This is a genomic window from Pseudomonas sp. FSL W5-0299 (assembly GCF_005930655.1).
Taxonomy (GTDB): domain Bacteria; phylum Pseudomonadota; class Gammaproteobacteria; order Pseudomonadales; family Pseudomonadaceae; genus Aquipseudomonas; species Aquipseudomonas mandelii.
This window is the reverse complement of sequence record NZ_RXHX01000013.1, coordinates 1-111,954: the sequence shown is the minus strand read 5'-3', so window position 1 is coordinate 111,954 and position 111,954 is coordinate 1. Positions and strand designations below refer to the sequence as shown.

The following is a 111,954-nucleotide window of genomic DNA, read 5'->3' as shown; positions in this document are numbered from 1 at the left end:
GATACAAAGGTCTGGGCGAAATGAACCCGGATCAGCTGTGGGAAACCACCATGGACCCAAGCCAGCGCCGGATGCTCAAAGTGACCATCGAAGACGCCATTGGCGCAGACCAGATCTTCAACACCCTGATGGGTGATGCGGTCGAACCTCGTCGTGACTTCATCGAAAGCAACGCCTTGGCGGTGTCTAACCTGGATTTCTAATCCGGCAGCTGACTGCTAATTGAAAAAGGCCAACGCTCAGCGTTGGCCTTTTTTTATACCTTCAAAGATGATCGCAGAGCCAAACACATCGCAAATCGCAGGCATAAAAAAACCGGCTATATCAGCCGGTTTTTTTGCGCCCGAAAAAAACTTATGCACCATTTCCGGAGTTTTATGAGTTTAAGAAATATATATATAAATCATAAAGATACGATCACAAAACGTTAATTTTCGGTAAAACGGTACACAGGTTATCCACAGAATCTCAGACAGCCACTTGATCGTTGGCCGAGGGGGCAGCTGGGGCGGCTGGCAGCGAACCCATTTCCCGCTGCATCTGTTCGTTCCAGCTCTGCACACGGTCATTCAGATCGGCAATGGCGCGCGGCCCACTGCCCACGGCGTACATCGGCTCGCCAATGATCACGGTGATGACGCCCTGCTTCTTCGCCCAACCGGTTTTCGGCCAGAACTTGCCGGCATTGTGCGCAATCGGCAGGACTGGAAGTGCGGCATTGACCGCCAATGCGGTGCCACCGCGTGAGAACTTGCCGATGGTGCCATAAGGAACGCGAGTCCCTTCGGGGAAGATCAGCACCCAGACGCCATCCTTCAGCAATTCATGTCCCTTCTTCGCCACATGCTTGAGCGCAGCTTTCGGATTGTCGCGGTCGATAGCGATCGGTCGCAACATGGCCATGGCCCAGCCGAAGAATGGCACGAACAGTAATGAGCGCTTGAGCACTTGGCTCAATGGCTCGAAGTAGGCAGAGAGAAAGAAGGTCTCCCAGGTGCTCTGGTGGTTCGACTGAATCACGCAGGGCTGGTCAGGCACGTTCTCGGCGCCCCTTACTTCGTAGCTGATGCCCAGAAAGACTTTGCTCAGCCACAAGGCGCAACGGCACCAGTACACATTGATGAAGCGATACCGCGCCTTGAACGGCAGAAACGGCGCGATTAAAAAGCTCAGGCTGCACCAAAGCAAGGAGCTGGTGCCCAGCAGCAGGTAAAAGAGGAAGGTTCTGATGGCCTGCAGTATCGACATGGCGACATTTACCGTTGCGGGCACTGCCCGCCTATTCAAGCGCACTCCCGATCAATCCTTGGTCAGGAACAATCGAAGCACTCTAATTGTGGATAAGTTCTGCGGCAATCGCCGCAAGATCGTCAAAAATCAAGGTGCCCACCGGCAGGGTCTTGCCCAGAGTCTTTTCGCCTTTCCCGGTCTTTACCAAAACTGGCTGAGAGTCGACGGCTTTGGCGGCTTCCAGGTCACCAAGGGTATCGCCGACGAACCATAGATGAGTCAGCGATACGTTGTAATGAGCGGCGATGGTTTTCAACATCCCGGGTTTTGGCTTGCGGCAATCGCAGCCGTCGTCCGGCCCGTGCGGGCAGTAGACAATCAGCCCGACCTCGCCGCCCTGCTCCGCCACCAACGAACGCAAGCGCTCGTGCATAGCGTCCAGGGTAGCGATGTCATAATAGCCGCGAGCGATGCCCGACTGGTTGGTAGCCACCGCCACCGTCCAGCCGGCCTTGCTCAACTGCGCGATGGCTTCGATCGAACCGGGGAGCGGAATCCACTCCTCCACCGACTTGATGTAAGCGTCGGAGTCGTAATTGATCACCCCGTCCCGATCGAGAATCAGCAGTTTCAACAGCAGTCCCTCAGCCCAGCATCGAAATGTCGGCAACGCCGAGGAACAGTCCACGCAGACGCGCCAGCAATGCGTAACGGTTGGCGCGGACCTTGGCGTCTTCAGCGTTGACCATCACGGCCTCGAAGAACGCATCCACCGGCTCGCGCAAGGCAGCCAGACGGGCCAGCGATTCGCTGTACTGACGGGCAGCGGCCATTGGCTGTACAGCCTGGTCAGCCTGCTGGATCGCCGAGTACAGGGAGAACTCGTTGGCATTGTCGAAGTACTTGGCTTCCACGACCGAAGGAATGGAGCCTTCGACCTTGCTCAGCAAGTTCGAAACGCGTTTGTTCACTGCGGCCAGGGCTGCGGCTTCCGGCAATTTGCGGAACGCTTCCACGGCTTGTACGCGCTGATCGAAGTCCAGGGCAGAACCCGGTTTCAGGGCACGGACCGACAGGTAAGTCCCGACATCCACGCCTTCGTCTTCGTAACGGGCACGCAGACGGTCGAAGATGAATTCCAGCACAGAATCGTTGAGGCCGGCAGCCTTGACCTTGGTACCGAACGCGTTCACAGCAAATGCCACGGCGTCGTTCAGGTCGAGGTCGAGCTTCTTGTCGATCAGGATGCGCAACACGCCGAGTGCTGCACGACGCAGGGCGTACGGATCTTTGCTGCCGGTTGGCAGCATGCCGATGCCGAAGATACCGACCAGGGTATCGAGCTTGTCGGCGATGGCCACGGCCGCACCGGTCAGGGTGGTCGGCAGTTCAGCACCGGCACCGCGCGGCATGTACTGCTCATTCAGGGCCAGTGCGACTTCTTCCGGCTCGCCATCGTTGAGGGCGTAGTAGTAACCGGCGACGCCTTGCATCTCCGGGAACTCACCGACCATCTCGGTCGACAGGTCGCACTTGGACAGCAGGCCGGCACGGGAAGCCCAGGCTGCGTTGCCGCCAATGCGTTGCGCGATGAACGCGGCCAGTTTGGAAACGCGCTCGGCCTTGTCGTAGACGCTGCCGAGTTTTTCCTGGAACACCACGTTCTGCAGGCGCAAGTTGAAGTCTTCGAGTTTCTGCTTCTTGTCTTGCTTGAAGAAGAACTCGGCGTCGGTCAGGCGTGGACGAACCACTTTCTCGTTACCGGCGATGATCTGTTGCGGGTCTTTGCTTTCGATGTTGGCCACGGTGATGAAACGTGGCAGCAACTTGCCGTCGGCATCCAGCAGGCAGAAGTACTTCTGGTTGTCCTGCATGGTGGTGATCAGGGCTTCTTGTGGCACGTCGAGGAAACGTTCCTCGAACGAGCACACCAGCGGCACCGGCCATTCGACCAGCGCGGTCACTTCGTCGAGCAAGGCTGGGGGAACGATGGCAGTACCTTCCTGCATCGTCGCCAGCTCTTCGGTGCGTTTGCTGATCAGCTCGCGACGCTCGTTGGCATCGGCCAGTACGTAGGCGGCACGCAGGTCGCTCAGGTAATTGGCCGGCGAAGTGATACGCACGCTTTCCGGGTGATGGAAGCGGTGACCACGGGAGTCACGACCGGACTTCTGGGCGAGGATCGTGCAATCGATGACCTGGTCACCGAGCAGCATTACCAGCCATTGGGTCGGACGAACGAATTCTTCCTTGCGAGCACCCCAGCGCATGCGCTTGGGGATCGGCAGGTCGTTCAGCGAATCTTCAACGATGGTCGGCAGCAGGCTCGCAGTCGGCTTGCCGGCGATGCTTTGGCTGTAACGCAGTTTCGGGCCGCTTTGATCGATTTCGCTCAGGTCGACGCCGCATTTCTTGGCGAAGCCCAGTGCTGCTTGAGTCGGGTTGCCTTCGGCATCGAACGCGGCCTGACGTGGCGGGCCGTCGAGGTTGATGCTGCGATCCGGCTGCTGAGTCGCCAGCGAGGTGATCAGCACAGCCAGACGACGTGGTGCGGCGTAGACGGTTTTGGTCTCGTAGTTCAGGCCCGCGGCTTGCAAGCCCTTGTCGATACCGGCCAGGAACGCGTCGGCCAGGGTGTTCAGGGCTTTGGGTGGCAGTTCTTCGGTGCCCAGTTCAACCAGAAAATCTTGAGCACTCATTGTGCAGCCTCCAGCTTGGCCAGTACTTCGTCACGCAGGTCCGGGGTCGCCATCGGGAAGCCCAGCTTGGCGCGAGCCAGCAGGTAGGCTTGCGCAACGGAACGCGCCAGGGTGCGCACACGCAGAATGTATTGCTGACGCGCGGTCACCGAGATCGCCCGGCGCGCATCCAGCAGGTTGAAGGTATGGGAGGCCTTCAACACCATTTCGTAGCTCGGCAATGGCAGCGGCTGGTCGAGTTCGATCAGGCGCTTGGCTTCGCTTTCGTAGAAGTCGAACAGTTCGAACAGCTTCTCGACGTTGGCGTGTTCGAAGTTGTAGGTCGACTGCTCCACTTCGTTCTGGTGGAACACGTCGCCGTAAGTCACTTTACCGAACGGACCGTCAGCCCAGACCAGGTCGTAGACCGAGTCCACGCCTTGCAGGTACATGGCCAGACGTTCCAGACCGTAAGTGATCTCGCCGGTCACCGGGTAGCACTCGATGCCGCCCGCTTGCTGGAAGTAAGTGAACTGCGTCACTTCCATGCCGTTGAGCCAGACTTCCCAGCCCAGACCCCAGGCGCCCAGTGTCGGCGATTCCCAGTTGTCTTCGACGAAGCGAATGTCGTGGACCAACGGGTCCAGGCCGACGTGCTTGAGGGAGCCCAGGTACAGTTCCTGGAAGTTGTCCGGGTTCGGCTTCAGGACTACCTGGAACTGGTAGTAGTGCTGCAGACGATTCGGGTTTTCGCCGTAGCGGCCGTCAGTCGGGCGACGACTGGGCTGCACATAAGCGGCGTTCCAGGTTTCCGGGCCAATGGCGCGCAGGAATGTAGCGGTGTGGAAAGTGCCGGCGCCTACTTCCATATCGTAGGGCTGAAGTACCACACAACCTTGCTCGGCCCAGTATTGCTGGAGGGCGAGGATCAAGTCTTGGAAGGTACGCACGGCTGGCGTAGGCTGGCTCACGAAATTCACCTGTTTCTTGGGCTGCGATTTAAAGAGCGGGAGTATACCCGATTCGGTCCTGCGCACGCCCCCTGGAGCCTTATGCCACGCTGCTTTTGGTGTTCCGAAGATCCGCTGTACATGGCTTATCACGATCAGGAGTGGGGCACGCCGCTACGCGATGCGCAGGGTTTGTTCGAGTTGCTTTTGCTCGAAGGGTTCCAGGCCGGCCTTTCCTGGATCACCGTGCTGCGAAAACGTGAGCGATATCGCGAGGTATTGTTCGGCTTCGACGTACAACGGGTGGCGCAGATGAGCGACGCGGAAATCGATGAATTGATGCTCGATCCGGGCATTATTCGCAATCGCCTCAAACTCAACGCCGCCCGACGCAACGCCCAGGCCTGGCTGGCGCTGGAGGACCCGGTAACGTTTCTCTGGTCCTTCGTCGGCGGCACGCCTGTGATCAATCATTTCAAGGATCGCACCGAAGTGCCGGCGGTCACGCCGACGGCGGTGGAGATGAGCAAAGGCTTGAAAAAGGCCGGCTTCACGTTCGTCGGTCCGACCATTTGCTACGCGATGATGCAGGCCTCGGGCATGGTCATGGACCACACGCAAGACTGCGACCGCTACGCTCAGCTCGCCAACGGCGGTTAGAATGGCCGCCTCGCGCACCGCACAAGATCAGGAGTGACCTGTGGATAAGTTTAAAGGCGCCTTGCTGGTAGGCGCTCTGCGGCTGTTTGCCCTGCTCCCGTGGCGGGCAGTGCAAGCCGTGGGCTCGGCCATTGGCTGGGTCATGTGGAAAACACCCAACCGTTCCCGCGATGTGGTGCGGATCAACCTCGCCAAGTGCTTCCCCGAAATGGACCCGGCTGAACGCGAGCGTCTGGTCGGCCAGAGCCTGAAAGACATCGGCAAGTCACTGACCGAAAGCGCTTGCGCCTGGATCTGGCCGGCTCAGCGTTCGATCGATCTGGTGCGTGAAGTCGAAGGGCTCGATGTGTTGAAGGACGCCCTCGCCTCCGGCAAGGGCGTGGTCGGCATCACCAGCCACCTGGGTAATTGGGAAGTGTTGAACCACTTCTATTGCAACCAGTGCAAACCGATCATTTTCTACCGACCGCCGAAACTGAAAGCGGTGGATGATCTGCTGCGCAAACAGCGGGTGCAATTGGGTAACCGCGTGGCCGCTTCCACAAAGGAAGGCATCCTCAGCGTCATCAAGGAAGTGCGCAAAGGTGGTGCAGTGGGTATTCCCGCTGACCCGGAACCAGCAGAATCCGCTGGGATATTCGTACCTTTTTTCGCCACCCAGGCGCTGACCAGCAAGTTCGTACCGAACATGCTCGCCGGCGGTAAAGCGGTCGGCGTGTTCTTGCATGCCCTGCGCCTGCCGGACGGTTCAGGTTACAAAGTGATCCTGGAAGCCGCGCCCGAAGCCATGTACAGCACCGATACCGAAACGTCGTGCGCAGCCATGAGCCAGGTGGTCGAGCGGTATGTGCGGGCCTATCCGAGCCAGTACATGTGGAGCATGAAGCGCTTCAAGAAGCGGCCACCCGGTGAAGAGCGTTGGTATTGAGTTGATTGGCATGATCTGTGGATAACTTGTAGGAGCAAGGCTTGCCCGCGAAAGCGATATAGCATCCAGCATCAATGTTGAATGTAATGACCTCTTCGCGGGCAAGCCTCGCTCCCACAGGGGGCAGGTTATCCACAACGGTTCATACAAGGGCGCAAAAGATGTCCGAACACCGCAAATCGTTTCGCATCAAGATCACTCATGAAACCTTCGGCGAATGCCTGGGCCAAACCCGCAACCTTTCGACGACGGGCGTCTACGTCAAGCATCCGGGCTTGTCGTCGTTGCCTAAAGGCGCGGTGGTTTATGGGCAGGTACAAGACTTGCCCACAGGTGCGCCGCGAGTGCGCATGGAAGTGGTGCTGGTCGACGCCGATGGCATCGGCCTGCGTTACCTCTGATCAGTGCGCCTGACGCTCAAGCTTCTTCAGAAACACCGTCATCTCCTTCTCTGCCTGCTTGTCGCCATGCGCACGGGCGGCTTCCTGGCCCTGCTCCCACGCCTGACGCGCAGCTGGAAAGTCGGCCAGTGCCAGATGGGCCTTGCCTAACAACTTCCAGGCCGCCGAATACTTTGGATCGAACTCGACGCAACGCTGAAAATGCTCGGCGGCCTTGGCGTTTTCCCCAAGATCCAGATAACCCTTGCCCAGGCCGAAGCGCAGCAATGAGTTATCCACACCCTTGGCGAGCATTTTTTCCAGGGATTCGAGCATGGGGGGTTCCTTGTTGAGGTGTGTCAGGCGTTGATCTGTTTTAGTGAGGCCGCCTTCGCGAGCAGGCTCGCTCCCACAATTGATCTTCAGTGAACACGAATTTGGTGTGCGGCGAAAATCCCACTGTGGGAGCGAGCCTGCTCGCGAAGAGGCCCGCGCAGACGCCAAAAAAGCTTGATCAGAAGAAGCTGAGCCCCACATGGAACAGCTTCTCCACATCCCGAATATGCTTCTTATCCACAAGGAACAAAATCACATGGTCGCCCGCCGCGATCACCGTGTTGTCATGCGCAATGATCACTTCCTCATCACGAATGATCGCGCCAATCGTCGTCCCCGGCGGCAAACCGATGTTCTGGATCGCCTTGCCAATCACCTTGCTCGATTTTTCATCACCATGGGCAATCGCCTCGATGGCCTCCGCCGCGCCGCGGCGCAATGAGTGCACGCTGACGATATCGCCGCGCCGCACGTGGGCCAGCAGCGTGCCGATGGTTGCCAGTTGCGGGCTGATGGCGATGTCGATATCGCCGCCCTGGATCAAATCCACGTAAGCCGGATTGTTGATGATCGTCATCACCTTCTTCGCACCCAGGCGCTTGGCCAGCAGCGAGGACATGATGTTGGCTTCGTCATCGTTGGTCAGGGCCAGGAAGATGTCTGCGTCGGCAATGTTCTCTTCCATCAGCAAGTCGCGGTCGGAAGCACTGCCCTGCAACACCACGGTGCTGTCGAGGGTGTCCGAGAGATGGCGGCAGCGGGCCGGGTTCATCTCGATGATCTTCACTTGGTAGCGGCTTTCGATCGCCTCGGCCAGGCGTTCACCGATCTGCCCGCCACCGGCAATGACGATGCGCTTGTAGGTTTCATCCAGACGGCGCATTTCACTCATCACCGCGCGGATATTTGCCTTGGCGGCAATGAAAAACACTTCGTCATCCGCCTCGATCACCGTATCGCCCTGGGGCAGGATCGGCCGATCGCGGCGGAAAATCGCTGCAACCCGGGTTTCAACATTGGGCATGTGTTCCCGCAACTGGCGCAGTTGCTGGCCCACCAACGGTCCGCCGTAGTAGGCCTTCACCGCCACCAGTTGCGCTTTGCCTTCGGCGAAGTCGATCACCTGCAACGCGCCCGGATGCTGGATCAGGCGCTTGATGTAATTGGTGACAACCTGTTCCGGGCTGATCAGCACGTCCACCGGAATCGCTTCGTTATCGAACAGCTCGGAGCGCGTCAGGTACGCGGCTTCGCGGACCCGGGCGATCTTGGTCGGGGTATGGAACAGGGTGTGGGCGACCTGACAGGCCACCATGTTGGTTTCGTCGCTGTTGGTTACTGCCACCAGCATGTCGGCATCGTCCGCGCCGGCCTGACGCAGCACCGTCGGCAACGAGCCGCGGCCCTGCACGGTACGGATGTCCAGCCGATCGCCGAGGTCGCGCAGGCGTTCGCCGTCGGTGTCGACCACGGTAATGTCGTTGGCCTCGCTGGCCAGATGTTCTGCCAGCGAACCGCCGACCTGGCCTGCGCCGAGGATGATGATTTTCATCCAGTCACTCCCTTATAAACCGGTTAACCGCGCGCGGCGGCGATCTTGATCAGCTTGGCGTAGTAGAACCCGTCGTGGCCGCCTTCCTGGGCCAGCAACTGGCGACCGTGAGGTTGCTTGATACCGGCCGCCGTGGCGAGGTCCAGTTCACGCGCACCCGGCGTGCGAGCGAGGAAGGCTTCGATGACTTCAGTGTTCTCGGTCGGCAGCGTGGAGCAGGTGGCGTAAAGCAGAATCCCGCCGACTTCCAGAGTTATCCACATGGCGTCCAAAAGCTCGCCCTGAAGCACCGCGAGTGCAGCGATGTCATCCGGTTGGCGAGTCAGCTTGATGTCGGGGTGACGTCGGATCACGCCAGTCGCCGAGCATGGCGCATCCAGCAAAATGCGCTGGAAGGGTTTGCCGTCCCACCAGGTCGCCGTGTCGCGGCCGTCGGCGGCGATCAGCTCGGCGCTCAGGCCCAGGCGTGCGAGGTTCTCGCGCACGCGCACCAGACGCTTGGCTTCCAGATCCACGGCCACGACGCCCGCCAGTTTTGGCTCGGCTTCGAGGATGTGGCAGGTCTTGCCGCCCGGTGCGCAGCAGGCATCCAGTACCCGTTGGCCCGGCGCGAGGTCGAGCAGGTCGGCGGCCAATTGCGCCGCTTCGTCCTGCACGCTGATCCAGCCTTCGGCGAAGCCTGGCAGGCTGCGCACGTCGGCGGCAGCTTCGAGAATGATGCCGTCCTGACTGTAGACGCACGGCGTAGCGGCGATGCCGGCCTCAGTCAGCAGCCCAAGGTAAGCGTCGCGGGCGTGATGGCGGCGGTTGACCCGCAGAATCATCGGTGGATGCGCATTGTTCGCCGCGCAAATGGCTTCCCATTGCTCAGGCCAGAATGCCTTGAGGGATTTTTGCAGCCAGCGCGGGTGGGCGGTGCGCACCACCGGGTCGTGTTCCAGCTCGGCCAGCAACGCTTCGCTTTCACGCTGGGCGCGGCGCAACACGGCGTTGAGCAAGGCTTTGGCCCAAGGTTTTTTCAGCTTGTCGGCGCAACCGACGGTTTCGCCGATGGCGGCGTGGGCCGGGACGCGGGTGTAGAGCAGTTGATAGAGGCCGACCAGCAGCAGCGCCTCGACATCGGCATCCGCTGCCTTGAACGGCTTCTGCAGCAGCTTGGCCGCCAACGCCGACAAACGTGGTTGCCAGCGCGCCGTGCCGAAGGCCAGATCCTGGGTGAAGCCGCGATCACGGTCTTCAACCTTGTCCATTTGTGTCGGCAGCGAACTGTTGAGTGAGGCTTTTCCGTTAAGAACAGCGGCAAGTGCCTTGGCGGCGGCCAGACGTGGATTCATTGAGCGTCCGCCGCTTGACCGAGCACGGTGCCGACGGCGAATTTCTCACGACGGCTGTTGAACAAGTCGCTGAAGTTCAGCGCCTTGCCCCCGGGCAATTGCAGACGGGTCAGGCATAGGGCTTGCTCACCGCAGGCGACGAGCAAGCCGTCCTTGCTGGCGCTGAGGATTTGCCCCGGTGCGCCCTGCCCTTCAGCGAGGCTCGCGGCCAGCACTTTCAACGCTTCGCCGTTCAGCGTGCTGTGGGTGATCGGCCAAGGGTTGAACGCGCGGACCAGGCGTTCCAGCTCAACCGCCGGACGGCTCCAGTCGATGCGTGCTTCGTCTTTGTTCAATTTGTGAGCATACGTTGCAAGACTGTCATCCTGCACTTCGCCTTCCAGCGTTCCGGCGGCGAGGCCGGCAATCGCCTGGATCACGGCCGGTGGGCCCATTTCGGCGAGACGGTCGTGGAGGCTGCCGCCGGTGTCTTCGGCGGTGATCGGCGTGGTGACTTTCAGCAGCATCGGCCCGGTGTCGAGGCCCAGTTCCATGCGCATCACGGTCACGCCGCTTTCACTGTCGCCTGCTTCGACCGCACGCTGGATCGGCGCCGCCCCGCGCCAGCGTGGCAGCAGCGAAGCGTGGCTGTTGATGCAACCCAGGCGCGGAATATCCAGCACGGCTTGCGGCAGGATCAAGCCATAGGCGACCACCACCAGCAAGTCCGGCTTGAGTGCGGCCAGTTCAGCCTGGGCGTCTTCGTTGCGCAGCGTTGGCGGTTGCAACACCGGGATGTTGTTTTCCAGTGCGAGTTGCTTGACCGGGCTTGGCATCAGCTTTTGCCCACGGCCCGCCGGACGGTCCGGCTGGGTGTAAACCGCGACGACTTCGTAAGGGCTGGCGAGCAGGGCCTTGAGGTGTTCGGCGGCGAATTCCGGGGTGCCGGCAAAGACGATGCGCAGTGGCTCAGTCATGGGAGCAATCTCTGAAAAGAAAAAGGCTTGCCGCAGCAAGCCTTTGAAAGAAGGGCATCAAGCGTTCTGGCGATGGAGCTTTTCCAGTTTCTTCTTGATTCGGTCGCGTTTGAGGTTCGACAGGTAGTCGACGAACAATTTGCCGTTGAGGTGGTCGCATTCGTGCTGGATGCACACGGCGAGCAGACCTTCGGCAATCAGTTCGTAAGGCTTGCCGTCGCGGTCCAGGGCCTTGACCTTGACCTTCTGCGGGCGATCGACGTTTTCGTAGAAGCCCGGCACCGAGAGGCAGCCTTCCTGGTATTGCTCCATCTCGTCGGTCAGCGGTTCGAACTCGGGGTTGATGAACACCCGTGGTTCGCTGCGGTCTTCGGAGAGGTCCATCACGACGATACGTTTGTGCACGTTGACCTGGGTCGCGGCGAGGCCGATGCCTGGCGCTTCATACATTGTTTCAAACATGTCATCGACCAACTGACGCACTTCGTCGTCCACTACGGCCACAGGTTTGGCGATAGTGCGCAGGCGCGAGTCGGGAAATTCGAGGATGTCTAAAATGGCCATAAGCTTAATTGCTGCACGTGTGAGGTAAAGTCGGGTCGATGGCCTGGCAGGTCCGAAGATGCAGGCTACCGTTGTGAAGCGTAGCTCCTTTTCTTTTATCAAAGAGTCAGGAGCGAGCCACGAGGGCTCTGGCGTTTCACGCGAACGCACATAATAAAGGGATTCACCGCATGAGGAAATCACTACTCGCCTTGCTCCTTCTGGCCTCGGCCGGTTTGGCGCACGGGCAAGTGCAACTCAAGGAAGGTTTTCCACAGCAATACACCGTGGTGACGGGTGACACTCTCTGGGACATTTCCGGAAAATTCCTCCGGGAGCCGTGGAAGTGGCCGGAACTGTGGCAAGCCAATCCTCAGATCGAAAACCCTAATCTCATCTATCCCGGCGACTCGCTGTCGCTGGTCTATGTCAACGGCCAGCCCCGCCTGACCCTCAATCGCGGGGCTTCGCGCGGCACCATCAAGCTCTCGCCTCGGGTGCGCAGCTCGCCGGTGGCCGATGCGATCCCGAGCATTCCGCTGCAATCGATCAACAGCTTTTTGCTGAGCAACCGCATCGTCGACAAGGTCGAGGACTTCGACAAGGCGCCTTATATCGTCGCCGGCGATGCCGAACGCGTGCTCAGTGGCACCGGTGACCGCATTTTCGCCCGTGGCCATTTCGACCCGAACCAGCCGGTCTACGGCATCTTCCGCCAGGGCAAGGTCTACACCGATCCCGATAGCAAAGAGTTTTTGGGGATCAATGCTGATGACATCGGCGGTGGCGAGATTGTGGCCACCGAGGGCGACGTCGCCACCCTGGCACTGCAACGCACGACTCAGGAAGTGCGTCTCGGCGACCGTTTGTTCAGCGGCGAAGAACGGTCCATCAACTCGACCTTCATGCCCAGTGCGCCAAAAACCGAGATCAATGGCTTGATCATCGATGTGCCGCGCGGGGTTACCCAGATTGGCGCGCTGGATGTGGTTACCCTGAACAAAGGTCAGCGTGATGGCCTGGCCGAAGGCAACGTGCTGGTGGTGATGAAAACCGGTGAAACCGTACGCGACCGGATCACTGGCCAGCCACTGAAAATCCCCGATGAGCGTGCCGGTTTGCTGATGGTGTTCCGCACTTACGACAAGCTCAGTTACGGGCTGGTACTCAACGCATCGCGCTCGCTGGCGGTGATGGATAAGGTGCGAAATCCGTAAGCAGGCTCCACAAGTTACCAACAGAGTTATCCACAGCTTATTCCCGTTTGAACGGGGCTCATAACGATCAAGGATGATCCATGTCGCTGTCTGCCGTCACACCGGTTTCCCCTGCGGAACTGGAAGCTCGTTTACGTCTGCACCGATTGCCAGAACTCGGCCCGGCGCGTTTCAAGAAATTGCTCGAAGCCTTCGGCTCGGCGTCCAAAGCCATCAGCGCGCCCGCCAGCGCCTGGCGTTCGCTGGGCTTGCCGCTGGCGTGCGCCGAGGCACGGCGCGTCAATGAAGTACGCGATGGCGCGGCCCACGCATTGGCCTGGCTAGAGCGCTCGGGCCAGCATTTGTTGATGTGGGACCAGCCTGAGTACCCGGCGCTGCTGGCGGAAATCAGCGATGCGCCGCCGCTGTTATTTGTGGCAGGCGATCCCGACATTCTGGAAAAACCGCAATTGGCGATGGTCGGCAGTCGGCGCGCCTCGCGACCGGGCATGGACACTGCGGCGGCGTTTTCGCGCAGCCTGGCCGGCGCCGGTTTCGTCATCACCAGCGGTCTGGCGCTAGGCATCGATGCCGCCGCGCATCAAGCCGCGCTGGACGTGGGCGGGCGAACGGTCGGGGTCCTTGGCACGGGACTTGAAAAGTTTTATCCACAGCGCAATCGGCGGCTGGCGGACGCCATGATCGCCTCGGGCAGCGCAGTGCTTTCCGAGTTCCCGCTGGACGCCGGCCCCAGTGCCGGAAACTTCCCCCGGCGCAACCGGATCATCAGCGGTTTATCCCTCGGGGTGCTGGTGGTCGAAGCGAGTGTCGCCAGCGGTTCATTGATAACGGCGAGGCTGGCAGCGGAGCAAGGACGCGAGGTGTATGCGATTCCAGGGTCGATCCACCACCCTGGCGCCAAGGGTTGTCATCAGCTGATCCGTGACGGTGCGGTATTGGTGGAAACCACCGAGCATATCCTCGAAGCCTTGCGCGGCTGGCAACGGTTGCCGTTATCCACAGAGACGCTGCAAGCACCTACTCATCCACTGCTCCTGTTGCTTCACGCCGCGCCCCACACCAGCGAAGCGTTGTCGGTCAGCAGTGGCTGGGCCTTGTCCAAAGTGCTGGCAGCGCTGACGGAGCTGGAAATGGACGGCCGGGCGGTGTGCGAAAGCGGGCGCTGGTTTGCGCGGGTGAGCTAGGTTTTATAAGGAAGATCGGTAAACTGCGCAGAGCCTTATTCCGGAGAGTTTTTCATGGTCAACAGTTGGCGCGTGCAACAAGCCGCACAAGCCGTTCGCGCAGGGGCAGTAATTGCCTATCCAACCGAAGCGGTCTGGGGCCTGGGTTGCGATCCGTGGGATGAAGAAGCGGTCTATCGTCTGTTGATGATCAAAGGCCGGTCTGTGGAAAAGGGCCTGATTCTGGTAGCCGACAATATTCGTCAGTTCGACTTCCTGTTCGAAGACTTCCCGGAACTGTGGATGGACCGCATGGCCAGCACTTGGCCGGGGCCGAATACCTGGCTGGTGCCGCATCAGAATCTGTTGCCGCAGTGGATTACCGGCGTGCATGAAACCGTAGCGCTGCGCGTCAGCGACCACCCGCTGGTGCGGGATCTGTGCGCGGTGGTCGGGCCGCTGGTGTCGACCTCGGCTAACCCTCAGGGCCGGCCAGCGGCGCGGACGCGAATACGCGTCGAGCAGTATTTCCGTGGGCAAGTGGACTACGTGTTGGGCGGGAATCTGGGTGGGCGCAAGAATCCGAGCGTGATTCGCGATGTCGCGACCGGGAACGTCATTCGCCCGGATTAATCCCGCAGTAATACCTGTGGCGAGGGAGCTTGCTCCCGCTGGACTGCGCAGCAGTCCCGTTCTTTTAAAGATATGAGGGGCCGCTTCGCGGCCCAGCGGGAGCAAGCTCCCTCGCCACAGTTTGATGTTAAGGCAGCAGAACAGTCGAGCCAGTCGTACGCCGCGCCGACAACTCGGTCTGCGCCTTCGCCGCCTCAGCCAACGGATACTTCTGGCTGACGTCCACCTTAAGTTTGCCGCTGATGATCATCTCGAACAGCTCATCGGCCATGCGCTGCAGGTTTTCTGCGTTATTGGCGTAGGTCGCCAGCGTCGGCCGGGTCACGTACAACGAGCCCTTCGCCGCCAAAATCCCCAGGCTCACCCCGTCCACTGCGCCGGACGCATTGCCGAAGCTCACCACCAGGCCCCGTGGTGACACGCTATCGAGCGACGTTAGCCAGGTGTCCTTGCCGACGCCGTCGTACACCACCGGGACTTTTTTTCCGTCAGTCAATTCCAGCACCCGTTGTGCGACGTTTTCGTGGCTGTAATCGATAGTCGCCCATGCGCCGTTGGCTTTGGCCAGTGCGGCTTTCTCCGGCGAGCTGACCGTGCCGATCAACTTCACTCCCAAGGCCCTCGCCCATTGGCAGGCCAGGGATCCGACACCGCCCGCGGCGGCATGGAACAGGATGGTTTCGCCACCCTTGAGTTCATACGTCTGACGCAGCAGGTATTGCACGGTCAGGCCCTTGAGCATCACACCGGCGGCCTGTTCAAAACTGATGGCGTCCGGCAAGTGCACCAGGTTGGCCTCCGGCAAAACGTGAACCTCGCTGTAGGCGCCCAACGGGCCGCTGCCGTAAGCCACACGATCGCCGACCTTGAACCGGGTCACTTCGCTGCCCACCGCCTCGACCACGCCCGCACCTTCCGAGCCCAGGCCCGATGGCAGGGCGGGCAGCGGATAGAGACCACTGCGGTAGTAAGTGTCGATGAAGTTCAGGCCGATCGCCTTGTTGACCACGCGAACCTGCTGCGGGCCGGGCTCGGCGGGTTGATAGTCGACATACTCGAGCACTTCGGGGCCGCCATGGGCGCGGAACTGGATACGCTTTGCCATCAGAACTCTCCTTAGGTCATTTGCGAAGCTCCCTATCGGACTCCTAAGCTTGACCTTCGTCAACTGCGGCAGGCCCATCTGCGATGTTATGCTACGCGCCCATTTGCGCCGGCCCCTGCTCCGATGGAGCGCCGCGTAGTTTTGCCCGATTCAAGGTGATGACATGACGACCCGCACCGAGGCCGTAAAAGCCTACCTGCTCGACCTGCAAGACCGGATTTGCGCAGCCCTTGAAGCCGAAGACGGCGGCACGGCATTCGTCGAAGACGCCTGGACCCGGCCTGCCGGCGGTGGCGGTCGCACGCGTGTGATCGAAAACGGCGCGGTCATCGAAAAGGGTGGAGTCAACTTTTCCCACGTCTTTGGCAGCGGGCTCCCACCCTCCGCCAGCGCCCATCGCCCGGAACTGGCCGGCCGTGGTTTCGAAGCCCTGGGCGTGTCGCTGGTGATTCACCCGCACAACCCGCAGGTGCCGACTTCCCATGCCAACGTGCGCTTTTTCATTGCTGAAAAAGAAGGTGAAGAACCGGTCTGGTGGTTCGGCGGCGGTTTCGACCTGACCCCTTATTACGGTAACGAAGAAGACTGCGTGCACTGGCACCGCGTCGCCGAGCAGGCCTGTGCGCCGTTCGGCTCGGACGTCTATCCGCGCTACAAGGCCTGGTGCGACAGCTATTTCCACATCAAGCATCGCCACGAGCCACGGGGCATCGGCGGTCTGTTTTTTGATGACTTGAACGAGTGGGACTTCGACACCAGCTTCGCCTTCATGCGCGCCATCGGTGACGCCTACATCGAGGCCTACCTGCCGATCGTGCAGCGCCGCAAGAACGATGCGTTCACCGCCAAACAGCGTGAATTCCAGGAATTTCGCCGTGGCCGCTACGTCGAGTTCAACCTGGTCTACGACCGTGGCACGCTGTTCGGCCTGCAATCGGGTGGGCGCACCGAGTCGATCCTCATGTCCCTGCCCCCGCAAGTCCGCTGGGGCTACGACTGGAAAGCCGAGCCGGGCAGCGAAGAAGCTCGCCTGACCGACTATTTCCTGCAAGACCGCGATTGGTTGGCCAAGGCCTGAACGAGGAGTTCTGATGGACCGTTACGTCGTATTCGGTAACCCGATTGGTCACAGCAAGTCGCCGCTGATCCACCGCTTGTTTGCCGAGCAGACCGCTCAGCAACTGGACTACAGCACCTCGCTGGCGCCACTCGACGACTTTTCCGACTTCGCCAAGACGTTTTTCCTCGAAGGTCGCGGGGCGAATGTGACGGTGCCGTTCAAGGAAGAGGCTTATCGCCTGGCCAACAGTCTGACGGCACGGGCGCAGCGGGCAGGCGCGGTGAACACCCTGAGCAAACTTGCCGATGGCACGTTGTTGGGTGACAACACCGACGGCGCCGGACTGGTGCGGGACCTGACGGTCAACGCCGGTTTCAGTCTCAAGGGCAAACGCATCCTGCTGCTCGGCGCTGGCGGCGCGGTGCGCGGTGCGCTGGAGCCGTTGCTGGCCGAGCAACCCGCTTCGGTAATTATCGCCAACCGCACCGTCGAGAAAGCCGAGTTGCTGGCGGAATTGTTCGCGGACCTGGGGCCGGTGTCGGCCAGCGGTTTTGACTGGCTGCAAGAGTCGGTGGACCTGATCATTAACGCGACGTCGGCGAGTCTGTCAGGCGATGTACCGCCGATTGCCAGCAGCCTGATCGAACCGGGCAAGACGGTGTGCTACGACATGATGTACGGCAAGGAGCCGACCTCGTTCTGCCGCTGGGCCACTGAACACGGTGCGGCGGTGTCGATGGATGGATTGGGGATGCTCGCTGAGCAAGCGGCAGAAGCGTTTTTCCTGTGGCGCGGTGTGCGGCCGGATACAGCGCCGGTGCTGGCCGAACTCCGCCGCCAACTGGCGCTGTAGTTCTTTGTGGCGAGGGAGCTTGCTCCCGCTCGGGTGCGAAGCGCTCGCAGATTTTCAGGGCTGCTTCGCAACCCAGCGGGAGCAAGCGCCCTCGCCAAAAGTTATGCGTTCGTCATCAGAGTGGTGTTTTAGTCCTCAAACCGGATCGGGCATTTCTCCGCCCCTTCAAGCTTCCTCAACTCCTCCACCACCTGCGGCCGCGCGCTGCGCAGCGTCAGGCTGCGATTCTGCTTGAGCAGCCGCCGCGCTTCCTGATGCAGCATTTCCACCCCTGAATAGTCGATGAAGTTGATCTGCTGCGCCTCGATCACCACACGTGCGCCGTGCATCCGTTGCAAACGCACTTGCAGGTAATGGCTGGCGCCGAAAAAGATCGACCCGCCGACCTGCAGAATATCTTCATCGCCTTCGCGCCAATGCTGGACTCGCGGTTGTGAAGTCCGCTTGAGGTAAAAGAACAGCGAAGCCAGCACCCCGGCATAGATAGCTGTCTGCAACTCCAGCAGCAGCGTGGCCACGCAGGTCAGCGCCATGACCAGGAACTCGGCGCGACTGACCCGCAACAGCGCGCGGATGCCGCGATGATCGACCAATCCCCAGGCGATCAACAGGATGCTGCCCGCCATGGCCGGGATCGGAATGTGCGAAATCAACGCCGCGCCGAAGATGGCGAACAGCGCCACCCACAGTGCTGAAAATACCCCGGCCAGCGGTGAGCAGGCACCCGCCTCGTAACTCAGGCCCGAGCGGGTGAAGGAACCGGCTGACAGCGAGCCGGAAAAAAACGCACCGACCATGTTCGAAAAACCCTGGGCGCGTACTTCCTGATTGGCGTCGAGCAATTGCTGGGAGCGTGCCGACAAGGAACGGGCAATCGACAGGCTCGTCACCAGCCCGAGCATCCCCACCGCCACGGCGCTGGGCAGCAGGCGCAGGATCAGATCCAGGTCCAGCGGCAGCGGACTGAAGGGCGGCAGTCGCCCGACAAACGCACTGACCAACTTCACATGGCCAAACATCGACGGCCAGAACCACACCAGCAGTCCGCTCAGCGCCAAGGTGATCAAAAGCGTCGGCCAGCGTGGCAGCAGTAATTTCAGGATCACGCCCACCCCGACGGTGGCCAGCCCCAGCACCAGCGAAGGTTTATCCACGTCGCCGAGGTGTTTGAACACCATCAAAAAGCTGTCCAGCGCCGTGGACTGATTGGGCAGGTCGAGCCCCAGCAGGTTCGGCAACTGGCCGATGGCAATCACCACCGCCGCGCCGAGGGTGAAGCCCAGCACTACCGAGTGAGAAACGAAATTCACCAGGGCGCCAAAGCGCAACAATCCGAGCAGCCACTGGAAAATGCCGGCGAGCAGTGTCAGAAGCAGGATCAGGGTGACGTAGTCTTCTGACGCGGGAACGGCCAGAGGACTGACGCTGGCATACAGGACGATGGATATCGCCGCTGTAGGACCACAGATCAAATGCCACGACGAACCCCAGAGGCAAGCGATCAGTACCGGAATGATCGCGGCGTACAGGCCGTATTCCGGCGGGAGACCGGCGATCAGGGCGTAGGCAATGGATTGCGGCAACGCAAGAATGGCGCCGCTGAGGCCAACGATCAGGTCACGCCCGACGCTGGCGCGGGTTTGCCGGGGCAACCAGGAAAGGAAGGGAAAGAGTGAATGGCGGCTGGGGAAGGCCATGGGTCCTCTCGGGTGGAGTTTTGCGCAAGGGTATCAGTACCGGGTGAACATTGTGGCGAGGGAGCTTGTTCCCGCTCGGGAGCGAAGCGCCCGCAGATTTTTAGGGCTGCTTCGCTGCCCAGCGGGAGCAAGCTCCCTCGCCACAGGTAACCCTTACAACTTCGCTTTTACCGCCGGCAACGCATCTTTCCCATCCACGGTCTTCACGCCATCCAGCCATTTATCCAGCACGGCAGGATTGGCCTTGATCCACGCCTTGGCCGCCTCGGCATTGCTGATTTTCTTGTTCACCACCTCGGCCATGATGCTGTTCTCCATCTCCTGGGTGAAACTCAGGTTGGTGAGCAGCTTGCCGACGTTCGGACAGGCCTGTGCATAACCTTTGCGGGTCAGCGTATAAACGCTGCCGGTGTCGCCGAAATACTTCTCGCCGCCTTTCAGGTAATGCATTTTCAACTGCACGTTCATCGGGTGCGGCGTCCAGCCGAGGAAGGTCACGAACTTCTGTTTTTTCACTGCGCGGGACACTTCGGCCAGCATGGCCTGCTCGCTGGACTCGACCAGTTTCCACTGGCCCATGTCGAAGTCGTTCTTCTTGATGATCTCTTGCAGCGAGATGTTCGCCGGGGCGCCGGAACCGATGCCGTAGATCTTCTTGTCGAACTTGTCGGCGTATTTATTCAGGTCGGAAAAGTTATGCACACCCGCGTCCCACACGTAATCCGGGACGGCCAAGGTGAATTCGGTGCCGTCGAGGTTCTTCGCCAGTTGGGTGACATCACCCGTGGCGACGAATTTGTCATAGAAGCCCTGCTGCGCCGGCATCCAGTTCCCCAGGAACACGTCGACCTGGCCATCCTTCAGCCCGCCAAAGGTGATCGGCACCGCGAGGGTGTCGACCTTGGCCTTGTAGCCCATGCCGTCCAGCAGAAACCCGGTGATGGCGTTGGTCGCAGCGATGTCGCTCCAGCCCGGATCAGCCATTTTCACCGTGTCGCAGCTCTGATCGGCAAAGGCCGATGCACTGCCCAGAGCCAGTAGCCCGACCGTCAGTACTGTGGATAACTTTTGCATGGACTTCCCCTTAACATTATTGGTTTTGGCAGGGTTGTGGATAACGTGCTTTACGTTCCAGATCGTCGAGGTCGATGTGGTTGCGCATGTATTGCTGACTGGCGTCTACCAGCGGCTGGTGATCCCAGCTCTTCAGCTTGCCGATGGTCAGCGCCTCGGCGACGAATCGCCGGCGACGCTGGCTCGCGAGCACCTGTTGGTGGATCGCCGGAATGTCCCATTTGGCCCGTGCTTCAGACAGAAACGCCTCGAACAGCGGCCGATGTTGCGGCGATTGGCTGAGTTCTTCCTGTTCGCGCGGGTCGTTGTGTACGTCGAAGAGTAGGCAAGGGTCATCTTCGCTGTAGATGAATTTGTAAGCGCCACGGCGGATCATCATCAAAGGGCTGATGGTGCCTTCGGCCATGTATTCGCCGAAGACTTCGTCGTGACCGCCCTGCCCTTGCAGGTGCGAGACCAGCGAACGACCGTCCAGTGGCAAGCCCGGCTCCAGCGAACCGCCGGCCAGCTCTACAAAGGTTGGCAGCAAATCAGCGGTGGAAACCGCAGCACTGACCCGCCCGGCGCCGAATTGTCCCGGTGCGCTGATCAACAGCGGTACGCGGGCGGCCATTTCGAACCAATGCATTTTGTACCAGAGGCCGCGCTCGCCGAGCATGTCGCCGTGGTCGCCGGAGAAGACGATGATGGTGTCATCGATCAGCCCGGTATCTTCGAGCGTTTGCAGGAGTTTGCCGACGTTGCTGTCGATATAGCTGCAAGCTCCGAAATAAGCACGACGCGCATCGCGAATCTTATCCACAGGCAGCGGCTTGTCCCACAGGTCATACACCTTGAGCAAACGCTGGGAATGCGGATCAAGTTCGGTTTGCGTCGGGGTTTCCGGCAGCGGGATGTCGGCATCGTCGTACATGTCCCAAAAAGCCTTGGGAATGGTGTACGGATCATGTGGGTGCGTCATCGACACGGTCAGGCAAAACGGCTGGTCGCCATCCTCGCGAATGTGATCGAACAGGTATTGCTGGGCCTTGAACACCACCTCTTCGTCGAAATCCAGCTGATTGGTGCGCACGCACGGCCCGGCCTGCAGCACCGAAGACATGTTGTGGTACCAGGTCGGACGCACGTCCGGTTCATCCCAGTTCACCGACCAGCCGTAGTCGGCCGGGTAGATGTCGCTGGTCAGGCGCTCTTCATAGCCGTGGAGTTGATCCGGGCCACAGAAATGCATCTTGCCCGACAGCGCTGTGCGGTAGCCGAGGCGACGCAGGTAGTGGGCATAAGTCGGTACATCGGCGGGGAAATCGGCCGCGTTGTCGTAGGCGCCGATCTTGCTCGGCAATTGACCGCTGACCAGGGTGAAACGCGACGGCGCGCACAGTGGGCTGTTGCAATAAGCGGCGTCGAACACCACGCCTTCGGCGGCGAGGCGGCTGAGATTGGGCAATTTGATGGGCGAGGAACCGTAGAACGGCAACATTGGCGCGGCCATCTGATCGGCCATGATGAAAAGAATATTCTTGCGCTTCATGTGATCGCGGCATTCCATAGTGAATATTTATGCGAGAGTGCTGCGATCGAGCATGGAGTCCAGGCACTTTGTGGTAAAGCCCATGCACGGCAATGACTAGGATAAGCACCGCTTATGTATGACGCCCTTGGAAGTTTGTCGCTGGACCTGCTGCGAGCGTTTGAAGCGGCGGCCCGCCATCGCAGTTTTACCGCCGCAGCGGTAGAGCTGGGCACTACGCAGCCCGCCGTCAGCCAGCAGATCAAACGCCTGGAAGAACAACTCACCGCGCGGTTGTTTGATCGCATTTACCGTGGCATTGAGTTGACTGAGGCCGGGACCATTCTTTTCGAGCAGGTTCAGCTCGGTTTGCAGAATATCGATGCCGGATTAAGCGCGATCAGCACACAGCATCAACATGAAGTCTTGCAGGTGGCCACGGATTTCGCTTTTGCCGCGTATTGGCTGATGCCCCGATTGCACCGCTTTCATAAAGCCAATCCCCACGTCGACGTCAGCCTGGTCACCAGCGAGCGCAATCACAACATGCTGCGCACTGATATCGATGTGGCGGTGTTGTTTGGGGATGGCCGCTTCAAGCAGGGCGAAAGCCATTGGCTGTTCAGCGAAGAAGTGTTTCCGGTCTGCAGCCCGCTGCTGTTGAAGGATCGTCCCCTGCCCTTGCCGGCCCAGTCATTGCTGGAATTTCCACTGCTGCACCTGCGCGGCGAAAACAGCAGCAACTGGTTTGACTGGAGCGGCGTCTTTCGCGAGTTAGGGATCACATCGGCCCCGGCCCCCGGGCAATTGCGCTTCGACAATTACACGTTGCTGATTCAAGCGGCGATTGGTGGTCAGGGTGTTGCAATCGGCTGGCGGCACCTTGTGGATAACTTGCTGGCGCAAGGTTTGTTGTGTCGACCGATAGCCGACACGGTGATTTCCAGGCTCGGCTACTACGTGGTTTTGCCCCAGCGAAAACGGCGTGGGGTATTGATCCAACAATTTGTGGACTGGTTGATGGCTGAGCAGGCCAGCAGCGCCCAATCGCTGAATGGTTTACCGCTGCCGTCTATCGCCGTGTAGGGTCGGTCGAAACGAAGTTCACATGCTCGCGAACGTGAAGATTCAGCCGCAGCTCATCGGCAATCCCTACGGCCACGCGGTTCAACCGTTCAAGCGGTTCGGCCAGGCCCGGTTCAAGGCTGCTGCTGACGTGGCTGAAATGTTCAATCGTCAGCCCCGGCACTCCGCGAGGCGCATTGACCAGGGTCCAGTGCAAGGCACTGCTTTGCAGGGCATCAAGGATTTCCTCGGCGGCATGCCGCTGAAGGGGGTCCAGCGCTTCAGCCTCTGTGTCGTCGAGTTCGGCAAAATCCCCCACCAGGAACAGCCGGGCAATACCGGCCGCCTGCATGCCCTCGATCAGCGCGTCCACGGCCAACACCTGTTCGACCGGGCCTGGAACGATGGTTTTTTCAACGGTCTCGCTATTGAATGGCAATCCGGGGGCATCCAGCAGGCAAATAACCACCGAACTGCCCGCTACGCTTTGCTTGACCCGCTCAGCCTCGAACAGATCGCCGGTCTTGGTGCGCAATCCTGGGCGCGGTGGGAGCGCCGTCAGGTCATCCAGAATCGCGATCACTTCATGTTGACGCCGTAGCATTTCAGCCATCAGCGCACTGCCCAGGCTACTCATGGCACCATAAAGCACCACTTTGACCACCGGGGTTTCGGCATTTTTCATGGCTGAGATTCCTTGTTCACAACGTATATGGCGTGTGACCTGTGGGAATAGGTGAGGGTTCGACTGGGTTTCAGAGGGTTTCAGATGCAACAGATCAAGGGTTACCACGCCCATGTCTATTTCGACGCCACGAGCATTGATCAGGCGCGAGCGCTGTGTGAGCACGCCGCGCAGGTGTTCCCGCTGAAAATGGGCCGCGTGCATGAACGTCCCGTGGGTCCGCACCCGGACTGGAGTTGCCAATTGGCGTTCGGGCCGGAGCTGATCGGCGAAGTGCTGCCGTGGCTGGCGCTCAACCGCAAGGGTTTGGTGGTGTTCCTGCACCCGGACACCGGCGACGATCTGCTGGACCACACCGAGCACGCGATCTGGATGGGCGCAATCCGGCCGCTGGACCTGTCTATTTTTTGATCAGAGGTTTTCTTCGGCTTCGCCGGGCAAATGTTCGTCCAAGTGCAGCCAGGGTAAGTGGCTGCGGGTCCAGATGTGACGCTCGGCCGGGGCTTGCTCCGGGTGATCGAGGGTGGCGATGGTCACGTCGATACTCTCGGGGCTCAGATGTGTGATCAACGCCAGTTGCGCCCCACAGTTCGGACAGAAATAGCGCACGCAGGTGGTTGAAGATTCGTACTGCGCCGGCGTCCCTTTCAGCCATTTAAAGGCCGATACGGGAACCGTGATCCAGGTTGTCACGATCCCGCCGCTGACGCGCCGGCAGATCGAACAATGGCAGTGGGCGATGTCGTGCAAAGGTCCGCTGAATTGATAGCGCAGCTGTCCGCAGTGGCAGCCGCCGGTGTGAAATTCGCTCATGACCTTACCTCCTGATGCGTATTTCCTGACGCTTTCGCGAGCAGGCTCGCTCCCATATGGTTTGTATACGACACAGATCCAGTGTGGGAGCGAGCCTGCTCGCGATGCCCGCAACTCGGTCGCCCTCTCTGCCCCAGTCCGACGACCGGTTGCACATCCGGTCAATGCTTTCATCAGCGAAAGCTGGGTGAAAGCTTCCCCGATTAGGATCGCCCCCACTGCCGGCAAAAGACCGGTCGGCCAATGCCAGTGTTTTATCGCTCGCACAGCCCATTTAACAACAACAATGGTGATTCTGATGTCCTCTGCTACCCGCCGCTTCGCTGCAACTCCGCCCGTACGCCTCGTGCTTCCCGTTCTGCGCTGACCCACCCGGTTCGCCCATTCCCTAGCCGCGCTACGCCTGGAGTATTCCCATGCTGACTTTCCTTGGCTTCGCCATGGTCATCACGTTCATGTTCCTGATCATGACCAAGCGCCTGTCCGCGCTGATCGCCCTGATCATCATTCCTATCGTCTTCGCCCTGTTCGGTGGTTTCGCGCCGAAGATCGGCCCGATGATGCTCGAAGGCATCACCAAGCTGGCGCCGACCGGCGTGATGCTGATGTTTGCCATTCTGTATTTCGCCCTGATGATCGACTCCGGCCTGTTCGACCCGGCCGTGCGCAAGATCCTCAAACTGGTCAAGGGCGACCCGCTGAAAGTGTCGGTCGGCACCGCCGTATTGGCGCTCGTCGTTTCCCTCGACGGTGACGGCGCAACCACTTATATGATCTGCGTGGCCGCCATGCTGCCGCTCTACAGTCGCATCGGCATGAGCCCGCGGATCATGGCCGGCCTGATCATCCTCGCCGGTGGCGTGATGAACATGACGCCATGGGGCGGCCCGACTGCCCGTGCGGCCAGTGCGCTGCATGTGGACCCGTCCGACATTTTCGTTCCGATGATTCCAGCGATGGCGTTCGGCGTGGTGGCAATCCTGGCGATTGCCTACTTCTACGGCAAACGCGAGCGTGCGCGTCTGGGTGAACTGCACCTGGTGGGCGATGAAATCGACCACAGTGAAATCAGCGTTTCGCAATTCCCGGATGCCCGTCGTCCGAAGTTGATCTGGTTCAACGGCGCCCTGACCCTGGGCCTGATGTGCACCCTGATTGCCGGTCTGTTGCCGATGCCGGTGTTGTTCATGGTGGCGTTCAGTATTGCCATGATCGTCAACTATCCTTGCCTGCAACAGCAGAAGGATCGCGTCGCGGCTCACGCCGGCAGCGTACTTGCGGTGGTCGGTTTGATCTTCGCGGCGGGCATTTTCACCGGTATCCTGTCGGGCACCGGCATGGTCGATGCGATGTCGAAAAGCCTGCTGGCGGTGATTCCTGATTTCCTCGGCCCGTACCTGGCCGTGATTACCGCGCTGGTGAGCATGCCGTTCACGTTCTTTATGTCGAACGACGCATTTTATTACGGCGTGTTACCAGTACTTGCCGAAGCCGCCAGTCATTACGGTATAACCGCGGTTGAAATGGCACGTGCCTCGATCGTCGGTCAGCCCGTCCACCTGTTGAGCCCGCTGGTACCATCGACCTACTTGTTGGTGGCCCTGGCCGGTATCGATTTTGGTGACCATCAGCGCTTTACCCTGAAATGGGCAGTGCTGGTGTGCATGTGCATACTGGTAGCCGCATTGCTGATGGGGATTTTTCCGCTGTTCAGCACTCTATAAGCCCAAGACTCACCACAAAGGGTCCAGGCTTCGCTGTTTGAAGCCGGGCCTTTTGTGGTTTAACACTCGCTCAAAGGAATACACATGGAATGGCTGACCAACCCTGAAATCTGGGTTGCCTTCTTTACCCTGACCGCCCTGGAAATCGTCCTGGGTATCGATAACATCATCATGATTTCGATCCTGGTCAGCCGCATGCCCAAACACATGCAGCAGCGCACCCGGATCTTCGGCCTGGCGCTGGCCATGGTCACGCGGATCCTGTTGCTGCTGTCGATCACTTGGGTCATGCGCCTCACCGCCGACTTGTTTGAAGTGTTTGGCCAAGGCATTTCCGGGCGAGACCTGATTCTGTTCTTCGGTGGCCTGTTCCTGCTGTGGAAGAGCTCGCAAGAGATGTACCACGCGCTGGAAGGTGAAGACGAAACGAACGAAGAGCCGAGTGGCAAGGGCGGCAACTTCCTCTACACCATCATCCAGATCGCGATCATCGACATCGTGTTCTCGCTGGACTCGGTGATTACCGCCGTCGGCATGGTCTCCCACGTACCGGTCATGGTCGCGGCGATCATCGTTGCGGTGCTGGTGATGATGCTGGCTGCCGGCACCATCAGTGAGTTCATCGACAAGCACCCGTCGCTGAAGATGCTGGCGCTGTCGTTCCTGCTGATCGTCGGTACGGTGCTGATTGCCGAATCCTTCGACGTTCACGTGCCAAAAGGCTACGTCTACTTCGCCATGGCGTTCTCGCTGGCGGTGGAAGCGATCAACATCAAGATGCGCACCGCGATTGCTAAAAAGCGCAAACAGCAGGATCCGGTGAAACTGCGCAAGGACATTCCGGGGCAATAACCCGAACCTGTGCACTGGCTGCTGCCAGTCAGTGCACAAAACCTGTGGGAGCGAGCCTGCTCGCGATAGCGGCCTGTCATTCAACATCAACGTTGAATGTGACGGCCTCATCGCGAGCAGGCTCGCTCCCACTTTTTTTGCTCTGTGATTAGCCTGGCGGATCGAGGTTATTCAACACTCGATTGCGGATACTTCACGATGGCGTGTTCAAAGGTTGACGCACCGAGCTCTGGTGGTTAGCGTCCCTCGCTCGCTTCAAACGACATGACAAGGAATGCATATGTCTGGAAAACCGGCTGCACGCCTCACGGACCCGACCACCTGTCCCCTTCCCGGCCACGGCACCATCCCGATTGCCAGCGGCTCACCCGATGTCTTTTTCAACGGTCTTGCGGCCGCTCGGGTCAGCGACACATGCACCTGCGACCAGGCCCTGAACGGTGGATTCTCTTCAACCGTGTTCATCAACGGCCTGAATGCCATACGCTCGATAGCACCACCAGCCATGGCGGTGTGGTGATTGGCGGCTCCGGCAACGTCATCATCGGCAACTCTCATTCCCCTGCGCCCTTCATCCCGCCCTTGCCGATCATTGGCCAGCCTTTGGTCGAATTCAAAGCCGTCAGCGCTGGCAATGGCGAACCGATTGCCCAACAGGACTACGAAATCGAAACCGCTGAAGGCCGGATCGTCAAAGGCCAGACCAACGCGGAGGGCATGACCCAAAGCGTCGCTACCCTGCAGCCCGACCTCGCCGTCGTCCGCTGGACTGTCTGACGCCTCAAGGAAGAATGAAATGACTGGACAATGCATGGCCCCAGACGACCTGGACATGAAGAAACTCTGGGACAGCACCTGCGAACTCCCCGTTTGCAAACGCGAAACCACTAAGGGCGGCCCTAACCCGAAAACCCGCGTTGAAGTGCCATTACTGACCTGTAATTGCCTGTGGCGCAGGTTTCAAAAAGAAGCCGAAGAGTGGGTCGCACCGGGCGGCGTGTTGATTGCCGACCCGCAAGCCCGTAACCGCAAGATCAACGCGGCCTATGCACAATTGTGGCTGGCGGATAACCGGTTTCAGTGGGCGGGGTTGGCGGCGTTTGCTTCGAAGCAGGTGGGGTGTGGGTTGATCCATGCGACCAAGTTGCAAACGGCTATTGCGGCGCAGAAGGCGGCGCAGGAGAAATTGCGGACGGGGAAGTCGGAAACCCTTTTCGAAGGATTTGGGTTCAAGCTCAGCAAGACTGATCCGGAAATCGAGAAAGAGTTAGCGAGCGCCAAAGCGGCCAATCCTCTTCCCACTGAGGATATTACCTTCGGCGACAACTCCCGCTCCGCTGTTCAGCAGCAGTTGGACTACGTGTATGAAATGCTGGCCCTCGGTAATACCTCGCTGTTTCTGGATGTTTATCCGTTGCATCGGTTTTTTATGGTGCGGGGCTTCAAAGAAATGGAAGCCTGTCTTTCCAAACGCAACCAACTAAAAAATGAAGTTCTGTGGCCCATCGCTGACAAAGTAGAGTTCGGTGCAGCGCGTGCAGAAGTGACCGATACTTTCAAAGCCATAGATGAAGGAAGAATTACCAAAAGCGTAGAATTCATGGCCGGTCATGAACAGCTGAACATTTTGCAACCTGCGATGTATGACGATTCCCACTTCGCTTACCTAATGCGCGGCACCCATGCTGGAGATGTCGTATCAGTAGTCACAGGGATGCTGTCCGGAGCCGCAGAAGAAATCCAGTTGACTCTGGCAAGTCAATGCAAAGCGGCAGACGGGCGAAAGGTTGCCTTCGGCAGTAATCCATTGGCCAATCTGGCAAACAAGGATCAACGAATAGAATTCGTACTTCGTGCTGCAACACAATTCGATGCCTTATTAAAAAACCCCACTTCAAAAGCCCAACTAAAGCAATCCATTACAGAAATATCTCAAGGTGGAGGGATCCGCTGATGAAACCACTCACCAGGCTATCTCTGATAAGCATGAGTGCAATTGTTATTGGGCTGTGTATTGCCTACTTCAATTGGAATACGGAAGTTTTGAGTGCGCACATAGGGAAGTCTTACAAGGATACCGTTGAGGACTCAACGTTTTCGGTGCCTGCGAATACCGCTTTTTATCCAAGCACGCCACCGCATCCTAGTTCTACATGGATATCAGAGCCAGTCATCATCCATTTTGATGATCCTGAGCATGGTTTTACGCTACCAGCAACCAAGTTTGGCGCCGTTGGTTTTGATGAAGGTAAAGTCTCGACCATGACAACTTCTCCAATGTTGGAGACCTTGCCTTTCAATCAGCTGATTCCCTTACTCACTCAGTTGCAGGGGAAGCTAAAAGACTCGGGTTGGGTACCGCGCAACCCACAAGATAACTCTTGGTTAGCCGTCGTCAGCGAAGTAGAAAAAAACGCTTTGCAAAGGCAGTTGTTCGATCAGGTAGTCATCGTGATGCTCCTTATACCTCACAAATACAGTCTTGCGCTAAACGTCAAATGCTACGCCCGCTGTGATGAGCGCGACCCGAAAACGGCGAAGTATCTGATTGATGTCAGTGTCGGTTCGGATTACTACAGCGAATGAAGAGCCGCTTCAGAAGGCGGCGTTGGTGTTTGCAAAGAGCAGCGTTTTTTACCCTGTTCATTTGTCTGGCTTCTTTTCACCACCCAGTTGATTTTTTGAACATTCATATCGGGAAGTCATACAGAGAAGTCGCACAAGACTCGACATTCCCAAATATTTGATCGACGTAGGGCTAGGCGACGATTTCTTTAGCGATTGAACTACCAATGATCTTAGGGCAGCTGCGCAGCCCAGCGGGAGCAAGCTCCCTCGCCACAGGGGTTGTGTCGCGCACCTTTTCAACTGTCCGGCTGAGACCTTCGGGTCCCTTTTTTACTCTCTGCATCAACCTGTTTTCATGACAGTTTTGTTTCAATCACGTCTTTAGCTATGCGATGCTGGCGCCCAGACCGTTAGCCAACTACAGCTTAAGTACAGAACGTAGAACGTCGCGCGGCACCGTCAATTTGCCCCTCTGGGGCGCTACCACCACAGGGGGCCTGCATGCTCACCCTGCTCAATTTGTTATCTGCCGTGGCCTTGTTGATCTGGGGCACGCACATCGTCCGAACCGGCATCTTGCGGGTCTACGGTTCCAATCTGCGCCATGTGATCGGCCAGAACATGTCCAAACGCTGGCTCGCGTTCATCTCGGGGATCGTCGTTACCGCGATGGTCCAGAGCAGCAACGCCACGGCCATGCTCGTCACATCCTTCGTCGGTCAGGGCCTGATGGCGCTGACGCCCGCCCTGGCAACGATGCTCGGCGCGGATGTCGGTACGGCGCTGATGGCGCGGGTGCTGACGTTTGATTTGTCGTGGCTGTCGCCGCTGCTGATTTTTCTCGGAGTGATTTTCTTCCTGTCCCGCAAGCAGACTCGCCTGGGCCAGATGGGTCGCGTCAGCATCGGTCTCGGGCTGATCATCCTGGCGCTGCAACTGATCGTCGAATCCGCCGCGCCGATTACCCAGGCGCAGGGCGTGAAAGTGATTTTCGCCTCGTTGACTGGCGATATCCTGCTGGATGCCCTGGTCGGCGCGTTGTTCGCGATGGTTTCCTATTCCAGCCTGGCCGCCGTGCTGCTGACCGCAACCCTGGCTGGCGCCGGCGTCATCAGCCTGCCGGTGGCGATCGGCCTGGTGATCGGTGCCAACATCGGCAGCGGTATCCTCGCGTTTCTCAGCACCAGCATGCAAAACGCCGCTGGCCGTCAGGTGGCGCTCGGCAGCCTGCTGTACAAACTGATCGGGCTGCTGCTGATCATTCCGGTGCTGGACCCGCTGGTGCACTGGATCGACAGCCTCGACTTCAGCCCCCAGGAAATGGTCATTGGCTTCCACCTGCTCTACAACACCGCGCGCTGCCTGATCCTGTTGCCCAGCGTCGGCCCGATGGCCAGGCTTTGCGCGTGGCTGCTGCCGGAGCGGCCGGAGCTCAACGGCACGGCGAAACCCCGCCACCTTGATCCGACCGCGCTGGTTACCCCCAGCCTGGCATTGGCCAACGCCGCGCGAGAAACCCTGCGCATGGGCGATCTGATCGACAACATGCTCGAAGCAATGCTCGACGTGCTGCGTGGTAAACAATCCGCCATCACCCAGGAAATGCGCAAACTGACGGATGATGTCGAAGCGCTCTACAGCGCCATCAAGCTTTACCTGGCGCAAATGCCCCGAGAAGATTTGAGCGACCAAGACAGCCGGCGTTGGGCGGAAATCATCGAACTGGCGATCAACCTCAAGCTGGCCAGCGATTTGATCGAACGCATGCTGCGCAAGGTGCAGCAGCAGAAAACCTCGCAGCGCCGGTCTTTTTCCGAGGTTGGTCTGGAAGAGCTGGCCGGGTTGCACAGCCAGTTGATCTCCAACCTGCGTTTGGGTTTGTCGGTATTTCTCAGTGCCGACAAGGAAAGTGCCCGCCAGCTTCTGCGTGAGAAACGTCGCTTTCGCGCACAGGAACGCCGCCTGGCCCATGCTCATGTCAGCCGTCTGCAACGTAAGATTGTGCAGAGTATCGAGACCAGTTCACTGCACCTGGAGCTGATCGCCGACATGAAGCGCTTGAACTCGCTGTTCTGTAGCAGCGCTTATGTGGTGCTGGAAACATCGGACACCGGTGCACTGGCGGTCGACGATATGGCTGACATCACGCATTCGCCTTGAACGTCTGGCGGTGTGGTCAGTCAGTAACAGTGGTTCCGGTTCAAGATCATCGCGAGCAGGCTCGCTTCCACATTTGAATTGTGGTGTTCACAAAACCAATGTGGGAGCGAGCCTGCTCGCGATGGCTGCCTGGAAAGCGACACGGATCTCCAATCAGCCGTATGGAAGCTTGCTATGCGTTGTCTGCTGTTCGCCTGTCTGTTGCTTGGCTCATTTCCTTCGTTTGCCCTGGATCGTTTCCAGGTCGAGGGCTATACGCTGCCCAACGGTTTGCAATTACTGCTCAAACCCGGCACCGAGCGCGGGCACGTGGCGATTCGCCTGGTGGTCGGCGTAGGTCTGGATGATTTCAGCTGCGCCGACAAGGAGCTGCCGCATCTGCTCGAACACTTGTTGTTCAGCGGCATTGATGCAACCGGCGAAGGCGGCCTGGAAGAGCGCATGCAGGCGTTGGGCGGTGAGTGGAACGCGTTCACCAGCAACGCTGACACGACGTTCGTCATTGAGGCCCCGGCGAAAAACCAGCGCAAGGTGCTCGACCTGCTGCTGGCGCTGCTGACGCAGACCCGAATCGACGACAACGCCATCAACGCCGCCAAACAAGTGGTCGAGCGTGAGGACGGCGGCCATTACTCGCACTTGCAGCGCTGGCTGGATCGTCAGGACCTGGGCCACACCGCGAGCAATCAGCTGGCAGTGGAGCTGGGCCTTAAATGCCCCGAGCGCCCGGAAGTCGATAACCTGACTCGCGAGCAACTGGAGACGGTACGCAAGGCCTGGTACGCGCCCAATAACATGACGCTGATCGTGGTTGGCGAGCTCGACAAGTTGTTGCCGGCGTATCTGGAACGCTCCTATGGTGAACTTGAAGCGGTCGAGCCTACCGATCACCTGCCCTTGCCGGAAATCCAGGCCAGTGCCGCCCACGAACGAACGCTGAGCGATGGTTTCGTCGGCGGCGGCGCCAAGTTGCATTGGCTGGTGCCGGAACCGGTGCTGCAGGATCAGCACGACGAAACCTTCGACCTGCTCAAGGACTATCTGGACTGGGCGCTCTACCGCCAATTGCGCCTGTCCCACGGTTTGTCCTACGGCCCCTCGGCCGAGCGCGAGGTGTTTGGCGGGGTGGGCTTCATGAGCCTGAACGCCGACCTTGAGCGCGATGACGTGCCTAAGGCCCGGCAGGTGCTGGAGGATTTGAAGGCCGATTTGCTCAAGGATGGTCTCGACGCAGACACCTTCAACCGCCTCAAACAGGCCGCCATCGCCCGCCAGGCTTGGGCCGTGCAAGGCAACAGCGCGCTGGCCGATTACTACTGGAGCGCGCTGGGCGACTACCAGGACGGGCGTTTCGCCGCCCCGGCCAGGGAACTGCAAGGCGTGACGCTGGAAGAAGCGAACAAGGCCATGCGCGAGTTGCTCATGCAACCGGGGTATGTACGGATCGAGAAGCCGCTGATGAGTTATGACCAGTTGATGTGGGCGATGGCCGGGGTGTTTGGATTGCTTGTCCTCGGGGTATTGGCTTGGCGAGTCCATCGCCGCCGGTAACTGGCCGCCCTGGCAGCAGGGCTTTTGTGGCGAGGGAGCTTGCTCCCGCTCGGCTGCGCAGCAGTCGTAAAACCGGTGCTTGCGCTCTACCTGATGACACGCAGTGTGCGGGTTTGGGGGCGCTTCGCACCCCAGCGGGAGCAAGCTCCCTCGCCACAATGTTGTATAGGGAAAACGGACGTATCCCCTCGCCACGCCCCCGCCCGGGCGGTACTCTGTCGAGGATTTTTCCCACGACTATTGCGAACCGCCGAATGCCTACTCTGACCCTGTACGTCCAGCGCATCCTGGAATTGATGAAGCGCTATCCAGGGGTCATTGCGCTCGGTGGTTTTATCTCGGGAGTCGGCAGCTTCATCCTGGTGGATCGGCAACAGGGCCTGGCGACCTGGATCACCATCATCATGGTGCTCAGCTGGATCTGGCTGATGCTGGAAAACAGCCTGACCAAGTTGTTCACCAAACTCTTCAAGCGCGAAATCCCCCAGCCTTTGCTGCGTTACGCCACGCAGATGATCCACCAGGAAAGCCTGTTCTTCGTCCTGCCGTTCTTTTTCATCACCACGACCTGGAACAGTGGCCAGTTTTTCTTCACCGGTTTGCTGAGCATGGCGGCGCTGATTTCCATCATCGACCCGCTCTACTACAAATGGCTGGCACCCCGGCGCTGGGCGTTCCTGGCGTTGCACACGCTGACGCTGTTTGCCGCGCTGCTCACCGCCCTGCCCGTCATCCTGCACCTGACCACTTCGCAAAGCTTCAAACTGGCGCTGGGCACCGCTGTTTTACTGTCGTTCCCGAGCCTGGCCTCGATCTTCCCGATCCGCACGGTGCGCAACGCGTTGGCGATCCTGAGTATCACGCTGGGCATCGGTGCCCTCGGCTGGGTGCTGCGTTCGTGGGTGCCGCCGGCCACTTTATGGATGACCGACGTGGCGATCAGCACGCAAATGCAGGACCGCACACCCGGCAAGAGTCTGGACGAGGTCAGCGCCGAGCAGATCCGTGGGGACGGGTTGTACGCCTACACCGCCATCAACGCCCCGCGCGGCCTCGATGAGCGGATTTATCACGTGTGGCAGTTCAACGGTAAAGAGGTCGACCGTATCCCGCTGGACATCCACGGCGGACGCAAGGAAGGCTACCGTGCCTGGACCCACAAGCAGAATTTCCCAGGCAATCCTGCCGGTAAATGGCAAGTGCGGGTGCTGACCGAGGATGGCCAGGTCATCGGCGTGCTGCGCTTCAAGATCACGGACAGCACACCGATCAAAGAAAAGTAATCCGGTTCGTGCTATTACGTAGCGCTGCGCTAATAGCCGAACAAGCACGGAGCTTATGACCAGCAGCACAATGGCCGGCAATGCCCAGCTAGATGTCTCTCACTCCCCTGCTCAACTGCGGGTCACGGGTGACTGGACGCTCGCCCACTACGCCGATCTCAAGCACCTGAGCGAAAAGCTCCGTGGTCAATACGACGACAGCACGCACATCGACCTCAATGGCCTCGGTGCGCTCGATACCGCCGGGGCGTCGTTGTTGGTGGAATTGCTCGGGTCCGAGCGTCTGGGGCGATCCGCCGAACACCCTGATTGCACCCTCTCTTCTGCAGACCGTGCCTTGTTGCAGACGGTTTATTGCTCGCTCAGCGACTTCTGCGTACCGGTCAAGGAACCGGAGATCAGTGTCGGCATTCAACTGCTGACCCGCATTGGCCGCGCAGTCGACACCGTCTGGCAGGACACCCTGCAACTGCTGGGCTTCGTCGGCCTGATCCTCGAAACCATCGCCCGCAATCTGTTTCGTCCCAAGCGCTGGCGCATCACGCCCATGGTCGCGCACATCGAACAGACTGGCCTCGACGCCGCGCCCATCGTCGCCCTGCTGACCTTTCTGGTCGGTGCGGTGGTGGCGTTTCTCGGGGCGACGGTGCTGGCCAGCTTCGGTGCGAGTATTTTTACCGTGGACCTGGTGGCGTTCTCCTTCCTGCGAGAGTTCGGTGTGTTGCTGACCGCGATTCTGATGGCCGGCCGCACGGCCAGTGCGTTCACCGCGCAAATCGGTTCGATGAAGGCTAACGAAGAAATCGACGCGATCCGCACACTGGGCCTCGACCCGATGGAATTGCTCGTGGTGCCACGGGTGCTGGCGCTGCTGGTGGCGTTGCCGATGTTGACCTTCCTGGCCATGCTCTCGGGGATTATCGGCGGTGGCGTGGTCTGTGCCGTGTCGCTGGGTATCTCGCCGGCGATGTTCCTGTCGCTGCTGCAAACCGATATCGGCGTTCAGCACTTTCTGGTGGGGATCGTCAAAGCGCCGATCTTCGCGTTCCTGATCGCTGCAATCGGTTGCCTCGAAGGCTTCAAGGTCAGTGGCAGCGCTGAGTCCGTGGGCGCGCACACCACGTCGAGTGTGGTGCAGTCGATTTTCGTGGTGATCGTGCTCGATGCCGTGGCCGCGCTGTTTTTCATGGAGATGGGCTGGTGAGTCGTTTACCCCGAGCGCCCTCCGAGGCGGTGATCGAAGTCCGTGGGCTGTGCAATCGCTTCGGCAGCCAGAGCGTGCACGAAAACCTCGACCTCGATTTGTACAAAGGTGAAATCCTTGCCGTGGTCGGCGGTTCCGGCAGCGGAAAATCGGTGCTGCTGCGCAGCATCGTCGGCTTACGCCAGCCCAGCGAGGGTGTGGTGAAGGTCTTTGGCAAGAACCTGCCGACGCTGCCCGAACATGAACGCTCGATGGTCGAACGGCGTTTCGGCGTGCTGTTCCAGAAAGGCGCCCTGTTTTCTTCGCTGACCGTGACCGAGAACGTCGCCCTGCCCCTGATCGAACACGCCGGCCTGAGCCGTGAAGACGCCGAGCATCTGGCGGCGGTGAAACTGGCGTTGGCCGGGTTGCCGCTGTCCGCGGCGGACAAATACCCTGCCTCGCTGTCTGGCGGCATGATCAAGCGCGCGGCGCTGGCCCGGGCGTTGGCGCTGGACCCGGACATTCTGTTTCTCGACGAACCCACCGCCGGCCTCGACCCGATTGGCGCCGCAGCCTTTGATCAATTGATCCTGACGTTGCGCGATGCGTTGGGCCTGAGTGTGTTTCTGGTGACCCATGACCTCGACACGCTCTACACCATCACCGACCGGGTGGCGGTGCTGGCGCAGAAAAAGGTGCTGGTGGCGGACGCCATCGACAAGGTCTCGGAAACCGACGACCCGTGGATTCACGAATACTTCCATGGCCCTCGCGGCCGCGCGGCGCTGACCGCCGCTCAACAGTTGAAAGAGGTCTGACATGGAAACCCGAGCCCATCATGTATTGATCGGCCTGTTCACCGTGATTGTGGTGGCAGGCGCCCTGCTCTTCGGCCTGTGGCTGGCCAAGTCCAGTGTCGACACCGAGTTCAAGGATTACGAAGTCGTCTTCAACGAGGCGGTCAGCGGCCTGTCCAAGGGCAGCGCCGTGCAGTACAGCGGGATCAAGGTCGGTGATGTGGTGACGTTGCGCCTGGACCCGAAAGACCCGCGCCGGGTGCTGGCGCGGATTCGCCTGGGCGGCGATACGCCGATCAAGGAAGACACCCGGGCCATCCTGGCGCTGACCGGGATCACCGGCACATCGATCATTCAACTCAGTGGCGGTACGCCGCAAAGCCCGACCCTCAAAGGCAAGGACGGCCATCTGCCGGTGATTGTCGCTTCACCCTCGCCTATCGCTCGCTTGCTCAATGACAGCGGCGACCTGATGGCCGGTGTGAACACACTGATGCATAACGCCAACCTGATGTTTTCTACGGAGAACGTCGAGCGCATCAGCAAGACGCTGGAGCACCTGGAACAAACCACCGGGACCATCGCCGACCAGCGCGGTGATATTCGTCAGGCGATGCAGCAACTGGCGTCGGTCGGCAAGCAGGCTGGCGCCATGCTGGAACAGACGTCGACGCTGATGCGCAACGCCAACGGCTTGCTCAACGATCAGGGCAAGCAGATGTTCGGCAGCGCCGAGCAGGCGATGAAATCACTGGAACAAAGCAGCGCGACCATCAACAAGTTGCTCACGACCAACCAGGATTCCCTGAACAGCGGCTTGCAGGGCCTCAATGGCCTGGCGCCAGCGGTGCGCGAGCTGCGCGACACCCTGACGTCGTTGCGAGCCATCTCCCAGCGCCTGGAAGCCAACCCCAGCGGTTATTTGCTGGGCAATGACAAAAACAAGGAGTTCACGCCATGAAGCTTGCGACCTTCGCCCTCCTCGCCAGCTTCACGTTGGTCAGCGCCTGCTCGATCCTGCCCAAGTCCGAGCCCTCCGATGTCTATCGCTTGCCGTCGGCCCAGAGCAGCGTTTCGGCCAGCCACGGCACGCCGCAACGCTGGTCGCTGCGCCTGACCAAGCCGCAGGCCAGCGAAGCGTTGAACAGCCCGAAAATCGCCGTGATCCCGCAAGGTGATCTGATCAGCAGCTACACCGCCTCGCGCTGGAGTGATCCGGCGCCGGTGTTGCTGCGTAATCGGTTGCTGGATGGTTTCCAGCGGGACGGTCGAGTGCCGTTGCTGAGCACGGATGACAGCAACTTCCAGGCAGATCTGGAGTTGGGCGGGAGCCTGCAAGCATTTCAGACTGAGTACCAAGGCACCACTGCGAGCGTGGTCGTGCGGCTGGATGCCTTGCTGGTGCGCGGGTATGACCAGCGCATCCTCGCCAGCCGCCGCTTTGAAGTGCGTCAGCCATTGAGCGATGTGAAAGTGCCGGCGGTGGTGGCCGGATTTGGCCAGGCGAGTGATCAGTTGACGGCGCAGGTGGTGGCTTGGACGGTAGAGCAAGGCCAGAAAGTCGCCCTTAAAGCCAACACGGGACCCCTGTAGGCGTAAGCCTGCTCGCGATAGCGGTAAATCAGTCACCACTAATGTCGACTGTCACACCGCTATCGCGAGCAGGCTCGCTCCCACAGGGGATCGTTGGTTAACCGAAGAACCAGTAGCAAACGCCGATGGCGCCCAGTACGCCAGCAAACTCCGCCAGCAACGCACACCCCACCGCGTGCCGCGCCCGCTGGATGCCCACCGCGCCGAAGTACACGGCCAACACATAGAATGTCGTTTCCGTACTGCCCTGGACCGTCGCCGCCACCAGCGCCGGGAAGCTGTCCACGCCAGAGGTCTTCATCGTTTCGATCAGCATCGCCCGCGCGGCGCTGCCGGAGAACGGTTTGACCATCGCCGTCGGCAGTGCGTCGACGAAGCGCGTGTCCCAACCGGCCCACTCCACCAGATGCCGAATCCCGTCGAGACCAAAATCCAGCGCCCCGGACGCCCGCAGTACACCGACGGCGCAGAGCATCGCCACCAGATACGGCAGCAGGTTCTTGGCCACGTCGAAGCCCTCCTTGGCGCCTTCGACGAACGCTTCGTAGACCTTCACTTTGCGCAATGCGCCAACCACCAGAAACAGCATGATCAACCCGAACAGCGTCAGGTTGCCGAGGATCGATGACAGGCCGGCCAGAGCGGTCGCCGAGAGCGTCGCCAGCAGCGCCATGAAGCCACCGAGGGCCAAGGCACCGGGAATCAGGTACGCGAGCACCACGGGGTCCCACAGTCGCAGACGTTGCATGAACGCCACCGACAGCAGGCCCACCAGTGTCGAGCAGCTGGTTGCCAGCAAAATCGGCAAGAACACCAGCGTCGGATCGGGCGCACCTTGCTGGGCGCGGTACATGAAGATCGTCACCGGCAGCAGGGTCAGGGAGGAGGCGTTGAGGACCAGGAACAGGATCTGCGCATTGCTGGCGATGGTGGCGCTGGGGTTGAGTTCTTGCAGCGCCTTCATGGCTTTGAGGCCGATTGGCGTGGCGGCGTTGTCCAGGCCCAGGCCGTTGGCGGCGAAGTTCAGCGTGATCAGGCCGATGGCCGGGTGACCGGCCGGCACTTCCGGCATCAGGCGCAAGAACAAGGGGCCCAGCGCCTTGGCCAGCCATTCGACGATCCCGGCTTTCTCGGCAATTCGCAGAAAGCCCAGCCAGAGGGTCAGGGTGCCAAACAGCAGGACCATGACTTCGACCGATAACTTGGCCATGGCGAAAATGCTTTCCACCATCGCCGCGAAGATCCCGGCGTTACCGCCGATCAGCCATTGCGCCAGTGCCGAAACGGCAGCCACGATGAAAAAGCCAAGCCACAGGCCATTGAGCACAGTTAAATCCCCCGAAGAATGCCGCGAATGATAGCGGGGTGTGCAGAAACGACAAACCCCGGATTTCTCCGGGGTTTGTTTGTTCGGCTTACACCGGACCTTTGTAGGAGTGAGCCTGCTCGCGATGGGGGCGGCACATCCAACATCTCTGTTGTTTGATGCACCGCTATCGCGAGCAGGCTCACTCCTGCAAGGTTTTGCGTTAGTTCTTGGAAACCTCGCCAACTGGCAGCTTTTCCTTGCTGCGCCAGTGCGGCAGCGAGTTCCAGTAGCGTTGGCCCTTGGCGTCGTCGTACATGCCTTCCCAGCGGGAGATGACCAGCACGGCCAAGGCATTGCCGATCACGTTCAGGGCGGTACGCGCCATGTCCATGATGCGGTCGACACCAGCGATGAAGGCCAGGCCTTCCAGCGGAATACCCACGCTGCCCAAGGTGGCCAGCAGCACTACGAAGGACACGCCCGGTACGCCGGCGATGCCTTTGGACGTCACCATCAGGGTCAGCACCAGCAGCAATTGCTGGCTGATCGACAGGTCGATGCCGTACAGCTGGGCAATGAAGATCGCCGCGATGCTCTGGTACAGGGTCGAGCCGTCGAGGTTGAACGAGTAACCGGTCGGCACCACGAAGCTGCAAATGGCTTTCGGCGCGCCGTAGGCTTCCATCTTCTCGATCACGCGCGGCAGCACGGTTTCGGAACTGGCGGTGGAGTAGGCCAGCACCAGCTCATCCTTGAAGATGCGCATCAGCTTGATCACCGAGAAGCCAAACATCCTGGCAATCAGGCCGAGAATGACAAAGGCGAAGAAGGCGATGGCGACGTAAACCAGGATCACCAGTTTGGCCAGCGGTATCAGAGAAGCGAAACCGAAGTTGGCCACGGTCACCGCGATCAGTGCGAACACGCCGATCGGGGCATAGTTCATGATCATGTGGGTGACTTTGAACATGCTCTCGGATACGCCCTGGAACATCTTCACCAGCGGCTCGCGCAGGTCCGATTGCAGGCTCGACAGACCGAGGCCGAACAATACGGAGAAGAAGATGATCGGCAGCATTTCGCCGCGGGCCATGGCCGCGAAGATGTTCGACGGGATCAGGTTGAGGATGGTTTCGATGAACGCGTGTTCATGCTGAACCTCGGCAGCTGTGGCCTGGTACTTGGAAATATCCACCGTACCCAGGGTGCTCATGTCGATGCCGGTGCCCGGATGGAACACGTTGGCCAGCACCAGACCGACCACGATGGCGATGGTGGTGACGATCTCGAAGTAAATGATGGTCTTGAGGCCGATACGCCCGAGTTTCTTCGCATCGCCTACGCCAGCGATGCCGACGATCAACGAGGAGATGACGATCGGGATCACGATCATCTTGATCAGACGGATAAAGATATCGCCTGCCGGTTGCAGGACGTTGCTGATCCACCAGGCTTTTTCGGCACTGAAATGGTTGAGCAGCGCACCGATTGCTATCCCCAGAACCAGACCGATGAGGATCTGCCAGGCGAGGCTGAGCTTTGCCTTCTTCATATCTTTACCCTTACTTGCGTTTGACTCAGGCGAATGCAAGAACTGGAACGCTCGTGGCGAAAAAGTCTGCGCATCTGCCCCCGTATAAGGTGCCCCGGAGCGCTTTGTTTCGGCTCTCTGGCAGGCGAAAAAAGGCGCAACTATTCCGATGCAAGGATGCGACGTCTAATGCCGTAAACGCCTACCCTATGCCGAATCGGCATGAGCTTTTTTAATTGAAACTCGCGTCCCAACCGGTTCGAATACGACATTTCGGCAGGCATAAGTGCCGTGAACCGGCCATTTCAGAGGAGGTTGGTTGTTTTTTAAACAGTTGAATTCATGACGAAATTTCGGAAAAAGCCTACGTTTGGCAGCGAAAACTCTTCTGCCGAAAGTCGAAGGTTTCTCGATATACGGTCGTGAAGAAACACCGCGAAACGGTTTTGTGGGGAATATGCAGTAGGGGGAATAGGGTGCAGTGCTCTAGATCAACGCTTTGCACGTTGAAGCTCTTCGCAAGTCCGTCCAGCCACTCTGGGCTGGCGAACTTGCGTCGCAGCTTTATTACCTGACCCGGCCCTTGCGCAGACACTCCATGTGCCCGTAGGTCACTCCGACCCTGAAACAGTCAGAACGTCCCGACCCCTTGGTCATGCGTCTACCTTCCTCGGGTAGCGCACTGGAAAGAAGCGATGCTGCTCCTTTCGTGTTTCAAACTCAGTACCAGTTCGGATCTTTCTTGAGCTGTTCCATCAACATGTCCTGCATGCCTTGGTTCGGTTTCCCGAGGAAGCGGTAGTCGGCATGTCGCGTTGGCGACTTGTCGGCCGGCAATCCTGCAGGTACTTCGACCAGCATGGCGTAGGCGTCCTGTCTGTCGAAGCTGAAAGCCACGATCAAGCGCTTGCTCAGGCACGTCGGTTGCGTTTCGCAAAGCGGCCCGACCAGGTACTTGTCGCCATCCTCTTCAACAGCATTCATTTGCTCGGCATCGCCAGACAGGTTCATCACCCATTCCGGCAGTCGTTCTTCCTTTTTAACGACTTTAGTCCACGTTTCACGGTACTGCGGGTCCGAATTCAATAATTCGCTGGCCCGCGTCTGGCCGTCATTGGCCGCCATCGCCATGGCACTACCGCCCAGAAGCAGGGCGGCTGCCAGTGTCTTTAACAAAACGCTCATGTTCAGCCTCGACCGCGACGGCCAAAGAAGAAGGAAGCAATAAACATCACCAGGAACACGACAAAGAGAATCTTGGCGATACCCGTGGCGGTGCCCGCGATACCACCGAAGCCCAGTACTGCAGCAATGATGGCAATGATCAAGAATGTGATTGCCCAGCTCAACATGGTGATTCTCCTTACGCTTCTATATTAGAGGTGCAGCTTGTGTTGCTTTTCCCGGCGCATTGAGCGCGCCAAGTCCGGTTGCTTAGAACACCCAACGTTCCTGACGGGGCATCTCATCCACAGGCTGCGCCTGGTCGACGTCCATCATTCGCATCGGTGCGAGGTCAGCCTGGCTGCTGCTGACGGCGCTGAAATGGGTCTGGGTAGCACGTTGAATCGACAGGTGCGGAGCCTCTGGTTGCTGGCTCTGTTCCCAAAGCAAAAACTGCTGACCTGCGATCAGCGTGATCAGCAGCGCCAGAATGCCAAACAGTCCTTGTTGGATATGCAAAGGCGAGATACGCAATTGGGCGACACGTTGGCGATTCATCCTGAAACTCCTCCCACTCTGGTGGTGATCTTGTTTAGTGGGCGTCGATTCAAAATGGCCCTGGTTATCTAGGCTATTGCAGCCTGCATGCCAGCTTTTTCAAAGAAAAAAATCGTTTTAAATCAATATGTTAGATCTGACGTATAAATCATGACGGACGCATCCTGCACGATGGGCCGTGCAGGGTCGTGCGTATTGCACGATCGTTTCCCGGCAACTTTGATTATTTTTGAATTGAGAGGAGGGCGCGGATGTCAGAAAAGAACGCAGGTAATCGCCTCAACGGCGATTTTTGTGCAAAAAACCAGAGAAATCAGTCCATTAGCTAATGGATGAGTAGAGAGCTACCCTGCCATGGCCGGAATGGATCAGAATCAACCATGCAACTTGCCCGATTTTTCCGGGACTAACTCAAGATCATTCATTAAAGGAGCGCAGGAACATGGAATCAGCCACTGAGCATCAAGGCCGCATTCTGCTGGTGGATGACGAATCCGCCATTCTGCGAACCTTCCGCTATTGCCTTGAAGATGAAGGCTATAGCGTCGCCACCGCGAACAGTGCAGCGCAGGCCGATGCGTTGCTGCAACGTCAGGTGTTTGATCTGTGCTTCCTCGATCTGCGCCTGGGTGAAGACAATGGCCTGGATGTGCTGGCTCAGATGCGCATTCAGGCACCCTGGATGCGGGTGGTGATCGTCACCGCTCACTCGGCTGTCGACACCGCCGTGGATGCGATCCAGGCCGGTGCCGCCGACTACCTCGTCAAACCTTGCAGCCCCGACCAGTTGCGTCTGGCCACCGCCAAACAGCTGGAAGTTCGGCAACTCTCGGCACGGCTGGAAGCCCTTGAAGGCGAAGTGCGTAAACCCAAGGACGGTCTGGATTCCCATAGCCCGGCCATGAAAGTGGTACTCGAAACCGCACGCCAGGTCGCCAGCACTGACGCCAACATTCTGATTCTCGGCGAGTCCGGTACCGGTAAAGGTGAACTGTCCCAAGCCATCCACGGTTGGAGCAAACGCCAGAAGAAATCCTGCGTCACCATCAACTGCCCGTCGCTGACGGCGGAATTGATGGAAAGTGAACTCTTCGGCCACAGCCGAGGCGCCTTCACCGGTGCCAGCGAAAGCACCTTGGGTCGGGTCAATCAAGCGGACGGCGGCACCTTGTTTCTCGACGAGATCGGCGACTTTCCCCTGACGTTGCAACCCAAGTTGCTGCGTTTTATCCAGGATAAGGAATACGAGCGCGTGGGGGACCCCGTGACCCGCCGCGCCGATGTGCGCATCCTCGCCGCGACCAACCTGAACCTCGAAGACATGGTGCGCGACGGTCGTTTCCGTGAAGACCTGCTCTATCGCCTGAACGTCATTACCTTGCACTTGCCGCCACTGCGCGAGCGCCGGGAGGACATTCTGAACTTGGCCGACCGTTTCCTGGCGCGTTTCGTCAAGGAGTACGCACGTCCGGCACGTGGCTTTAGCGACGAGGCTCGCGAAGCGTTGCTGGGTTACCGCTGGCCCGGCAACATCCGCGAACTGCGTAACGTGGTGGAGCGGGCGAGCATTATCTGCCCTCAGGAACGGGTCGAGATCAGCCACTTGGGCATGGCCGAGACCCCGACCAACAACGCCCCTCGAATCGGTGCGGCGTTGAGCCTGGATGAATTGGAGAAAGCCCACATCGGTGCCGTCCTCGCCACCGCCGATACCCTCGATCAGGCGGCCAAGACACTTGGCATCGATGCCTCGACCCTGTATCGCAAACGCAAGCAGTACAACCTGTGAGCCGGCAATGAAACTGGCGATGAAGCTGCGTACTCGGCTGTTCCTGAGTATTTCGGCGCTGATTACCGTGGCGCTGCTCGGGCTCTTGCTCGGGCTGGTCAGCGTGATGCAGATGGCTGGCACTCAGGAAGTGCTGGTTCGCAACAACTTTGTCACGCTGGACCTGGGCTTGAAATTGCGTCAGGCCTTGGGCGATCAACTGATGATCATGATCGACGAAAATCCCGATCCCGCAGCGTTCCAGGCCTCCAGGCAGCACTACCTCGAGCTGCTTGACGAAGGCGCTTCCCTTCAGCAATCCGGCAATGGCGGCTACGGTTTCACACAGGCGAAGGCTGACTACCTCGACTTTCTTCAGGCCTACGATCAAACACAAGCCTCGGTGCCCGTATTGACCGGCAACGAGGCGCTGTTGGAAAAATTCAATACCCTGCGCAGCGGTCTCGTCTCCGAACAAAAGCGTTCCCTGGATAACATCAATGACATCGAACGCCAGGCCCGGGAACGCGCGTTGCTGATTGCCGGGCTGCTCGGTTTGATAGGGCTGGCCGTGCTGATCATCGGGTTCGTGACCGCCCATGCAATCGCCCGGCGGTTTGGCGCTCCGATTGAAGCGTTGGTCCAGGCTGCCGACGACATCGGCCAGGGTAATTTCGAGGTGACACTGCCGGTTTCCTCCGCCGAGGAAATGAACCAGCTGACCAAGCGCTTCGGCATCATGGCAGAGGCGCTACGTGAGCATCAGGCGATGAACATCGACGAGCTGCTCGCCGGTCAGCAGCGTTTGCAAGCGGTACTCGACAGCATCGACGATGGGTTGTTGATGATCGACCGCGAAGGGTATCTGGAACACCTCAACCCCGTGGCCCAGCGTCAGTTGGGGTGGGACACCGACCGACTTGGTCAAGGGCTGGGCACAGCGCTCGATCGTCCTGAACTGGATGAGCAGCTGCAATTGGTGCTGCGCGGCGGGACCCTGGAGCGGGCGCCGGAAGACCTGAGTATTGAGGTCGACGGTGAGTCGAGGTTACTGACGTACAGCCTGACCCCTGTCAGCCATACGCAGGGCCACATTCTTGGCGCCGTGATGGTGCTGCATGACGTCACAGAACAGCGTGCATTCGAACGGGTGCGCAGCGAGTTCGTCTTGCGCGCCTCCCATGAGTTGCGCACCCCGGTGACCGGGATGCACATGGCCTTCGGGCTGTTCCGCGAACGGGCGAAATTTCCTGAAGACTCTCGCGAAGCCGATTTACTGGACACCGTGAACGAAGAAATGCAGCGCTTGATGCAGCTGATCAACGACCTGCTGAATTTCTCGCGCTACCAAAACGGGTTGCAGAAACTCACGCTGGCGCCTTGTTCCATTGAAGAGTTACTGGAACAGGCTCAGACACGCTTTGCCGGGGCTGCGGCGCAGAAGGGTATTGAGCTGCGGGTGGAAGTGCAGGGGCCGTTACCCCGATTGCAGGCCGACCAGGCGCAATTGGACCGGGTGCTCGATAACCTGATCGATAACGCTTTGCGTCATACCGCCCAGGATGGACTGATACGTTTGCAGGCGCGGCGCCATGGCGAGCGAGTGATCATCAGCGTTGAAGACAACGGTGAAGGCATTGCCTACGGTCAGCAGGGGCGGATCTTCGAGCCCTTCGTCCAGGTCGGACGCAAGAAGGGCGGTGCCGGGCTTGGTTTGGCGTTGTGCAAGGAAATCGTGCAGTTGCATGGCGGGCGAATGGGCGTTTATTCGCGGCCGGGACAGGGCACGCAGTTCTACATGGCGCTGGCGGTGTAGACCCAGCAGTCTGCTCAGGCTTCATCATCCAGGCGTCGATTGCTCAATCGGCGCCCACGGGTAATCAGTTCGATGAACTGCACGGCGCTCAGTGCATGGGCGAACAGCCAGCCCTGACCATACTTGACGCCTTCGCTGCTCAGAAACGCCGCTTGGGCTTCGTGTTCTATGCCCTCGGCAATCACCCTGAGTTGCAGGGCCTGGGCCATATGAATGATGTGCGGTGCCACGCCGCTGCTGGCGGCATCATGGCCCAGCGCATCAATGAACGCCTTGTCGATTTTCAGGCAGTCCACCGGCAGGGTTTGCAGGTAGGCGAGGCTGCAATAGCCCGTGCCGAAATCATCGATCAGGACCTGATGCCCGACATCGCGCAAGGCTTGCAGGTTTTCCCTGGCCACCACTACATCGATCAAGCCCCGCTCAGTCACCTCAAAAGCAATCTGCTTTGCCGCGACCCGGTGCAAGGTCAGCAGGCGTGCCATCACCTGGCCGATACGCGGCACCATGACGTCGCAAGCTGCAAGGTTGACGGAGATGTACAACTGCGGATTGGCGCGTAGCAGTTGCCCCAGTTGTTCGAGAAGTCGCTGCAATACGAAGTCGGTCATCTGGCGGATCTGGCCGGTGTTTTCCGCCATTGGGATAAACAGGTCGGGGCTGGTCAGCGTGCCGTCCGGCCTTCGCCAGCGCAGCAAGGCTTCGGCCCCGACACAGTTGCGGCTGTCGAGATCGAAGATCGGCTGATACAACACCTGCAATTCGCCCCGTCGAATGGCGCCGTTCAGTTCAGCGTCCAGTGACTGACGCTGGCGCACCAGCAGAAACACCATGAAACCGACCAAGGCGCTCAGCGCCAGACTGGCCGGCAGCAGCCACCACCACACGGCTGGCACATGCATGTTCGTGCGTGGGGTGATCAGCACCAATTGGTATTCGGGGTTGTTGGTGGGCATGCGGTAAATCAAGCGGGTTTGTGTCACCTGCAGCGCATCGCGGCTTTCCAGTGGCCAGAATTCCGTGGGCGGCCAGGCCTGTGCGGCACCGAGGACAGGAATCGCACGAGTGCCATGGGAGAGCACCACCAGCAGGCTACTGCCCGGGGAGAGATCGACCATGTCGGTCAAATGGCCACGAGAGGTAGCGACCCGAAAGTTGCCGCGTCCCAGCATCAGCGCAGCACGGTTTTCATCGGGTTCGGTGGTGGTGTTCAGCCAGTAGCTGTAGGTGGGGCCCTTGATGTCCGGTGGTCGACTCAGCGATAGCCCTTCCTGGCGAGGTCGATTCGAGCAAATCCGCGAGGCGTCCATATAGGCAGCTTCATAAACGAATCGGTAATTGAAGCTGACCTGTTGCAAGGTTGCGATCATTTCATCATCGCAGCCACGCAGGGGCTGGGCTTCCAGATCGTCGAGGCTTTCGCGTAGCTGCCCGAATAGCTGTTCAAGCCGGGCGAGGAAACGCTCGCCCTGGGCATTCATTTCCTGGCTTTCCCGCTGCTCCACTTGATGCATCGCCAGAAACAGGCTGGCGGTCATCAATAGCGTTGCACTCAAGGCAGCAGCCAGCGTCGCCAAAAACCAAGGGCGATAGAACCAGCTACGGAGCGTCTCTCGAGCTACAGCCATTATGGATATCCGAAGAATTACCAATGAGTTATAGCTGCTGATTGAGAAAAAGCCCTTACCGTCGGGCGGCCGTCATTATTTTGTCTGATTCAAAACTTGTAGAAGCGCCGCCGTCTGAGCGTCAGGAGTGCCATCGAATCGAGCGGGGCGGAAATGCATTTGAAAGGCCGCCAGTACATGGCGCGTAGCGACATCAAGCTCGCCCGTTTGTGGCGTGGCATAACCCAGTCGGGCCAGCTGTCCCTGATACCAGCTGATGCTCGGCAGTTCTGCTGCGAACTGGGTTTGCTGGCGTGCGACGGCCTGCTCGTTTGGCCAGACGCCTATGCCTTCGCCGGCCAGACGCTTCCAGGGGAACAGCGGGCCGGGATCGAGCTTGCGCAGCGGCGCGATGTCGCTGTGCCCGATGATGGAACGAGGGTTGATGTTGTAACGCTTGCTGATGTCTTTGAGCAGGAAGATCAGCGACTGAACCTGGTCTTCACTGTAGGGATACCAAAGGCGGCCCGTTGGAGTGTCTTTGAAGCCAGGATTGACGATCTCGATGCCGATGGAGCTGGAGTTCAGCCAGGTCCGGCCTTGCCATTCGCTTTCGCCTGCGTGCCAGGACCGAAGATTTTCATCCATCAGCTTATAGATGGTGGCGCCTTTGTCGTCACCGATCAGGTAGTGACTGCTGACCTCGCCGTGGGTCAGCAATTGCAGGGAGCGCTCGAGGGAGGCGGAGGTGTAATGCACTACCACGAACTGAATACGACTGTCGTGATTGGCTGAAGGGTGGCTGGTGTCAATCCGCGGGCCGCTGGCACAACCGGCCAACAGGAGCAGCGACGTAAAGAGGGCAAGACATTTCATGGCAGTAGGCAGTACACGCAAGTCAGTAATGCAACAGTGTAACGTACTGACTTGCGCGCAGAGGGCAAAAGCGCTGTTTTAAATAAAATGGAACAATTGGCTGTCAACCAGCCTCGACGCGATTGCGACCAGCATTTTTCGCACGGTATAGCGCCTGATCGGCTCTTTTAAGCACCAGGTCGCTGTGTTCTCCGGGTTTGAATGCCGTAAAACCTATGGAAATGGTGATAGTTACCCGCTCGCCCTTGAAGTGAAAAGGGCAGGCTTCAATCGATGCGCGCAAAGTATCCAGCAGTTGTGCGCCATTTATCGGTGACGTGTCGGGCATCAGCAAAACGAACTCCTCACCCCCGAACCGCGCAATGAAATCCGTCCCGCGCAGGCGTTTGCGCAATACGCTGGCAATGATTTTCAGCACTTTGTCACCTGCCAGGTGACCGTAGTTATCGTTGATGCGTTTGAAGTGGTCGAGGTCGAGCATCGCCAGCAACAGGATGTTGCCGTGTTGCTGCCATTCGCGGACTTCGTGTTCCAGCCGCTCACTCCAGGCCGCGCGATTGGGCAGGCCGGTGAGGGGATCGAGCAGCGCTTTCTGCCGTTGTTCTTCAAGGTGTTCGCGGTAGCCCAGCGCTTCCTGTTCCATGTGCGCCACGCGTTCGGCCAGGCTTTGCAACCGAGCCGCGACTTCCTGCTCACGTTCGTCGCGCTGTTTCTGGTGTTGATCCATGGTGCCGAGCAGGCCTTCGAGGTGGTTCTCCAGGACGTGCTTGAGGTCGTCCAGGTCCGCCGCTTCTTGCACGCTGCTCTGCAGGCCGTCGACTTGCTCGCGAATCTGCGTATCCATCTCGCGTGCAGCCGAGCGGTTGTCGGCATGGCCGTCGCTGGCAGCTTGCAAGTTGCTCTGGAACGATTCAAGACGTTCGTTGAGTTGCTGCAGGTACGCTTCGAATTCGTGCTGGCCGCTGTCGGTGATCGCCAGCATCAACGTCGCCAGATCATCGAGGATCGGGATCAGTTCGTACCAGTTCAACCCGTTTTGCAGACGATCACGCATCGCTTCGGCTTGTGGTCGATGGCGTTCGGGCAGCGTCAGGTCGTCGAGGAGGCCAAGGAGCGTGTCTTCGATATGCTTGGCGACTGAACTATAGGACGGCTCGGGTGAGTCGGGCAGGGCGTAGAGAACTTCCTCTGGCGCCAGGTGCTCCGCCTCGATGGTCACCGGGGTCAGTTCATCCGGGTTGACTGCCTGTGGCTCTTGCTCGGCTGGCGTTGGATCTATCGGTTGTTCGATGTTCGGCTGGGTCTGTGGCTCTACCGCTTGCGCAGATGCAGTCTCTGACTGAAGCACAGGCGGGACAAACACCACCAATTCCGGAGCAGGTTCCGTTGCCTGTACTTCCAGTGATTCAGGGATCGCAGCGGCAGGTTGGACGTCGATGACCGTTGGCTGTTCGACTGGCGGATGCTCCACCGCGGGTGCGAGATCAACCGTTGCCGGCGGGGTCTCGGCAATCGGTTCGACAGTTTGCAGGGGCGCCGCTTGCACCGCAGGAACGGTGGCCTGCGGGGTGGCTTCATCCGCTTCCCGGTTACCAAAAAGGCGCTGCAGAAAACCGGGGCGATCAGGTTCTGCCGGGGTATCCAGTTGACGTAAGGCTTTGCCTTGCAGGCCACTCAGTTCGCTGAGCAGCAACGGAATCTCACGGGCCTGACTGACTCGACCATCCAGTTGTTTGGCAAAGTTCTTCAGCGTCCGGCTGACTTCGCGAGGCAGTGGCAGTGTTTGCAGCTGAGTCACCAGCGCAGTCAATGCGGCGCTGGTCTGATTGACCCGGGTTTCCCGGCGCTGCTCGGAGTCGAGTACGGCTTTTTCCAGGCGTGGAAGCAGGGCGGCCAGGCCGGCGTCCATGTCATCGGTGCGCACGACTTCGCGCATTTCCTTCATGCACTGGTCAACGGCGCGATCGGTGCCTTCTGCGGCCAGGGTGCTGCGCACCAGCCCACGGCGCAGCAAGTCGAGCCGGGCATCCCATCGGCGTTCGAGCTTTTCCTGTTGTTCGATGCTTTTAAGGTATTTCTCTTTCCAGCGCTGTGTTTCGTCGCTCATTCATGGGATCCGCGAAGGGGCAGGACTCAACGCGGGGAATGCATCGGCCGTGAGCGAACCCGGCAGACGAATCTCTACCGCGACGGGCAGGTGATCTGAAATCGGTTGTGCCAGCACCTCGACCTTTTCAAGGGTCAGTGTGGGGCTGAGCAGAATATGGTCGAGGCAGCGCTGCGGGCGCCAGCTGGGGAAGGTCGCTTCCAGTTGCGGTGCTAGCAGACCGAGGTCACGCAACGGGGAGTTCTGCAGCAAATCACTGGCGTGGGTGTTCATATCGCCCATCAGCACCTGGTGTTTGTAACCGCCGATCAACTCGCGGATGTAAGCCAGTTGCATGCTGCGAGCCCGAGCGCCCAGCGCCAGGTGCATCATCACCACCACCAGCGCCTCCGGACCTTCGCCGAAACGCACCAGAATCGCCCCGCGGCCCTTGGGCCCCGGCAGCGGATGATCTTCGATTGCCCACGGGCGCAGGCGGCTGAGCACGCCATTGCTGTGCTGGCCGAGGCGACCGAGATTGCGATTGAGTTGTTGATACCAGTAGGGAAAGGCGCCGAGCTGCGCCAAGTGTTCAACCTGATTGACGTAGCCTGATCGCAGGCTGCCGCCATCGGCTTCCTGCAAGGCGACCAGATCGAAGTCGCCCAGCAGATTGCCGATCTTTTGCAGATTGTCGGCACGCCCGGTGTGTGGCAGCAGATGCTGCCAGCCTCGGGTCAGGTAGTGCCGATAGCGCTCGGTACTGATGCCGACCTGGATATTGAAACTGAGCAAGCGCAGACGGCTGTCTGCGGGCAATCCCGTCGATTCCAGGTGATGCTCGTTGACCCGCGGATCATGCAGGCCAACGACACGTTCAGTTCCCCAGCGGCGCATGGCAGGTGCCGCGCTTAGTTGGCGACGGCCTTGGTTGCCGCTCGCTCTTTGGCTACCAGTTGGTCGGCCAGTTTCAGCGCTTGTTCGGCGCCGCCGGCAGAACCGATGTCAAAGCGATACTTGCCGTTGACGATCATGGTAGGCACGCCGGTGATTTCATATTTCTTGGCCAGTTCTTTGGCTTTGTTGATCTGGCCCTTGATGGCGAAGGAGTCGAAGGTGGCCAGGAACTTGTCCTTGTCTACGCCTTGAGTGGCCAGGAAGTCGGCCATGTCGTCTTTGTCGGTCAGTTTCTTGTGTTCTTTCTGGATTGCGTTGAATACCGCAGCGTGAACCTTGTTCTCTACGCCCATCGCTTCAAGGGTCAGGAACATCTGGCCGTGTGCGTCCCATGGGCCGCCGAACATGGCAGGGATACGGACGAAGTTCACGTCGGAAGGCAGTTTCTCGACCCATGGGTTGATCACCGGTTCAAAAGCGTAGCAATGCGGGCAGCCGTACCAGAACAGCTCCACGACTTCGATCTTGCCAGGCACGGCGACCGGAACCGGATTGGTCAGTTCGACATAAGGGGCGGCGGGTGCTTCGGCGGCTTGGGCAGTCATGCCGAACAGGCTGGCAGCGACGAGTGCGGCGCTGATGATCAGATTACGCATGCTTTACTCCTGGACAATTTGGGTCGCCTCGCGCGACCTGTTTTCAGACAGGTCCTGGCGGGCTTGAGTTCTGTAGTGTAACGGCAGCGGCCACAAAAAAGGGCGGCCTGAGCCACCCTTTTTATACTTGCTGCGACGGATTAATAGAGCGTTAACGTTGCAGGAGATGTACTTCCCGCGGCACGCCCGGTTCGCCGGTCTTAGTGCAGGCCTTGAATGTAGCTGGACACCGCAGCGATATCTTCGTCGCTGAGCTTTTTGGCAATGCTTTGCATTGGTTTGGTATCGCCATCGTTGGCACGACCGCCTTCTTCCTTGCGGAAGTCGGTCAATTGCTTGGCAACGTATTGAGCGTGCTGACCACCCAGATGCGGGAAGCCGGCAGCCGCGTTGCCCTTGCCATCCGGAGAGTGGCAGCCGGTGCAGGCTGGCAGGCCCTTGGCCAGGTCGCCACCGCGGAACAAGGCCTCACCGCGAGCCACGACTTTCGGGTCGGCGGCGCCAACGCTGCCTTTCTGGCTGGCGAAGTAAGCGGCGATATCAGCCAGGTCCTGATCGCTCAGGTTGGTCAGCAGGCCGGTCATTTCCAGAACGGTGCGTTTGCCGGACTTGATGTCGTGCAGCTGCTTGTTCAGATAACGCTCGCCCTGGCCTGCCAGTTTCGGAAAGTTAGGCGCCATGCTGTTGCCATCCGGGCCATGACAGGCGCCACATACTGCGGCTTTCGCCTGACCAGCAGTTGCATCACCTGCAGCATGGGCTACGCCGGAGATCCCCACGGTCAACAGCAGACTCACGATCAATTTGTTCATCAGCTAATCCAACTACGGCTAAGGGTTAAAGAGTTATGGACCGGGATCACTCGCTCATCCACTGGATGATTGCCTGGTAATCCTCGGCACTGCAGTCCATGCACAAACCACGCGGCGGCATCGCCTTGAAACCCTGGGTCACGTGTTGCACCAGCGTCCCCATACCTTTCGCCAACCTCGGCGTCCAAGCTTCCTGGTCGCCCTTTTTGGGCGCCATGGGTAGTTGGCCGGAATGACAGGCACCACAAACACGGTTGTACACAGCTTCCGGATCCTGTGTAGCCTGAGCGCTGTAAAGCGGCATCAAGACACCGGCAGCTAGCAGCCATTTCGTCATAAAACGACCTTTTCAGGGTTGAGAGCGTTCTGCGTTCTAATGCGCAATCAAGGTCAATCGCTCTCGTGAACTTCATCCTACGCTGGGACAAAGCGCACACAAAATCTGCGGCATTATATACTGGCGTCACTGAAACGGAAACGACACCGCTTGCCGCGTCCATTCCCGGCGCCGCCCACATCGGAAATCCCATGCAACTCAAGAACCCCATCCTCGGCCTGTGCCAACAGTCCACCTTCATGCTCAGCGCTGCCAAAGTCGATCAATGTCCCGACGACGAAGGCTTTGAAGTGGCCTTCGCCGGGCGTTCCAACGCCGGCAAATCCAGCGCGCTGAACACCCTGACGCACGCCAGCCTGGCGCGAACCTCGAAAACTCCGGGTCGCACGCAGCTCTTGAACTTCTTCAAGCTAGACGATGATCGTCGTCTGGTCGACCTTCCGGGTTACGGTTACGCGAAAGTACCTATCCCGTTGAAGCTGCACTGGCAGCGTCACCTGGAAGCTTATCTGGGTGGTCGCGAAAGTCTGAAAGGCCTGATTTTGATGATGGACATCCGTCATCCAATGACCGATTTCGACCTGTTGATGCTCGACTGGGCCGTCGCCAGTGGCATGCCGATGCACATTTTGCTGACTAAAGCTGACAAGCTGACCTATGGCGCGGCGAAAAACGTGCTGCTCAAGGTTCAGGCAGACATCCGCAAAGGATGGGGCGATGCGATTAGCATCCAGCTGTTCTCGGCGCCAAAGCGCATGGGTCTGGAAGACGCCTACACTGTATTGGCAGGCTGGATGGAGCTGGCGGACAAAGGCTCCGAGGTTGCGGAGCAATAAATCGCAGGCAAAAAAAACCCCGGACTTCTTATGGGGAGGGGGAAGTTCCGGGGTTCAAGTTCCGGACCGCTAGGGCGGGGTCCAGATATCTGCCAACACTTAACACAACATAGGAGCATCGAAGGGCTTCACCAGCCATTCAGTAACTCTGAGTGGCAGTTCACAGGTTTAGTTCCGGAGCTTCAGAAACCATTTGTAATAAGTGTGATTTCTTTCCGAAATAAGGGCTCTTGACCCATCTGCCGCGGCACTATGCCGCAGCAGAAAACGCCCTTTCAGACGGCTCAGTGAGCCTCATCCCAGTTATTGCCTACGCCAACCTCGACCAGAAGCGGTACATCCAGCTTCACGGCGTCGCTCATGTGCACGCGAATTTCATCGCGGACCTGGTCGACCAGATCTTCACGCACCTCAAGCACCAATTCATCGTGCACCTGCAGGATGACTTTGGCGTCGAGGCCCGAGGAGGTCAGCCAGTTATCCACCGCCACCATGGCTTTCTTGATGATGTCCGCCGCCGTGCCCTGCATCGGGGCGTTGATCGCCGTGCGTTCGGCGCCTTTGCGCAGGGCCGGGTTTTTCGCGTTGATTTCCGGCAGGTACAGGCGTCGGCCGAAGATCGTTTCGACAAAACCTTGCTCGGCCGCCTGGGTGCGGGTGCGTTCCATGTACGCCAGAACACCCGGATAGCGGGCGAAATAACGGTCGATGTATGCCTGGGATTGCTTGCGATCAACGCCGATCTGCTTGGCCAGGCCAAACGCGCTCATGCCGTAGATCAAACCGAAGTTGATCGCCTTGGCGCTGCGACGTTGATCGGTGGTGACGTCGGCCAGTTCCACGCCGAACACTTCAGCGGCGGTGGCCTTGTGCACGTCCAGGTCATTGCGGAAGGCGTGCAGCAAACCTTCGTCCTTGGCCAGGTGCGCCATGATCCGCAGCTCGATTTGCGAATAGTCCGCCGCCAGCAGCTTGTAGCCCTTTGGCGCGACGAACGCCTGACGAATCCGCCGCCCTTCGGCCGTGCGGATTGGAATGTTCTGCAAGTTCGGATCGCTGGACGACAAGCGCCCGGTCGCCGCGACAGCTTGATGATAGGACGTGTGAATCCGCCCGGTGCGCGGGTTGATCTGTTCCGGCAGGCGATCGGTGTAAGTGCTTTTCAGCTTGCTCATCGAGCGGTACTGCATCAGCACTTTGGGCAACGGGTAATCCTGCTCGGCCAGTTCCGCCAGGACGGCTTCGGCTGTGGACGCCTGGCCCTTGGCGGTTTTGCTGAGGATCGGCAACCCGAGTTTTTCGTACAGGATCACGCCCAATTGCTTCGGCGAGCCCAAGTTGAATTCTTCACCGGCGATGGCGAATGCCTCACGCTCCAGCGCGACCATTTTGTCGCCGAGCTCGACGCTTTGGATGCCGAGCAGGTTGGCATCGACCAACGCGCCCTGGCGTTCGATTCGCGCCAGTACCGGCACCAACGGCATTTCGATTTCGCTCAGGACTTTGCTCAGGCTCGGAATGGCATTGAGCTTTTCCTGCAAGGTCTGGTGCAGGCGCAGCGTCACGTCGGCGTCTTCGGCGGCGTAAGGCCCGGCCAGTTCCAGCGAGATCTGGTCAAACGTCAGCTGCTTGGCACCCTTGCCGGCGATGTCCTGAAAACTCGTAGTGGTGTGGTTCAGGTACTTGAGCGCCAGGCTGTCCATGTCGTGGCGGGTCGCGGTGGAATCCAGCACGTAAGATTCGAGCATGGTGTCGAACGCGATGCCTTGCACGGTGATACCGCAATTCTGGTCGCCACCGATGGCGCAGTTGGCGAGGATGTTCATGTCGAACTTGGCGTGCTGGCCGACCTTGAGTTTGTTCGGATCTTCCAGAATCGGTTTCAGCGCGCGCAGCACGGTGTCGCGATCAAGCTGATCCGGCACACCCATGTAGGAATGGGTCAGCGGGATGTAGGCTGCTTCGTTGGCCTGTACAGCAAACGACAGGCCGACAAGCTGTGCCTGCTGCGCATCGATGCCGGTGGTTTCGGTATCAAAGGCGATCAATTTGGCGTCGTTGAGCTTCTTCAGCCACAGGTCGAAATCAGCCTGGGTCAGGATCGTGGTGTACTGGAGCTCGGTCTCGACAGCGGCTTCTTCAGCCACCGGCACGGTAACTTCCTGGCCGGAACGCTTGGCATCGCGCTGGTTCTCTTCGAACCAGCTCTTGAATTCAAGCAGGGTGTAGAGCTCGGCGAGTTTGTCGTGATCCGGCCCGCCCATTTGCAGGTCGTCGAGCCCGATGTCCAGCGGCACGTCGATCTTGATGGTTGCCAATTGATAGGAGAGGAATGCCATCTCCTTATGCTCTTCGAGCTTGGCCGGCAGGGTCTTGGCGCCGCGAATCGGCAGGGTCGGCACGATGTCGAGCTGTGCGTACAGCTCGGTCAGACCGCCGTTCACACCCACCAACAGGCCGGAAGCGGTTTTAGGACCAATGCCTGGAACGCCCGGAATGTTGTCGGAAGAATCGCCCATCAGTGCCAGATAATCGATGATCTGCTCGGGAGCGACGCCGAATTTCTCCTTCACGCCCTCCACGTCCAGCGCGCTACCGGTCATGGTGTTGACCAAGGTAATGTGGCCGTCGACCAGTTGCGCCATGTCCTTGTCGCCGGTGGAGATCACCACTGGTCGGTCAGCTGCTGCGCTGCTGCGGGCCAAAGTGCCGATCACGTCATCGGCCTCGACGCCTTCGACGCACAATAACGGGAAGCCCAGCGCGATCACGCTCTGATGCAGTGGCTCAATCTGTACGCGCATGTCGTCGGGCATGCTCGGACGGTTAGCTTTGTACTCGGCGAACATTTCGTCACGGAATGTCCCGCCCTTGGCGTCGAACACCACGGCGAACGGACTGTCCGGGTACTGCTTGCGCAGACTCTTGAGCATGTTCAACACGCCTTTGACCGCTCCGGTCGGCAAACCCTTGGAAGTGGTCAGCGGCGGCAGGGCGTGAAAGGCGCGATACAGGTAAGAAGAACCGTCCACCAGGACGAGGGGGGCTTGGCTCATGAGCAGGATCAACCTTTTCGGCGGGTCCGGCGCTAGAATAGCGGGACCGTTGACGACAAAGGGACAAGGTTATCATGCGCACACTAAATCGCCTGTTGCTGGCTGGCTTGTTTGCAACCGTTCCCCTGGCCGTCATGGCGGCGGATGATGCGCCCACACCGGAGCCGGAAGTCACGATCCGCACGGAAGGGGACAAAACGATTCAGGAGTACCGCCAAAACGGTTTCCTGTACGCGATCAAGGTCACGCCGAAGGGCGCACCGCCGTATTTCCTGGTGCGTGCGGATGGGACAGATGCAAACTTCATCCGCTCGGATCAGCCGGATATGCTGATTCCGTCGTGGAAGATTTTTGAATGGAAATAGTTTCTTAATTTCAATCGGCGCTGGCTCATGCAGCGGCGCCCGTACTGGCAGTTTAAACATGTCTGTGTTCACCCCGCTGGCTCGGCCCGAGCTGGAAACCTTTCTCGCCCCATACGGGCTCGGCCGCCTGCTTGATTTCCAGGGAATTGCCGCCGGTAGTGAAAACACCAATTTCTTCATCAGCCTGGAGCAGGGCGAATTTGTCCTGACCCTGGTCGAGCGCGGTCCGGTTCAGGAGATGCCGTTCTTCATCGAACTGCTCGATGTGCTGCACGAAGCCGACTTGCCGGTGCCTTACGCACTGCGCACCACCGACGGCGTGGCCTTGCGCGAACTGGCCGGCAAGCCTGCGCTGTTGCAACCACGCCTGGCCGGCAAGCACATCAAGGAAGCCAACGCGCAGCATTGCGCCCAAGTCGGCGAGTTGCTGGGTCATCTGCATCTGGCGACCCAGGCCAACATGATCAAGCGCAAAACCGATCGTGGCCTGGACTGGATGCTGGAGGAGGGCACGCAGTTGCTCTCCCACCTGAATGCCGAGCAGAGTGATTTGTTGCAGCGGGCGCTGGACGAAATCACTCAGCAGAAGACGAAAATCCTGGCGTTGCCACGGGCCAACATCCACGCGGATCTGTTCCGCGACAACGCGATGTTCGAAGGCACGCACCTGACCGGGTTGATCGACTTCTACAACGCGTGCTCGGGGCCGATGCTCTACGACGTTGCAATTGCCTTGAATGACTGGTGTTCGGATGACGAAGGGCTGATCGACGGGCCGCGGGCGCGGGCGTTGCTCGGGGCCTATGCTGCGTTGCGTCCGTTCACTGCCGCAGAGGCTGAACTGTGGCCGATCATGTTGCGCGTGGCGTGTGTGCGGTTCTGGTTGTCACGGTTGATTGCCGCGGAGTCGTTTGCCGGGCAGGACGTGTTGATTCACGATCCGATGGAGTTTCAGCAGCGGTTGGCGCAGCGGCAAAAGGTCAGTACGCCGCTACCGTTCGCCCTTTAACAGCTTCGCGGCAAGCCTCGCTCCTACAGGTTTGTGTCGTGCACATTATCTGTGAACGGCACAAATTCCGTAGGAGCGAGGCTTGCCCGCGGATGGGGCGTCGCAGATCCCGCTGTTACAACGACTCCAGACACCCCGCCAAATCATTCCCCAACTTCTCCAGCACCTGCTCATACCCCTGCGCAGTCGCCGGCGTGTACCCGCCCAACGCATCCAGCTCCGCCAATTTCACCGGCAGGCCTGCCACCAGGGTTTCCGCCAGGCGCGGACGCAACGGCGGCTCACTGAACACACAGGTCTTGCCGACTTCCTGCAACCGCGTGCGCATCGCTGCGACGTGCTGGGCGCCCGGCTGGACTTCGGCGGCGACGCTGAATACGCCGGCGTGCTTGAGGCCGTAGGCGTCTTCAAAGTAGTCGAAGGCCTCGTGGAATACGAAGTACGGTTTGCCTGCGATGCCGGCCAGACGCGCTTTCAAGCGAAGATCCATTGCATCCAGACGCTCATCGAACGCCTTGAGGTTGCTCTGATAACGCGTGGCGTTGGCCGGATCGGTTGCACTCAAGTCAGCAGCCATTTTTGTGGCGATCACGCGAGCGTTTATCGGAGACAACCACAAATGCGCGTCCAGGCTGCCGGGGCGATGATCGTGGTCATGCTCGTCGGCTTCTTCCGCGTGCGAATGGTTGTCTTCGCCGAAGTGGCGAAGTTTCAGTCCCGGCAGATCCTGCACAGCGACGCTCGGCAGCGTTCGACCGTTCAGCACGCGAGGCAGGAACCCTTCCATGTCCGGACCGATCCAGTAAACCAGATCCACCGATTGCACCTTCCGTACGTCGGAAGGACGCAAGGCATAGTTATGCGGTGAAGCGCCCGGTGGTAGCAGCACTTCCGGGATTGCCACGCCGTCCTGCACCGCAGCGGCAATCAGCTGTAGCGGCTTGATGCTGGTGAGGACTTTGACGTCGGCTTGAGCTGAGCCAATGAACAGAAAACTTGCGGCAAATGTGACAAAGATAGAAAAAAGTCGGGACACGATGACCACTCGAAGAGGCGAGAACGGGTAACATAATAACGTCTCTCACAAAACTCGTCGCCGCTCATGCCTAAAACACCGATTGCCAGCCGTCCCCACGACCACTCTCATTGCGTACATAGCGCACTGACTGAGGCCGATGCCTTGTGCGCACGTCAAGGCCTGCGCCTGACCGCCTTGCGTCGGCGGGTGCTGGAGCTGGTGTGGCAAAGTCACAAGCCGTTGGGTGCCTACGACATTCTTGCGGTACTCAGTGAGCAGGATGGCCGCCGCGCTGCGCCGCCTACCGTGTACCGTGCGCTGGATTTCCTGTTGGAAAACGGCCTCGTCCACCGCATCTCCTCGCTCAACGCCTTCGTCGGCTGCAATCACCCGGAGCATGCCCACCAGGGTCAATTCCTGATCTGCCGCGAATGTCACGCCGCCATTGAGCTCGAACAGAAATCCATCAGCGACGCGATCATCAGCAGCGCCAAGGATGTCGGTTTCGTCGTCGAAGGCCAGACCGTTGAAGTGGTCGGCCTCTGCTCGGGTTGCCAGGGGGCTTGATGAGCAATGCGCTGATTCGCCTCGAGCAGGTTGCCGTCACCTTTGCCGGGCAAAACGTGCTGGATAACATCGAGCTGAGCGTCGAGCCGGGGCAGATCGTCACCCTGATCGGCCCGAACGGCGCGGGCAAGACCACGCTGGTGCGCGCGGTGCTCGGTCTGTTGAAACCGGACAGCGGCAGCGTCTGGCGCAAGCCGAAACTGCGGGTCGGTTACATGCCGCAAAAACTTCACGTCGATCCGACGCTGCCGTTGTCGGTACTGCGCTTTTTGCGTCTGGTGCCCGGCGTGGACCGTGCCAGGGCCTTGGCGGCACTCAAGGAAGTCGGCGCCGAGCAGGTGATCGACAGCCCGGTGCAAAGTGTATCCGGTGGCGAAATGCAGCGTGTGCTGCTGGCTCGAGCCCTGCTGCGTGAGCCGGAACTGCTGGTGCTCGACGAACCGGTGCAAGGCGTCGATGTGGCCGGCCAAGCCGAGCTCTACAGCCTGATCACGCGGCTGCGCGACCGTCACGGCTGCGGGGTATTGATGGTCTCCCACGATTTGCACCTGGTCATGAGCACCACCGACCAGGTGGTCTGTCTGAATCGTCATGTCTGCTGCTCCGGGCACCCGGAACAAGTCAGCGGCGATCCGGCTTTCGTCGAGCTGTTCGGCAAAAACGCACAAAGCCTGGCGATTTATCACCACCACCACGACCACGCCCATGACCTGCATGGTTCGGTGGTCAACGCGGCCCCGACGGCCCAACCCCATGTCCATGGAGATAGCTGCAAGCATGGCTGATTTTCTGCTCTACGCCCTGCTTGCAGGTCTGGCTTTGGCGCTGGTCGCAGGACCGCTGGGTTCGTTCGTGGTCTGGCGGCGCATGGCCTATTTCGGCGACACGTTGTCCCACGCGGCCTTGCTCGGCGTGGCATTGGGCTTTCTGCTGGATGTCAGCCCTACCGTTGCCGTCACCGTCGGTTGCTTGCTGTTGGCGGTGCTGCTGGTGACGTTGCAACAGCGTCAGCCGCTGGCGTCCGACACGCTTTTGGGAATTCTCGCACCAAGCACGCTCTCTCTGGGCCTGGTCGTACTAAGCTTCATGCACGAAGTGCGGATCGACCTGATGGCGTATCTGTTCGGCGACTTGCTGGCGATCAGCCCGACCGACTTGGCCTGGATACTCGGTGGCAGCGCCGGTGTTCTCGCGTTGCTGGTGACGTTGTGGCGGCCATTGTTGGCGATCACGGTGCATGAAGAACTGGCCCGGGTGGAAGGTTTGCCCGTGCCGGCGCTACGCCTGGCCCTGATGTTGCTGATCGCGGTGGTGATCGCTGTGGCGATGAAAATCGTCGGTGTGTTGCTGATTACTTCGCTGTTGATTATCCCGGCGGCTGCGGCACAACGTCACGCTCGCTCGCCGGAACAGATGGCGCTGGGCGCGAGCCTGCTGGGCATGCTCGCGGTCTGTGGCGGGCTGGCGTTGTCGTGGTTCAAAGACACCCCGGCGGGCCCGTCGATTGTTGTGACGGCCGCCGCACTGTTTCTGCTGAGTTTTGTCCTGCCCCGTCGAGGGGTGTAGACTTGCTCGTTTTTTGCGCAAATAGAGAGTCGCAGGAATGAAGCTGTCAGCCTCCCGTTATCTGCTCCTTGTCGCATTTTCGCTGCTACTGGGCGCTTGCCAAAGCACGCCATCGGCCACCACTGCGGCGACCGATGCCCGGGCCACGGCCATCGCGCAGCTGGAACAAAACCTGGCCAGCAGCGAGCTGGCCACCGCCGAAGACCAGTTGGCGACCTTGCAGGCCCAGTCGCCAGACGATCCGTCCCTTGTGCACTATCAGCGGCAATTGGCCGAAGCCTATCTGCGTCGCAGCCAGATCGTGCTGCAAAAGGGCGATGTAAATGCGGCCGCTACGGCGCTGGCCCGGGCCCGGGCATTAATGCCAAAGGCTCCGGCGCTGACGGGTGGGGTCAACAACGCCATCGTCAATGCCCGTAAAGCTGAACTGGACAGGGCTGAAGCGGCGCTCATGGCAGCCGAGGCCAAGCCACAGGCCAGAGTCATTGACCCTACGGCTGAGAGCACCACAATTGCCTTGAACCTCACTGATATGAGCAAACTTCGCCGTCAATTGGATGCGATTGCCGCCGATGTGGTGAATTACCAGTGCGATGTCAGCATTCAGGCGCCGCGTACCCAGGATTACCCATGGTTGGCGACGTTGCTGACTAAACGGGTGAAGAAGCTGGATTCGGAGTTCGATCTGAATCTGCAGAAGCAGATTCTGCGCAACGTTCCGGCGCAGATCGTCTTGAGTCCGCGTAAACCCTGAAAGCGTCGCGAGCAGACTCGCTCTCACAGTGAATCGGGGTTGATTACACTTTCTATGATCAAACCCAAACCCTGTGGGAGCGAGCCTGCTTGCGAAGGCGCCCTCCCTAACGATACAAAACCTTAAGCCGGAATCGCCTTGGCCTTCGGCTCCCGATCCCAAACCCGATGCTGCCCGATGGCGGCAAAGAACGGTTTGATCAACTTGGCATCCGCACCTACGACCAGCCCCGCATCCACCTCAAGCTTCAACACGTCCAGCAACTGCTTCGCCTCGCCATGCAGCGCAATCGCTTTCAAGTGTTTGTAAGCTTCCAACAGGTAATGCAGCGCTACGCCATCGCCACTCAACGCCTTGATCGACGCCGCGCCACCGGGTACGAACACCGCATCGAATGCCACCGAAGGCAAGCCTTCCATTGAAGCGTCCACCGGCAGTGTCTTGCCATCGGCGGTGGTCACTGGCGCGGAAGTCGGGCCGAGCAGCTTGGCGTGCGCACCTTCTGCCTTCAGCGCCTTCTTCATCGCATCAATCGCAGCACCATCGACACCGTTGGCCGCCAGAATCGCCACTTTCCGCGTTTTGATATCCCCCGGCAGCAGGTTGGCCTGGCTCAAGGCCGGTGAGCGATCGAGTGAAGTTTTACGCACTTCGACGGTGCCAGCCTTCGGCGCCGGCAAACCAAGGTTCTGCGCCACGCGTTTGGCCAGTTCCAGATCGATATTGGCCAGGATCTCGTTCACCTGACGTGCACGGATGAATTCACGCTCAACCTTGCCCAGCTCAAAGCTGTAAGCCGAGATGATGTGTTCCTGCTCGTGCTTGCTCATGCTGTGGAAAAACAGGCGCGCTTGGGAGAAGTGATCGCCGAACGACTCGCTGCGCTGGCGAATCTTGTTGGCGTCGATGCGCTCTGGATAGGTCTCGAATCCACCGTCCTGCGCGGCAGGCGGCGTTTCTTTCGGCCAACCGCCATCGATGGAATTCGGCTCGTAGGAGGCGCGCCCCTTGTCGATGGTGGTGCGATGCAGCGCATCCCGCTGGCCGTTATGGAAGGGTGCTACGGGACGGTTGATCGGGATCTCGTGAAAATTCGGCCCACCGAGTCGGCTGATCTGCGTATCGGTGTAGGAAAACAGCCGCCCTTGCAGCAGCGGATCATTGGAGAAGTCGATGCCCGGCACGATATGGCCCGGGCAGAACGCAACCTGCTCGGTTTCGGCGAAGAAGTTATCCGGGTTGCGGTTGAGCACCATCTTGCCCAGCGGGGTAATGGGCACCAGTTCTTCCGGGATCAGTTTGGTCGGGTCGAGGATGTCGAAGTCGAAGTTATGTTCGTTTTCTTCTTCGATGACCTGCACGCCCAACTCCCACTCCGGGTAGTCGCCCATCTCGATCGACTCCCACAGATCGCGGCGGTGGTAATCGGTGTCTTTACCGGCGAGCTTCTGCGCTTCATCCCACACCAGTGAGCAAGTACCGGCGGTAGGGCGCCAGTGGAATTTGACGAAGCGTGATTTTCCTTCGGCATTGATCAAGCGGAATGTGTGTACGCCAAAGCCCTGCATGCTGCGCAGGCTTTTCGGGATCGCCCGGTCGGACATGGCCCAGATCACCATGTGCGCCGACTCTGGCACCAGCGAGACGAAATCCCAGAAGGTGTCGTGAGCCGAGCCGCCGGTAGGGATCTCGTTGTGTGGCTCCGGTTTCACCGCGTGCACGAAGTCAGGGAACTTGATCGCATCCTGAATGAAAAACACCGGCATGTTATTGCCCACCAGGTCGAAGTTGCCCTCGTCGGTGAAGAATTTCACGGCGAAACCTCGCACGTCCCGCACGGTATCGCCTGACCCTCGCGGGCCCTGCACCGTGGAAAAGCGCACGAAGACCGGGGTTTTCTTGCCGGGATCTTGTAGGAAACCGGCTTTGGTCAGTACGGAATGGTTTTCATAGGTCTGGAAAAAACCATGAGCGCCAGTGCCCCGTGCATGGACGATGCGCTCTGGAATGCGCTCATGGTCAAAATGCGTGATTTTTTCACGCATGATGAAGTCTTCCAGCAACGACGGCCCGCGCGCGCCGACCTTCAACGTGTTCTGGTTGTCCGAAACCTTCACGCCCTGATTGGTGCGCAGGGCTTGTTCGGTGGCGTCGGAGCGAAACTTTTCCAGGCTCTCGAGCTTGGCATTGGTGTTGCCGCGGTCCAGGGTATCGGTCCCGGCCAGTGCGCTTTTAGGTGCGGCAGGCTTTTTAGTACTCATCAGTCGTAAACTCCTCGTTGCGATCCCGTAGCCAGGACTTATATGCATTCCCCAGGCACGGCACCGGGGGCGTTTTCGAGTTGCCTTATTAGTGACTGGCGCGCTTTTTAGCCGTTCCTTTTTTCTAGCCTTCGATCGCGTTATTGCCAAATGGAAGGTTGAATGCGGAATAAATGCTAATAACCTCTATACGGACAGGCTAAAATGCGCGCCCGGCTAACCGCTGACCCTTTTCCAACGCGCCCCACAAGGTTCGCTACGTGATCGAGTTTCAAAACGTCCACAAAACCTACCGCGTCGCCGGTAAGGATATTCCCGCCCTGCACCCGACCAGTCTGACGATTGAGAACGGTCAGGTCTTCGGCCTGATCGGTCACTCCGGCGCGGGAAAAAGTACCCTGCTGCGTCTGATCAATCGCCTGGAAGAATCCAGCGGCGGCAAGATCTTCGTCGACGGTGAAGAAGTCACCGCGCTCGACGCCAACAGCCTGCGCCGCTTCCGCCAGCAGGTCGGGATGATTTTCCAGCACTTCAACCTGCTGGCGTCCAAGACCGTGGCCGACAACGTCGCGCTGCCGCTGACCCTGGCCGGTGAACTGTCGCGCAGCGAGATTGACCAGCGTGTCGCCGAGTTGCTGGCGCGGGTCGGTTTGTCTGACCACGCCAAAAAGTACCCGGCGCAGCTGTCCGGCGGCCAGAAGCAGCGCGTCGGCATTGCCCGCGCCCTGGCGACCAAGCCAAAAATCCTGCTGTGCGACGAAGCCACCAGCGCCCTGGACCCGCAGACCACGGCGTCGGTCCTGCAATTGCTGGCTGAGATCAATCGCGAGCTGAAACTGACCATCGTCCTGATTACCCACGAGATGGACGTGATCCGCCGGGTCTGCGACCAGGTCGCCGTAATGGACGCGGGTGTGATCGTCGAGCAAGGTTCGGTGGCCCAGGTGTTCCTGCATCCGAAACACCCGACCACCAAACGTTTCGTGCAAGAAGACGAGCAGATCGATGAAAGCGAACAGCGTGACGACTTCTCCCATGTGCCGGGCCGCATCGTGCGTCTGACCTTCCAGGGCGAAGCGACCTACGCACCACTGTTGGGGACCGTCGCTCGGGAAACGGGCGTGGACTACAGCATCCTGGCCGGTCGTATCGACCGCATCAAAGACGTCCCTTACGGGCAATTGACCCTGGCTGTTACCGGTGGCGACATGGAGGCGGCGTTCGCCCACTTCACCGCGGCTGACGTCCACATGGAGGTCCTGCGCTGATGGAAGTCCTGACAAGTTTCTTCGTCAACATCGACTGGTTCGAAATCTGGCTGGCTACCGGCGATACCCTGCTGATGCTCTTCGGTTCGTTGTTGTTCACCGTGTTGCTCGGCCTCCCGCTGGGCGTGTTGTTGTTCCTGTGCAGTCCGCGTCAGTTGCTGGAATCCAGAACGCTATACGCCGTGCTGTCGCTGGTGGTGAACATCCTGCGTTCGCTGCCGTTCATCATTTTGCTGATCGTGATGATCCCGTTCACCGTGCTGATCACCGGCACCTCGCTCGGCGTCGCCGGTGCGATCCCGCCGCTGGTAGTGGGTGCCACGCCGTTCTTCGGGCGACTGGTGGAAACCGCCCTGCGTGAAGTGGATCGCGGCATCATCGAAGCCACCCAGGCCATGGGTGCGACGACCCGGCAGATCATCATCAACGCCCTACTGCCAGAAGCCCGCCCGGGCATTTACGCGGCGATTACGGTGACGGCTATTACACTGGTGTCCTACACGGCGATGGCCGGTGTGGTCGGTGCCGGTGGGTTGGGCGACCTGGCGATCCGTTTTGGTTATCAGCGTTTCCAGACCGATGTGATGATCGTCACCGTGGTGCTGTTGCTGGTGCTGGTGCAGGTTCTGCAAATGGTTGGTGACAAACTGGTCGTCCATTTCTCCAGAAAATAAACAGTTCTCGTAAACAAGACATGAGCCGGCCATTCGCTGGCAGGCGCCAAATCCAGGCGCCGCAAGCGGGTACCCACAAGGAGTTAGCTGAATGAAAAAACTACTCGTCGCGTTCGCAGCCGTTGCAGCGTTTTCCGCTCACGCTGACACTCTGACCGTTGCAGCCACCCCGGTGCCGCACGCGGAAATCCTCGAATTCGTCAAACCGGCCCTGGCCAAAGACGGCGTGGACCTGAAGGTCAAAGTGTTCACTGACTACATCCAGCCAAACGTGCAGGTTGCCGAAAAACGCCTGGACGCCAACTTCTTCCAGCACCAGCCGTACCTCGATGAGTTCAACAAGGCCAAGGGCACCGACCTGGTCGCCGTTGCTGGCGTACACCTGGAACCGCTGGGCGCTTACTCCAGCAAGTACAAGGCCCTGACCGAACTGCCAGGCGGCGCCAACGTGGTGATCCCGAACGACGCCACCAACGGCGGTCGCGCGCTGTTGCTGCTGGCCAAGGCCGGCCTGATCAAGTTGAAGGATTCGAACAACATCCTGTCGACGGTCAAGGACATCACCGAGAACACCAAGGACCTGAAATTCCGTGAGCTGGAAGCCGCGACCATCCCGCGCGTGCTGACCCAGGTCGACCTGGCGCTGATCAACACCAACTACGCGCTGGAAGCCAAGCTCGATCCGTCCAAGGATGCACTGGTCATCGAAGGCAACGACTCGCCTTACGTGAACATCCTCGTAGCCCGCCCGGACGACAAGGACAGCGAAGACATGAAGAAACTGATTGCTGCCCTGCACAGCCCGGAAGTGAAGGCCTTTATCCTCGAGAAGTACAAAGGCGCGGTATTGCCGGCGTTCTGATCTGAGTCGTTAACAAAAAATGGGGCGCATCGAATGCGCCCCATTTTTTTATGCCTGAAACACCGTCCCCTGTAGGAGCCAGGCTTGCCGGCGACGGCGATCTCACGGGCGCTTTCGCCGGCAAGCCTGGCTCCTACAGGGGGCGTGGTGTTTATTTGCGGTTGAGCATCACCGGCAACTGCGCCACCAACTTGGCGTTATTCAGCGGTGCACGAATGAACCCACGCTGTGTCCCGTCCGGCCCGATCACCGCGAGGTTGCCGCTGTGATCAACCGTGTAATTCGGCTTGCTGGTGTCTGCCGGAATGAACGGAATGCTCACCGCATTGGCCAGTTTCTGAATGTCTTCAATCGACGAAGGCGTCAGGCCTGTGAACTGCGGATCGAAGTAGCCCAGGTACTGCTTGAGCTGCTTGGGCGTGTCGCGGTTCGGGTCGACGCTGACCAGGATGATCTGCAACTTCGCCACAGCCTCTGGCGGCAGTTCACTTTTGATCTGGCGCAGCTGGGCGAGGGTGGTCGGGCAGATGTCCGGGCAGAAGGTGTAGCCGAAGAACAGCAGTGACCATTTGTCTTTCAGCTCGTTGACCATCACCGGCTTGCCGTCCTGATCGGTCATCGTCACGTTTGGCAGGTTGCGGCTTTGCGGCAGCAAAATGATCCCGGCATCGATCAATGCCGTAGGATCGCCCTGGCCTTTTCCGGACAGCACTTTGTTGATGGTCAGGCCCAGAACCAGCGCGATCAGGGCGACGAGGATAAAGACGGTTTTCTGAGTTCGAGTCATAGGTTCAACAGTAAGTAGTGGTCTACGAGCAGCGCGATAAACAGCAGGAACAAGTAGTAGATAGAGTACTTGAAGGTGTTGATCGCCGCGTGCGGCCGAGTGCCACGGTACAGCACCACGGCCCATTGCAGAAACCTTGCGCCCAGTCCCAGGGCGCAAATCAGGTAAAGCATGCCGCTCATGTGGATCACGTAGGGCATCAGGCTGACCGCCAGCAGCGCGAAGGTATAAAGCAGGATGTGGACCTTGGTGTAATGCTCGCCATGGGTCACCGGCAACATCGGGATGTTGGCCTTGGCATATTCCTCTTTGCGGTGAATGGCCAGGGCCCAGAAGTGAGGCGGAGTCCAGGCGAAAATGATCAACACCAGCAACAAGGGTTCGGCGCTGACATGACCGGTGGCCGCGGTCCAGCCGAGCAACGGCGGGGCAGCGCCGGCCAGGCCACCGATAACGATGTTCTACGGCGTAGCGCGCTTCAGGAAACCGGTATAGATCACCGCATAACCGAGCAAGGACGCGAGGGTCAGCCAGGCCGTCAGCGCATTGGTGAAGGCCAGCAGTACGGCTTGCCCAAGCACCGCCAATACCAGGGCAAATGTCAGCGCCGCCGCAGGTGAAACTCGCCCTTCAGCCAAGGGACGTTTGTGGGTACGCGCCATCACTGCATCGATACGCCGGTCCACCACATGATTCACCGCCGCCGCACCCCCGGCACACAACGCGATCCCCAGGTTGCCGAACACCAGCACCGTCCACGGCACCCCGGCGCGGGTCGCGAGGAACATGCCGACCAGCGAGGTGATGAGCATCAGCACCACCACTTTCGGCTTGGTCAGCTCCAGGTAGTCACGCCAGATCGCCTGACTGTGACGTTCGCCGATCAGAGTCGCCATGGCATCTCTCCTTTTATTGTTATGGGCCCGGCTGAGTGTTTACGCGGGCTGAACCGCCAGCGTGCAAGGTTTTGCTGTTTGACCCGAACCAGGCTGGTTCGCGCGTGATAATTGACCAGCACCATCGTGAGCAACAGCGCTGCGCCCCCCGCGTTATGCGCGACCGCGACCGGCAGCGGCAGGTGGAACAAGACGTTGCTGATGCCGAGGGTGATTTGGGCCGCAAGGGCGATCAGCACCATTGCGGCCAAGCGCGTCATGCCAACCACTTTCAGTTGCCAGGCCAGCCCCAGCAGCACGAGCGTCACCAGCAACGCGCCGATGCGGTGAGTCAGATGGATCGCTGTGCGGGCATCACTGTCCAGTTGCCCGCCCAGGTAATTGGGGCCGATGTGTTGGGTCAGGTGAAAACCATTGGCGAAATCAGCCGGTGGCAGCCATTGCCCATGGCAGGTCGGGAAGTCGATGCAAGCCACGGCTGCATAGTTGGAACTGACCCAGCCCCCGAGGGCGATTTGCAGGATTACCAGCAGCAACCCGGCCGTCGCCCAATGCTGCAAACGCCGTGGCACGGTCAGCGCCGGCAGTACGCCGGACAGGCGCAAGGTCAGCAAAAACAGCAGGCTCAAGGTCGCAAAACCGCCGAGCAAATGCCCGGTCACCACCTGCGGCCAGAGCTTGAGCGTCACCGTCCACATGCCGAACGCCGCTTGGGCGATGACAACCACCAGCAGAAACAGCGGCAGCTTCACCGGTTGCCCCGGATGACGACGATGCACCCAGGCGCGACCGGCCAGCACTGAAATCAACAACCCGAGGGTGCCGGCGAAATAGCGGTGGACCATCTCGTTCCAGCCTTTGTGGGCTTCGACGGGTGCATCGGGAAAATGCAATTCGGCATGGGCCAGTTGGGCTTCGCTTTTCGGCACGCTGATAAAGCCGTAGCAACCCGGCCAGTCCGGGCAGCCGAGGCCGGCGTGGGTCAGGCGGGTGTAGGCGCCGAGCAACACCACAATCAGTGCCAGCAAGGTGGCAAACAGCGCGAGGCGAAATCCAGGTTTGGCCATGACGATGCCCTTATCCGATGTTCGACAGTTTCAGCAAATGACGCAGGTCGTTGAGCAGGTCCTTACCCTTCACCGTCGGGTCGTAGCGCAGCACCAGATTGCCGTGCGGGTCGATGATCCACAGTTGCGGTGCGGTTTTGCCTCCCGCTGTTTTGGTGAAAGTGGTCAGGTCCATTGGGTAGCGTTGCAGTTGCGGGTATTCGCGGGTCAGCTTGGCGTCGTAATCGGCCGCCAACGGTTGGGCCGCAGCCAGGGCGTGACTGGCACGCCCGGCATCGCGACCGAGGCCGATCTGGATCTGCCGCGCCAGATAAACCAGCTGCTGGCAGTCCACCGAACACTCCTTGGGCGCCGTGACCAGCAATTGCCAACGGTCCTCCTGCGCTTGCACGCCAAGGTCGGCGCGGGTCTGGCCGTTGCCGATCAGCTCGCCGTGATAACTGCGGCCTTCCGGCACCCAGAACTGCAACTTGTACATGCCCGTGGCGAGGATCATCGGACCGATCACCCCCAGCAGGATCAGCAATAACTGCAACCGGCCCTTGCGCCGACTCGCCGGCGTTTTCGCCTCAGACATGCTGGGTGGATTCATGGCCGCTCCCATGGTGTTTCTCCTTTGCGTTGTGCCAACCGAGATAGAGATAAAGGCCGAACAGGGCGATCGACATGGCGAACCACTGCACGGCATAAGCGATATGTTTTTCCGGCCCCATGGCCACTACCGGCCAATCGGCCTGGTAGGACGCGGGGCCGGCTTCTGCGCGTAATTCATAGGCAAAACCGTCACGGTCGAGCGCCGTCCACAGCTTGGCGGGTTCGACGGCAGTGATCAGTTGTGGCCAGGTGGCGGTGCTCGGGTCGGCGTGCAATTGGAAGGTGGCGCCGGGGGAGACGTAGACCCAGGCATCCAGGCTCAGGGCCTGAGTCGGTGTCGTGAACTGCGGCGGGGTTCGCCGATCCGGCCACGGCAGCCAGCCGCGATTGACCAGCAACCAGAGCCCGGTCGCCTGGTCCTGAAACGGTTGCAGCAGTTCGACGCCGACCTTGCCGTCGCGCTGGCGGTTATCCAGCAGCAGGCTGTGTGCGGCATCGAACTGGCCGTGAATTTGAACCCGGCGAAAGGCTGGATCGTCGGTGTGTAGCAGCTCGGTGCTGGCCATCGGTTCAGCCGTGCGGCGCTCGGCGTAGCTTTGCAGCAGCGCGCTTTTCTCCGCGCCCCGGCTCAATTGCCAGAACCCCAGTGACACCAGCATGGGCAATAGAAGTGCGACCACCAGGGTCGGCACGATGCCCGGCCGGAAGCGCTTCATGGCGTCGCCAGAAAGTCGCTGGTTGCGATAGCTATACTCAAGTGCATCGCCTTTCCCCCGGAGTCCCACCATGCTCAAAGCAGCCATCGTCCTGATGCTGATTGCCACGGTTATCAGCCTGTTCAGCGGCCTGTTTTTTCTGGTCAAGGACGACAGCAGCTCGAACCGCCTCGTCATTGCCTTGAGTGTTCGTGTTGCCCTGGCCGCTATTACCGTCGGCTTGATTGCCTGGGGTTTTTTCAGCGGCCAGTTGGTTTCTAGTGCGCCTTGGTAAAGCCTCAGAGCACGTAGACGAAAACGAACAGCCCGATCCACACCACGTCCACGAAGTGCCAATACCAACTCGCCGCTTCAAACGCGAACTGGTGCTCGTTATCGAAGTGCCCGCGCATGATCCGCATCAGCATCACAAACAGAATGATGGTGCCGATGGTCACGTGGGCGCCGTGGAACCCGGTGAGCATGAAGAACGTCGCGCCGTAGATGCCGGAACCCAGGGTCAGGCCCAGTTCGTGATAGGCGTGGATATATTCTTCGGCCTGAAAACCGAGGAACGCACAGCCGAGCAAGACAGTGATCGCCAGCCAGACTTTCAGCGCACCGCGATGGCCCTTTTTCAAAGCGTGGTGGGCGATGGTCACGGTGACGCTGGAGCTCACGAGCAATACGGTATTGAGCAGCGGCAGGCCCCAGGGGCTGATAACGTCCTTGGGGGCCGGGAAGAGTTTCGGATCCGGGTTGTTCAACAGCGGCCAGACGAACTCGAAGTTCGGCCACAGCATGTGCGCCAGGCCTTTCGCGCCTTCACCGCCGAGCGCCGGACCGGACACATGCCGCACATAAAACAGTGCACCGAAGAAGGCGATGAAGAACATCACCTCCGAAAAGATGAACCAGCTCATGCCCCAGCGGAACGAGCGATCCATCTGGGCGCTGTACAACCCGCTGCGACTTTCCTTGATTACCGTGCCGAACCAGCCGAACAGCATGTAAGCCAAGAGCAGGCCGCCGACGAAAAAGATCAGCGGGCCGTGGGATTCCGGCCGCGCAGCCTTCAGGTCGTTGAACCAGGTGGCCAGGCCGAACACGGTGACGAACATGCCGACGGTGGCGATGATCGGCCATTTGCTCTGGGCCGGTACGTAATAGTGTTCATGAGTTGCCATTTATTGTTCTCCTTATCGGGCACGCTCAGCCGCCAGTGTTTACAGCTACCGGTGGATGTCGGGCGGTGATATCGAACAGCGTGTAGGACAGCGTCAGGTGCTTCACTTCCTTGGGCATGTCGCGGTCAACGATGAAACGTACCGGCATCTCGATCCGTTGACCGGGCTGCAGCACTTGCTGGGTAAAGCAGAAACATTCGGTCTTGTGGAAGTACGCTGCCGCGTTGCTGGGTGCGATGCTCGGCACTGCCTGGGCGCTCATCGGTTTGTCGGTCGGGTTGTGCGCGATAAAAATCATCTCGTTCACTGCCCCCGGGTTGGCCGTCAGTTCGTCACTTTTGGGATAGAAATCCCAGGACATGTCGGCGGAATTGGTCGACAGGAACTGCACGCGCACCTGCCGCGAAGTGTCGACCGTCTGCTCGCCCTCGTACTGCCCGGCGGTCTTGCCATTGATGCCGAACGCCTTGCACATCACGTCATAGATCGGCACCAGGGCAAACCCGAAGATAAACATCGCCACCACGACCAGCAGCAGGCGGGTGACGAGTTTTTTCATCGAAATCGAATCAGCCATGGTTTCCAACCTCTTCGCCGAACCCTGTGGGAGCGAGCCTGCTCGCGAAGCAAACACCGCGGTTTAACAGGCAGACCGCGTCATCGTTCTTCGCGAGCAGGCTCGCTCCCACATAGGTTTGTGTGTTCATTTCACTTCCGGCGGCGTAGTGAAGGTGTGATACGGCGCTGGTGACGGAATGCTCCACTCCAGGCCTTCCGCGCCATCCCACGGTTTGGCGGGTGCTGGCGGGCCGCCGCGGATGGTCTTGATTACGATGAACAGGAAGAAGATCTGCGTGGCGCCGAACATGAACGCACCAATCGACGACACCATGTTGAAGTCGGCGAATTGCAGGTTGTAGTCCGGAATCCGCCGCGGCATGCCCGCCAGGCCCACGAAGTGCATCGGGAAGAACGCCATGTTCATGCCGATGAACGAGAGCCAGAAATGCAGCTTGCCGAGGGTTTCGTCGTACATGTGGCCGGTCCATTTCGGCAACCAATAGTAGGCCGACGCGAAGATCCCGAAGATCGCCCCCGGCACCAATACATAGTGGAAATGCGCGACCACGAAGTAGGTGTCCTGGTACTGGAAGTCCGCCGGGGCAATGGCAAGCATCAGCCCGGAGAAGCCGCCGATGGAGAACAGGATCACGAACGCCACCGCGAACAGCATCGGTGTCTCGAAGGTCAGCGAGCCTTGCCACATGGTGCTGGCCCAGTTGAACACTTTCACCCCGGTTGGCACCGCGATCAGCAGTGTGGCGTACATGAAGAACAACTCGCCCACCAGCGGAATGCCGACCACGAACATGTGGTGCGCCCAGACGATGAACGACAGGAACGCGATGCTCGCCGTGGCGTAGACCATCGAGGTGTAGCCAAACAGCGGCTTGCGCGAGAAGGTCGGGATGATCGAGCTGACGGCACCGAAGGCCGGCAGGATCATGATGTACACCTCGGGGTGACCGAAGAACCAGAACACATGCTGGAACAACACCGGATCACCGCCACCGGCGGCACTGAAGAAGCTGGTGCCGAAGTGGATGTCCATCAGCATCATCGTCACGCACCCGGCCAGCACCGGCATCACCGCGATCAGCAGGAAAGCGGTGATCAGCCACGTCCAGACGAACAGCGGCATCTTCATCAACGTCATGCCGGGGGCGCGCAGGTTGAGGATGGTGGCAATCACGTTGATCGCACCCATGATCGAACTGATCCCCATCAAGTGGATGGCGAAGATGAAGAACGTCACGCTTTCCGGTGCATAGGTCGTCGACAGCGGGGCGTAGAACGTCCAGCCGAAGTTCGGTCCGCCACCGGGGGTGAACAGGGTCGACACCAGCAGGATGAACGCCGCCGGCAACAGCCAGAAGCTGAAGTTGTTCATCCGTGGCAGGGCCATGTCGGGCGCGCCGATCATCAACGGGATCATCCAGTTGGCGAGGCCGACGAACGCCGGCATCACCGCGCCGAACACCATGACCAGACCATGCATGGTCGTCATCTGGTTGAAGAATTCCGGCTGGACGATTTGCAGTCCCGGCTGGAACAGCTCGGCGCGAATCACCATCGCGAACGAGCCACCCAACAGGAACATGGAAAACGCAAACCACAGGTACAGCGTGCCGATGTCCTTGTGGTTGGTGGTCAGCACCCAACGCATCAGGCCTTTGGCGGGACCGTGGGCGTGATCGGCATGACCATGGTCATCGATGACGGCGCTCATGGCGTGTCTCCTGCAAACAGATGGGCTGGGCAGGCCGGGGCGTGCTGCCCCGACCGGTTCCTTGGTTGCGCAATAGACCGGGTCATTTGCTTTCCGCCTGTTTCAGCTCCAGCACTTCTTTAGGAGTGACCATGTCGCCTTTGTTGTTGCCCCAGGCGTTACGTTCGTAGGTCACCACCGCCGCGATATCGACTTCCGAGAGCTGCTTGCCGAACGCCGCCATCGCGGTCCCCGGCTTGCCGTGGTAGACAATGCTCAGGTGACCTTCCTTCGGTCCGGTGGCGATTTTCGAGCCTTTGAGCGCCGGGAACATCGGCGGCAAACCCTGACCTTCGGCCTGGTGACAGGCGACGCAGGCGGTGTGATAGACCTTGTCGCCGCGCTCCTTGAGCTCGTCGAGGGTCCATTCCTTGCTGGTCAGTTCTTTAAGCTGCAGGGATTCGGCCTTGCGTTCGGCCAGCCATTTTTCGTAATCGGCCTTTTCCTTGACCTCGACCACGATCGGCATGAAGCCATGGTCCTTGCCGCACAGTTCGGCGCACTGGCCACGATAGATGCCGGGTTTGTCGACGCGGGTCCAGGCTTCGTTGACGAACCCGGGAATCGCATCGCGCTTGACCGCAAAGGCCGGCACCCACCAGGAGTGAATAACATCGGCGGACGTCACGAGGAAACGCACCTTGGCGCCAATCGGCAGCACTAAAGGCTTGTCGACCTCAAGCAAGTAATGCTCGCCCTTGGTTTCCTTGTTGTGGATCTGGTCGGCAGGGGTCGTCAGGTTGCTGAAGAATTCGACGTCCTGGCCCAGGTATTTGTAGTGCCACTTCCACTGATAGCCGGTGACCTGGATATCGATATCCGGCTCACTGGCGTCGTACATCTTGATCAGGGTTGCCGTCGCAGGAACCGCCATGGCCACCAGAATCAGGAAGGGCACGATGGTCCAGAGGATTTCGACGGTGGTGCTTTCATGAAATTTTGCGGCCACCTGCCCGGTGGAGCGGCGGTGGACCATCATCGACCAGAACATGGCGCCGAAGACGATGATGCCGATCACTACACAGATCCAGAAAATGGTCATGTGCAGGTCAAATACTGCGTGACTGATTTCAGTCGCTCCCGGCGCCATATTCACAGTCCAGGCGGCTTGCGCCTGGCTGAAAATCGACCACAACAGGAGGCCCATCCAGACGTGTGGATGTCGCATCATTGCGGGTTCCCCTTATCGTTCTTGTTATCCCGCCGGCTTTCACCTGCGGCAAGGGAGCGGCTTTTTCAGACTACGAAACTTGAATCGCCGAGCCTTGCTGCGTGTGCAGTCGGGCGTCATCAGCTAACTCCATTCCCACCCGAGTATAGACAGCGACTGCTACCTCGCAACGTGATGGCGTAAATGATCTGAAACAGCTGGGACTTGCGTTCAAGGTCACGAATGGAGAAGGATGCAGACGAGTGGTGGCAAATCGATATAACGGAGGCGTCTCAAGGATGAAACAATTATGACAAATGCGTCTTAGCATTTTTCATAAGCCAGCTAAGTTATGTCTTCCCTATTTCATTGCCTTTGTTTCCTGGAGTTTTCATGAACACCGCCGCATTGCGCGAGCAGATCCAAAAAGCCCAACAACACGAGGCCGAGACCGGCCTGCTGACTCGTCAGCTTGAAAATCAATTGCCACACCTTCACTCCGCCATCCAATTGCCGGATGTCGACGCCAACGGCGTGATGACGCGTTTTGTGGCCGCGTACATAGAGCAAGTGCCGGACCTGCTGGACGCAGCCAATGAAGTCGCCAGGGAAGCGGGTATCGAATCACAGATCAAGCCGGTGCTGACGATCGCCGAGCAGTTCTTCCTCCAGCCACCGGCAATCATGGCCGGTCATGTCGGCCTGGACAGCCTGCTGGATGAAGCCTATCTGGCGCATCGGTTGGTGGAAGAGGTCAATGACCTGTACATCAAGCATTTTGGCCAGCCACTGATCCCCTTGGACATGACGGTCGCCAACCTGATTGCTCACCAACTGATCGGCGAGGATTTTGCCAACCAACTGGATGAGGCGGTGCATCACGCTGTGGATGAGATGCTCAATGAAGACAGTTTCGCGCTGGAGTCCGTGGAGGCCTACCGCGAAAAACTCAACAGCCCGGACACCGGCGCCGCCTGGAAGCGCTGGCCGTGCCTGTCGCGCCAGCTGGGCGTAGGGCTGGAGCTGGATCAGCCGGCGGCTTGATTCTTTAGAATCAGCACCGTCCCCTGTGGGAACGAGCCTGCTCGCGATTGCGATATGTCATTCAACATTTATGTCGATTGATACACCGCCTTCGCGAGCAGGCTCGCTCCCACATTGGTTACTTCTACGCCGTAGAGCCCACTCCGGAGGTGGTTCGTAAACGCCCCTCCAACCGACGCTTCAACCCCCGCGCTTCAATAATCAGCTTCGACCCCTTGGCCGCATTGGCCCGACCCCATTCCTCAAGCAACTCCAGACACGAGTGATCGATGTAGCTCAGGTTATTGAGCGGCACATGCACCGTCGCGCCTGGGGGAATGGTCCCCAGCACCTGGGTCAGCGCCGGCACCTTGAGAAAGGTTGCGGCCCCCGTCAGTCGTAACTCCATCTCACCGTCGGCCGGCAGGTCGATCAGGCTGATTTTCAACCGCGAGGCCTTCCAGGCCAGTTTGGCCAGGGTCAACCCGAAGCCGATGAGCACGCCGGTCAACAGATCGGTGAAGATGATTGCCAGCGCCGTCGCCGCGTAGGTGAACATCGGCATCCGGCCATAACGGCCCAGACCGCGAAAGGCCTTGAGGTCGACCAGTTTGAAACCGGTGTAAACCAGCACACCCGCCAGGCTAGCCACCGGAATGCTTTGCAGCACGCTGGACAGCAACAACACGAAAGCCAGCAACCACAGACCGTGGAAGATCGCCGACATTCGCGTGGTGGCGCCAGCCTGGACGTTGGCCGAGCTACGCACGATCACGCCGGTCATGGGCAGCGCGCCAAGCAGGCCGCAGAGCATGTTGCCGACGCCCTGTGCCGACAACTCCCGATCGAAATCGGAGCGCTGGCCGCTGTGCATGCGATCCACCGCCGCTGCGGAGAGCAGGGTCTCGGCGCTGGCGATGAAGGCCACGGCGAAAGCGGCGATCAATAACGTCGGGTCGGCCAGATTGAGCAAGTCGGCAGGCTTCAGCCAGTCTATGGCTTCTGCCAGGTTGGCCGGGACTTCCACGCGTTTGACCTGCAAGGCGAGCATCAGGCTGGCCACCGTCGCCAGACCTACGCCAAGCAGCGCGCCGGGTATGAAGCGAAGGGAGTGCGGACGGAATTTTTCCCACAGCCACATCACCGCAATCGTCGACAGCCCAAGCAACCCAGCCTGCCAGCCAAGGGAAGGCAAGGCCTGGATCACGGCCGCCGGGAAGGCTGCAAGGTTATCCAGCCCCGAAGGCTTGGGCACGGCGTCCAGCATCACATGCACTTGCGACAACACGATCAGCACGCCAATCCCGGCGAGCATGCCGTACACCACCGCTGGCGCCGTAACCCGAAACCAGCAGCCCAGCTTGAAGCGCCCGGCCATCAGTTGCAGAAAACCCGCCAACAGCAGGATGGGACCGAGCATGGCAACACCATGCTGGCGCACCAGTTCAAAAACCAGCACCGCCAGACCCGCCGCCGGGCCGCTGACTTGCAGAGGCGAACCTGCAAGCCAACCGACGACCAGTCCACCGATGATCCCGGTGATCAAACCCTTGGCCGGCGGCAGGCCCGAGGCGATGGCGATGCCCATGCACAAGGGCAGGGCGACCAGAAACACAACCACGGACGCCAGCAGCTCCCGTGGCAGAACAGCTTTGAGTTGAGCAGCACGCATGGTGACTCTCCCGAAGTTTTCTTCAGGCGTGGCAAAGCCAGGCTGCTTGATCAGCAACCTCGGCTAAACCACACCTGGGAGGATTTAGAAGCGCGCTTTGGGCGTCGCCACGGGGATCGGATGGCTGCCATCAAGCGGCAGGAAACACCCTTTGTCCGCGTCGTAAGCTCTGATTTCGCTGGTTTCGATGTTGTAGATCCAGCCATGGATAAACAGCTGACCGTTAGCCATGCGCGAGGCGACCGAAGGGTGCGTGCGCAAATGCTGAAGCTGGGCGATCACGTTTTCTTCGGTGAGGACATGCATGCTTTCGCTTTCGTCAGCGCAATGGCAGTTTTCCTGGACCATCGATTTCGCCACTTCGGCATGACGCAGCCAGGCTTTGACCGTGGGCATTTTTTCCAGGCTTTGCGGGTTGAGCACGGCGCGCATCGCGCCACAGTCGGAGTGCCCGCAAATGATGATGTGCTGTACGCCGAGGGCCAGGACCGCGTATTCGATGGCCGTGGAAACACCGCCGTTCATCTGCCCATAAGGCGGCACAACGTTGCCGACGTTACGGGTCACGAACAGGTCGCCGGGGGCGCTTTGGGTGATCAGTTCAGGAACGATGCGCGAATCGGCGCAGGCGATAAACATCGCTCGAGGGCTCTGAGCCGTGGCGAGTTTTTTGAAGAGTTCTTCCTGCTGGGGAAAAACTTCGTGATGAAAATGCAAAAAGCCGTCAACGATATGCTTCAGCGCTGCATCGGCGGTTTCCGCCTCGGGTTGGGCTGAAGCCGACGCAGCCAACGGCTGTTTATCCTTGTCACTCATGATTCATCCTCTTTGGCGGAGTCAGGGAATTTTCCCGTTTTGTCCGGTGTGAAGCCAGTGGCTGTTTAAAAAACATCCAGGCCGAAGATCTCGACCCGTCAGTCACTCGATGAACAAGGTATCTGTCGAAACTTAACTCAAACTGAATCAAGCGCTCTAGGACGTGTGTTCCAGGTCACAAAAAACGTGACCAGCCTAATGGCCAAGTGCTTTTCCTCCTACTCAACCATAGGCCAATTGTCCTCAAATCAACGACATCTGGCGACCTGGCGGACAGAAGGCGTCGCAGTCCAGGTTAAAACCTTCGCGATGATTGAGCCCCAACCGTTTGATCGATTTGGCAAAGCGTTGCGCCAACAGATCGGCAAACGGCCCCTCTCCGCGCATTCGGGCTCCGAACCGACTGTCGTAGAGCTCCCCGCCACGGCTTTGGCGGATCAGGCTCAACACATGAGCGGCACGCTGCGGATAGTGGGCGGCCAGCCATTCTTCGAACAGCGGCGCCACTTCCAGCGGCAGCCGCAACATCATATAGGCGGCGCTCTGGGCACCGGCAGCATGGGCTTCGTTGAGCAGGCTTTCGAGTTCGCTGTCGTTGATCATCGGAATCATCGGCGAACACAGCACGCCCACCGGTATCCCGGCTTCGCGCATGACCCGGATGGCACGTAGCCGGGCCTTGGGCGCAGCCGCGCGCGGTTCGAGGATGCGTTTGAGTTCATCGTCGAGGGTGGTGAGGCTGATCATCACCGCCACCAGCCGTTGCTCGGCGAGTTCGGCCAGCAGATCCAGGTCCCGAAGAATCAGCGAGCCCTTTGTAATGATGGTCACCGGATGCCGGTAACGCAGTAGCACTTCAAGGGTCTTGCGGGTGATTTTGTGTTCGCGCTCGATCGGCTGGTAGGGATCGGTGTTGGAGCCCAGATTGATCGGCGCGCATTGATAGCCGCGCTTGGACAGCTGTTCTTCCAGCACATCGGCGGCGTTGGTCTTGGCGATCAGTTTGGTTTCGAAATCGAGCCCGGGTGACATGTCCCAATAGGCATGGCTGGGGCGCGCGTAGCAGTAGATGCAACCGTGCTCGCAGCAGCGGTAAGGGTTGATCGAGCGGTCGAAGGGCAAGTCCGGGGAATTGTTGCGGGTGATGATGGTTTTCGCCGTTTCGATGCGCACTTGTGTGCCCTGCGTGACGGGCGCTTCCTGATACCAGCCGTCATCCTCGGCCACCGAGCGATTCGGCGCGAAGCGGTTGTGCGGGTTGGTGGCGGTGCCGCGGCCGCGAGGGGGAATAGGAATGGCCATTTGAGCTCCTGCTAGCTGTATAAATACACAGTATTAGAAGCAACAAGATTTGCCTAGCTCCGTTCGGCGTGTTCTCCAAGGTAGAGGGGACTGGTTGTGTATATACCTGTCATGTTTGACAGTAGACGGGGCAAGAAATACATCCTATGAATAACAAGGCACCGATATCTGGCCGCTGTTTCACGTTTACGTCATAGGAGATTTGGTTATGGAGACGAGTAAAGGGATATTGTTGACGGTACTCGACGTTAATAAAGACGGAGTTCAAGAGGTCAAAATAGAATTTGTTACTCGGGAAACTGACTTCGATCTGGGCTCCGGGAATTTTAGCGACACTATCGTTAATTCATATGCGGTTTTGGTTTCTAAGAAAAATGGCTCGACAACATTCAATAAGGCTTCCGTGCATGGCGATATTGACCAAGATGGAGATATTGATATGGAGGATGAGCAACTGCTTTTTGATCTTGCAAACACAGTCATTAAATTCAAGGCGAGTAGCGGAAATTGAAGGCGCTGAACAGTACTGGATATACAGCCACCTGTCATGTATGACAGTAGACAGCTTGTGAGTGGGCGGCCTACTTTGGGTTGGAGGATTCCAATTCAATGGAACCTCCCTCTCAATTGACTGACTCACGAGGTGTCATGATGGCCGTTAAAGAGATTCGCATTTCCATTGAAGATTTGAACAACGATAAAGTCCCAGAAGTCTTGCTCGAGTTCTATGATAAAAAGAAGGAGCTCGAGTTTTCAACTTCCGTTTCGGCGTCAAAAAAGAAAGGTGTTTACGATAAGGTTGACGTTAAAGGTGACGCCGATGGTGATGGGGATTTCGATCCCGCCGATGATAAAAAATTCATCCGCCTTGCGGCTGCCGCCGCTGAAATGTTGAAGTAAGTATTGGTGAGGCCGTACGGAATGCTCCCTACGGCCTATTTAGTTTTGGATTTGTTGGAGTATTGATGGGTTCTATCAAATATTTGCAATCATGAGAAACACATCGCAAGTGGCGCAATTATAAACTTCATTAGTAGTATTCGTTTCACGCGAAATTGTCGTGTTTAAAACATTAAAAGGATTTAATGAATGTCGAATTACAATCAGCGCGGTATCTTTCTTCAGCTGTTGCCCGCCTCTATCGTTAGTCCAAAAGAAGTTCGGGTTTCCATGCAGTTTGCGTTAAAGGAGGAGGGTTATGACCCGGAAAACCGCACGAGCACTTACTCCCTGCTGGACTCCAGCACCCGCGAGGCTGTATCGAATGACGGCGGCGTGACCTTCACCATGGGCGCCGCTCGTTCTGATGTGGACGGTGATGGTGACATCGACGCGCAAGACAAGGCCGTTCTGCTGGCCCTGGCGAAAGCTTATTCGAAAATCACTAATCCTTGAGTGCTACTGAACGCAGGCTTGTATAAAAACTGCATGAGTATGTCTTTGAACTAAGCACTTATAAGCGGTGCGAAAATTTCCGTGCCGCTTCTGTGTTATTGAATTGTGTAGGTCGCGCGATGAAAGCAGGATGAACTGTTCGATTCACAATTCTTTGACGGTTGACTCACGGGCCTTTGACCGTTCAGGGCCGAAGCTGTGAGTCATCTATCCACTTCTTCACACACGGTCGTCCGAGCATGTCCTTAACGCGCCTCTTTCCTGTGACGCTCCTGTTGTCGCTGGCCGCACTTTTCAACCTGACGGTGGCCTTCGCTGACGACAGCGCATCGCCCCGCCCGGCGGAATGGGCTCAATCGGTAGAGGCGCAATACAACCTCTACCAAATGACCCCGACGCTTTACCGCAGCGCTTTGCCCGACAGCGGCGCCGTATCGCTGCTGAAGAAACTCAACGTCGCGACCGTCATCAATTTTCTGCCCGAGTCGGATTCAAGCTGGTTGTCCACGCCGGACATTACTCAGGTGCAGCTGCCCTATCGCACCAATCACGTGGATGACGCCCAGGTGCTCAAGGCCCTTCGTGCCATCCAGACCGCCGAATCCCACGGCCCGGTGCTCATGCATTGCAAACACGGTTCGGACCGCACCGGCCTGATGGCGGCGATGTATCGGGTGGTGGTGCAAGGCTGGAGCAAGGAAGACGCCCTGAACGAGATGACCCAAGGCGGCTTTGGTGACAGCACCCATTTCAAGGACGGTGTGCGTTACATGATGCAGGCCGATGCCGACAAGCTTCGGACCGCGCTCGCCAACGGCGATTGCAGCACCAGTCCGTTTGCGGCCTGTTCCATGAAGAGTTGGTTCCAGTCCGCCCACGTCGAATAAGCATCAGTTCAGTGGGCAGCGGCTGCTGGACGGCGTTGCGAAAAAGCTGTCGGCGATCGGTTGTCCGAGGAATTCTTCCAGGGCGACCAATAGCGATCGCGAATCCCCCGGCGAAAAAAAGGCTTCGCGAAAGGCCTTGCCGGTTTGCGGGTTGAATACCCACTCGCGTTGAAACCGTTTGAACACCTCGGTCGCCAGTACACCCGACCATTTGTAGGCGTAAACCGACGCTGCGTACCCGGTCACCAGGTAATCGAAGCTGTTGGCGAACCGACAGTAAGGCGGCAGTTGCAGGTGAGGGATCTCGCGCTGTACGTCGTCGAAGATCTGTTCAACGCTTCGGCCATCGCCTTGGCTGCGGTGCAATTCGAAGTCAAACAACGCGGACATTAACAGCTCTGCGGTTTGCCGGCTGGTCTGGGTCTGGATGGCTGCCAATGCGGTGTCGACTCGCGCTTCGGCCAGGCGCTCGCCGGTCTGGTGGTGAGCGGCCAGCCACAGCAGAAACTCCCCTGACAGGCACCAAAGCTCGAACAATTGCCCGGTGAACTCTGCCGAATCGCGTCCCAGCTGGGTGATACCGGACAGGCGATGGTGAGGCGAGCGGGTCAGAACGTGCTGCAGGCAATGGCCGAACTCATGGAACAAAACCCGCAGGTCCTTATGAGCGAGAAGGCAAGGATGCTCGGCAATTCCGGGCGTGAAGTTGCCATGAAGCACGGCGATCGGCAGCGTCAATCGACCTTCGGCGTTCACCCGTCGATTACGTGGCGTGGCGGTCCAGGCAAAGTCCGGCGCTTCGTCCCGATGAAAAGGGTCGAGGTAAATGTACCCGACGACCTGGCCATGCTCGCTGATTTCAAACAGACGCACGTTGTCATGCCAGCGACTGCACTCTTTCTGTTCGACGATCCGGATGCCAAACATGCGCTCGCTGAACAGGCAGAGCCGCTGCAAAGTCCCGTCCAGTGGAAAGTACGTTCGCAGGTTTTTCAGCGCCCCGCCGAGACGTTGCTGGCGCAATTGTTCGGCGAGAAACTCGTGGTCCCAAGGGGCAACTTCAGTCATGCCGCGCTCAAGCGCAATCGTCTTGAGTTCTTGTGCGTCCTTCTCGAGTTCCGGTGTTGCCTGCACGATTTGCCGCCGCAGGAAACCAGTGACTTGCTCGGTGGACTCGGCCATTTCCGTTACGAGGCTGAGTTGCGCAAAGTTCTCATACCCCAGCAACCTGGCTTTCTGATGACGCATGGACAACAGCAGCTCCAGCACCGGACCATTATCGAATTGCCGGTCGTGGGGGCCTTGATCGGAAGCCCGGGTGGAGTAAGCGACAAAGTATTCTTCGCGCAGGGATCGGTCTTCGGCATAGGCCATGACACGAGTGTAGGTGTCCTGGTCCAGACGCATCAGCCAGCCGTCGTGCCCTGCCTGTTGCGCGTTGACTGCCAGACGCTCCAGTGTCGCCGCAGACAAACCGCGCAACTGCGAGACGTCATCGATGCGCTTGCTCCAGGCTGCGCTGGCGCCTTCCAGGTTGGTCAGGAACAGGCTTTGCAGCACCCCGATGTCGCGATTCAGCCGGGCCAGCGTCTGCTGTTGTTCGATGGGCAAGTCGATGCCGGACAAGCGAAACCGGCGCAGAATTTTGTTCAAAACCGCTTTGCGCGGTTCATCGTAATTCGCCGCAGCGGGACTTTGCGCCAGCCGCTGATAAGCCCGGAACAGTGCGTGATTACCCATCTTTTCAGATTTGTACTGCGCAGCGGCATCGCGGCAAGTCCCGCTGGCTGCGTCCCAGGCCTTACCCTCATGTTTCACCATTGAAAGGGTTTCGATGACGCCCATGGCCTCATCCAGACGCGCATCGGTTTCATCAACGGCCAATACCAGATCATCCCAGTTCGGGGTCGTGGATTGGCTCGCGATAATCCCGGCAATGGCCTTGCGGTTGTCGGCAACAAGGGTGTCGATGGCATGCACCAGGTGCTCGGCGCGAATGTCCGGCCAGGGCGGCAGGTCCCAGTGTTGTAGCAGCGGATTGTTATCAGGCATGGCGTCTTCCTTGAGTAGGGCTGAAGGATTCAGCCTAAGGAAGAAGCGCGGGGGAAGGGTGGTAAATAGATACCACCTTCCACCCGGTCTAAGGGTGGAAGGTGATGTTGACTCAATGGTGCTCGTCAGGCTTCTTCTTCAGCTTCGGGTTCGGGAAGAACTGCACCGCCTGAACCTTGGCGTCCGGCACCTTGAGCGCCGAAGTGTTGACCCGCGTGCCCAATTCCTTGGGCACCGACAGACCTTGTTCATTGAGCGTATCCGAATAACCGCAGGCCACGCATTCGCGATGCGGGACCTCGTCTTCGTTCCACATCATCAATTTGTCCGGCTCGCTACAGGCCGGGCAGACCGCCCCGGCGATAAAGCGTTTCTTCGTGATCACAGGCCCCTCGCTCATGCTGCCGCGTCCTCACTCAGGCCGCTATGGCGCAAGAGTGCGTCAATCGATGGCGCACGGCCACGGAAGTCGACGAACAGCACCATGGGTTCCTGCGAACCGCCACGCGCCAGAATCGCTTCGCGGAACGCACGACCTGTTTCGGCATTGAGCACGCCGTCTTCTTCGAACTTCGAGAAGGCGTCGGCCGACAGCACTTCAGCCCACTTGTAGCTGTAGTAACCCGCTGCGTAACCGCCGGCGAAGATGTGGGCGAAGCTGTTCGGGAAGCGGTTGTAGGCCGGTGGACGCATGACCGAGACCTCGTCACGCACACCTTCGAGTACTTGCAGCACGCTGCGACCGTCGCCGTGGGTGGCGTGCAGTTCGAAGTCGAACAGCGAGAACTCGAGTTGGCGCACCATCATCAGGCCGGACTGGAAGTTCTTCGCCGCGAGCATTTTCTCCAGAAGATCCTGAGGCAGCGGCTCGCCGGTTTCGTAGTGACCGGAGATCAGCGCCAGGCCTTCCGGCTCCCAGCACCAGTTTTCCATGAACTGACTTGGCAGCTCCACCGCATCCCAGGCCACGCCGTTGATGCCGGACACGCCGGCGTGTTCTACGCGGGTCAGCAGGTGATGCAGGCCGTGACCGAATTCGTGGAACAGGGTGGTCACTTCATCGTGGGTCAGCAGGGCCGGTTTGCCGCTGTCGGCTGGGGTGAAGTTGCACACCAGATTGGCCACCGGGCTTTGCAGCACGCCGCTGATGGTGCGGCGACGGTCACGGGCGCCGTCCATCCAGGCACCGCCGCGTTTGTTGGCGCGGGCATAGAGGTCGAAGAAGAAGCGGCCGACGTGCTGGCCGTTTTCCTTGATTTCGAACAGGCGAACATCCGGGTGCCAGGCGTCGAAGCCTTTCAGTTCGGCGATCTCGATGCCGTACAGGCGCTGGACGATAGCGAACAGGCCGCCCAGCACTTTGTCGATCGGGAAGTAGGCGCGCAGTGCTTCCTGGGCAACGCTGTAACGTTGTTCGCGAAGCTTTTCGCCGTAGAAACCGCTGTCCCAGCTTTGCAGGTCCGGGCAGCCTTGTTCGGCGGCGTAGGCCTTGAGCTGTTCCAGGTCCTGGGCGGCGAACGGTTTGCTGCGTTTGGCCAGATCGCGCAGGAAGCTGAGGACCTGATCGCTGGATTCAGCCATTTTGGTGGCCAGGCTCAGTTCCGAGAAGCTGGCGAAGCCGAGCAGCTTGGCCAGTTCCTGACGCAGGTCGAGGATTTCTTCCATGACCGGGCCGTTATCGTTCTGACCGGCGTTCGGGCCTTGGTCCGACGCACGGGTGCAATAGGCGGCGTAGACTTCTTCGCGCAAGGCACGGTCCTGGGCGTAGGTCATCACCGCGTAATAGCTCGGGAATTCCAGGGTGATGAGGAAGCCATCCAGATCTTTGGCCTGGGCTGCGGCGGCCATTTGCGCCTTGGCCGAATCGGTGAGGCCGGCGAGGGCGGCTTCATCGGTCACGTGCTTGGTCCAGGCTTGAGTCGCGTCGAGCAGCTGGTTGGAGAAGCGGCTGCCCAGCTCCGACAATTTGCTTTGCACTTCGGCGTAGCGCTTCTGCTCGGCGTCCGGCAGATCGATACCCGACAGACGGAAGTCTCGCAGGGCGTGTTCCAGGATGGTTTTCTGCGCCACGTCGAAACCGGCGGCTTCCGGGCTGTTGGCCAAGGCTTCGAAGGCCTCGAACAGTTCACGGTTCTGGCCCAGCTCGGTGGAGTAGGCGCTCAAGGCCGGCAGGCAGGACTCGTAGGCTTCGCGCAATTCGGCGCTGTTGCACACGGCATTGAGGTGGCTGACCGGGCTCCAGGCGGCGCCCAGACGATCATTGAGTTCGTCCATCGCCAGCACCAGGCCGGCCCAGGTCGGTTGTTTGCCCTGGCTGTTGAGGATCTCGATAATGGCGGCACGGTTGTCAGCCAGGATCTGTTCAATGGCCGGTTGTACGTGTTCGGCCCGGATCGCCGAGAAGGGCGGCAGGTCGTAGGACTGCAAAAGAGGGTTGTTCACGCTCACGGTTGGCACCTTGGCTGGAAGAAACATGGGGCCATCTTAATTACAATCGACGCTCACCGCAGCTATCAGCAAAAGAGAGAGAGCCTATCGTGACCCTTCGCAAGTATCAGAACCACACGCCGCTACTGGGTAAAGGCGCTTTTGTCGACGGCTCGGCGGTGGTGATCGGCGACGTTGAAATCGGCGAAGACAGCTCTGTCTGGCCGCTGACGGTGATCCGTGGCGACATGCACCGCATCCGTATCGGTGCGCGCACCAGCGTTCAGGATGGCTGCGTGCTGCACATCACGCATGCCGGGCCGTTCAATCCCGATGGCTTTCCCTGCTTGATCGGAGACGACGTGACCATTGCCCATAAGGTCATGCTGCATGGCTGCAGTGTCGGCAACCGGATTCTGATCGGCATGGGCAGCATCGTCATGGATGGTGCGGTGATCGAGGACGATGTGATTGTCGGCGCCGGCAGTCTGGTGCCGCCGGGCAAGCGTCTGGAAAGCGGCTTCCTGTATGTGGGCAGCCCGGTGAAACAAATCCGCCCGCTGACGGACAAGGAAAATGCCTTTTTCACCTATAGCGCGGCGAACTACGTGAAGCTCAAGAATTTGCATCTGGCTGAAGGCTACGACCAGCTCTGACCCTGCGCCCTTATTCAGGATTCAAAATGCATTACCAAACCGTTTTGTTTGATCTCGATGGGACCCTGACCGATCCGCGCGAGGGCATCACCCGTTCGATCCAGTTCGCCCTGAGCAAACTGGGGATCGATGAACCCGACCTGACCAAGCTCGAACACTTCATCGGCCCGCCGTTGTTGCAGGCGTTCATGCAGTTCTACGACTTCGACGAGCCCAAGGCCTGGGAAGCGGTGAATTTCTACCGCGAACGCTTCAAGGTCACAGGCCTGTACGAGAACCGTGTGTACGACGGCGTCACACCGCTGCTGGAAACCCTCGGCGGGCAGGGGCGACAGTTGTTCATCGCAACCTCAAAGCCGTGGGTGTTCGCCCGGGAAATCGCCCGGCACTTTGACTTCGCCAGGCACTTCAAGGTGATTTACGGTAGCGAACTGGACGGGACACGCACCAACAAAGTCGAGTTGATTGCCCACCTGATGGCCGAAGAAGGCCTGGACCCGGCCAACACCCTGATGATCGGCGACCGCAAACACGACCTGATCGGCGCGCGCAGCAATGGGCTGGATGCGGTGGCGGTCGGTTATGGGTTTGGCAGCCGGGAAGAATTGAGCGCAGAAGCACCGGCCTATCACTTTGAGACGCTGGAAGAGATGCATCAGGCGTTTTTGCGGCGTTGATCAGTACGCCTTCGCGGGCAAGCCTCGCTCCTACAAAAGCAACATAGACCCCGTAGGAGCGAGGCTTGCCCGCGAAGAGGCCCGCCCAGATACATCCTGTGCAACAGTTACCACCCAAGTCCCTTCTAATCGTCCTAGGCTCAAAGTCTGAGGTCACGATCAAGGAGGATCATTAATGACAGAGCTAAAACATGCTCATCGATTGCGCACCGGCCGATATTCGGAGCCCGGACAGATTTACCTCCTGACAGCCGTCGTTTTGAACCGGCAACCGTTATTCCATGACTTCAAGAGTGGGCGACTGGTAGTCGATGCCCTGAAAACTGCTGAGCAGGAAGGGTTTGCGACGTCACTGGCCTGGGTCGTCATGCCCGATCATTTCCATTGGCTGATCGAGTTACAGAATATTCAGTTACCCAGTTTGATGGCTCGAACCAAATCACGCATCGCAGTAACGCTTAATCGCTCGGCAGGACGCCAAGGTCCGGTTTGGCAACATGGTTATCACGATCGCGCCATTCGTAAGGAAGAAGATCTACAGGCAGTTGCTCGCTACATCGTCGCCAATCCGTTGCGAGCTGGCTTGGTCGAGAGGGTAGGGGATTATCCGCTATGGGACGCGATCTGGTTGTGAGGTTGAAAACGCCTTCGCGGGCAAGCCTCGCTCCTACAAAAGCAACATAGATCCCGTAGGAGCGAGGCTTGCCCGCGAAGAGGCCCGCCCAGCCACCAGATTTTATGACCCCGTCAATGCCTTCAGCGCTACCTTGCGCTCAACCACTGGCAACGCACCAAGCTGCTCGACGGCGGCATAAAACTTCAGCCAGTCCCCACCCTCCTGCCTGTACAGCGCCGCAAACGCCGGCACCCATTGGTCATACAACCCAAACGGTAACAACCGGGCGTTGTTCATTGGCGCGTTGATCCACGCGTCATAGCGTTTATCCCCGGCCCATTGGCTATCGCGCAGCTGTCGATAGTCATGGCGCAGACGTTCGAATTCCGCCGCTTTGCGTTGGCGCATCTGGTCGGCGGGCAGTGGCAGGGCGTAGAGATTTTCAAGCCGCGTGCGGGTATCCATAACCAATTGAATAAATTGGTCTCGATGCTGCGCCTGCGCGCCATTGTCCGCTGCCAGACCGCGTGATGCCCGCCATTGCCGGGTGCCTTCCTGCTCGACGAAGGTGGCGAAGGACTCGTTGAACTCGGTGTCGTCCTTCACATAAAAGCGCTGGTGCGCGAGCTCGTGGAAGATCAGCGTTGCCAGCCGCTCGTCGCCCCAACCCATCATTGAGCTGAGAATCGGATCGTTAAACCAGCCGAGCGTCGAATAGGCCTCGACGCCGCCAATGGACACGTCCATACCTTTCAGGCGTTGCAAGGCCGCTTCGCCGCGGGCAGCACTCTGGCTGTAGTAACCGCGATAGGCGACGCAACCGGCGATAGGGAAGCAATGGTTTTGTGCTGTCAGGGAAAATTCCGGCGTGGCAAAGACGTTCCAGACCACGAACGGCCGGCCAATGTCGGCGTACAGACGGTAGCTCTGGTTATCCGGCAGATGCAGCTGTTGGCTGGCGAATGTCCGGGCCTTTTGCGACTGGGTCAGGTGCGCACGCAGCATCGGATCGCGAGACGGATCGGCAAGCACCTGGGCCACCGGCTCCCTGGCCCGCAGCAATTGCAGCTGACCGCTGGCCAACTGGCTGTAATAGCTGACGCTGGCGCAGCCGCTGAGGAATAAAAGCAACATACCCGGAAACAAAATCCGCAAAACGCGATCAAGTAACCCAAGGCTTGGAAGCGGCCTGATCAAAATAAAATCATCCCTGGAGAGTCTGCCCGCAAGACTATCCCGCCTGACTGGAGCTCCGCTATGCGCAAATTGATGCTGACGGGAGGCTTGTTGATGCTGACCGGCTGTGCCGGTTTCGGTTTACCTCACCATGATCCGTCGCAAGCATGGATCGAACTGGACTCACAGCAAGAAGACACCGCCCTGCAAGCGCTGGAAGTCGATGACAAGGCCTCTACCGACAAGCGGTATTTCGAGGTGCATCCGGGCCGTCATGAGCTGACGGTGCGCTACCAGTTTGCGGTCCAGCCCACCAACATCGGCCCCGACGCCGAGCCGCTGTGGCGTGACTGCCAGTTAAACGTGAAATTCAACGACTTCAATGCCGGTGAGCGATATCAGCTGCAAGCGGGGAATATCGGCTTCCGGCCATGGGCAAAGCTCTATGATCAACAGCGAAAAGTGATTGGCCAAGGCACGCCGGCTGGCTGCCAAAGCAGCTGATCGGCGCTATGCTGAATGACCATCCTTTGGGACATTCATCATGCGCAGATTGATGCTGTTGCTCGCGGCAGGCGTGGTTGCCGGCTGCCAGAGTCCGTTACCGGCGGTAAATCCGCAGATGGCCTGGATCGACTTCTCGACGCCATTCCCCAACGACAGGTTGCTGATGGCAGAGCGACTGGACAAACAGCGATTGCGTGACGGGCGCTTTTTCCAGGTGACGCCCGGCAGCCATGAGCTGGTCGTCAGGTTCGACTTTGAGGTGCCCGGTGGTGGGGGCATGAACATGATGAACACCCCCACGGAACGGCTGTGCTACCTGACCGTCAAATACGATCATTTCGAAGCCGGCCAGCGTTATGTGCTGGAAGGCCGTTCGATCGCCTTCACCCCAAGCGCCCGATTGTTCAATGCAAAGCGGGAGATCGTCGCTGAAGATCGGCAGACCTATTGCGTCCCGTGAGGTGAATCAGCGGTCGTTTTTCTGGTAGATGATTTTCTTTGTGCCGTTTTCGCAGCTGCCGACGACCATGTTCTGATCGTGGACTTCGTCATTGGTGACGATTTCCAGGGTGTAGGACGAGACGTTATTGGCCTGGATCTTGGCCTCGATCTCGGCCTTGAGTTCTTCACAGGATTTCGGTGCCGCCAGGGCCGAAGTGGCCAGCGTGCAACCGATAATCGCCAAGGCAAAACGTTTCATGGTTGAAGCTCCCTTGAGGCCGCGCGCAGTTTTTGCGCTTGAGCGGCTGTCATTTATTCGACCACAGTTTTGCAAAGCGAGTTCTGACACCGCTCACAAAGCGCAGCTTTATCGTTGGAATCGTGTTGTTTACAAGTTCGCCTTCGCGAGCGGGTCGGGTCGCGAAGGCGTCAGTACATTCAGCGCCTGATCATCAGCTGACCAACGTCGCATCCAGGCTGATTTTCGCATTCAGCACTTTGGACACCGGGCAGCCTTCTTTGGCCTTGTTGCTCAGCTCCTCGAACTGCGCCTGAGTCGCCCCGGGGATTTTCGCCTTGAGGATCAATTTCACCGCAGTGATCGCAAAACCACCGTCGACTTGATCCAGGGTCACTTCAGCATTGGTATCGATGCTGTCAGCCTTGAGCCCGGCATCACCCAGGATCATCGAAAACGCCATCGAGAAACATCCCGCATGCGCCGCGCCGATCAGCTCTTCCGGATTGGTGCCTTTGCCGCCTTCGAAACGAGCCTTGAAGCCGTAGGGCGCTTCTCTGAGTACACCGGTTTCAGTAGAGATCGAGCCGATGCCGGTTTTCAGATCGCCTTCCCAATGAGCCGATGCTTTCTTCGTAATAGCCATGTCTGCCTCCTCAAGATCCGGTGCGAGCGTCGCACCTTCGTGGTTTTCGGTTGCTAGGGTTCTGAGGGTAGACGGTTGTGCAAAGTTCACCTCATCTCATAAAGTCCTACTGCTTTCGTAGGATTTTTTGGCCTGGCTATTGAATCTCGGGTATATGCCCTCATTGCATGAAGCACGCTTATAGATTCGGCAGGTTTTCGTTCGCAAGAAAAACCTGCGCCCACCATTGGAGAAGCAGGCTTATGAAACGACTGTCCGATATCAAGTTTTCGACCCTTGATCTGGTGCCCGTACGCGAGAACGGCAGCGCGGCCCAGTCGCTGCGTAATTCCCTGGACCTGGCGCAGCATGTCGAAAAATTAGGCTATACCCGCTTCTGGGTCGCCGAACACCACAACATGGACGGCATCGCCAGTTCGGCCACCTCGGTATTGCTCGGCTACCTGGCCGGTGGCACGTCGACCATTCGTGTCGGCTCCGGCGGCGTGATGCTGCCCAACCACGCGCCGCTGGTGATCGCGGAGCAATTCGGCACACTCGAAAGCCTGTATCCAGGTCGGATCGATCTGGGTTTGGGGCGCGCCCCCGGTTCCGATCAAATGACTGCACGCGCCCTGCGTCGCGAACGTTCCGGCAGCGCCGACGAGTTTCCGGAAGATGTTACGGAGCTGATGCGATATCTCGGCCCACGCACGCCTGACCAGCGAATCATCGCCATGCCGGGCACCGGCACCAATGTCCCTGTCTGGTTGCTGGGCTCCAGCCTGTTCAGTGCACAATTGGCCGGTGAGCGCGGTTTGCCCTACGCCTTCGCCTCGCATTTCGCACCGCGCTTCATGCACGAGGCGATTCGCGTCTACCGTAATCACTTCAAGCCTTCGGCGGTGCTGGATAAGCCGTATGTGATGCTCGGTGTGCCGCTGGTCGCCGCTGACACGGACGAGCAGGCGGATTACCTGGCGACATCGGTCTATCAGCGCATCCTGGCGTTGATGCGTGGCCAAAGCCTGGTGCAGCGTCCGCCGGTGAAAACCATGGATGGCCTGTGGCTGCCCCATGAGAAAGAAGCCGTCGGCGATTTCCTCGGTCTGGCGATGGTGGGCAGCCCGCAGAAGATCCGCGCCAAGCTTGAAGTGCTGATCGAGCAGACTCAGGCGGACGAGCTGATTTTCACCTGCGACCTTTACGAACATGCGGATCGGGTGCATTCCTATGAGCTGCTGGCGCAGGTCATGAAGGGCTGAGGCGCCGACGCCGCCACACAAAAAAGCCGACGCATTGCGTCGGCTTTTTGATTTGTAAGGGACATCAGTCTTTCTTGTAGACGATTGCCTTGGTGCCCTTTTCACAGGTACCGACGACTGTTCCGCCGGCCTCAGCGCCTTTATCGACGATTTCCAGTGAATAGCCGGCAACGCCCTTGACATCCAGTTTTGCTGCGATTTCGGCTTTCAGCTCTTCGCACGATTTGCCGTCAGCAAAGGCTGTTCCTGCAAGGCTCAACAAACCTACCGCTAAAATAAAATACTTCATCTGTCGCATTCCCTGGTCGGATCAAAGGGAGCATCCAGCCATCAGCCGGAGGCACTCATGTAGCGCTTTGCCATTTCCCTATGGCATTCGGCCAGCGCGCAAGTTCAGGAGACTAGCTCAAACTCAGCTGCTGGCAATCCGGAACCCGACTTTGAGCGTCACCTGAAAGTGAGCGGCCTTGCCATCCTTGATGTGCCCGCGGGTTTCGGTCACTTCAAACCATTCCAGGTGCTTGATGCTCTTATTGGCTTCGGCCAGCGCGTTATTGATGGCGTCCTCAATGCTGCTGGTGGACGAGCCAACCAATTCGACTTTCTTGTAGGTGTGATGGTCAGTCATGGCGTTCTCCTTGGGTGTGAAATACAGCCTAGCAGTGATTTTTCGTATTACTTCTGTCGGCTAATGCCATGCAGAAGTTCAGATTTACTGCACTTTCTCGAACCGTTGAAGTCCCAACCAACACACGCTACTCATCATCAATGAAGGAGAGCCACCATGGCCAACACCTCTTTACGTAAAGCCTCATTGCAAAGCATGGAAGCCGAGATCGAGAGTCTGCTGAAATCTTTGGAAAATCTGAAAGACGACGCCTCGGACGAGTCGCGTAAAACCCTCAAAGCGCTGAAAGGCAACGCCGAGAACGCGCTGAAACATTCGCGCCATCTGCTCAGCGATGCGTATGAAGAAGTCAAAGTCAAAACCCGCGAAACCGGGATTGCCACTCGGGACTACGCCCAGGAACACCCTTGGACTACTGCGGGCGTCGCTGTCGGCGCACTGGGTCTGCTTGCGGCTTATCTGCTGTTCAAGCGCGGCGACTGATCGGTTTGGTGCAGCTCGGCCTTGAGCCACTGCGCCAACTGTCGAGCGCGCCCGTCCGCGGCGCGCTTGGGTAGCCACAAGGCCAGTTGCGCCGGGGTTTCACTGAATCCCCAGGGCGCAACCAGGCGACCGGCCTTCAAGTCCTCAGCCACCAGCGGCTCAGGCGCAATCGCCACCCCCAGCCCCGCTACGGCTGCTTCCAGCAAATAATACAAATGCTCGAAACTTTGACCGTACTTCAACGCCTTGGCGTCGAGGCCACTTTGCTGTGCCCAGCTCGGCCAAGCCTGTGGGCGCGAGGTGGTGTGCAGCAAGGGTTCGTTCAATAACGCTGTGGCCTGCGCAGCTTGCAGCCTTTCATAACCCGCGAAACGCGGGCTCATCACCGGGCCGATTCGTTCGCTGGCCAACTCATAGACTTGCATGTCCGCCGGCCATGGCGGCTCGGCAAACACCAGCAGGGCATCGAGCCCCGGCCGTCGCGGATCGAGATCGCCTTCCCCGGCCGACAGGTGCAGGCGCAGGTCGGGCAAGTCCGCATTCAGTCGTCCCAGGCGTGGAATAAACCAGCGCGCCAACAAACTGCCCGAGCAACCCAAAACAAATGGAGCGTCAGCGGTGCTTTGGGTCAGCTCTGCGCAAACGGTGCGTAGACGTTCAAAGGCCTCACCGCTGGCATCGCGCAAACGCACGCCGGCATCTGTGAGTTTCAGGCCGCGTCCATCCTTGATGAACAGGCTCACACCGAGGTGTTCTTCGAGCACCTTGAGTTGTCGGCTGACCGCGCCATGAGTGACGTGCAGCTGTTCGGCAGCCTGACTGACGCTGTTCAGCCGTGCCGTGGCTTCAAAGGCGCGAAGGGCGTTGAGCGGGGGAAGGTCGTGGCTCATGGGATCTGTGAGTTTTCCTGACAGGTTGTGGCGATCTTATCGGTTTTCAGGCTGGGACGTCAGGGGTAGAGTGACCGTCATTGTCATCTCACGAATCCCACTGGAGCGACCCATGACCCAGACTAATCTGCGCAACGGCCCCGACGCTAACGGCCTGTTTGGCTCGTTCGGCGGCCGTTACGTCGCTGAAACCTTGATGCCGTTGGTGCTCGACCTGGCCCGTGAATACGAATTGGCCAAGGAAGATCCAGCATTCAAAGAAGAATTGGCCTACTTCCAACGGGACTACGTCGGACGTCCAAGCCCGCTGTACTACGCCGAACGCCTGACCGAATTCTGCGGCGGCGCAAAGATTTATCTGAAACGCGAAGAGCTGAACCACACCGGCGCGCACAAGATCAACAACTGCATCGGCCAGATCCTGCTGGCTCGGCGCATGGGCAAGAAACGCATCATTGCCGAGACCGGCGCCGGCATGCACGGCGTGGCGACGGCGACCGTGGCTGCACGTTTCGGCCTGGATTGCGTGATCTACATGGGCACCACCGACATCGAGCGTCAGCAGGCCAACGTGTTCCGCATGAAACTGCTGGGTGCCGAAGTGATCCCGGTGGTCGCCGGGACTGGCACCCTGAAAGACGCGATGAACGAAGCGTTGCGTGACTGGGTGACCAATGTCGACAGCACCTTCTACCTCATCGGCACCGTGGCCGGCCCGCACCCTTATCCAGCGATGGTTCGCGACTTCCAGTCTGTTATCGGCAAAGAAACCCGTACTCAACTGCAAGCCCAGGAAGGTCGTCTGCCGGACAGCCTGGTGGCGTGCATCGGTGGCGGTTCCAACGCCATGGGCCTGTTTCACCCGTTCCTCGATGACAAAAGCGTCGAAATCATTGGCGTGGAAGCCGCCGGTTACGGCATTGAAACCGGTAAGCATGCCGCCAGCCTGAACGGCGGTGTTCCGGGTGTGCTGCACGGCAACCGTACTTTCCTGTTGCAGGACGACGATGGCCAGATCATCGACGCCCACTCGATCTCGGCCGGCCTCGACTATCCAGGCATCGGCCCGGAACACGCTTGGTTGCATGACATCGGCCGCGTTCAGTACACCTCGGTGACCGACGACGAAGCCCTCGATGCGTTCCACAAATGCTGCCGCCTGGAAGGGATTATTCCGGCACTGGAAAGCGCCCACGCCTTGGCCGAAGTGTTCAAGCGCGCACCGACCCTGCCCAAAGATCACCTGATGGTGGTCAACCTGTCCGGTCGTGGCGACAAAGACATGCAAACCGTGATGCACCACATGGAACAATCGAAGCAGGAGAAACACTGATGAGCCGCCTGCAAACGCGCTTTGCCGAACTCAAGGAACAGAATCGCGCCGCCCTGGTGACCTTCGTCACCGCTGGCGACCCGAGCTATGACACGTCCCTGGCTATCCTCAAAGGCTTGCCCGGTGCGGGTGCCGATGTGATCGAGTTGGGCATGCCCTTCACCGATCCAATGGCCGATGGCCCGGCCATCCAGTTGGCCAACATCCGCGCCCTTGGCGCCAAGCAGAACCTGGCGAAAACCCTGCAAATGGTTCGCGAGTTCCGTGAAGGCAATACCGAGACGCCGCTGGTGCTGATGGGGTATTTCAACCCGATCCACATGTACGGCGTGCCGCGCTTCATCGCCGACGCCAAGGAGGCCGGTGTTGATGGTTTGATCGTGGTCGACCTGCCGCCGGAGCATAACGGTGAGCTGTGCGAGCCGGCGCAGGCCGCCGGACTGGATTTCATCCGCCTGACCACGCCGACAACCGACGATGTGCGCCTGCCGACCGTTCTGAACGGCAGCTCTGGCTTCGTCTACTACGTGTCGGTTGCCGGTGTGACCGGGGCGGGCGCGGCGACGCTGGAACACGTTGAAGAAGCGGTTGCTCGTCTGCGTCGCCACACCGACCTGCCGATCAGTATCGGTTTCGGCATTCGTACACCGGAGCAAGCGGCGTCCATCGCGCGTCTGGCCGATGGTGTGGTGGTGGGTTCGGCATTGATCGATCACATCGCCAACGCCTCAACGCCGGCGCAGGCGGTTGATGGCGTGCTGAGCCTTTGCTCGGCGTTGGCTGAAGGCGTGCGTAAGGCCCGCGTCAGCTGAAGGTAAAGTTCCTGATACAGAGGAATTAGAGCCTCGCGGCACAGACTAAACAGCAAGACCGAGGGCTTCAGGACTACGTTCTGAAGCCCTTTTTGCTGTGTGTGCAGTGAGGAAAGACCTGATGAAAATGCCGAAACGTCTGATTGCCGGCCTGGGCGTGCTGATGCTCAGTGCCACGCCGCTGCTGCATGCGAGCGCCGATCAGCGCGACGATCACGACCGCGGCGGCCCGCCGCAGGGCCATTACGATAACCGTGGTGACAACCATGGCGATGACCACCGTGGCCCGCAGGACAATCATCGCGGCGGGCCTCCGCCACGGGACTTCGGCCCGGTGCGCCAGACTATTCACGATAACCACGGCTATTTTGTACGCGGGGCACCCCCTCCTCCAGGTGTTCATCTGGTGCGTGGTCGACCATTGCCTCACGGCTATTACGGTGAGCGTCTGGATAATCGTGCCTTGGGGCGGCTGCCGCATTACCCGGGCTACGAATGGCGCCGTGCAGGGGGCGACATTGTGCTGATCGCCGTGGGCACCGGGATCGTCTATGAAATTCTGGAAGGGGTGCTTTGATTTAACGTGCAGGCAAAAAGAAGGCGTCATGGATCATCCACGACGCCTTCTTGCTTATGGCAACTCCAGCCCGCCTGCTGCTTTATGCAATTTGCGCAAATGTTCGCCAACCAGTTTCAGGTTGGCTTCATTGGCGGCCATCTCCGCTGCCCGGCCTGGTTCGAGCAGCGCTCTGACTTCCTTGTCCAGATCGCCGGTCAGCAGCTGAAGCTGCTTCTGCCGCAGGTTGCTTTCCGATTCCAGGCGCTGCCATTCATTCGGTTGAGGCAATCCGTAACCGCCGGTGCCGAGCAGCTCTGCGGGACGACTGAGGAAGCCGCTATTAGCGAGAATTTGCTGCAAGGTCGCGTTTGCCTTGTCCATACCGCCGTTCTTCAATTCCCGTGCGCCCAGATAACGCTGCTTCACTTCATCCTGGGCCAGCACCAGTTGTTGACGGAAGCTTGCCTGCTCCAGCAACAGCAATGCCGCGCTGGTGCGCAAGTCAGCCTGCTCAAACCATTGCCGGCGCTCGTCAGCTTTTAATGCCAGCCAGTCTTCGACTTTTTCCTGCTTGATCGGCAAGTGCTTTTTCAGCACTTCGAACATCGCTTGGTAACGATCACGGAAGGAGTCGAAGCGGTAACCCAGGCGCAACGCTTCGCGTGGGTCATCCAGCACGCTGGTATTCGCCAGTCCGCGGCCCTTCATCACTTCCAGCAAGCCGTTGGGCATGATGCTGTCGAGCCCGACCAGTTTCGCGTTGTTGCTGCCGCTGCGCAGCAACTTCAAGCCTTCCACCGCGCAGTTGTTGGAGAGGAAATAATAGTTGCCGTCGTAACTCCAATGCATCTCGGCGGCGTGTTCCACCACGTCTTCAATTTCGTTGCGCGACAAGTTCAGCGGTACCGAGGCCAGGCTGCGCAGTTCAGTCTTGGTGTATTCGTCGATCACTTGGGCCAACGGCAGTACAAACAGGCGCGAGGGGTATTTACCCACCAGCCCATCCCAGCTCGAGAGCTGCACGTCGCCGACGAAGGCGCGATAGGACAAGACCAGGTGCTGGTCGAGATCCAGTCGGCAATCTGGCCCACGGGGCCGACCCGGCGCGCAGATCACCAGGCGCAACATGCTGTGCCCCCAGCGACTGACCCAGTTCTGGTTGGCTTCGGCCAGCAGATAGTCGACGGCGTACACCCGTTCCGGATCGACTTGGCCCAGCGGTTGTTTAGCAAAGTCGTTGCCGGCATTGAGGAAGGCAAAGGATTTGCTGCACGGGTCCTTGGCGGCGGGAGCCCAGCCGAAATGTTCTTTGTAGTAGCGATACAGCGCGGGGCGACGGCAGGCATAGCTCGGGTCGAGGAGGAAATACTCCATGTTGACCGCGACAAACTCTTTGGGACTGCTCGTTTCGTAGATGTCGGGGCTGCGGGCGATCTGCCGGTTGTGCTGCTCGCGCTCGCCACGGCGACCGACGTATTGCGGCCAACCGGCCAGGTCGAGCAAGCGCGGATCATCGCTCAGGGTAAAGCGGCGGTCGGATTGACCACGGCATTCATCCGGGATGCCGATCAGGCCGGAACTGTTGTTGCGCCGGGTACAGCGCTGGATCAGCGTACGTTCTGCGTCCGGCCACAGGCGCGAACGGTCGTAAATATGGGTGAGTTCATGCAACACCGTTGCGAGCATTTCGCGGCGGACGGTGACGTGGGGGCGATAGGTTTTCTTGGTGGCAGCGCTGCCGTCCGTGAGGCTGGCGAGCAGGTTGCGGTTCAGGTCGAGTTCGGACACCAGCGAAGCCTGGCCATAGGCATTGCTCGGCATGTCGTCGGTCCAGCCAACATCAATGCGCCGGTCCAGTTTTTCGATAAAACGTGGCGGCAAGGCCTGCATGGCTTCATCGAGCAACGCCTGACTGGCTTGCTGTTGTTCGGGGCTCAGACCCTCGGTCTTGAGTCGGAATTGCAAGCCAGCCTGGGCCGTGTTGCACAGCAGCAACATCAGCCCGGCCAGCAGCCAGGCGTTTGGCGACCTCACAGTGCGAGGATGGCTTCGGCGAGCACCTGATCACTGGCGTCCCGGGCTTCCGGCACACGGGTGCGCAATGTACTGAAGGCGGCCTCCAGATGCGCACCACGAATATCCCCATCGCTGGCGACGAAACTCGCGGCATCATCGTGGGCTTCGCGAATAATTTTCGAGTCGCGGATGGACGTCGTGGTATCGGAAGTGAAATCAAGTGTGCGTTGGGTGGCATTGATGAGGATGTTGCTGGTGGCAACCAAGGTGTGCGCCTGGGTCACATCGGCCAATAAAAGCAGGCCAAGGGCAACAGCAATCAGAGGGCTACGCATGGAACGACTCCGCAAGGACAAAGGATAACTATTGGACGAGAATTGCCTGCGCCAGTTCAAGGTCACTTGCATGAAGTTTTGGCTGGCTGCGACGCAAGTAAATCAACGCGGATTCCAGTTGCGCTCCGCGTAGTTGGCCGTCACTGGCAATGAACGCCGCAGCGTCATCGTGTGCGGCGATCAGCAGCTTACGGTCGAAGGGGGCGGCGGTCACCATGCTGGTGGCGTAACCCGTGACGACGATGCCTTGGGTCGACAAGTTGAACGCGTCGAAGGCATAGGTCGGGGCCGACCAGCAGGCCGCGAGAAATACTGAAATGAAAAGCTGCTTTGAAAGAAGACGCATGAGACTCGATTGTCGAAAGCGAGTCCAAAGGCTAGCGCAATCCCCGGGCTAGAGCCAGTGCCGAAACATTGGGACACGACAGGCGTGTCCCATGTGACAGCGTTGCTTAGATCGTCAGGATGGCCTGTGCCAGCTGTGCATCAGTGGCGTTTAGCTGAGGAGCCTGGTGGCGGATGTGGTCAAGTGCGCTTTCCAGTTTCACGCCACGAATGGCGCCTTCGCTGGCGACGAAGCTGGCGGCGTCGTCACGGGCAGCGCGCACGATCTTGTCATCGCGAAAGGAGGAAGTGACATCGGAGGTTGCATCGGAACTGGACTTAAGTGCGCCTACGACGGCATCCGTGGTCACGATAAAGCTGGTCGCGTGGGAATTGGCAGCCACGGCAAGCAGGGCTGCAGCGCTGAGCAGACGAAGACGGGACATGGTGTAACTCCTTTGGATAACCGATTGAGAGGTGTTGAGGTAGCTGTTGAGTCAGACGCCTGTCGAACAGCGCTCGCCACGTTCTGGCTTGATATTAGGCCTGCTTTTATCGGTTCGAACAGTCCCTTCTGTTAAAGCAGCGGCCTAGCGCCAGAACGGTTTATCCAATTCATTAATCCGATCCGCGTGGCTGATGCCTAGGTCCGAGAGTTGCTGATCATTGAGCTGGCCCAGCAAACGCCGGGTTCTGGCTCTCTCAAGGGCGGCGGCGAGCGACTGCAGCAATCGTTTAAGTCTGTGGAGTCGAGGCTTCTTTAGAAGTGCGGGGGCAGAAACATTCAGTAAGTTATCCATGGCGCGAAGTCCTTTTGCCGGAGAGTCAGGACTTCATGTTGAGCGCAGCGACACTGGGCCTACAGATACACTGTCGTAAAATTGTACTGGTGCAATATGATAAATATTAAAACTGTACTCATTGTCGGCTAACCCTTTTGTACGGCCGCCGACTAGGGCCGAAAACGACAAAGCCCGTCGTGGTTTCCCACGACGGGCTTTGTTTTTTCAATTTGGAGTGCTGGCGGTGGACCCGGTGGGTCAGAGCCAGCGACGCTAACTTAGCGCCAGAACGGCTTGCTCAGCTCTTCGTAGCGTTGTGCTTCGCTAATCCCGGCATCAGCCAGCAGACGCGAATCCAGACGAGCCAGTTGATGGCGGCTGGAGATGCGGCGCTGCCACAGCATCAGGTTGGCAATAACGCGAAGAGGCATGGAAGCCTGGGTTTTTGCAGCGGTATCTTCGAAGAACAGTTCGGAACTGAGTGTACGTTCCATGGTTGACATCCTTCCGCTTGTGGCGGGATTAGGTAGTGGTTTAACTGATGCCAATGATCCTCTCGTTTGGCTAGTCTCTGTAGATACAGTTCACCTGTATTGTGAGGGACCAGTTAACTGTTAATAGGGGGTGTACTGGTCGAAATTGAGGCAACTGTACCTGTCGGCACTATATTGGTGCGATTTTGATGTTTTCGCTTGAATGGGTAGGCAAATACGGTAGGAAATGACCAGTACAGCAGTACAGTTTTAAACAAAATCTAGTGTGGCCAAAGCCAGCTGACGCAACTGTGTTTGCGTCAGCTGTTTTTTTGCTGAATCAGACCGCCAGCATTCGTCCGGTTTCTTCCAGGTTGATGTGCCAGCGCAGGGCATCGCGCAGGATATGCGGGGTGTGCCCGCCCAATGCGCAGGCCGACGTAAAGTAGTCATCCAGCGCCTGGCGATAGTCCGGGTGCACACAGTTGTCGATGATCACCCGTGCTCGCTCCCGTGGTGCCAGGCCACGTAGGTCGGCCAGGCCAATCTCCGTCACCAGGATGTCGACGTCATGCTCGGTATGGTCGACGTGGCTGACCATCGGCACCACGCTGGAGATCGCGCCACCCTTGGCGATGGATTTGGTCACGAAGATTGCCAGGTGCGCGTTGCGCGCAAAGTCCCCGGAGCCGCCGATGCCATTCATCATGCGTGTGCCGCAGACATGGGTAGAGTTGACGTTGCCGTACAGGTCGAACTCCAGAGCGGTGTTGATGCCGATGATGCCCAGGCGCCGCACGACTTCCGGGTGGTTCGAGATTTCCTGTGGCCGTAGGACCAGTTTGTCCTTATAGCGCTCGAGGTTGCCAAAGACGTCGGCGTTGCGCCGGCTCGACAGGGTGATCGAACTGCCTGACGCAAAACTCAGCTTGCCGGCGTCGATCAGGTCGAAGGTCGAGTCCTGCAGCACCTCGGAATACATGGTCAGGTCCTCGAATGGCGAGTCGATCAGGCCGCACATTACCGAGTTGGCGATGGTGCCGATACCGGCCTGCAATGGGCCGAGTTTGTTGGTCATGCGCCCGGCAGCCACTTCTTGCTTGAAGAAGTCGATCAGGTGATCGGCAATGGCTTGGGTGTCGACGTCCGGCGGCAGGACAGTGGAGGGCGAGTCGGACTGGTTGGTGATCACGATCGCGACAATCTTTTCCGGCGGGATGGGGATGGCGGTGCTGCCAATGCGATCGTCAACCTTTACCAGCGGAATCGGTGTACGAGTCGGGCGATAGGTCGGGATATAGATGTCGTGTAGACCTTCGAGATTCGGGTTGTGCGCGAGGTTGATCTCGACGATCACCTGTTTGGCGAAAATCGCGAAGCTGGCCGAGTTGCCAACCGAGGTGGTCGGCACGATATGGCCCTGCTCGGTGATCGCCACGGCCTCAATCACGGCGATGTCCGGCAGCGTGAGTTGCTGGTTGCGCAATTGCTCCACAGTTTCCGAGAGATGCTGGTCAATGAACATCACTTCGCCGGCGTTAATCGCCTTGCGCAAAGTGCTATCAACCTGGAATGGCATGCGTCGCGACAGTACGCCGGCTTCGGTGAGCTGTTTATCGAGGTCATTGCCCAGACTGGCGCCGGTCATCAACGTGATTTTCAGCGGGGTGATTTTGGCGCGCTCGGCCAATGCGTGGGGGACGGCTTTGGCTTCGCCAGCGCGAGTGAAACCACTCATGCCGACGGTCATGCCGTCCTGAATCAGAGCGGCAGCGTCAGCGGCGCTCATCACCTTTTCCAACAACGAAGGCAAGCGAATACGATCACGGTACATGGATGGTTATCTCGGGCAACGGAAGCAAGGTGTGCAGTCTAGTGATTTGAAAAAAATCCGTCCCGCTACCATGGTCGAATGCAGAGGCCTGATTTAGAGCCTTTGGTCGGGTTTCACGGGGAATAAAAAAACCCCAGCCTACTAAAGGCTGAGGTTTTGGGTATTGCGTTGGAGCAGGTTTTACTCGACAGCTTTGACCATGTCTTCGATGACTTTCTTGGCGTCGCCGAAGACCATCATGGTTTTGTCGAGGTAGAACAGTTCGTTGTCCAGGCCGGCATAACCGCTGGCCATCGAGCGCTTGTTGACGATGATGGTCTTGGCCTTGAACGCCTCGAGAATCGGCATACCGGCAATCGGCGATTTCGGGTCGTTCTTCGCGGCCGGGTTGACCACGTCGTTGGCGCCGAGCACCAGCACTACGTCGGCCTGACCGAACTCGGAGTTGATGTCTTCCATCTCGAACACCTGGTCGTAAGGCACTTCGGCCTCGGCCAGCAGCACGTTCATGTGGCCAGGCATGCGACCGGCAACCGGGTGGATCGCGTACTTCACGGTCACACCGCGATGGGTCAGCTTCTCGGTCAACTCTTTAAGCGCATGTTGCGCCCGAGCGACCGCCAGGCCGTAACCCGGAACGATGATCACGGTGTCGGCGTTGGTCAGCAGGAAGGTCGCGTCGTCAGCCGAACCGGATTTAACCGGGCGGGCTTCTTTCGAACCGGCCGGGCCAGCCGCGTCTGCCGTATTGCCGAAACCACCGAGCAGTACATTAAAGAAGGAGCGGTTCATCGCCTTGCACATGATGTACGAGAGGATCGCACCGGACGAACCCACCAGCGAACCGGCGATGATCAGCATCGAGTTGTTCAGCGAGAAGCCGATCCCCGCGGCTGCCCAGCCGGAGTAGCTGTTAAGCATCGACACCACCACCGGCATGTCGGCCCCGCCGATCGGGATGATGATCAGCACACCCAGGACGAAGGCCAGGGCCAGCATCAACGCGAAGGCACTGAGGTTGCCGGTCAGCATGAAGGTGATGCCCAGCGCCAGAGTGGCCAGACCCAGCAAAAGGTTCAGCTTGTGCTGGCCGCCGAACTGTACCGGTGCGCCCTGGAACAGGCGGAACTTGTACTTGCCCGACAGCTTGCCGAAAGCGATCACAGAGCCGGAGAAGGTGATTGCACCGATGGCCGCACCCAGGAACAGTTCCAGACGGTTGCCCGCCGGAATTGCATCACCGAGCTGTTTGACGATGCCCAACGATTGCGGCTCAACGACCGCCGCGATCGCAATAAACACCGCAGCCATACCGATCATGCTGTGCATGAAAGCGACCAGTTCCGGCATCTTGGTCATTTCAACGCGCTTGGCCATGATCGACCCGGCAGTGCCGCCGACCAGCAGGCCGACGATGACGTAACCGATACCGGCGGTGGCCAGCTCAGCGCCCAGCTTATAGATGAGGCCTACGGTAGTGAGAATCGCCAGGCCCATGCCGAGCATGCCGAACAGGTTGCCACGGCGCGACGTGGTCGGGTGCGACAGGCCTTTGAGCGCCTGGATGAAGCAGATGGACGCAATCAAGTACAGCGTCGTTACGAGGTTCATGCTCATTACTTGGGCGCCTCTTCTTTTACTTTCGGGGCTTTTTTCTTGAACATCTCAAGCATTCTGCGGGTGACCAGGAAACCACCGAACACGTTTACCGCGGCCAGCGCCACGGCGAGGGTGCCCATGGTTTTGCCCAGTGGCGTCACGGTCAACGCGGCGGCCAGCATGGCGCCGACGATGACAATCGCCGAGATCGCGTTGGTCACCGCCATCAATGGCGTGTGCAGTGCAGGTGTAACGTTCCAGACCACGTGATAACCGACATAAATCGCCAGCACGAAGATGATCAGGTTGTAGATACCGGGGGAGATAAGCTCTTCCATCGTCTGAATCCCTGCTTAGGCGTTTTTGCGGATGACTTGGCCGTCGCGGCACATCAGGCACGCGGCGACGATGTCGTCTTCGAGGTTGATCTCGAACTGGCCTTCTTTGTTGAAGACCAGCTTCAGGAAGTCCAGCAGGTTGCGTGCGTACAGGGCCGAAGCGTCTGCCGCGACCGCGCCCGCCAGATTGGTCGGGCCGCAAATGGTCACGCCATTCTCGACCACGACCTGATCGGCCACGGTGAGCGGGCAGTTGCCGCCCTGGGCTGCGGCGAGGTCGATGACCACCGAGCCTGGCTTCATCTGCGCCACGGTTTCCGCGCTCAACAGCGTCGGCGCCTTGCGGCCCGGGATCAGTGCGGTGGTGATGACGATGTCAGCCTGCTTGGCGCGTTCGTGCACGGCCAGGGCCTGACGCTGCATCCAGCTGGCGGGCATTGGCCGGGCGTAACCGCCGACACCGACAGCGCATTCGCGCTCTTCATCGGTTTCATACGGTACGTCGACGAACTTGGCGCCGAGGGATTCGATCTGCTCTTTAACTGCAGGGCGCACGTCGGACGCTTCGATCACTGCCCCCAGGCGTTTCGCCGTGGCGATCGCCTGCAAACCTGCAACGCCGGCGCCCAGAATCAGCACGCGCGCCGCTTTCACGGTACCCGCAGCCGTCATCAGCATCGGCATGAAGCGCGGGTAGTGGTGAGCGGCCAGCAACACGGCTTTATAGCCGGCGATGTTCGCTTGGGAGGACAGCACATCCAGGCTTTGAGCGCGGGAGGTGCGCGGAGCCGCTTCCAGCGCGAACGCGGTAATGCCGCACTCGGCCAGCTTGGCAATGGTTTCATTGCTGAACGGGTTGAGCATGCCGACCACAACGGTGCCGCTTTTAATCAGCGTCAGCTCGCTGTCGCTGGGGGCGACCACCTTGAGAATCAGCTCGGCACCAAACGCGTCGTTGGCGCTGCCAATCGTTGCGCCTGCCGCTTCATAAGCACTGTCGACAACGCTGGCGTTAATGCCGGCGCCGCTTTGCACAGTGACCTTATGACCCTGGCCGATCAGCTTCTTGATGGTTTCCGGGGTTGCAGCAACCCGCGTTTCACCCGTCTGGGTTTCGAGAGGAACACCAATGTGCACGTCAAATCTCCTGCGTGATCTTATTGAGTAAACCCAGGCACTTCGGATGGTGCGGCTGGGGCGGCCGATCAGCACGATCCCGCCAAATCTGGGCGGGGCGCGGCATTTTGCAGGCGAACTTTGTGCCCTTCAAGGGATTATGACGGGTGACGGAAAATTAACTACAAGTCACCCCGTGACCGAATGTCGCAACCGACCGCCTCAATCCCTTGCAGGCCGTGCCTTGTAAGGATTTTGGCCGAATTTCAAGAATTTACACATCGGCACGGTGAATGAGGCGTCATTGCTGGTGAATGGAGGCTCAAAGCCACGTCGGCAGGCACTTGTGGGACGTTTGTACTGCTTGTCGGTACAGTCTGCAAATATGCGACAAAAACGTATATCTGTAGGGCTTTGGTTTTGTTGACTACGGGGTCAGCTAACGCCGGTAAGCCTTTACCCTTCTAGGCTGTAGCTTTGTGCTTGGGTGACCAGCCAATCGCGAAATGCCCGTAGAGACGCCGATTCGACCTTTCGCTCCGGAATCATCAGATAATAGGCCTTGATGCTCGACAGCGCCTGAGTGTTGGCTATCACCAGGCGCTTCTCCGTCAGTTCGCGTTGAATCAGGAATGGCGGAATCAGCGCGATCCCCATGTCGTGCATCGCCGCTTGGGCAAGCATGGAGAATAGCTCGTAGCGCGGTCCTGTCATGTCCCGTGGCACATTCAGGTGCTGAGAGTTGAACCACTGGCGCCAGGCATAAGGGCGCGTGGTCTGTTGCAGCAGGGGCATTTCGGCGATTTCATCGGGTGTCAGATTGGCTTTTTTGCGCAGTAGCGTAGGGCTGCACACCGGCATCGGATTTTCGCCCATTAGCCTGTGGGATTCGGTACCCGACCAATCCGCATCACCAAAGTAAATCGCGGCATCGAAGTCGGTATCGGCGAACAGGAAGGGGCGTGTGCGGTTGGTGAGGTTGACCGTCACTTCCGGGTGTTTGTGCTGGAAGTCTTTGAGCCGTGGCAGCAGCCATTGGGTGCCAAAGGTCGGTACGACGGCCAGCTCGATCACATTGGCGCCCTGTTGCCCCATCACGGACAAGGTGTCCCGCTCGACCGCGTCAAGCTGGGTTGCTACGCGGCGGCTGTAGGAAAGTCCGGCTTCCGTCAGCTTCACTCCGCGCCGCGAGCGTCGGAAAAGTTCTACGCTGAGGAACTCCTCGAGGCTGGCGATCTGTCGGCAAATGGCGCCTTGAGTGAGCGAAAGCTCCTGCGCCGCTTTGGTAAAGCTCTCGTGGCGCGCTGCCGCTTCAAAGCTGATCAGGGCGGTGGTGCTAGGGATTTTCCGGCGCATGTACTCCAACCTCACTAATACATCGCATAAAGGCTATTTCGCGACGTTACGGAGTGAGAAATTAGCACAACAGTATGCAAAATCCTCGTTTGCCGTAATGCCGGACCAGGCCTAGGATCAGTCCACGTTATTTGACCCGATTCGAGAGGACACACTCATGGGCGGTAAAGCTAGCTTCAACTGGATCGATCCCCTGCTGCTGGATCAACAGCTCACCGAAGAAGAGCGCATGATCCGCGACACTGCCGAGCAATTCGCTCAGCAGAAGCTCGCACCGCGCGTGCTTGAAGCTTTCCGTCATGAAAAGACCGATCCGGCGATCTTCCGCGAGATGGGCGAAGTGGGCCTGTTGGGTGCGACCATTCCCGAGCAGTACGGCGGCAGCGGTCTGAACTACGTCAGCTACGGGCTGATTGCTCGTGAAGTTGAGCGTGTCGACTCCGGCTACCGCTCGATGATGAGTGTGCAGTCCTCGCTGGTCATGGTGCCGATCAATGAATTCGGCACTGAAGCCCAAAAGCAGAAGTACCTGCCGAAACTGGCCTCGGGCGAGTGGATTGGCTGCTTCGGTCTGACAGAGCCTAACCATGGTTCCGACCCGGGCGCGATGATTACTCGTGCACGCAAAGTGGAAGGCGGCTACAACCTGACCGGCAGCAAGATGTGGATCACCAACAGTCCGATTGCCGATGTGTTCGTGGTTTGGGGTAAGGATGATGCGGGCGACATCCGTGGCTTTGTTCTGGAAAAAGGCTGGAAAGGCCTGAGTGCTCCGGCGATCCATGGCAAGGTTGGCCTGCGTGCATCAATCACCGGCGAGATCGTCATGGACAACGTGTTTGTTCCTGAAGAGAACATTTTTCCTGACGTCCGCGGTTTGAAAGGCCCTTTTACTTGCCTCAACTCCGCGCGCTACGGCATTTCCTGGGGCGCTTTGGGCGCTGCCGAGTTCTGCTGGCACACCGCTCGCCAGTACACCCTGGATCGTCAGCAGTTCGGTCGCCCGTTGGCCGCCACTCAGCTGATCCAGAAGAAGCTTGCCGACATGCAGACCGAGATCACCCTGGCACTGCAAGGCTGCCTGCGTCTGGGTCGTATGAAGGATGAAGGCACGGCGGCAGTCGAGATCACCTCGATGATGAAGCGCAACTCCTGCGGCAAGTCCCTGGACATCGCGCGTATGGCGCGTGACATGTTGGGCGGTAATGGCATTTCCGATGAATTCGGTGTTGCTCGCCACCTGGTCAACCTGGAAGTGGTGAATACCTATGAAGGTACGCACGACGTCCACGCACTGATCCTCGGTCGCGCGCAAACCGGCATCCAGGCGTTCTATTAATAGGAGAACGTCCATGGGCGCGCTTTCGCATCTACGGGTACTGGATTTATCGCGGGTGCTGGCCGGGCCTTGGGCCGGGCAGATCCTTGCCGACCTTGGCGCCGAAGTGATTAAGGTTGAGCGTCCGGGCAATGGCGACGATACGCGTGCCTGGGGACCGCCCTTCCTGAAAGACGCCTATGGCGAGAACACCAGCGAGGCCGCCTATTACTTGTCGGCCAATCGCAACAAGCAATCGGTGACCATCGATTTCACGCGTCCAGAAGGGCAAAAGCTGGTGCGTGAGCTGGCAGCCAAGTCGGACATCCTGATCGAGAACTTCAAGGTCGGTGGCCTGGCGGCTTATGGGTTGGACTATGAGTCGCTTAAAGCCATCAATCCGAATCTGATTTATTGCTCGATTACCGGGTTTGGTCAAACCGGGCCTTACGCCAAGCGCGCGGGTTATGACTTCATGATCCAGGGTCTGGGCGGGCTGATGAGCCTGACCGGTCGACCTGAGGGAGATGAGGGCGCAGGGCCGGTGAAAGTCGGTGTGGCGCTGACAGACATCCTGACGGGGCTCTATTCGACGGTAGCGATCCTTGCCGCGTTGGCCCATAGGGAACATGACGGTGGTGGTCAGCATATCGATATGGCGTTGCTGGATGTTCAGGTTGCGTGCCTGGCCAACCAGGCGATGAACTATCTGACTACGGGTAATGCGCCCAAGCGCCTGGGTAATGCACATCCGAACATCGTGCCCTATCAGGATTTTCCTACGGCGGATGGAGACTTCATTCTCACCGTGGGTAATGACGGGCAGTTCCGCAAGTTTGCGGAGGTGGCTGGGCAGCCTCAGTGGGCGGATGACCCACGCTTCGCGACCAACAAGCTGCGGGTGGCGAATCGCGCGGTGTTGATCCCGCTGATCCGTCAGGCGACTGTCTTCAAGACCACCGCTGAGTGGGTGTTACAGCTGGAGCAGGCGGGTGTGCCATGCGGACCTATTAATGACTTGGCTCAGATGTTTGCTGATCCTCAGGTCAAGGCGCGTGGTTTGGCGATCGAGCTACCCCATGTGCTAGCAGGCATGGTGCCGCAGGTGGCGAGCCCCATTCGCCTGTCGGAAACGCCGGTGGAGTATCGTAATGCGCCTCCGTTATTGGGCGAGCACACGCTGGAGGTTCTGCAGCGGGTGTTGGGTCTGGATGCAGAAACGGTCGCCGCTTTCAAAGTGGCGGGGGTCCTCTGAAGATTCCTTCTATATAGAGGAGGTGGTTTTGCTCTCCTATATAGAAGGAAGCGGTCTGTTTTCCGGCTTTCTGCAAGTTATTGATAGAAAAGCCAAATCAGGGGTTGACGGCAGATTCTGGAAGTCTATAATTCGCCGCACTTCCGGCGCAGTCGAAACGGAAAACTCCTTGGTAAACAAAGAGTTACGCAGTTTTCGACAGCGAGTTGCTTCAGGTTATCGAAGCCCAGAAGG

General features: G+C 59.1%; 114 protein-coding genes and 2 pseudogenes (1 of these 116 only partly in view). 54 read left to right on the top strand and 62 right to left on the bottom strand.

From position 1 onward, the window contains the following. Positions 1–203 carry the end of a DNA topoisomerase (ATP-hydrolyzing) subunit B gene (gene gyrB, locus FHL16_RS17780; RefSeq protein ID WP_010465497.1) on the top strand. The gene continues 2,221 nt to the left of window position 1, outside the view, so 203 of the gene's 2,424 nt are visible here — the last part of the coding sequence; its start codon lies off the left edge, out of view; its stop codon occupies positions 201–203. Positions 204–468: 265 nt separating this feature from the next. Here gyrB and FHL16_RS17775 read toward each other — a convergent pair whose 3' ends face one another. From FHL16_RS17775 to glyQ, 4 genes are all read right to left on the bottom strand, one after another. Continuing rightward, on the bottom strand, positions 469–1,248 hold the full coding sequence (locus tag FHL16_RS17775) for a lysophospholipid acyltransferase family protein (protein ID WP_010465499.1): 780 nt from the start codon (positions 1,246–1,248) through the stop codon (positions 469–471). 82 nt (positions 1,249–1,330) lie between these two features. Then, a complete protein-coding gene (gmhB, locus tag FHL16_RS17770; protein WP_167362290.1) occupies positions 1,331–1,870 on the bottom strand; it encodes a D-glycero-beta-D-manno-heptose 1,7-bisphosphate 7-phosphatase in 540 nt (179 codons plus the stop codon). 4 nt (positions 1,871–1,874) lie between these two features. Further along, entirely contained in the window at positions 1,875–3,929 is a 2,055-nt protein-coding gene (glyS, locus tag FHL16_RS17765; protein ID WP_077748848.1) for a glycine--tRNA ligase subunit beta, read from the bottom strand. Further along, positions 3,926–4,879, bottom strand: a complete 954-nt coding sequence (gene glyQ / locus FHL16_RS17760; RefSeq protein ID WP_003213601.1) for a glycine--tRNA ligase subunit alpha — start codon at positions 4,877–4,879, stop codon at positions 3,926–3,928. The genes glyS and glyQ overlap by 4 nt, the downstream gene beginning before the upstream one ends. An 81-nt stretch (positions 4,880–4,960) precedes the next feature. Here glyQ and tag point away from each other — a divergent pair, with 81 nt between their 5' ends. From tag to FHL16_RS17745, 3 genes are all read left to right on the top strand, one after another. Beyond that, positions 4,961–5,518, top strand: a complete 558-nt coding sequence (gene tag / locus FHL16_RS17755; RefSeq protein ID WP_077748847.1) for a DNA-3-methyladenine glycosylase I — start codon at positions 4,961–4,963, stop codon at positions 5,516–5,518. Between the two features lie 40 nt (positions 5,519–5,558). After that, positions 5,559–6,446, top strand: coding sequence for a lysophospholipid acyltransferase (locus FHL16_RS17750; protein WP_010465508.1), 888 nt, complete (start codon positions 5,559–5,561; stop codon positions 6,444–6,446). A 161-nt stretch (positions 6,447–6,607) separates the two neighbouring features. Continuing rightward, the gene (locus tag FHL16_RS17745) at positions 6,608–6,847 is read left to right on the top strand and encodes a PilZ domain-containing protein (RefSeq protein ID WP_077748846.1); all 240 of its coding nucleotides are present in this window, start codon (positions 6,608–6,610) and stop codon (positions 6,845–6,847) included. On the opposite strand, the gene FHL16_RS17740 is transcribed toward FHL16_RS17745, so the two are convergent. From FHL16_RS17740 to def, 5 genes are all read right to left on the bottom strand, one after another. After that, positions 6,848–7,162 carry a tetratricopeptide repeat protein gene (locus FHL16_RS17740; RefSeq protein WP_077748845.1) on the bottom strand — a complete coding sequence of 105 codons (315 nt, stop codon included), beginning with the start codon at positions 7,160–7,162 and terminating at the stop codon, positions 6,848–6,850. 178 nt (positions 7,163–7,340) lie between these two features. Then, positions 7,341–8,714, bottom strand: a complete 1,374-nt coding sequence (trkA, locus tag FHL16_RS17735) for a Trk system potassium transporter TrkA (protein WP_010465514.1) — start codon at positions 8,712–8,714, stop codon at positions 7,341–7,343. A 23-nt stretch (positions 8,715–8,737) separates the two neighbouring features. After that, the gene (gene rsmB, locus FHL16_RS17730; protein ID WP_010465515.1) at positions 8,738–10,048 is read right to left on the bottom strand and encodes a 16S rRNA (cytosine(967)-C(5))-methyltransferase RsmB; all 1,311 of its coding nucleotides are present in this window, start codon (positions 10,046–10,048) and stop codon (positions 8,738–8,740) included. Next, positions 10,045–11,004 (bottom strand): methionyl-tRNA formyltransferase, encoded by a 960-nt coding sequence (gene fmt / locus FHL16_RS17725; RefSeq protein ID WP_077748844.1) that lies wholly within the window; start codon positions 11,002–11,004, stop codon positions 10,045–10,047. Before fmt ends, rsmB begins: the two co-directional genes overlap by 4 nt. Before the next feature lie 57 nt (positions 11,005–11,061). After that, entirely contained in the window at positions 11,062–11,568 is a 507-nt protein-coding gene (gene def, locus FHL16_RS17720; RefSeq protein WP_010465519.1) for a peptide deformylase, read from the bottom strand. A gap of 170 nt (positions 11,569–11,738) precedes the next feature. Here def and FHL16_RS17715 point away from each other — a divergent pair, with 170 nt between their 5' ends. The 3 genes from FHL16_RS17715 to FHL16_RS17705 all read left to right on the top strand — a co-directional run bounded on the left by FHL16_RS17715 (position 11,739) and on the right by FHL16_RS17705 (position 14,560). After that, positions 11,739–12,764, top strand: a complete 1,026-nt coding sequence (locus FHL16_RS17715) for a LysM peptidoglycan-binding domain-containing protein (protein ID WP_010465521.1) — start codon at positions 11,739–11,741, stop codon at positions 12,762–12,764. Between the two features lie 80 nt (positions 12,765–12,844). Next, positions 12,845–13,948 carry a DNA-processing protein DprA gene (gene dprA, locus FHL16_RS17710; protein ID WP_010465523.1) on the top strand — a complete coding sequence of 368 codons (1,104 nt, stop codon included), beginning with the start codon at positions 12,845–12,847 and terminating at the stop codon, positions 13,946–13,948. A gap of 54 nt (positions 13,949–14,002) precedes the next feature. After that, on the top strand, positions 14,003–14,560 hold the full coding sequence (locus FHL16_RS17705) for an L-threonylcarbamoyladenylate synthase (protein WP_010465525.1): 558 nt from the start codon (positions 14,003–14,005) through the stop codon (positions 14,558–14,560). Positions 14,561–14,687: 127 nt separating this feature from the next. On the opposite strand, the gene FHL16_RS17700 is transcribed toward FHL16_RS17705, so the two are convergent. Continuing rightward, positions 14,688–15,665 carry an NADPH:quinone reductase gene (locus FHL16_RS17700; RefSeq protein WP_077748843.1) on the bottom strand — a complete coding sequence of 326 codons (978 nt, stop codon included), beginning with the start codon at positions 15,663–15,665 and terminating at the stop codon, positions 14,688–14,690. 163 nt (positions 15,666–15,828) lie between these two features. On the opposite strand from FHL16_RS17700, the gene hemF reads away from it, so the two are divergent. Together hemF and aroE are read left to right on the top strand one after the other, a co-directional pair. Then, positions 15,829–16,743, top strand: a complete 915-nt coding sequence (gene hemF / locus FHL16_RS17695; RefSeq protein WP_077748842.1) for an oxygen-dependent coproporphyrinogen oxidase — start codon at positions 15,829–15,831, stop codon at positions 16,741–16,743. 13 nt (positions 16,744–16,756) lie between these two features. Next, positions 16,757–17,578, top strand: a complete 822-nt coding sequence (gene aroE / locus FHL16_RS17690) for a shikimate dehydrogenase (protein ID WP_010465531.1) — start codon at positions 16,757–16,759, stop codon at positions 17,576–17,578. 128 nt (positions 17,579–17,706) lie between these two features. Here the strand turns inward: aroE and FHL16_RS17685 are convergent, their stop codons facing one another. The 3 genes from FHL16_RS17685 to betC form a co-directional block, all read right to left on the bottom strand. Then, a complete protein-coding gene (locus FHL16_RS17685; protein ID WP_010465533.1) occupies positions 17,707–19,275 on the bottom strand; it encodes a SulP family inorganic anion transporter in 1,569 nt (522 codons plus the stop codon). Between the two features lie 153 nt (positions 19,276–19,428). Further along, complete coding sequence (gene choX, locus FHL16_RS17680; RefSeq protein WP_010465535.1) at positions 19,429–20,349, bottom strand: choline ABC transporter substrate-binding protein; 921 nt, start codon at positions 20,347–20,349, stop codon at positions 19,429–19,431. A 16-nt stretch (positions 20,350–20,365) separates the two neighbouring features. Continuing rightward, a complete protein-coding gene (gene betC, locus FHL16_RS17675; RefSeq protein ID WP_010465537.1) occupies positions 20,366–21,880 on the bottom strand; it encodes a choline-sulfatase in 1,515 nt (504 codons plus the stop codon). Positions 21,881–21,994: 114 nt separating this feature from the next. Here betC and FHL16_RS17670 point away from each other — a divergent pair, with 114 nt between their 5' ends. Continuing rightward, a complete protein-coding gene (locus FHL16_RS17670) occupies positions 21,995–22,945 on the top strand; it encodes a choline sulfate utilization transcriptional regulator (protein WP_077748841.1) in 951 nt (316 codons plus the stop codon). Here the strand turns inward: FHL16_RS17670 and FHL16_RS17665 are convergent. After that, on the bottom strand, positions 22,932–23,609 hold the full coding sequence (locus FHL16_RS17665; RefSeq protein ID WP_010465542.1) for an NAD(P)-dependent oxidoreductase: 678 nt from the start codon (positions 23,607–23,609) through the stop codon (positions 22,932–22,934). The genes FHL16_RS17670 and FHL16_RS17665 overlap by 14 nt on opposite strands. Before the next feature lie 84 nt (positions 23,610–23,693). On the opposite strand from FHL16_RS17665, the gene FHL16_RS17660 reads away from it, so the two are divergent. Then, positions 23,694–24,020 carry a DOPA 4,5-dioxygenase family protein gene (locus FHL16_RS17660; protein WP_010465544.1) on the top strand — a complete coding sequence of 109 codons (327 nt, stop codon included), beginning with the start codon at positions 23,694–23,696 and terminating at the stop codon, positions 24,018–24,020. Here FHL16_RS17660 and FHL16_RS17655 read toward each other — a convergent pair whose 3' ends face one another. Continuing rightward, positions 24,021–24,422, bottom strand: a complete 402-nt coding sequence (locus FHL16_RS17655; protein WP_077748840.1) for a GFA family protein — start codon at positions 24,420–24,422, stop codon at positions 24,021–24,023. A 416-nt stretch (positions 24,423–24,838) separates the two neighbouring features. Here FHL16_RS17655 and FHL16_RS17650 point away from each other — a divergent pair, with 416 nt between their 5' ends. From FHL16_RS17650 to FHL16_RS17590, 12 genes and pseudogenes are all read left to right on the top strand, one after another. Then, positions 24,839–26,146, top strand: a complete 1,308-nt coding sequence (locus tag FHL16_RS17650; protein WP_017341736.1) for a CitMHS family transporter — start codon at positions 24,839–24,841, stop codon at positions 26,144–26,146. A gap of 84 nt (positions 26,147–26,230) precedes the next feature. Then, on the top strand, positions 26,231–26,998 hold the full coding sequence (locus FHL16_RS17645; protein WP_077748839.1) for a TerC family protein: 768 nt from the start codon (positions 26,231–26,233) through the stop codon (positions 26,996–26,998). Positions 26,999–27,278: 280 nt separating this feature from the next. Further along, positions 27,279–27,775 (top strand): annotated as a pseudogene (locus tag FHL16_RS17640) (PAAR domain-containing protein). A gap of 19 nt (positions 27,776–27,794) precedes the next feature. After that, positions 27,795–28,952, top strand: coding sequence for a DUF2515 family protein (locus tag FHL16_RS17635; protein WP_077748838.1), 1,158 nt, complete (start codon positions 27,795–27,797; stop codon positions 28,950–28,952). Next, a complete protein-coding gene (locus FHL16_RS17630; RefSeq protein ID WP_077748837.1) occupies positions 28,952–29,584 on the top strand; it encodes a hypothetical protein in 633 nt (210 codons plus the stop codon). Before FHL16_RS17635 ends, FHL16_RS17630 begins: the two co-directional genes overlap by 1 nt. Before the next feature lie 483 nt (positions 29,585–30,067). After that, positions 30,068–31,726: a Na/Pi cotransporter family protein gene (locus tag FHL16_RS17625; protein WP_010465559.1), complete on the top strand. Its 1,659-nt coding sequence runs from the start codon at positions 30,068–30,070 to the stop codon at positions 31,724–31,726. Positions 31,727–31,900: 174 nt separating this feature from the next. Further along, complete coding sequence (locus FHL16_RS17620) at positions 31,901–33,277, top strand: M16 family metallopeptidase (RefSeq protein WP_077748836.1); 1,377 nt, start codon at positions 31,901–31,903, stop codon at positions 33,275–33,277. 254 nt (positions 33,278–33,531) lie between these two features. Then, the gene (locus tag FHL16_RS17610) at positions 33,532–34,560 is read left to right on the top strand and encodes a DUF5924 family protein (protein WP_010465563.1); all 1,029 of its coding nucleotides are present in this window, start codon (positions 33,532–33,534) and stop codon (positions 34,558–34,560) included. 55 nt (positions 34,561–34,615) lie between these two features. Next, on the top strand, positions 34,616–35,764 hold the full coding sequence (locus FHL16_RS17605; protein ID WP_010465565.1) for an ABC transporter permease: 1,149 nt from the start codon (positions 34,616–34,618) through the stop codon (positions 35,762–35,764). Further along, positions 35,761–36,564 (top strand): ABC transporter ATP-binding protein, encoded by an 804-nt coding sequence (locus FHL16_RS17600; RefSeq protein ID WP_010465567.1) that lies wholly within the window; start codon positions 35,761–35,763, stop codon positions 36,562–36,564. The genes FHL16_RS17605 and FHL16_RS17600 overlap by 4 nt, the downstream gene beginning before the upstream one ends. A gap of 1 nt (position 36,565) precedes the next feature. Beyond that, positions 36,566–37,504, top strand: coding sequence for an MlaD family protein (locus FHL16_RS17595; protein WP_010465569.1), 939 nt, complete (start codon positions 36,566–36,568; stop codon positions 37,502–37,504). Then, positions 37,501–38,136: an ABC-type transport auxiliary lipoprotein family protein gene (locus tag FHL16_RS17590; protein ID WP_077748835.1), complete on the top strand. Its 636-nt coding sequence runs from the start codon at positions 37,501–37,503 to the stop codon at positions 38,134–38,136. Before FHL16_RS17595 ends, FHL16_RS17590 begins: the two co-directional genes overlap by 4 nt. Before the next feature lie 97 nt (positions 38,137–38,233). Here the strand turns inward: FHL16_RS17590 and FHL16_RS17585 are convergent, their stop codons facing one another. The 5 genes from FHL16_RS17585 to FHL16_RS17565 all read right to left on the bottom strand — a co-directional run bounded on the left by FHL16_RS17585 (position 38,234) and on the right by FHL16_RS17565 (position 42,698). Further along, positions 38,234–39,463, bottom strand: a complete 1,230-nt coding sequence (locus tag FHL16_RS17585) for a nucleoside recognition domain-containing protein (RefSeq protein WP_010465573.1) — start codon at positions 39,461–39,463, stop codon at positions 38,234–38,236. Positions 39,464–39,665: 202 nt separating this feature from the next. Beyond that, on the bottom strand, positions 39,666–40,997 hold the full coding sequence (gene gltP / locus FHL16_RS17580) for a glutamate/aspartate:proton symporter GltP (RefSeq protein WP_010465575.1): 1,332 nt from the start codon (positions 40,995–40,997) through the stop codon (positions 39,666–39,668). Positions 40,998–41,696: 699 nt separating this feature from the next. Beyond that, a complete protein-coding gene (locus FHL16_RS17575; RefSeq protein ID WP_077748834.1) occupies positions 41,697–42,161 on the bottom strand; it encodes an inhibitor of vertebrate lysozyme family protein in 465 nt (154 codons plus the stop codon). Positions 42,162–42,163: 2 nt separating this feature from the next. Then, positions 42,164–42,328 (bottom strand): DUF1328 domain-containing protein, encoded by a 165-nt coding sequence (locus tag FHL16_RS17570; RefSeq protein WP_003177151.1) that lies wholly within the window; start codon positions 42,326–42,328, stop codon positions 42,164–42,166. Between the two features lie 82 nt (positions 42,329–42,410). Then, entirely contained in the window at positions 42,411–42,698 is a 288-nt protein-coding gene (locus tag FHL16_RS17565) for a hypothetical protein (protein WP_010465600.1), read from the bottom strand. A gap of 442 nt (positions 42,699–43,140) precedes the next feature. Between FHL16_RS17565 and algB the strand changes: the two genes are divergently transcribed. After that, on the top strand, positions 43,141–44,487 hold the full coding sequence (algB, locus tag FHL16_RS17560; RefSeq protein ID WP_010465602.1) for a sigma-54-dependent response regulator transcription factor AlgB: 1,347 nt from the start codon (positions 43,141–43,143) through the stop codon (positions 44,485–44,487). Positions 44,488–44,494: 7 nt separating this feature from the next. Continuing rightward, a complete protein-coding gene (locus tag FHL16_RS17555) occupies positions 44,495–46,282 on the top strand; it encodes an ATP-binding protein (RefSeq protein WP_077748833.1) in 1,788 nt (595 codons plus the stop codon). A gap of 14 nt (positions 46,283–46,296) precedes the next feature. Here FHL16_RS17555 and FHL16_RS17550 read toward each other — a convergent pair whose 3' ends face one another. From FHL16_RS17550 to FHL16_RS17520, 7 genes are all read right to left on the bottom strand, one after another. Next, on the bottom strand, positions 46,297–47,910 hold the full coding sequence (locus FHL16_RS17550; RefSeq protein WP_042932459.1) for an EAL domain-containing protein: 1,614 nt from the start codon (positions 47,908–47,910) through the stop codon (positions 46,297–46,299). A 75-nt stretch (positions 47,911–47,985) separates the two neighbouring features. Beyond that, positions 47,986–48,765 (bottom strand): N-acetylmuramoyl-L-alanine amidase, encoded by a 780-nt coding sequence (locus FHL16_RS17545; protein WP_077748832.1) that lies wholly within the window; start codon positions 48,763–48,765, stop codon positions 47,986–47,988. A gap of 103 nt (positions 48,766–48,868) precedes the next feature. Beyond that, positions 48,869–50,872 (bottom strand): GGDEF domain-containing protein, encoded by a 2,004-nt coding sequence (locus FHL16_RS17540; RefSeq protein WP_077748831.1) that lies wholly within the window; start codon positions 50,870–50,872, stop codon positions 48,869–48,871. After that, positions 50,873–51,748: an endonuclease/exonuclease/phosphatase family protein gene (locus FHL16_RS17535; protein WP_010465613.1), complete on the bottom strand. Its 876-nt coding sequence runs from the start codon at positions 51,746–51,748 to the stop codon at positions 50,873–50,875. A gap of 14 nt (positions 51,749–51,762) precedes the next feature. Continuing rightward, entirely contained in the window at positions 51,763–52,404 is a 642-nt protein-coding gene (locus FHL16_RS17530) for a thiol:disulfide interchange protein DsbA/DsbL (protein WP_010465616.1), read from the bottom strand. Positions 52,405–52,604: 200 nt separating this feature from the next. Beyond that, a complete protein-coding gene (locus tag FHL16_RS17525; protein WP_010465618.1) occupies positions 52,605–53,216 on the bottom strand; it encodes a c-type cytochrome in 612 nt (203 codons plus the stop codon). 46 nt (positions 53,217–53,262) lie between these two features. Next, positions 53,263–53,553, bottom strand: a complete 291-nt coding sequence (locus tag FHL16_RS17520; RefSeq protein WP_010465620.1) for a c-type cytochrome — start codon at positions 53,551–53,553, stop codon at positions 53,263–53,265. Between the two features lie 191 nt (positions 53,554–53,744). Between FHL16_RS17520 and yihA the strand changes: the two genes are divergently transcribed. Continuing rightward, entirely contained in the window at positions 53,745–54,389 is a 645-nt protein-coding gene (gene yihA / locus FHL16_RS17515) for a ribosome biogenesis GTP-binding protein YihA/YsxC (protein WP_010465622.1), read from the top strand. A gap of 284 nt (positions 54,390–54,673) precedes the next feature. On the opposite strand, the gene polA is transcribed toward yihA, so the two are convergent. Further along, a complete protein-coding gene (gene polA, locus FHL16_RS17510; protein WP_077748830.1) occupies positions 54,674–57,445 on the bottom strand; it encodes a DNA polymerase I in 2,772 nt (923 codons plus the stop codon). 74 nt (positions 57,446–57,519) lie between these two features. Here polA and FHL16_RS17505 point away from each other — a divergent pair, with 74 nt between their 5' ends. Together FHL16_RS17505 and FHL16_RS17500 are read left to right on the top strand one after the other, a co-directional pair. After that, positions 57,520–57,810: a DUF2782 domain-containing protein gene (locus FHL16_RS17505; protein ID WP_076029142.1), complete on the top strand. Its 291-nt coding sequence runs from the start codon at positions 57,520–57,522 to the stop codon at positions 57,808–57,810. 58 nt (positions 57,811–57,868) lie between these two features. Continuing rightward, the gene (locus FHL16_RS17500; RefSeq protein ID WP_077748829.1) at positions 57,869–58,819 is read left to right on the top strand and encodes a homoserine kinase; all 951 of its coding nucleotides are present in this window, start codon (positions 57,869–57,871) and stop codon (positions 58,817–58,819) included. A gap of 115 nt (positions 58,820–58,934) precedes the next feature. On the opposite strand, the gene FHL16_RS17495 is transcribed toward FHL16_RS17500, so the two are convergent. Next, positions 58,935–59,855, bottom strand: coding sequence for a zinc ABC transporter substrate-binding protein ZnuA (locus FHL16_RS17495; protein ID WP_077748856.1), 921 nt, complete (start codon positions 59,853–59,855; stop codon positions 58,935–58,937). A gap of 66 nt (positions 59,856–59,921) precedes the next feature. Between FHL16_RS17495 and zur the strand changes: the two genes are divergently transcribed. From zur to FHL16_RS17475, 4 genes are read left to right on the top strand one after another with little or no spacing between them, the layout of a single operon-like run. Then, positions 59,922–60,404 carry a zinc uptake transcriptional repressor Zur gene (gene zur, locus FHL16_RS17490; RefSeq protein WP_010465632.1) on the top strand — a complete coding sequence of 161 codons (483 nt, stop codon included), beginning with the start codon at positions 59,922–59,924 and terminating at the stop codon, positions 60,402–60,404. Continuing rightward, positions 60,404–61,189 carry a zinc ABC transporter ATP-binding protein ZnuC gene (gene znuC, locus FHL16_RS17485; RefSeq protein WP_077748828.1) on the top strand — a complete coding sequence of 262 codons (786 nt, stop codon included), beginning with the start codon at positions 60,404–60,406 and terminating at the stop codon, positions 61,187–61,189. The genes zur and znuC overlap by 1 nt, the downstream gene beginning before the upstream one ends. Then, positions 61,182–61,970: a zinc ABC transporter permease subunit ZnuB gene (gene znuB / locus FHL16_RS17480; RefSeq protein WP_010465635.1), complete on the top strand. Its 789-nt coding sequence runs from the start codon at positions 61,182–61,184 to the stop codon at positions 61,968–61,970. Before znuC ends, znuB begins: the two co-directional genes overlap by 8 nt. A 37-nt stretch (positions 61,971–62,007) precedes the next feature. Further along, complete coding sequence (locus FHL16_RS17475; protein WP_010465637.1) at positions 62,008–62,724, top strand: PA5502 family lipoprotein; 717 nt, start codon at positions 62,008–62,010, stop codon at positions 62,722–62,724. Between the two features lie 122 nt (positions 62,725–62,846). Here FHL16_RS17475 and katE read toward each other — a convergent pair whose 3' ends face one another. Beyond that, on the bottom strand, positions 62,847–64,985 hold the full coding sequence (gene katE / locus FHL16_RS17470; protein WP_010465639.1) for a catalase HPII: 2,139 nt from the start codon (positions 64,983–64,985) through the stop codon (positions 62,847–62,849). 260 nt (positions 64,986–65,245) lie between these two features. Between katE and FHL16_RS17465 the strand changes: the two genes are divergently transcribed. The 3 genes from FHL16_RS17465 (at position 65,246) to FHL16_RS17455 (ending at position 67,789) form a co-directional block, all read left to right on the top strand. Further along, positions 65,246–66,253: a methionine ABC transporter ATP-binding protein gene (locus FHL16_RS17465; RefSeq protein WP_010465641.1), complete on the top strand. Its 1,008-nt coding sequence runs from the start codon at positions 65,246–65,248 to the stop codon at positions 66,251–66,253. After that, positions 66,253–66,927: a methionine ABC transporter permease gene (locus FHL16_RS17460; RefSeq protein ID WP_010465643.1), complete on the top strand. Its 675-nt coding sequence runs from the start codon at positions 66,253–66,255 to the stop codon at positions 66,925–66,927. Before FHL16_RS17465 ends, FHL16_RS17460 begins: the two co-directional genes overlap by 1 nt. A 91-nt stretch (positions 66,928–67,018) precedes the next feature. Then, complete coding sequence (locus FHL16_RS17455; protein WP_010465644.1) at positions 67,019–67,789, top strand: MetQ/NlpA family ABC transporter substrate-binding protein; 771 nt, start codon at positions 67,019–67,021, stop codon at positions 67,787–67,789. 151 nt (positions 67,790–67,940) lie between these two features. Here FHL16_RS17455 and FHL16_RS17450 read toward each other — a convergent pair whose 3' ends face one another. The 5 genes and pseudogenes from FHL16_RS17450 to FHL16_RS17430 form a co-directional block, all read right to left on the bottom strand. Continuing rightward, complete coding sequence (locus FHL16_RS17450; RefSeq protein ID WP_010465646.1) at positions 67,941–68,576, bottom strand: SCO family protein; 636 nt, start codon at positions 68,574–68,576, stop codon at positions 67,941–67,943. Continuing rightward, a pseudogene (gene cyoE / locus FHL16_RS17445) lies at positions 68,573–69,472 on the bottom strand (heme o synthase). Before cyoE ends, FHL16_RS17450 begins: the two are co-directional and overlap by 4 nt. Further along, on the bottom strand, positions 69,460–70,539 hold the full coding sequence (locus tag FHL16_RS17440; protein ID WP_077748827.1) for a COX15/CtaA family protein: 1,080 nt from the start codon (positions 70,537–70,539) through the stop codon (positions 69,460–69,462). The pseudogene cyoE and the gene FHL16_RS17440 overlap by 13 nt, the downstream one beginning before the upstream one ends. Positions 70,540–70,549: 10 nt before the next feature. Continuing rightward, positions 70,550–71,143: a hypothetical protein gene (locus tag FHL16_RS17435; protein WP_042932974.1), complete on the bottom strand. Its 594-nt coding sequence runs from the start codon at positions 71,141–71,143 to the stop codon at positions 70,550–70,552. After that, a complete protein-coding gene (locus FHL16_RS17430) occupies positions 71,109–71,849 on the bottom strand; it encodes an SURF1 family protein (protein WP_077748826.1) in 741 nt (246 codons plus the stop codon). Before FHL16_RS17430 ends, FHL16_RS17435 begins: the two co-directional genes overlap by 35 nt. Positions 71,850–71,919: 70 nt before the next feature. Between FHL16_RS17430 and FHL16_RS17425 the strand changes: the two genes are divergently transcribed. After that, complete coding sequence (locus FHL16_RS17425; RefSeq protein WP_077748825.1) at positions 71,920–72,123, top strand: twin transmembrane helix small protein; 204 nt, start codon at positions 71,920–71,922, stop codon at positions 72,121–72,123. A 4-nt stretch (positions 72,124–72,127) separates the two neighbouring features. On the opposite strand, the gene FHL16_RS17420 is transcribed toward FHL16_RS17425, so the two are convergent. The 4 genes from FHL16_RS17420 to coxB all read right to left on the bottom strand — a co-directional run bounded on the left by FHL16_RS17420 (position 72,128) and on the right by coxB (position 76,515). Next, positions 72,128–73,015, bottom strand: coding sequence for a cytochrome c oxidase subunit 3 (locus tag FHL16_RS17420; RefSeq protein WP_077748824.1), 888 nt, complete (start codon positions 73,013–73,015; stop codon positions 72,128–72,130). Positions 73,016–73,040: 25 nt separating this feature from the next. Further along, on the bottom strand, positions 73,041–73,592 hold the full coding sequence (locus tag FHL16_RS17415) for a cytochrome c oxidase assembly protein (protein ID WP_010465661.1): 552 nt from the start codon (positions 73,590–73,592) through the stop codon (positions 73,041–73,043). Between the two features lie 126 nt (positions 73,593–73,718). Beyond that, positions 73,719–75,305: a cytochrome c oxidase subunit I gene (gene ctaD / locus FHL16_RS17410; RefSeq protein WP_010465663.1), complete on the bottom strand. Its 1,587-nt coding sequence runs from the start codon at positions 75,303–75,305 to the stop codon at positions 73,719–73,721. 82 nt (positions 75,306–75,387) lie between these two features. After that, on the bottom strand, positions 75,388–76,515 hold the full coding sequence (coxB, locus tag FHL16_RS17405) for a cytochrome c oxidase subunit II (RefSeq protein WP_010465665.1): 1,128 nt from the start codon (positions 76,513–76,515) through the stop codon (positions 75,388–75,390). A gap of 372 nt (positions 76,516–76,887) precedes the next feature. Between coxB and FHL16_RS17400 the strand changes: the two genes are divergently transcribed. Continuing rightward, the gene (locus FHL16_RS17400; protein ID WP_077748823.1) at positions 76,888–77,538 is read left to right on the top strand and encodes a hypothetical protein; all 651 of its coding nucleotides are present in this window, start codon (positions 76,888–76,890) and stop codon (positions 77,536–77,538) included. A gap of 124 nt (positions 77,539–77,662) precedes the next feature. Here the strand turns inward: FHL16_RS17400 and FHL16_RS17395 are convergent, their stop codons facing one another. The 3 genes from FHL16_RS17395 to FHL16_RS17385 all read right to left on the bottom strand — a co-directional run bounded on the left by FHL16_RS17395 (position 77,663) and on the right by FHL16_RS17385 (position 81,307). Then, the gene (locus FHL16_RS17395; protein ID WP_010465670.1) at positions 77,663–79,189 is read right to left on the bottom strand and encodes a SulP family inorganic anion transporter; all 1,527 of its coding nucleotides are present in this window, start codon (positions 79,187–79,189) and stop codon (positions 77,663–77,665) included. An 84-nt stretch (positions 79,190–79,273) separates the two neighbouring features. Further along, positions 79,274–80,005: a carbonic anhydrase gene (locus FHL16_RS17390; protein WP_010465672.1), complete on the bottom strand. Its 732-nt coding sequence runs from the start codon at positions 80,003–80,005 to the stop codon at positions 79,274–79,276. 243 nt (positions 80,006–80,248) lie between these two features. Further along, the gene (locus FHL16_RS17385; RefSeq protein WP_077748822.1) at positions 80,249–81,307 is read right to left on the bottom strand and encodes a PA0069 family radical SAM protein; all 1,059 of its coding nucleotides are present in this window, start codon (positions 81,305–81,307) and stop codon (positions 80,249–80,251) included. Positions 81,308–81,515: 208 nt separating this feature from the next. Here FHL16_RS17385 and FHL16_RS17380 point away from each other — a divergent pair, with 208 nt between their 5' ends. The 4 genes from FHL16_RS17380 to FHL16_RS17365 all read left to right on the top strand — a co-directional run bounded on the left by FHL16_RS17380 (position 81,516) and on the right by FHL16_RS17365 (position 83,589). Continuing rightward, on the top strand, positions 81,516–81,818 hold the full coding sequence (locus FHL16_RS17380) for a hypothetical protein (protein WP_010465676.1): 303 nt from the start codon (positions 81,516–81,518) through the stop codon (positions 81,816–81,818). Between the two features lie 137 nt (positions 81,819–81,955). Beyond that, positions 81,956–82,207, top strand: a complete 252-nt coding sequence (locus tag FHL16_RS17375; RefSeq protein ID WP_077748821.1) for a hypothetical protein — start codon at positions 81,956–81,958, stop codon at positions 82,205–82,207. A 189-nt stretch (positions 82,208–82,396) separates the two neighbouring features. Beyond that, positions 82,397–82,702 carry a hypothetical protein gene (locus FHL16_RS17370; RefSeq protein WP_010465681.1) on the top strand — a complete coding sequence of 102 codons (306 nt, stop codon included), beginning with the start codon at positions 82,397–82,399 and terminating at the stop codon, positions 82,700–82,702. 239 nt (positions 82,703–82,941) lie between these two features. Continuing rightward, positions 82,942–83,589, top strand: coding sequence for a phosphatase domain-containing protein (locus FHL16_RS17365; RefSeq protein WP_042932457.1), 648 nt, complete (start codon positions 82,942–82,944; stop codon positions 83,587–83,589). A 3-nt stretch (positions 83,590–83,592) separates the two neighbouring features. On the opposite strand, the gene FHL16_RS17360 is transcribed toward FHL16_RS17365, so the two are convergent. From FHL16_RS17360 to prlC, 3 genes are all read right to left on the bottom strand, one after another. Further along, a complete protein-coding gene (locus FHL16_RS17360; protein WP_010465683.1) occupies positions 83,593–85,641 on the bottom strand; it encodes a M3 family metallopeptidase in 2,049 nt (682 codons plus the stop codon). A 112-nt stretch (positions 85,642–85,753) separates the two neighbouring features. Continuing rightward, positions 85,754–86,041: a YheV family putative zinc ribbon protein gene (locus FHL16_RS17355; protein WP_010465685.1), complete on the bottom strand. Its 288-nt coding sequence runs from the start codon at positions 86,039–86,041 to the stop codon at positions 85,754–85,756. Then, entirely contained in the window at positions 86,038–88,116 is a 2,079-nt protein-coding gene (prlC, locus tag FHL16_RS17350) for an oligopeptidase A (protein ID WP_172962171.1), read from the bottom strand. The genes FHL16_RS17355 and prlC overlap by 4 nt, the downstream gene beginning before the upstream one ends. A gap of 62 nt (positions 88,117–88,178) precedes the next feature. Here prlC and FHL16_RS17345 point away from each other — a divergent pair, with 62 nt between their 5' ends. The 3 genes from FHL16_RS17345 to FHL16_RS17335 all read left to right on the top strand — a co-directional run bounded on the left by FHL16_RS17345 (position 88,179) and on the right by FHL16_RS17335 (position 90,035). Then, a complete protein-coding gene (locus FHL16_RS17345; protein WP_010465689.1) occupies positions 88,179–88,724 on the top strand; it encodes a gamma carbonic anhydrase family protein in 546 nt (181 codons plus the stop codon). Between the two features lie 26 nt (positions 88,725–88,750). Continuing rightward, positions 88,751–89,401: an HAD family hydrolase gene (locus FHL16_RS17340; protein WP_077748820.1), complete on the top strand. Its 651-nt coding sequence runs from the start codon at positions 88,751–88,753 to the stop codon at positions 89,399–89,401. 175 nt (positions 89,402–89,576) lie between these two features. After that, a complete protein-coding gene (locus FHL16_RS17335; protein ID WP_077748819.1) occupies positions 89,577–90,035 on the top strand; it encodes an REP-associated tyrosine transposase in 459 nt (152 codons plus the stop codon). Between the two features lie 102 nt (positions 90,036–90,137). On the opposite strand, the gene FHL16_RS17325 is transcribed toward FHL16_RS17335, so the two are convergent. Continuing rightward, positions 90,138–91,214: an aminopeptidase gene (locus tag FHL16_RS17325; RefSeq protein ID WP_077748818.1), complete on the bottom strand. Its 1,077-nt coding sequence runs from the start codon at positions 91,212–91,214 to the stop codon at positions 90,138–90,140. A gap of 60 nt (positions 91,215–91,274) precedes the next feature. Here FHL16_RS17325 and FHL16_RS17320 point away from each other — a divergent pair, with 60 nt between their 5' ends. Both FHL16_RS17320 and FHL16_RS17315 read left to right on the top strand, forming a co-directional pair. Beyond that, positions 91,275–91,697 (top strand): PA0061/PA0062 family lipoprotein, encoded by a 423-nt coding sequence (locus FHL16_RS17320; protein ID WP_077748817.1) that lies wholly within the window; start codon positions 91,275–91,277, stop codon positions 91,695–91,697. Between the two features lie 40 nt (positions 91,698–91,737). Continuing rightward, the gene (locus tag FHL16_RS17315; RefSeq protein ID WP_042932455.1) at positions 91,738–92,160 is read left to right on the top strand and encodes a PA0061/PA0062 family lipoprotein; all 423 of its coding nucleotides are present in this window, start codon (positions 91,738–91,740) and stop codon (positions 92,158–92,160) included. A 6-nt stretch (positions 92,161–92,166) separates the two neighbouring features. Here the strand turns inward: FHL16_RS17315 and FHL16_RS17310 are convergent, their stop codons facing one another. Together FHL16_RS17310 and FHL16_RS17305 are read right to left on the bottom strand one after the other, a co-directional pair. Continuing rightward, positions 92,167–92,400 carry a DUF1161 domain-containing protein gene (locus FHL16_RS17310; RefSeq protein WP_010465702.1) on the bottom strand — a complete coding sequence of 78 codons (234 nt, stop codon included), beginning with the start codon at positions 92,398–92,400 and terminating at the stop codon, positions 92,167–92,169. Positions 92,401–92,593: 193 nt separating this feature from the next. Then, positions 92,594–93,025: an OsmC family protein gene (locus FHL16_RS17305; RefSeq protein WP_008152515.1), complete on the bottom strand. Its 432-nt coding sequence runs from the start codon at positions 93,023–93,025 to the stop codon at positions 92,594–92,596. A gap of 242 nt (positions 93,026–93,267) precedes the next feature. On the opposite strand from FHL16_RS17305, the gene FHL16_RS17300 reads away from it, so the two are divergent. After that, positions 93,268–94,269: an LLM class flavin-dependent oxidoreductase gene (locus FHL16_RS17300; RefSeq protein ID WP_010465706.1), complete on the top strand. Its 1,002-nt coding sequence runs from the start codon at positions 93,268–93,270 to the stop codon at positions 94,267–94,269. 64 nt (positions 94,270–94,333) lie between these two features. Here FHL16_RS17300 and FHL16_RS17295 read toward each other — a convergent pair whose 3' ends face one another. Both FHL16_RS17295 and FHL16_RS17290 read right to left on the bottom strand, forming a co-directional pair. Further along, on the bottom strand, positions 94,334–94,558 hold the full coding sequence (locus FHL16_RS17295; RefSeq protein ID WP_010465708.1) for a DUF1161 domain-containing protein: 225 nt from the start codon (positions 94,556–94,558) through the stop codon (positions 94,334–94,336). 123 nt (positions 94,559–94,681) lie between these two features. Next, positions 94,682–94,897, bottom strand: a complete 216-nt coding sequence (locus FHL16_RS17290; protein ID WP_010465710.1) for a dodecin — start codon at positions 94,895–94,897, stop codon at positions 94,682–94,684. Between the two features lie 156 nt (positions 94,898–95,053). On the opposite strand from FHL16_RS17290, the gene FHL16_RS17285 reads away from it, so the two are divergent. Continuing rightward, positions 95,054–95,380 (top strand): DUF883 family protein, encoded by a 327-nt coding sequence (locus FHL16_RS17285; RefSeq protein WP_010465712.1) that lies wholly within the window; start codon positions 95,054–95,056, stop codon positions 95,378–95,380. Here the strand turns inward: FHL16_RS17285 and FHL16_RS17280 are convergent. Further along, a complete protein-coding gene (locus FHL16_RS17280; RefSeq protein WP_010465714.1) occupies positions 95,353–96,270 on the bottom strand; it encodes a LysR family transcriptional regulator in 918 nt (305 codons plus the stop codon). The genes FHL16_RS17285 and FHL16_RS17280 overlap by 28 nt on opposite strands. A 112-nt stretch (positions 96,271–96,382) precedes the next feature. Here FHL16_RS17280 and trpB point away from each other — a divergent pair, with 112 nt between their 5' ends. The 3 genes from trpB to FHL16_RS17265 all read left to right on the top strand — a co-directional run bounded on the left by trpB (position 96,383) and on the right by FHL16_RS17265 (position 98,992). Then, a complete protein-coding gene (trpB, locus tag FHL16_RS17275; protein WP_010465716.1) occupies positions 96,383–97,603 on the top strand; it encodes a tryptophan synthase subunit beta in 1,221 nt (406 codons plus the stop codon). Then, entirely contained in the window at positions 97,603–98,415 is an 813-nt protein-coding gene (gene trpA, locus FHL16_RS17270; RefSeq protein WP_010465718.1) for a tryptophan synthase subunit alpha, read from the top strand. The genes trpB and trpA overlap by 1 nt, the downstream gene beginning before the upstream one ends. A 121-nt stretch (positions 98,416–98,536) precedes the next feature. Next, positions 98,537–98,992, top strand: coding sequence for an anti-virulence regulator CigR family protein (locus FHL16_RS17265; protein ID WP_077748816.1), 456 nt, complete (start codon positions 98,537–98,539; stop codon positions 98,990–98,992). Between the two features lie 54 nt (positions 98,993–99,046). Here FHL16_RS17265 and FHL16_RS17260 read toward each other — a convergent pair whose 3' ends face one another. The 11 genes from FHL16_RS17260 to FHL16_RS17210 form a co-directional block, all read right to left on the bottom strand. After that, positions 99,047–101,008 carry a DUF7844 domain-containing protein gene (locus tag FHL16_RS17260; RefSeq protein ID WP_077748815.1) on the bottom strand — a complete coding sequence of 654 codons (1,962 nt, stop codon included), beginning with the start codon at positions 101,006–101,008 and terminating at the stop codon, positions 99,047–99,049. After that, complete coding sequence (locus FHL16_RS17255) at positions 101,005–101,325, bottom strand: DUF2388 domain-containing protein (protein ID WP_010465724.1); 321 nt, start codon at positions 101,323–101,325, stop codon at positions 101,005–101,007. The genes FHL16_RS17260 and FHL16_RS17255 overlap by 4 nt, the downstream gene beginning before the upstream one ends. 28 nt (positions 101,326–101,353) lie before the next feature. Next, on the bottom strand, positions 101,354–101,671 hold the full coding sequence (locus tag FHL16_RS17250; protein WP_010465727.1) for a DUF2388 domain-containing protein: 318 nt from the start codon (positions 101,669–101,671) through the stop codon (positions 101,354–101,356). Positions 101,672–101,777: 106 nt separating this feature from the next. After that, positions 101,778–102,095, bottom strand: coding sequence for a DUF2388 domain-containing protein (locus tag FHL16_RS17245; protein WP_010465729.1), 318 nt, complete (start codon positions 102,093–102,095; stop codon positions 101,778–101,780). A 144-nt stretch (positions 102,096–102,239) separates the two neighbouring features. After that, a complete protein-coding gene (locus tag FHL16_RS17240) occupies positions 102,240–102,449 on the bottom strand; it encodes a DUF1127 domain-containing protein (RefSeq protein WP_010465731.1) in 210 nt (69 codons plus the stop codon). Between the two features lie 260 nt (positions 102,450–102,709). After that, positions 102,710–102,925, bottom strand: a complete 216-nt coding sequence (locus tag FHL16_RS17235) for a DUF1127 domain-containing protein (RefSeq protein ID WP_007902752.1) — start codon at positions 102,923–102,925, stop codon at positions 102,710–102,712. A 319-nt stretch (positions 102,926–103,244) separates the two neighbouring features. Beyond that, positions 103,245–104,738: an acetyl-CoA hydrolase/transferase family protein gene (locus FHL16_RS17230; RefSeq protein ID WP_010465734.1), complete on the bottom strand. Its 1,494-nt coding sequence runs from the start codon at positions 104,736–104,738 to the stop codon at positions 103,245–103,247. A 180-nt stretch (positions 104,739–104,918) separates the two neighbouring features. Continuing rightward, positions 104,919–106,355 carry an NAD(P)(+) transhydrogenase (Re/Si-specific) subunit beta gene (locus FHL16_RS17225; RefSeq protein ID WP_010465736.1) on the bottom strand — a complete coding sequence of 479 codons (1,437 nt, stop codon included), beginning with the start codon at positions 106,353–106,355 and terminating at the stop codon, positions 104,919–104,921. Beyond that, complete coding sequence (locus FHL16_RS17220) at positions 106,355–106,675, bottom strand: NAD(P) transhydrogenase subunit alpha (protein WP_003187417.1); 321 nt, start codon at positions 106,673–106,675, stop codon at positions 106,355–106,357. The genes FHL16_RS17225 and FHL16_RS17220 overlap by 1 nt, the downstream gene beginning before the upstream one ends. Before the next feature lie 15 nt (positions 106,676–106,690). Continuing rightward, on the bottom strand, positions 106,691–107,812 hold the full coding sequence (locus tag FHL16_RS17215) for a Re/Si-specific NAD(P)(+) transhydrogenase subunit alpha (protein ID WP_010465739.1): 1,122 nt from the start codon (positions 107,810–107,812) through the stop codon (positions 106,691–106,693). A 435-nt stretch (positions 107,813–108,247) separates the two neighbouring features. Next, the gene (locus tag FHL16_RS17210; RefSeq protein WP_077748814.1) at positions 108,248–109,147 is read right to left on the bottom strand and encodes a LysR family transcriptional regulator; all 900 of its coding nucleotides are present in this window, start codon (positions 109,145–109,147) and stop codon (positions 108,248–108,250) included. 157 nt (positions 109,148–109,304) lie between these two features. On the opposite strand from FHL16_RS17210, the gene FHL16_RS17205 reads away from it, so the two are divergent. From FHL16_RS17205 to FHL16_RS34495, 3 genes are all read left to right on the top strand, one after another. Continuing rightward, positions 109,305–110,486, top strand: a complete 1,182-nt coding sequence (locus tag FHL16_RS17205; RefSeq protein ID WP_077748813.1) for an acyl-CoA dehydrogenase — start codon at positions 109,305–109,307, stop codon at positions 110,484–110,486. Positions 110,487–110,499: 13 nt separating this feature from the next. After that, positions 110,500–111,720, top strand: a complete 1,221-nt coding sequence (locus FHL16_RS17200; protein ID WP_010465742.1) for a CaiB/BaiF CoA transferase family protein — start codon at positions 110,500–110,502, stop codon at positions 111,718–111,720. A 28-nt stretch (positions 111,721–111,748) separates the two neighbouring features. Next, a partial coding sequence (locus tag FHL16_RS34495; RefSeq protein WP_218191866.1) for a hypothetical protein occupies positions 111,749–111,954 on the top strand: 206 nt, incomplete at its 3' end.

Bases quoted from the DNA above. Each gene is read 5' to 3' on its own strand.
- FHL16_RS17775 (WP_010465499.1), bottom strand. From the start codon at position 1,248: ATGTCGATACTGCAGGCCATCAGAACCTTCCTCTTTTACCTGCTGCTG.
- glyS (WP_077748848.1), bottom strand. From the start codon at position 3,929: ATGAGTGCTCAAGATTTTCTGGTTGAACTGGGCACCGAAGAACTGCCA.
- tag (WP_077748847.1), top strand. From the start codon at position 4,961: ATGCCACGCTGCTTTTGGTGTTCCGAAGATCCGCTGTACATGGCTTAT.
- FHL16_RS17745 (WP_077748846.1), top strand. From the start codon at position 6,608: ATGTCCGAACACCGCAAATCGTTTCGCATCAAGATCACTCATGAAACC.
- FHL16_RS17740 (WP_077748845.1), bottom strand. From the start codon at position 7,162: ATGCTCGAATCCCTGGAAAAAATGCTCGCCAAGGGTGTGGATAACTCA.
- trkA (WP_010465514.1), bottom strand. From the start codon at position 8,714: ATGAAAATCATCATCCTCGGCGCAGGCCAGGTCGGCGGTTCGCTGGCA.
- rsmB (WP_010465515.1), bottom strand. From the start codon at position 10,048: ATGAATCCACGTCTGGCCGCCGCCAAGGCACTTGCCGCTGTTCTTAAC.
- fmt (WP_077748844.1), bottom strand. From the start codon at position 11,004: ATGACTGAGCCACTGCGCATCGTCTTTGCCGGCACCCCGGAATTCGCC.
- def (WP_010465519.1), bottom strand. From the start codon at position 11,568: ATGGCCATTTTAGACATCCTCGAATTTCCCGACTCGCGCCTGCGCACT.
- FHL16_RS17715 (WP_010465521.1), top strand. From the start codon at position 11,739: ATGAGGAAATCACTACTCGCCTTGCTCCTTCTGGCCTCGGCCGGTTTG.
- dprA (WP_010465523.1), top strand. From the start codon at position 12,845: ATGTCGCTGTCTGCCGTCACACCGGTTTCCCCTGCGGAACTGGAAGCT.
- FHL16_RS17705 (WP_010465525.1), top strand. From the start codon at position 14,003: ATGGTCAACAGTTGGCGCGTGCAACAAGCCGCACAAGCCGTTCGCGCA.
- FHL16_RS17700 (WP_077748843.1), bottom strand. From the start codon at position 15,665: ATGGCAAAGCGTATCCAGTTCCGCGCCCATGGCGGCCCCGAAGTGCTC.
- hemF (WP_077748842.1), top strand. From the start codon at position 15,829: ATGACGACCCGCACCGAGGCCGTAAAAGCCTACCTGCTCGACCTGCAA.
- aroE (WP_010465531.1), top strand. From the start codon at position 16,757: ATGGACCGTTACGTCGTATTCGGTAACCCGATTGGTCACAGCAAGTCG.
- FHL16_RS17685 (WP_010465533.1), bottom strand. From the start codon at position 19,275: ATGGCCTTCCCCAGCCGCCATTCACTCTTTCCCTTCCTTTCCTGGTTG.
- choX (WP_010465535.1), bottom strand. From the start codon at position 20,349: ATGCAAAAGTTATCCACAGTACTGACGGTCGGGCTACTGGCTCTGGGC.
- betC (WP_010465537.1), bottom strand. From the start codon at position 21,880: ATGAAGCGCAAGAATATTCTTTTCATCATGGCCGATCAGATGGCCGCG.
- FHL16_RS17670 (WP_077748841.1), top strand. From the start codon at position 21,995: ATGTATGACGCCCTTGGAAGTTTGTCGCTGGACCTGCTGCGAGCGTTT.
- FHL16_RS17665 (WP_010465542.1), bottom strand. From the start codon at position 23,609: ATGAAAAATGCCGAAACCCCGGTGGTCAAAGTGGTGCTTTATGGTGCC.
- FHL16_RS17660 (WP_010465544.1), top strand. From the start codon at position 23,694: ATGCAACAGATCAAGGGTTACCACGCCCATGTCTATTTCGACGCCACG.
- FHL16_RS17655 (WP_077748840.1), bottom strand. From the start codon at position 24,422: ATGAGCGAATTTCACACCGGCGGCTGCCACTGCGGACAGCTGCGCTAT.
- FHL16_RS17650 (WP_017341736.1), top strand. From the start codon at position 24,839: ATGCTGACTTTCCTTGGCTTCGCCATGGTCATCACGTTCATGTTCCTG.
- FHL16_RS17645 (WP_077748839.1), top strand. From the start codon at position 26,231: ATGGAATGGCTGACCAACCCTGAAATCTGGGTTGCCTTCTTTACCCTG.
- FHL16_RS17635 (WP_077748838.1), top strand. From the start codon at position 27,795: ATGACTGGACAATGCATGGCCCCAGACGACCTGGACATGAAGAAACTC.
- FHL16_RS17630 (WP_077748837.1), top strand. From the start codon at position 28,952: ATGAAACCACTCACCAGGCTATCTCTGATAAGCATGAGTGCAATTGTT.
- FHL16_RS17625 (WP_010465559.1), top strand. From the start codon at position 30,068: ATGCTCACCCTGCTCAATTTGTTATCTGCCGTGGCCTTGTTGATCTGG.
- FHL16_RS17620 (WP_077748836.1), top strand. From the start codon at position 31,901: ATGCGTTGTCTGCTGTTCGCCTGTCTGTTGCTTGGCTCATTTCCTTCG.
- FHL16_RS17610 (WP_010465563.1), top strand. From the start codon at position 33,532: ATGCCTACTCTGACCCTGTACGTCCAGCGCATCCTGGAATTGATGAAG.
- FHL16_RS17605 (WP_010465565.1), top strand. From the start codon at position 34,616: ATGACCAGCAGCACAATGGCCGGCAATGCCCAGCTAGATGTCTCTCAC.
- FHL16_RS17595 (WP_010465569.1), top strand. From the start codon at position 36,566: ATGGAAACCCGAGCCCATCATGTATTGATCGGCCTGTTCACCGTGATT.
- FHL16_RS17590 (WP_077748835.1), top strand. From the start codon at position 37,501: ATGAAGCTTGCGACCTTCGCCCTCCTCGCCAGCTTCACGTTGGTCAGC.
- gltP (WP_010465575.1), bottom strand. From the start codon at position 40,997: ATGAAGAAGGCAAAGCTCAGCCTCGCCTGGCAGATCCTCATCGGTCTG.
- FHL16_RS17575 (WP_077748834.1), bottom strand. From the start codon at position 42,161: ATGAGCGTTTTGTTAAAGACACTGGCAGCCGCCCTGCTTCTGGGCGGT.
- FHL16_RS17570 (WP_003177151.1), bottom strand. From the start codon at position 42,328: ATGTTGAGCTGGGCAATCACATTCTTGATCATTGCCATCATTGCTGCA.
- FHL16_RS17565 (WP_010465600.1), bottom strand. From the start codon at position 42,698: ATGAATCGCCAACGTGTCGCCCAATTGCGTATCTCGCCTTTGCATATC.
- algB (WP_010465602.1), top strand. From the start codon at position 43,141: ATGGAATCAGCCACTGAGCATCAAGGCCGCATTCTGCTGGTGGATGAC.
- FHL16_RS17555 (WP_077748833.1), top strand. From the start codon at position 44,495: ATGAAACTGGCGATGAAGCTGCGTACTCGGCTGTTCCTGAGTATTTCG.
- FHL16_RS17550 (WP_042932459.1), bottom strand. From the start codon at position 47,910: ATGGCTGTAGCTCGAGAGACGCTCCGTAGCTGGTTCTATCGCCCTTGG.
- FHL16_RS17545 (WP_077748832.1), bottom strand. From the start codon at position 48,765: ATGAAATGTCTTGCCCTCTTTACGTCGCTGCTCCTGTTGGCCGGTTGT.
- FHL16_RS17540 (WP_077748831.1), bottom strand. From the start codon at position 50,872: ATGAGCGACGAAACACAGCGCTGGAAAGAGAAATACCTTAAAAGCATC.
- FHL16_RS17535 (WP_010465613.1), bottom strand. From the start codon at position 51,748: ATGCGCCGCTGGGGAACTGAACGTGTCGTTGGCCTGCATGATCCGCGG.
- FHL16_RS17530 (WP_010465616.1), bottom strand. From the start codon at position 52,404: ATGCGTAATCTGATCATCAGCGCCGCACTCGTCGCTGCCAGCCTGTTC.
- FHL16_RS17525 (WP_010465618.1), bottom strand. From the start codon at position 53,216: ATGAACAAATTGATCGTGAGTCTGCTGTTGACCGTGGGGATCTCCGGC.
- FHL16_RS17520 (WP_010465620.1), bottom strand. From the start codon at position 53,553: ATGACGAAATGGCTGCTAGCTGCCGGTGTCTTGATGCCGCTTTACAGC.
- yihA (WP_010465622.1), top strand. From the start codon at position 53,745: ATGCAACTCAAGAACCCCATCCTCGGCCTGTGCCAACAGTCCACCTTC.
- polA (WP_077748830.1), bottom strand. From the start codon at position 57,445: ATGAGCCAAGCCCCCCTCGTCCTGGTGGACGGTTCTTCTTACCTGTAT.
- FHL16_RS17505 (WP_076029142.1), top strand. From the start codon at position 57,520: ATGCGCACACTAAATCGCCTGTTGCTGGCTGGCTTGTTTGCAACCGTT.
- FHL16_RS17500 (WP_077748829.1), top strand. From the start codon at position 57,869: ATGTCTGTGTTCACCCCGCTGGCTCGGCCCGAGCTGGAAACCTTTCTC.
- zur (WP_010465632.1), top strand. From the start codon at position 59,922: ATGCCTAAAACACCGATTGCCAGCCGTCCCCACGACCACTCTCATTGC.
- znuC (WP_077748828.1), top strand. From the start codon at position 60,404: ATGAGCAATGCGCTGATTCGCCTCGAGCAGGTTGCCGTCACCTTTGCC.
- znuB (WP_010465635.1), top strand. From the start codon at position 61,182: ATGGCTGATTTTCTGCTCTACGCCCTGCTTGCAGGTCTGGCTTTGGCG.
- FHL16_RS17475 (WP_010465637.1), top strand. From the start codon at position 62,008: ATGAAGCTGTCAGCCTCCCGTTATCTGCTCCTTGTCGCATTTTCGCTG.
- katE (WP_010465639.1), bottom strand. From the start codon at position 64,985: ATGAGTACTAAAAAGCCTGCCGCACCTAAAAGCGCACTGGCCGGGACC.
- FHL16_RS17460 (WP_010465643.1), top strand. From the start codon at position 66,253: ATGGAAGTCCTGACAAGTTTCTTCGTCAACATCGACTGGTTCGAAATC.
- FHL16_RS17455 (WP_010465644.1), top strand. From the start codon at position 67,019: ATGAAAAAACTACTCGTCGCGTTCGCAGCCGTTGCAGCGTTTTCCGCT.
- FHL16_RS17450 (WP_010465646.1), bottom strand. From the start codon at position 68,576: ATGACTCGAACTCAGAAAACCGTCTTTATCCTCGTCGCCCTGATCGCG.
- FHL16_RS17440 (WP_077748827.1), bottom strand. From the start codon at position 70,539: ATGGCCAAACCTGGATTTCGCCTCGCGCTGTTTGCCACCTTGCTGGCA.
- FHL16_RS17435 (WP_042932974.1), bottom strand. From the start codon at position 71,143: ATGGGAGCGGCCATGAATCCACCCAGCATGTCTGAGGCGAAAACGCCG.
- FHL16_RS17430 (WP_077748826.1), bottom strand. From the start codon at position 71,849: ATGAAGCGCTTCCGGCCGGGCATCGTGCCGACCCTGGTGGTCGCACTT.
- FHL16_RS17425 (WP_077748825.1), top strand. From the start codon at position 71,920: ATGCTCAAAGCAGCCATCGTCCTGATGCTGATTGCCACGGTTATCAGC.
- FHL16_RS17420 (WP_077748824.1), bottom strand. From the start codon at position 73,015: ATGGCAACTCATGAACACTATTACGTACCGGCCCAGAGCAAATGGCCG.
- FHL16_RS17415 (WP_010465661.1), bottom strand. From the start codon at position 73,592: ATGGCTGATTCGATTTCGATGAAAAAACTCGTCACCCGCCTGCTGCTG.
- ctaD (WP_010465663.1), bottom strand. From the start codon at position 75,305: ATGAGCGCCGTCATCGATGACCATGGTCATGCCGATCACGCCCACGGT.
- coxB (WP_010465665.1), bottom strand. From the start codon at position 76,515: ATGATGCGACATCCACACGTCTGGATGGGCCTCCTGTTGTGGTCGATT.
- FHL16_RS17400 (WP_077748823.1), top strand. From the start codon at position 76,888: ATGAACACCGCCGCATTGCGCGAGCAGATCCAAAAAGCCCAACAACAC.
- FHL16_RS17395 (WP_010465670.1), bottom strand. From the start codon at position 79,189: ATGCGTGCTGCTCAACTCAAAGCTGTTCTGCCACGGGAGCTGCTGGCG.
- FHL16_RS17390 (WP_010465672.1), bottom strand. From the start codon at position 80,005: ATGAGTGACAAGGATAAACAGCCGTTGGCTGCGTCGGCTTCAGCCCAA.
- FHL16_RS17385 (WP_077748822.1), bottom strand. From the start codon at position 81,307: ATGGCCATTCCTATTCCCCCTCGCGGCCGCGGCACCGCCACCAACCCG.
- FHL16_RS17380 (WP_010465676.1), top strand. From the start codon at position 81,516: ATGGAGACGAGTAAAGGGATATTGTTGACGGTACTCGACGTTAATAAA.
- FHL16_RS17375 (WP_077748821.1), top strand. From the start codon at position 81,956: ATGATGGCCGTTAAAGAGATTCGCATTTCCATTGAAGATTTGAACAAC.
- FHL16_RS17370 (WP_010465681.1), top strand. From the start codon at position 82,397: ATGTCGAATTACAATCAGCGCGGTATCTTTCTTCAGCTGTTGCCCGCC.
- FHL16_RS17365 (WP_042932457.1), top strand. From the start codon at position 82,942: ATGTCCTTAACGCGCCTCTTTCCTGTGACGCTCCTGTTGTCGCTGGCC.
- FHL16_RS17360 (WP_010465683.1), bottom strand. From the start codon at position 85,641: ATGCCTGATAACAATCCGCTGCTACAACACTGGGACCTGCCGCCCTGG.
- FHL16_RS17355 (WP_010465685.1), bottom strand. From the start codon at position 86,041: ATGAGCGAGGGGCCTGTGATCACGAAGAAACGCTTTATCGCCGGGGCG.
- prlC (WP_172962171.1), bottom strand. From the start codon at position 88,116: ATGTTTCTTCCAGCCAAGGTGCCAACCGTGAGCGTGAACAACCCTCTT.
- FHL16_RS17340 (WP_077748820.1), top strand. From the start codon at position 88,751: ATGCATTACCAAACCGTTTTGTTTGATCTCGATGGGACCCTGACCGAT.
- FHL16_RS17335 (WP_077748819.1), top strand. From the start codon at position 89,577: ATGACAGAGCTAAAACATGCTCATCGATTGCGCACCGGCCGATATTCG.
- FHL16_RS17320 (WP_077748817.1), top strand. From the start codon at position 91,275: ATGCGCAAATTGATGCTGACGGGAGGCTTGTTGATGCTGACCGGCTGT.
- FHL16_RS17315 (WP_042932455.1), top strand. From the start codon at position 91,738: ATGCGCAGATTGATGCTGTTGCTCGCGGCAGGCGTGGTTGCCGGCTGC.
- FHL16_RS17310 (WP_010465702.1), bottom strand. From the start codon at position 92,400: ATGAAACGTTTTGCCTTGGCGATTATCGGTTGCACGCTGGCCACTTCG.
- FHL16_RS17305 (WP_008152515.1), bottom strand. From the start codon at position 93,025: ATGGCTATTACGAAGAAAGCATCGGCTCATTGGGAAGGCGATCTGAAA.
- FHL16_RS17300 (WP_010465706.1), top strand. From the start codon at position 93,268: ATGAAACGACTGTCCGATATCAAGTTTTCGACCCTTGATCTGGTGCCC.
- FHL16_RS17295 (WP_010465708.1), bottom strand. From the start codon at position 94,558: ATGAAGTATTTTATTTTAGCGGTAGGTTTGTTGAGCCTTGCAGGAACA.
- FHL16_RS17290 (WP_010465710.1), bottom strand. From the start codon at position 94,897: ATGACTGACCATCACACCTACAAGAAAGTCGAATTGGTTGGCTCGTCC.
- FHL16_RS17285 (WP_010465712.1), top strand. From the start codon at position 95,054: ATGGCCAACACCTCTTTACGTAAAGCCTCATTGCAAAGCATGGAAGCC.
- FHL16_RS17280 (WP_010465714.1), bottom strand. From the start codon at position 96,270: ATGAGCCACGACCTTCCCCCGCTCAACGCCCTTCGCGCCTTTGAAGCC.
- trpB (WP_010465716.1), top strand. From the start codon at position 96,383: ATGACCCAGACTAATCTGCGCAACGGCCCCGACGCTAACGGCCTGTTT.
- trpA (WP_010465718.1), top strand. From the start codon at position 97,603: ATGAGCCGCCTGCAAACGCGCTTTGCCGAACTCAAGGAACAGAATCGC.
- FHL16_RS17265 (WP_077748816.1), top strand. From the start codon at position 98,537: ATGAAAATGCCGAAACGTCTGATTGCCGGCCTGGGCGTGCTGATGCTC.
- FHL16_RS17255 (WP_010465724.1), bottom strand. From the start codon at position 101,325: ATGCGTAGCCCTCTGATTGCTGTTGCCCTTGGCCTGCTTTTATTGGCC.
- FHL16_RS17250 (WP_010465727.1), bottom strand. From the start codon at position 101,671: ATGCGTCTTCTTTCAAAGCAGCTTTTCATTTCAGTATTTCTCGCGGCC.
- FHL16_RS17245 (WP_010465729.1), bottom strand. From the start codon at position 102,095: ATGTCCCGTCTTCGTCTGCTCAGCGCTGCAGCCCTGCTTGCCGTGGCT.
- FHL16_RS17240 (WP_010465731.1), bottom strand. From the start codon at position 102,449: ATGGATAACTTACTGAATGTTTCTGCCCCCGCACTTCTAAAGAAGCCT.
- FHL16_RS17235 (WP_007902752.1), bottom strand. From the start codon at position 102,925: ATGGAACGTACACTCAGTTCCGAACTGTTCTTCGAAGATACCGCTGCA.
- FHL16_RS17230 (WP_010465734.1), bottom strand. From the start codon at position 104,738: ATGTACCGTGATCGTATTCGCTTGCCTTCGTTGTTGGAAAAGGTGATG.
- FHL16_RS17225 (WP_010465736.1), bottom strand. From the start codon at position 106,355: ATGAGCATGAACCTCGTAACGACGCTGTACTTGATTGCGTCCATCTGC.
- FHL16_RS17220 (WP_003187417.1), bottom strand. From the start codon at position 106,675: ATGGAAGAGCTTATCTCCCCCGGTATCTACAACCTGATCATCTTCGTG.
- FHL16_RS17210 (WP_077748814.1), bottom strand. From the start codon at position 109,147: ATGCGCCGGAAAATCCCTAGCACCACCGCCCTGATCAGCTTTGAAGCG.
- FHL16_RS17205 (WP_077748813.1), top strand. From the start codon at position 109,305: ATGGGCGGTAAAGCTAGCTTCAACTGGATCGATCCCCTGCTGCTGGAT.
- FHL16_RS17200 (WP_010465742.1), top strand. From the start codon at position 110,500: ATGGGCGCGCTTTCGCATCTACGGGTACTGGATTTATCGCGGGTGCTG.